The organism is Niabella hirudinis (genome assembly GCF_051201075.1).
Taxonomy (GTDB): Bacteria; Bacteroidota; Bacteroidia; order Chitinophagales; family Chitinophagaceae; genus Niabella; species Niabella hirudinis.
Genome location: NZ_JBPEHJ010000002.1, coordinates 115343 through 230685 on the forward strand (window position 1 = coordinate 115343; position 115343 = coordinate 230685).

A 115343-nucleotide genomic window follows, 5' to 3' on the forward strand; every position below is an offset into this window, starting at 1 on the left:
GGTTAACGCTTCGCCAATATTGACCACCGGCGACTTCTCCAATTCCTTACCTTTTATGGAACTTACGGCCCCGGTAAGATCTTTGCGGCGGGTGGTGCCATAACCGATTACCACTACCTCATCGCCGGCTACCACATTTTCCAAAAGGGACACAATCATTCCGTCATTTGCGGAAACAGTTTGGGTAAGATACCCCGCGTGGGAAAAAACAAGCTGCGGATTACCGCTTTGAGGTACCTGGATGGTAAAATGGCCATCCTCCTTCGTCAGAACGGCAACCTTGCTATCCTCTAGCGAAACGGTTGCCCCCACAAGCGGGGCATTGGCATCGCCCAGTACGGTACCCGATATTTTTTTTGTCTGGGCATGTACATGGCTTCCAAGCACAAGGGCCAACAACAATAATAATACTTTATTCATACGGCAGTAATTTGAATTTATGCAGGTTTACATTTGAATGCTAACCGAACCGTTACAGGCATCACTAACCAGGCAATTTCATCAATGTAATCGATTACAATTCTATTACTTTTTTTTGGCTCATTTCTATTCCGCGGCAACAATATTTACGCAATCGTTACCGGAAATACCGGTTTACAACTTATTCCTGCCGGTTTCAGGGGAGTTTGCACAATCCGGCGGTTGACCTTCCACACATACCTTACAAAAAAACCCCGCAATCATGCGGGGCTCCTGTATACAACAATATATTAAAAAATTACCAGTCTTGCTTGGCTGTACCAGCTTTGATAGCCGCCAACGCCTTTTCTTCTCCTAAAAGAGAAGTGAGTTTGTTGCCTTTCCCATCGTGCCCCTTTGCAATATAACCGCCTTTTGCTGTGCGGGAGATTACAGCATCCTGGATCGGTACATTCTTTTCTTTTGTTTTCACGTTGTAAGCGGTAAGAGTTGCATCTGCCATAATGAATAATTTTTGATTTGAAAGCCTGAAATTAAGGGTTTTTATCTAAACAGGCTCTTAAATATGTTGCTACCGGCAGCCTTTATAACTAATATATTAGTTATATTTATGTAAATATTATTTACAATAAGCAAAAATTATGTTTAAAAAGCTCATTATCATATTGCTAAGTCTAAACCCCATGTTGCTCTGTGCACAGGGAGATTACGATCCGCTGCAAGTGCTAACATTTTGCAAAAATCAGGACTATGAGCAGGCATTGCGCTATCTCAACACCGTACCGGCTCCGGAAAACGACCAATACCTGTTTGACCTGGGGTACGTGTATTACCTGACCGACCAGTTTACCGAAGCCGAGGCAGCATTTACAAAGCTCTACAAAAAGAACCCGCAACTGCCGGCACCCCAGATTTACCTGGCGCAGCTTTCCAATATAAAAGGTGATGAGCACAGCGCGTTGTCCTACTATCAAAATCTTATTCGTCTGCTCCCGGAGCAATATAAATACTGGCACGCTGCAGCTACTATGTGGTCGAGGCTCAAACAGCCCGATTCGGCGATGGCCTATATCCGTAAAAGCTATGAGTTAAAACCGCAATCGGGTAAAGTGGTTTATGATTATGCCAATTATCTGGACATTGCAAAACGGAAAAAAGAAGCAGAAGCCCTTGTTGACCACTTTTTGCAATCGGATACCAGCTATCTACCGGTAGTGGGCAAAAAGATCAACCTTTGTTTTAGCGCAGGCCGCTACAATGAAGCGATTACCTGGGGCGAACGGCTGCGCAGCCACGACCCATCGCCCGACGATCGGCCCTCCGCCTATATCAACCTCCTTTTCAGCTATCTGAACCTTAAGCAGCCGGACAGCGTTGTGAGCCTCTACTGCTGGATAGAGCAGCAGGGCATCTCGGGCGAGGCCGCTGCTTATGGTGCAGCCCTGGCCTACTCTATGAAAAAGAATTATATCATCAGCGACTCGTTGCTGACCGAATGCATCGCATTCAATATACAGGAAATGGCGGCCACTTACCTGCGGGCAAAGGCCGACAACGCCCTTGCCATTAAAAATTATAACCAGGCCATAGCGCTGTATGATACTTCCTATTATATATTCAGGGAACCGCTGGACCTCTTCCAGGCAGGCCGGGTATGGGACCACCAGTTGCAAAACAGGGTACGGGCCACCGGTTATTACAAACGTTTTCTCCAGGCCCGGCCGGTGCCCAAAACCAATGATGAAGAGCACATTACCCGGTACATTAAGGCTTTTTTAAACCCACAAAAAAAATAGCAGGTTCCTTGTAAAACCGGCTATCTTTAACCAAAATTTTTAACGGTGAGAAAAATAAGCCTGGCCCTCCTGAGTATTATCCTGTTTGCCGCCTGTAATAATCAAAAACAAGCTGTTGAATATAACAATGGCCTTGTAATGATTCAAAAAGAGCTGGGGATGACAATAACCCAGACAGAGCAACAAATTGCGGCAGCTACAGACAGCAGCAGTTCGGCCGCAGCATTAACAGAGGCCCTGAGTAGTATTGAAACAGAGCAGAAGAAACTGGATGCACTCCAGTTTAGCGGGGACGATTTTGGTATGAAAGCTGCGCTTTCCAAGGCATTTGCCTTTATGAAGAAAACTTATTCAAACGATTATCATAAAATCCTTTCTTTAAAGTTTAGCCAGGATCCGGATGCGGGTCAAAAAATTGCCGGGGCAGCAAAAGGCATCCAACAGGAAGGAATAGCACTGGATAAAAAATTCCTGAATGCCCAGCAGCAATTTGCCAAAAAACACAATATTATGTTGTTGCAAAAATAAGCGGAGGCTATACTTATGAAAATGCGGTTTGGTTTTATCTATATTATTATCGCTGTTTTACTCACAACCGGTGGTTGCAGAACTGAGGAACAGGATCCTTATAATTATTTTGCAAGGCTTCAGCAGTTGCGACTCACCATCATGAGCGAATATTCCGTCTATGCAAAGCAGCATAAAACGGCCCAAGGCATCCATGAGAAGAACGATCTTCAAAAAGAAATGGCCGCCCTGATGCTCCGGGTTGAAGATTCTATACACAACTGCGCCTTTTCCAGAGATGATTTTGGGTTAAAAAAGGCCATCCTGCACGAAGTTTCCTACTCAATGCAGCTTCTTGCAGACACTATGTGGGCCCGGAGCCGCGACACGATGCTTTCCGTTGAAGAACGTGTAAAAGCATTAGATTCCGTTGCCGCAGTAGTGGACCGGGATACACACCTGATCAACAAGGAGATCCGCAAAAGCCAGCTGGCATTTGCAAGCTTTTACCGGGTGCCGGTATCCACGGATCAATAGCTTTTTTTTAACCAGGAGGGCAACGAATATGGAATGCCCTGACGGAAAAAAATTCCTGTCCGAATGATCGGATCAGGCGGGCATTGGGGCGGGGCGGGCGGTTGTAGCCTGCCTCCGTAAGAAATTTGTAAGAATGTTATATACCCTAATTGTTAATACTATCCAGGTTTTTCCAGTTGATAATCTTCGTTTCCTGTTGCAGCAATGAAGCATCTACACTCTGTTGCATCTATCATAAAAATAAAGCTTGGGCATTTGTAATAATCGCTTTCCAAAATTATTGTAAAAGGGCCTCAATGTAAAGGCAATAAAACTTGTTTCCAATATACCCAGCCAGGAAACTACGGTTTTTTGATCGATCCCGCAATCGTTCCCAATAGAGGCATAATTAACGAGCTGACCTGTTCTTGATGCACACACTTTCAAAAACCGCTGAAACAGGTTTAAATTAATAATGTTTTTTATTTGGCGAATATCCCGCTCCACGTAGGTCAACATATAGTTGGGGTAGTAGTCGGCCGGAGCAATTGATTTATCATAAAGCCTCGGATATCCCCCGTGAAACATAAAATAATCAATTGTATGATCCTTCCACAGAGTAACGCTCAATTCCGCATAGTTAAATGACAATAATTGTACAAGGGCTATTCTACCTGCAAGACTTTGCGTAATACTTTCAAGCAGTAAAAAGTTTTGCGAGCCGGTGAGAATAAATAAACCCGTCCTGGAATTATTATCATCAATTATCCCCTGTAGATAGGAAAACAAGTGAGGGGCTCTTTGAACTTTGACAAATATGGAATCAGATTCCGTATTTGTCAAATAAATTTACACTCACTTGATTATCAGAATATAATCTACCCGATAATCAAACGTCTTTCTCATTGTGTTCCCGCACATTGCAGGCATTGCACCAAGCCATAACAATGGCGTACTTCTCTATTAAACAAAAACCCCGCAAAGGCATAACCAATGCGGGGCTTTTCTATATAAGATCGCGGGTCGTTAAATATCCAGCTTGGCGTATTTGGCATTGCTTTCAATAAACTCGCGACGCGGAGCTACTTCATCGCCCATCAGCATACTGAATACCCGGTCTGCTTCTGCGGCACTTTCGATCGTAACCTGCTTCAGGGTTCTGCGATCGGGATCCATGGTTGTTTCCCACAGTTGCTCGGCATTCATTTCTCCCAATCCTTTATATCGCTGAATGTTTACGGAATCTTCCCGGCCGGCGCCCAGCCGTTCTACCAGGGCCTTGCGCTGGTCTTCATTATAGGCATAGGCCGACTCCTTTCCTTTCTTTACCAGGTACAGCGGCGGCTGCGCCAGGTATACATAGCCCTGCTCTACCAGCTCTTTCATATAGCGGTAAACAAAAGTAAGGATCAGTGTGGCAATATGACTTCCGTCCACATCGGCATCCGTCATGATGATCAGCTTATGATACCGCAGCTTAACAAGGTTCAGCGCCTTGGGATCATCGGGTGTGCCTACTGTTACACCAAGGGCCGTATAAATATTGCGGATCTCTTCGTTTTCATAGATCTTATGCTCCATTGCCTTTTCCACGTTAAGGATCTTACCCCTTAGTGGCAATATTGCCTGAAAGCTCCTGTCGCGGCCCTGCTTGGCGGTACCGCCCGCAGAGTCCCCTTCCACAAGGTATAATTCACAGCGTTCGGGATCCCGGTCCGAGCAGTCGGCCAGTTTACCCGGCAAACCACCACCGCTCAGTACCGTTTTACGCTGTACCAGATCGCGGGCTTTGCGGGCTGCTATACGGGCCTGTGCGGCCAATATCACCTTGCTGATAATATTTTTGGCATCCTTTGGATTCTCTTCCAGGTAGGTTTGCAGTACACGGGCCACGGTCGTTTGCACCACTCCGCTCACTTCACTATTGCCCAGCTTGGTTTTTGTTTGTCCCTCAAACTGGGGCTCCGGAACCTTAACAGAAATAATAGCGCTTAAGCCTTCGCGAAAATCATCGCCGTCGATGGATACTTTGGCTTTTTCAAACAACCCCTCCTTATCGCCATAACCTTTAAAAATACGGGTTAACGCCTGGCGGAAACCGGTAACATGCGTTCCTCCTTCAATAGTATTGATATTATTTACATAGGAGAAAATGTGTTCACTAAATGAATCATTATAGGTTAACGCCACCTCCACTGCTACGTGGGTGTTTTCATCGAGCCCCTCAACATACAATACTTTGGGAATCAGCGGGGTTCTGCCGCCGTTCTTGTCCAGCATTTCCACAAACTCGGTGATACCGCCTTCGCTGTAAAAAATCTTTTTAACGTCATTGCCCTCTTCATCTTTTTCCCGCTTGTCAATAAGCGAAATGCTGATCTTCTTATTCAGGAACGACAACTCTCTTAAACGGCCCTCAAGAATATCGCGTTTATATTCAATGGAAGTAAAAATAGTAGCATCCGGCCAAAAATGCTGAATGGTGCCATGTTTATCGGTAGTACCAATTTCCCGAACGGGGTAATCGGGCACGCCAATATGATATTCCTGTTCAAATATTTTTCCTTCCCGGTGTACCACAGAATGCATTTTCGTACTCAGCGCATTCACACAACTTACCCCTACCCCGTGCAAACCACCGGATACTTTATAGGTATTTTTATCAAACTTACCGCCCGCATGCAATATGGTCATGGCCACCTGCAAGGCGCTCACGCCCTGCTTCTGATTAATACCCGTGGGAATACCGCGGCCATCATCCTCTACCGAAATAGAATTGTCTTCATGAATGGTTACAATGATATTTTTACAATATCCCGCCAGCGCCTCATCAATCGAGTTATCCACTACCTCATACACCAGGTGGTGCAGCCCCTTTACGCCGATATCGCCGATGTACATGGCCGGACGTTTCCGCACCGCCTCCAACCCCTCTAATACCTGTATACTATCTGCTCCATACGCCGGGGCCGCGGCAGCTTCAACATCCTTTAGTTCTTCACTCATATAATATTGAAATTTTTAATATGTGTTCCTTGTATAGTCTACAAATTTACGGAAAAAAGGCCGCTTTTCAGGCAGGAAACGGACGAATGTTTATAGAATGTTGGCAGCTATCCTCCCGCTGCAGCAATAAAAGGTCTCGTGTTGCAGTTTTATGGAAAAACACGTTATTGTAAAAAAAGCTAATGAAATCGTTACTTATTTTCTGCCTGCTGTTGCAAATTTCCTGTTCAAAACCTGATTCTATGATAAAGAACCCCGATGCCTTTGAATTTGGCACTTTTTACAGCATGTGCGTAGGCAATGAATGCTACACTACTTACAGTATCCGGGGTAGCAAACTTTATAAAACAACATCGGGACCCGGCGTAAAACATGCCACCACGGTTGAGCTGGGCAATAAGCAATACCAGGCCGCCCTTGAGCTTAAAACCCGCTTTCCGGATACCCTCCTGGCCGACCCCAACAAAAACTATGGCTGTCCGGATTGCGCCGATGGCGGAGGCACTTTTGTAAGGATCATCAAGAACGGCGATACCCTGCACTGGAATTATGACAACACCATTCAAAACGACCTGGACCCTGTATATGCGTATTTCCGGTCTATCTGGCCTCTTATGACGGAATTGGGCAAATGAGATGCCATTGAGGTTAGCCCGCCTCGGTATATTTTTTAAAATTGTTCAATATTGCCTGCCAGCCGGCCTGCTGCATTTCTACGGGGTTGGTGGTTTCTGCGTCAAACGTTTCAGTAAGCGTGGTATTTCCATCACCGCCTTTAAAAAGCACCTGTACGCTCCGGCCGTCGCCCATAGTATACCCGATCTGCTCAAGGCTGATCACTTCATCATATACTCCGCCAAAATCAAATCCCATACTGCCGTCCCGCGCTTCCATCCGCGAGGAAAATTTACCACCCACGCGCAGGTCATTTTCCGCATGCGGCGTATGCCAGTCGTCGGAGGCACTGTTCCATTTTTTGATATGTTCCGGTGTGGTCCAGTACTCCCAAACTTTTTCTATGGGAGCATTAATGGTTGCCGCTACGGTAACTTTTGTTGGTTCCATTGTTGTTGTTTTAGGTGATTATTTTTTTTGAAGATAGTCTTTTGTAATGGAGTTTAACAACCGGGCTTAGCCCAGGCTGTATTGCATGCTTCCGCTAATGGCCCTCCGGGCTTCCGTTTTGCGCATTTTATGATAATAGTGATAAGAAGCGGCCAGTATGCACAATGCAACCAATGGAAATAAAGTCTGGCCACCAAAACCATCCACCGCCGTATGCGAAACCACAGCGCTGATAAAGTTAAACGCAAAGCCCGCATAGGCCCATTCCTTAATGCGTCCCTTAAAAAAAGGAAGGGCGAGCACCAGAGCGCCGGATACTTTAAAAATGGTGAGCAATACCCGGAAATAGTCAGGGTAGCCCAGGTGACTGATGCCTTGCCTGGCCAGTTCTGTATGCGAAGTAAGCGCCGGCATTACGCCATCCAGTAATACGATCAGCCCTGTAAAGGTCCAGTAGAGAATTTTTGTCTTTTTCATTTTTATCGTTTTTATTGTTTAAGATCTGTTGCAATCACGATGCAAACATAACATCGTTCGGGTACGGATCTGTTGTGTAAAAACGACAATTGAAAAGGCTGTTTGCGGCAGGATATTTCGCGCAAAGACGCCACGGAGCAAAGAACGCAAAGGGCGGCGGCAGGCATGTAAATACCAGACAGAACTTGCCCCTGATGCCGTTTGTATTTTTCCTGCACATAGAGCCCCACGCAACGTAAACGGTGGCAAAAGAGCAGGGAGGAAGTCGGTTTATCCATGATCAATAGCCCGTTGCTCCTGGCCGGCTAACGTGAAACATGAAACTTTAAACCTTAAACGCGCAGGCGGTTACCGTTTTACGATTTGCGCTACCAGGTCGGCCTCTGTTGCTACTTTTCCACCTACGTATACGGTACCACGCATTTCGCAGATACCACGGCGAATGGGGGCTGTAAGCTCCATCTTCAGGATCATGGTATCCCCCGGGCGCACCATCTGTTTAAATTTACAGTTGTCTATTTTGAGGAAATAGGTATCGTATTGCCCCTCGCCTGCAAGATTAATGGCCAGGATGCCGCCGCATTGGGCCAGGGCTTCTATCTGCAAAACACCCGGCATTACCGGGTTTTGAGGGAAATGGCCCTGGAAAAACCATTCGTTAAAAGTCACATTCTTTACCCCTACAATGCGTTCATCGGTAAGCTCAATGATCTTATCCACCAATAAGAAAGGGAACCGGTGCGGCAGCGTTTTTTCAATATACTTGAGGTCATATACCGGGGGCACACTGGCATCATAATGCGGTACCCCCTTCAGGTGTTTATTGGCCTTGATGTGTTTTTTGATCAGGCGGGCAAATTCCACATTGGAGCTGTGCCCGGGCCGGTTGGCGATTACCCGCCCTTTTACAGGATAGCCGATCAAAGCCAGGTCTCCCACAATATCCAGCAGTTTATGACGTGCCGGTTCATTGGGGAAACGCAGTTCGAGGTTATTTAAATAGCCTTCGCTTTTAACTTCGATATCATCTTTGTTGAAGATCTTTTTGAGGCGGTCTAATTCCTCATCTCCGATGGGTTTATCAACCACCACAATCGCATTATTTACGTCCCCGCCTTTGATCAGGTTATGCTGAAGCAACATTTCCAGCTCATGCAAAAAGCAAAAGGTACGGGAGCCGGAGATCTTCTCCTTAAAGTTCCGCATCGTCTTCAGTTCTGCGTGCTGGGTACCCAGCACCGGGGAATTAAAATCGATGAGGGTGGTAATCTGATACTCACGCGCCGGCATAATCACCATTTCAACGCGCTTCTCTTCATCGGTAAGATAAAGATTTTCATCGATGGAGTACCATAGTTTGGCCGCATCCTGCTCATCCGTTCCAACCTCCTCGATAATTTCGATAAAGGCCATGGCGCTGCCATCCTTGATGGGTACTTCGGGGCCGTTGATCTCGATCAGGACATTATCGATCCCCATTCCTACCAGGGCTGCCAGCAGGTGCTCCACGGTACTTACTTTGGCACCGTTTGATTCCAGCGTGGTTCCCCTGCTGGTATCGGTAACAAGGTCGCAATCTGCCTTAATGATTGGTTTATTTGGCAAATCAACCCGTTGAAACTGGATACCGAAACCAGCATTGGCCGGTTTTAGCGTAACATCCGCCATTACGCCGGTATGCAAACCGGTACCGCTGATGCTAACCGGTTGTTTCAGTGTATGTTGTTTGTCGGGGTTGAAATGATTATCCATGTATGTGATTTGTGGGCGCAAATATATTTATAAAATCAATGAGCCGCATTAATGAACGGTTGTAATCCGGTAGAGATTTGATAATGTTGCAGTTATCCTTCTTTTTTGAGGCGGCAGAGCTCCTCTTCCAACTCCTTCATACGTTTTTCAAGATCAGGCAGCCGGCGGCTCAATGCCTGGCTTCTTAGCGCCGATGTATAGTCATAAGCCGGCGAGCCGGTTACGGCTTTGCCGGGTTCGATATTTTTACTGACCCCGCTTTGCGCATTAATTTTGGCCCCATCACCAATATGCAGGTGCCCTACAATGCCCACCTGCCCGCCAATCATTACACCCCGGCCCACTTTGGTGCTGCCGCTGATGCCGGCCTGCGCCGCCACTACCGTACTGCTCCCGATCTCCACATTATGCGCAATCTGTATCAGATTGTCCAGCTTGGCGCCGGACCGGATGATGGTAGACCCGATGGTGGCCCTATCGATGGTAGCATTGGCTCCGATCTCTACCTGGTCTTCAATAACCACATTGCCGATCTGGGGTACTTTGGCAAAGGAGCCATCCGCCTGGGGTGCAAACCCAAAGCCATCGCTGCCAATTACTGTGCCTGCATGAATGGTAACCTGATTTCCGATGATGCAGCTGTGCATGATCTTTACACCGGCATGAATGATGGTATGATCTCCGATGGCAACATTGTCCCCGATATAGGTATTGGGATGGATCTTCACGTGATTGCCGATCCTTACATTTTCGCCGAGGTATGCAAATGCCCCTATAAAAACATCGGCCCCATACCGCGCGGTTTTGGAAATATAGGATGGTTCCTGGATGCCTTTTAACTGCTGCTGCATGATCTCCTGGTATTTTCCCAGCAGGGTGGCAAAAGCAGAATAAGCATCTTTAACACGGACCAGTGTAGCCGTCACTGTTTTTTTTAACTCCAGTGCTTCATTTACGATGATGATGCTGGCCCTGGTTTCGTACAGGTATTCTTCATATTTGGGGTTTGCCAGAAAACTCAGCTGCCCTTCCCGGGCTTCTTCAATTTTTCCAAAATTGGCAACAGCCACATCGGGGTTTCCCTCAATATGGCCATTGATCATTGCAGCAATCTGTGAAGCAGTAAATGTCATATTCTAAAACGAATGATTTTAAAGAATCCTAAAGGAGCAAATGTAATATTTTTTAACAGGCATCGTTGTTTTTACATTGATGAGCGCATGGTCGACCTCCGAAATATCCTTCAAACTGCCATCCTTGTAAAGAATGGTAATGGTTTCGTTTTTAGGATTGTACAAACTATTGCTGGCTTCTCCCCAAAAAACGAAATAAGCGGCTTCTTCTTCACTGATGTCCATCTTTACGGCCATTTCCCGCCGGGTTTGCAGCAGGAATGCCTCTTCAAAAGGCCGGGCCTGCAAGCGGATGTGCATGATCCTGCGCTCCACCAATGCCTGGCACAAATGAGAAAGCACCCGGTCCGGATGCCGGCTCCAGTTCTTAATGGTGGCGGCCATATCCTGGTCGTCCATACTGCAAAAATCCTGCAGTAGCTGGTACCGGTCCTCCCCCGCGGCGCCATGGTGCAAAAAATGCTCCAGCGCCTCCGTTGCGGCAGTTACCACCACGCCGGCTGCAATTAGCTCCTTTGCCCTTCGGATGATCATTACCAGCATTTTTTCCGCCGCTACCACGGTCTTATGCAGGTACACCTGCCAGTACATCAGCCTGCGGCTTAACAAAAACTTTTCGATGGAATAGATCGCTTTTTCCTCTACCACCAGGTTATCCCTGTGCACCGCCAGCATTTTTATAATACGGTCGTACCCGATTACCCCTTCTGCCACACCTGTAAAAAAACTATCCCGGTTCAGGTAGTCCATCCGGTCCACATCCAGCTGACCGGAAACCAACTGGTGCAGGAACCGTTTTGGATGTGTTCCGGTAAAAATAGCCAGAGCCGTTTCTAATTGATTGTTAAATTGCCGGTTGAGCTCCTGCATAATGGCCAATGAAAGCCTTTCATGGTGCACCCCGGGAATCAGCTCGTGCTCCAGTGCATGCGAAAAAGGACCATGCCCAATATCATGCAGCAATATCGCAATTTTGGCACCCAGTTCTTCCTCGGATGTGATGACACCCCCCTTCCCCTTTAGTTCCTGGAGGGCCGTACACATCAGGTGATAAGCCCCCAGCGAATGCAGTAAACGCGTGTGAACGGCACCCGGGTATACCAGGTGGGCGAATGCCATTTGATGAATGCTTCGTAAACGCTGGTAAAACGGATGGGATATGATGGCCAGCAGCAAGGGGTGATCAATGGTTATAAACCCATAAACCGGGTCGTTGATGATTTTACGAACGTTTGCCATTTTTCTAATTGCCGCCAAAGTTAGGAAAATGTTGAAATGTGCGAATTTGAAAATTTGAAAATGTAGTACGGGTAAGCTTTTCACGCCAAAAAGATCACATCTTTTAATGGCAAACAGGCGCGGCGCGCCGTTGACCCTTATAACGATGAGCGCCCAAAACCTCCCGTAGCCGCAGCGCGGCGGTAATTTCGCACGCCGGGCTTGTACCGCAACGATTACCGGTGCGCTGCACCTTTATTACCCGTATTGTTGCTTACTAATAGGATCAGCGCTGCAGCTTCTTCGAGCAAAAATTAACTTGGCGCGTATACGCAAAACGGGACAAGCCGCTGATGCTTCAAACCCAATGTCCCTCCCGGCTTTACGTCTTCCCGGCCCAACATCTGGCCTAAGGAAATGGCATCGGAATGAATAGCTGTAACGTTGAACTTTAAACGGCACCAAAGAACCGATTTCGGAAACGAAAGCTATCTTTGTTGATATTGAAGTAAAAACATGATCAAGTACACACAAAATATGCTGAACAAGCTGGAAACCGTTCCGGAACAATGCGGCTACGTGTTGCGCTATGAACGGGGCACTTTTCAAAGCGGGTATTGCATCCTGGACAACAGGAAGGTAGTGGTGCTGAATAAATTTTTGCAAACGGAAGGCCGAATCAATGCACTGCTGGAGATCATCCCGCAACTGGAGATAGATACAACATTGCTGGACGACAGCTCCAGGAAATTGTATGCGGAAGTAGTGGAAAATGCAGCATCGGATGATGAAGGCTAAATGCCGAATGCTGAATGCTATTTTTCGAATTGTTAACCTGATAAATACGCAATTATGAGAAATTACAGGAATTACGATGAAGTAAAAGCCAAATTAATTAACTTAATAAAAGCCATACGAAAGGAACGCTAAACGCAGAATGCCAAACGCATAACGCATTAAGCATTCTGCATTTAGCATTAAGCGTTAAAAATGAATTATCCTTCCATTAACATAACCTTTCTTGGTACCGGAACCAGCTCCGGCGTGCCCATGGTGGCCTGTGATTGCCCGGTTTGCCAATCAACAGACCCAAAGGATCAGCGACTGCGATCCAGCATCCTGGTACAGTCGCCTAAAACTACCCTGGTGGTTGATGCGGGTCCGGATTTCCGTACCCAGTTGCTGCGCCAGGCGGTAAAAAACCTGGACGCGGTGATCCTCACACACTCCCATAAAGATCATATTGCAGGTCTGGATGAAGTACGTGCCTTCAATTATTTTCAGCAAAAGCCGATGGAGCTCTTTGCCACGGAAGCTACGCTTGACCGGGTGAAAATGGAGTTTGACTACGCGTTTAGCGAGCACCGTATTACCGGCCTGCCTTCCATTAACCTGAATTATCTTGAGGAACGAACGATTTTTGAAACGGGCGATCTTCAGGTAGAACCCATTCCCGTATGGCACATGAATATGCCCGTACTGGGTTTCCGTTTTGGAGATTTCACCTATATCACCGATGCCAACCGGATCGATGATGCATCAAAAGAAAAAATACGCGGATCAAAAATACTGGTGTTAAATGCCCTGCGCCATGAGCCCCATGTATCCCATTTTACACTGAAGGAAGCGATGGCTCTTGCCGATGAACTGGAAATACCCCAGGCCTATTTTACCCATATCTCTCACCAGATGGGCTTTCACCAGGAAATTGAAGCCACACTTCCAGCCGGCCGCAATCTGGCATTTGATGGCCTGAGCATCACCCTGTAATTTATTGTCACCCCTGTTATGACCGGCCAAAAAAGCCGCAGTCTATAAAGGGAACCGGTTTCTTCAAATCCGAAGCATTTTGGATCAATTTATTTATTTTATCAAATAAATATTTAATTTTATTAAAAATATATTTAGCTTTATTAAATGAAGCTCCCTGTTTATTGCCCCAGTTGTGAAAATCCGCTGAGGGTAAGCCAATTACAATGCGAAGCTTGCAATACGCAGGTGAACGGTAATTATGAACTTCCTCTTTATTTGAAACTAAGCCGGGAAGAGCAGGATTTTATAATGGATTTCTTCCTGGCCAGCGGCAGTATTAAAGAAATGTCGAAGCAGGCCGGGATCAGCTATCCGACCATGCGCAATAAAATGGATGATATGATTGAGAAAATAAAAAAAATGAATTCCTGATGTCAAAAAACTGGAAAACCGTTTTCAATCCCTTTGAACGTTACCCGGAAAGGGACCTGGCAATTACCGGAATCATTAGCCTGCTGCTTTCCGTATTATTGTTCTGGTGGGCCAAACAAAGTAATGACGGCGTATACCACGTATCACCCAAAGCAGATCTTTCCCTGAAGGGCTCCATAGCGGAAGCAGTCGTTTACACAAGCCTTTTATCCTTATTGCTATTTGGCCTGGGCAAAGTCATCAATCCCAAAACAAGAATCGTCGATATCCTGAATGGCATACTGATCCATCGCATCCCCCTGGCCTTTGGCATCCTGATTCTGCAACTTCCATTTATAAAAACCGCTATGGATCAAATTATGCTGGCCGTTAAGAATAACCGCCTGGAAACATTATCCGGCTCCACTTTGTGGATATCCACAATGGTCAGCTTACTGATGCTCGCATTTTTTGTCCACGCCATTATATTGCTGGTAAACGGCTTCCGTACAGCGGTGCACGCCCGAAAACCAGCGCATTATGTACTTTTTGCCGCCACCCTGGTCGTTGCGGAGGTTATTTACCGGCTGCTGCTTTACCCCCTGCTGTTAAAATTGTAAAACATTCATCATTCGCATTAAAACAGGTACTATGGACTTTAGCGCATCATACGACAGAACCACCAAAACCATTACTATACTTGTTGCCGTGCTGATGCTGGCGGTTCTTACCTCCATGTGGTTCAGCCTGAAAGGCGCCGGCACCTGGCTTCCTCTTTTGTTTATGGCAGTTGTGAGCTTTCTATCTTTAGTGATGCCCTATGGGTTTTCTGTAAAAAAATACCAGCTCAGTAACGAGGCGCTGATCATCTGCCGTCCGTTTGGCAATAAACGGATTCGTTTAACCACGCTTGGTTCCGTCAACAATATCGATCCGAAATTACTGCGCTGGTCCTGGCGGATATTTGGCAGCGGGGGTATGTTTGGGTATTACGGCAACTTTAGCAACAGGCAGCTGGGTACTATGAAATGGTTTATGACCCGGAAGGATAAAGTGGTACTTATTGAAACGGAGAATCACAAAAAAATTGTATTGAGCCCCGATGACCCTGAAGCATTTGTCAACACGTTTAAAATGCTCAGCGGTCGCTCATAAAACGTTTTCGCAGTTTTATACGCCTATATGACCAGGGTTAACGAATTTCATACCCAGCTTTACTAAAATACGATCCATATGAAGCAAAGCCTGCTGTTCTGTTTTGCCTTGTTTTTTATTGCCGGTGTTTCATTGGCACAGCCCCTTCAACACCGGCCGGGAAATTCCTATATCAAAACCAGTCTCAATGCCTACTCTTTTTCAAAAATACTCAACGATCATCTTAAGGATTCCGCCTCCGGTATGAGCATGGAGGCGCTGCTGGAGTTTACAGCAGCAAATAATTTTGATGCCATCGATATCACCGGCTACTATTTTCCGGGCTATCCGAAAAAACCAACTCCTGAGTTTATCAACCGGATCAAACGCAAAGCTTTTTTATTGGGATTGGATATCAGCGGCACCGGTGTTAAAAATGACTTTGCACATCCGGATCCTGCCAAAAGGGCCGCCGATGTACAACTGGTAAAGGATTGGATTGATGTGGCACAACAACTGGGCGCACCAGTTGTACGTATTTTCTCCGGGAACATTCCGCCGGGCTACGAGCATAAATGGGACAGCATTGCGGGCTATATGGCAACCTGTATAAAGGAATGTGTGGCCTACGCAAAAACAAAAGGCATTTTAATTGGCGTACAAAATCATGCCGACTTCCTGAAAACCGCCGAACAAACCATTCACCTGCTGAAACTGGTCAACTCAGAGTGGCTGGGCGTTGTGGTTGACATCGGAAGTTTTGTAACCGCAGATCCCTATATCGATGTTGAAAAAATAATGCCCTATGCGGTCAATTTCCAGTTTAAAGAAAGCCCCTTCGGTGCAAAAAGCACCGTAAAAACGGACATTCCGCGTGTGCTTGATATCATCAAAAGATCGGGATACCGGGGATATATTCCCATCGAAACATTATCGGGGCCCAATAACACCAACAGCGTGGGGGCCCCCTACAATCCGCTGAAAAGCGTGCCTGAATTTCTTACGTCTATCAAAAAAGCGATGCGGAATTAATGGGGCACAAGCCAATGGGGCTGTTGCAGTGCAGTGCTTTGGCCCATAACAACACGGTTCAGGTTTACCACCTCGCCAATAACGATCACAGCAGGGTTACTTAACCCGGCACACTGGGCACGGAACGTAATATCTTTTACTTTGCCGCGCACCATTTTCGCATTCGGAAGTGTACCGTTCTGTATAATGGCTGCGGCTGTTTCACCTTTGCCTGCTATAGTAAAAAGATCTACAATGGCTTCCAGTTTACTCATCGCCATCAGCACTACAACAGTAGCAGAAGAGCGTGCGGCCAGGTAAAGGTCATCCGACAACGCACCAGATTGTGTAGTACCGGTTATCACCCAAAAACTTTCATTAACACCTCTGCAGGTAAGCGGGATCATTGCTGAGGAAGGTACCGCAAGTGCGCTGGATATACCGGGAACCAACTCCACCTGCATTCCGGCAGCGACAGCGGCGTCTATTTCCTCCTGCGCACGGCCAAACACAAAGGGGTCGCCGCCTTTTAACCGGACAATCGTCCGGTACTGCCTTCCATACTCAATAATACGATCATTAATTTCCTGCTGGCTCAATGCATGACAGCCAAAACGCTTGCCTACAAACAACGTAACAGACGCATTTTGGGCATGCTCCAGCAACGCTTCATTTACCAGCGCATCATACAATATTACATCCGCCTCACCAAGCGCCCGGATCGCTTTCAGGGTAATCAACTCCGGATCGCCGGGTCCCGCCCCAATAAGGATTAATTTTGACTTGAAATTCATATTATTATTATAAATATATAATTTATTTAGAAATAAAATTAGATTTTTAACCATTAAATTGTAAATAGATAAGTTTTTTATCTATATTTGAAATCAAATATCATTATAAAGTATAAAATAATTAATATTTATATATTTATAATATATCGATTGCCGGGCCATTCTTGCATAACATAAATAAATAACTATGAACATTATTGTTATTGGCAATGGTATGGTGGGTCAAAAATTCTGCGAGAAGCTGATTGCCCAAAACCCCCGCAACCTCAAATTAACCGTTTTTGGAGAAGAGCCCCTTTCTGCCTACGACCGCGTACACCTGAGCGAATATTTTGCCGGAAAAACGGTGCAGGACCTGTGCATGAAGCCCATGGGCTGGTATGCAGAAAACAACATTCACCTGCACCTTGGCGACCCGGTTACCCAGGTAGACCGTGCCCGGAAGACGGTCACCTCATTTGAGGGAAAACAGCTAAGCTACGACTACCTGGTATTTGCCACCGGATCGGCAGCATTTGTACCGGCTATTTCGGGTGTAGATAAACAGGGTGTATTTGTTTACCGCACCATTGAAGACCTCAATCTTATCTGGCGGCACGCGAAAGTGGCCAAATCCGCCGTGGTTGTTGGCGGCGGGTTGTTGGGACTGGAGGCGGCTAAAGCGATGCTGGACCTGGGCATTGCCGAAACCCATGTTATTGAATTTGCACCCCGTCTGATGCCACGCCAGATCGATGACGGCGGATCGCAGGTACTAATCCAGAAATTAAAAGCACTGGGCATCACCACGCATACTCAAAAGAACACCGCCGTAATCCTGGGTAATGAAACCATCACCGGACTGATGTTTACAGATGGCAGCATCCTCAGCACAGACATGCTGGTGATCTCTGCCGGCATTAGACCCCGCGATGAGCTGGCGAAAAAATGCGGGCTGCAGACCGGCCACAGGGGAGGCATTTCTGTTAATAACCAAATGCAAACCAACGATCCCTTTATCTATGCCATCGGCGAGTGCGCAGTACACGAAGGCGCGGTTTATGGATTGGTGGCACCGGGCTATGAAATGGCCGAGGTAGTGGTACAGCAACTCACCGGAGGCAGCAAACATTTTCATGGCTTTGATATGAGCACCAAGCTGAAACTGATCGGCATTGATGTGGCCAGCTTTGGTGATCCATTTATTGGTGACGAAGAAGCGCGCTCCATTATTTATCACAACAATCATACGGGCATTTATAAACGCATCAATATTTCCAACGATGGCACAAAACTGCTGGGCGGCATCCTGGTAGGCGAGGCCGATGCCTATCATAAACTGCAGCAGATCTGCGCCAATCAACTCAACCTTTCCGCTTCACCGGCCAACCTGATAGCACCATCCGGCAGCACGGAAAATAACACCGAAAACTTTGAACTCCCGGCCGATGCATTGATCTGCAGTTGCGAAGGGGTACAAAAGCAAGGCATTGAAGACGCCGTAATGCATAATGGCTGCACGTCTTTTGACGCCGTTAAAAAATGCACCGGCGCCGGTTCCGGCTGTGGCGGATGCACGCCAATGGTAAAAGACATTATCAATGCCTCCTTGAAAAAACAGGGAAAAACAGTACGCAATGTCATCTGCGAACACTTTGCCTACTCCCGGCAGGAGCTCTATGATCTTGCAAAAATCAAAGACCTCCATTCATTTGACGAGGTGTTGGATACAATGGGCACGGGGGATGGATGCGAAATTTGCCGGCCCGCAGTCAGTTCGATCCTCGCCAGCCTCTGGAACGACCTTATCATCAAAAAAGAAAGTGCCACTTCCCAGGACACCAACGACCGCTTTTTAGCCAACATACAAAAGGGTGGCACTTATTCCGTAGTACCGCGTATTCCAGGCGGCGAAATAACGCCAGAAAAACTCATAATAATTGGAGCAGTAGCAAAAAAATACAACCTGTATACCAAAATAACCGGAGGACAGCGGATCGATCTTTTTGGCGCTCATTTAAATGATCTGCCCCAAATCTGGGAAGAACTGATTGCCGCCGGTTTTGAAAGCGGTCATGCCTATGGCAAAGCCCTGCGTACGGTGAAAAGCTGTGTAGGCTCTACCTGGTGCCGCTTTGGACTGCACGATAGCGTAAGCTTTGCCGTACGTATAGAAAACCGGTATAAAGGTTTAAGGGCTCCCCACAAGATAAAATCGGCCGTATCTGGCTGTATCCGCGAATGCGCCGAGGCACAATCAAAAGACTTTGGCATTATTGCCACTGAAAAAGGCTGGAACCTTTATGTATGCGGCAACGGTGGCTCCAGGCCCCAGCATGCGCTGCTACTGGCCGCCGATATTGATGCCGAAACCTGCATCCGCTACATTGACCGGTTCCTGATGTTTTACATCAAAACAGCCGACCCGCTTACCCGCACCGCCGCCTGGCTCAACAAAATGGAAGGCGGTATCAACTACCTCAAAAACGTGGTGGTACACGACAGTTTGAAGATAGCCGCCGAGCTGGAAGCGCAAATGCAAACACTGGTAGATCATTATACCTGCGAATGGAAGGAAGCAGTAGAAAATCCGGGGCTGCGAAAACGTTTCACCCATTTTATAAATGCCCCCGAAGCCAAAGACCCCACCATAGTATTTGAAACCCTGCGCGGACAAAAAAAGGCGGCTGAATGGTAATCTTTTCAAAACAAATTCAATAGCATGCAAAAAAACAACTGGATCTATGCCTGTAAGGTTACAGACATGCCGCACAACGGAGGTGTGTGCGTGCAGTATGGAGGGGAACAAATCGCCCTGTATTATTTCACCCATCGCAACGAATGGTATGCCACCCAAAACCTGTGTCCGCATAAAAAGCAGATGGCGCTGAGCAGGGGTATGCTGGGCTCACAACAGGGTACGCCTAAAGTTGCCTGCCCCTTTCATAAAAAAACCTTCTCGCTTCGGGATGGGCAATGCCTTAACGATGAAACCTGCAGCGCCATTAAAACCTACCCCGTAAAAATACAGGGAGAGAAGGTGTTCATTGACGTGGCTACCGCTCTTATTCCCCATACATTAAACACATCCATATATGAACCGCAGTAAACAAAAACTACTTGTACTGGCCGCAGTACTGACATTAACAAAAACCGCAAACGCGCAAACAGCCGTTTCAAAAACAGGCGCCGCCCTGTGGGATGGGATGGTTATAGCCGGTTATGTAAACAAAGGCGCCTTTATCAACTTTGGAGGACCGGCCGTTAAATGGACGCGCAAACCTTTTTGTGTAAGCCTGGGCATGCTCCCCTCGCTGCGTATTAAAGAAGATAGAGTAACTACCGGCGCCTCAAAAAACGCCGCCGTAACACCTTCCCTGGGTTGTGGCCTCAGTGCATCTTACAAACACCTGGCCCTGCAGGTGCCAATATTCTATAATGCAAAAACGGCCGCTGCCAATGGAAAATGGAATGTGGGCATTGGTATGGGTTACAAATTTTAGCCCGCATTGCTTTAAAAACCCTTTTTAATCATTAAACTAAAAACCTAAATTATGGATTATAAAAAGCCTGCAGAGGTGGTAGCCCTCATGATTCAGTCCGGTACGGATAAAGGCCGGCTCAACGCCGCTGATCTTTTTGTAAGAGGCACCCTTTCCGGCATGCTGCTGGGCATCGGCACTACGCTTGCCATTACAGCCAGCACACAAACCGGTGTAGCCATCGTGGGCGCCCTATTATTTCCCATTTGTTTTGTAGTAGTGGTGCTAATGGGGCTGGAACTGGCAACCGGGAGCTTTGCCTTGCTGCCCGTAGCCTATTTTCATAAAACAGTACCCATGCCCGTAATGCTGCGCAACCTGGGTATTGTATACGGTGCCAACCTCTTTGGCGCATTGGTATACGCATTCCTGTTTTGGGCTTCGGCAACCAGCTTTGGACAAACCCATACTTCACCCCTAATTTCCAATATTATTAAAATTGCAGAAGCAAAAACAACGGGTTATGGCCAGCTGGGAGGCGCCGGCATTGCCACCGCTTTTACCAAAGGTATTTTATGCAACTGGATGGTAACGATGGGCGTGGTACTGGCGCTCACCTCATCCTCCACCATTGGAAAAATCCTGGCCGCCTGGATCCCCGTATTTATGTTCTTTGCGCAGGGATTCGAGCACGCAGTTGTAAACATGTTCGTAATACCTGAAGGCATGCTGCTGGGCGCCCCCGTAAGCATAGCCGATTGGTGGCTGTATAACCAGGTACCCGTAACCTTAGGTAATATTGCCGGAGCGCTACTATTTACAGCGGCCGCACTATACATTACTTATGGCAAAAAAAACCAGGTACCCGCTGTTGTTATACAGAATTCACAGGCGCCGGAAACCATCATCCGGGAGCCTCATATAGCTTAAGTACACCGGGCAGGAAACCGGCGGAGCAAAGGAGTTATTCCTGCTCCGCCGGTTCCTTTCAGAAGCTGAAATACTCCGCAACCATTCCCCTTGCTTCATCCTGTGTAAGCACTGCAAAGTTTTTATATCGTGCATGCACATCTATAATCTCCTCCAGTGCATCGGCCACCAAGGCTGTGTTTTTCCAGGATTTCAGGTTGGACAGTACAATGGGCAGGCATCCTTTTTTATAGGCGATCTGCCCCAGCACATGTACCAGGGTATTTCGTACACGGGCCGTTTTGTCAAATTCCAGTTCTTTCAACAGGGGTAAAATATCCTGCGGATATTTGCGGCCGCGCAGTTCAATGCCATGGCATATTTCGCGGCGGATCTCTTTGTCTTCGTGATGCAGATAACGCCGGGCCCATTGCAGCACCGGTTCCGGGTTGGCTTCTCCCATTTTTTTCACGGCCCCAATCACCGCGTTCCTTACCGAATGGTGTTTATCAAACAATCCTTTATCAAAAAAGGTTTGAACGACCTTAAAATCATTTTTTCCGATTTCACCCGCTGCATTTACCACCGTTTGGCGTACATAGAAACTTTCATGCGTTAACAGCTGCTCCAGTACTTTTAAAACAGCAGTCCGCTGATCCGGCTCCGCAACATAAAGCCGCCCTGTGCCCAGGTAGGCCGCTTTACGGATATAGGTATCGGCATCATTGAAATAAGGTACGCAGTCCCTTCCCTTACCACATCGCATGGCCTGCTCCAGCTGATTCCGGATCTTTTCAACAAGCGCCGTGCGGGCTGCTTTAGAAAGGTCATAAAAGGCCATACATGCCCGATTGTATTAATTCAGGGTAGTGCATCACTTTAAATATTGTGCTAAAAAGCCCAGCATTGTTTTATAAAACGTGATCCGGTTCTCCTCTCTTTGAAAACCATGTCCCTCATTGTATTTCACCATATAAGGCACGTTAAATCCCCTGGCACGAAGGGCTTTTACGATTTGGTCCGACTCATGAATATTCACTCTCGGATCATTGGCACCCTGTACCACCAGCAATGGTTTCTTGATTTTATCCAGCTGATAAACCGGCGAAACATCTTTCGCAATCTTTGCTTCCTCCGGATCATCCAGATCATACCAGATCTGTTTTACCATTTCTTTATAAGGCTTCCAGTACTCGGGAAAGGAGGCAAAGAAGGTTTCTATATTCGACACGCCTACATAATCTACCCCGCAGGTATACAGGTCCGGCGTTTTCACCAGCCCCATCAAGGTGGCATACCCACCATGACTTCCGCCATAAATGGCTTTCCTGCCCGCATCTGCCCATCCCTTTTCAACTACGTACTGCACACCATCCTCAATATCATCCATCAGCTTGCGGCCAATCTGTTTAAAGCCGGCTCTTAAAAAGTCCTTGCCATAGCCACCGCTGATCCTGAAATTCACCTGTAAGGTGGCATAGCCCCGGCTGGCAAACAATTGCGTTTCCGGGTTAAAGCCCCAGCTATCCCGTATACCCTGCGGGCCTCCATGAGGGTTTACCACCAACGGCACTTTCTTACCATGAAGCGCTGCCTCCGGAAGCGTAATATAACCATGCACCGTTTTACCATCGCGGCTTCTGAAGGTAATGGGCTGCATTACAGCCATATCAGCTTCCTTCAGCTGTGGCATTAAGTCATACAAAAAATTGGTCTTACCGGAAGCCACATCGTAGATATAGTATTTCCCCACCAGCCGGTCGCTGGTCACATACACCAGGTATTTGCTTTCATCATCCGTTTTACCCGTAATAACAAACTGGTAAGCCTTGAATTCCTTTTTCAGGTTAGCGCTCATTTTTTTAAACAATGCGCTTACAGGGATTACTTCTTCTTTTTCGCCTTCGTAGGAATAATAGTCTACTTCATAATTCCGTTTACGGGAAAGACCCAGGCCACCCGCATCATAATCCTTGTTAGAAAACACTTCCCTGATCTTTTCTTTCTTTTTAAAATCGTATAAAATAATACGTGATTTATCAGAATCCAGGTTGGTTAAAACATAGGCCTCATCAGAATTTGCCGGGTTATAGCTAAACGAGATAATATTAAAATTATCATCCCAGTTATTTGTAAAATACAATTCATAGTCTTTAGCGCCGGACGGTTTATAAAAATACTGTGTTTTTACGCCCTGGAACATTTTTGCAAACCCTCTCAGATTACCGTCCTTATCAAAATCATAACCGGCAATGGGATTGTTCACATCTTTATTTTCATATAGTTTCTCCAGCTGGCCGGTAACAACGTTTACTTTATACGGTTCAAAGATCTGTTTATTATCCTTATTCATTGAAATGATCATGTAGTTCTTCTGATCTTTCAGGATCCGCTCGATGCCTGCCTGCACACCGTCAAAAGGCGTTAGGTCCAATACATTGCTGCCATCCACATTGGCCGCATAAATATGATAATTTTCATTGCCGCCCTTGTCCATCGAATAAACCAGCCGCTCATCATTGATCCAGCCGTATCCCTTTATTAGCTCTTCTTTTTCTTCAATGGCCCGGCTTATCTTGCCCGTTGTTATTTCTTTTACATATACATGGCGTTTACCAGCATCGTCCTTCTCCATATAAGAAAGGTATTTACCTCCGGGCGATAGCTGGAATTGCGATGACCTGGGCCGGGCAAAATAATCCTCCACCTTGTATTTATAATTGCCCTTGTCCTGCGCCATGATTTTCGCTAATACGGCCTCAGATGAAGGCAATGTTGTATCTCCGGGTTTTGTAAGAACCGTTTTTGTAAGAACCAAAGGGAGGGTCATTCCCGCCTGTTTAAAATCACCGGTAATGGTATTGCCGTTAAGGGTACCGCTATAACTGATACCGGCGGCTTTTACAGCAAGACTCAGCTTATTATCCGCAAAACCGGTACTGTCAATAGGGATACCACTGGCGCCCTGTTCCGGGCTATCCATTGTAGTTACCAGCTTGTCGTTTTCATTTTTTATATGAAAGACCAGGGAGATCTTTGCCCCCTGAACATTCAGGGCTCCTTTCCAGGAACCGGTAATTGATTGTGCATTCATCATATTTACAGTAAATAGTGCCGTTGTTAAAATAAACAGGAATTTTCTCATAAATCGCTTTTTTGCAAAGTACGCAAATTGTTGAAGTTTTTTAAACTTTTGAACGCGCGCATAATTCCCGCAGATTTGCGCCAATTTTTTGCGCAGTCCCGAAACTTCCTATTGTGTGGACACATTTCTTTAGATTGAACGGTTATCACGAGTAAAGACTACGATGGGGAGCCTGTAACATATGATGGAATGCATCGGAACACAGACTTTCATTCCGCAAAGTGCATGGGTAGCAAGTTGACTTTTGCCCCTGGGAGCTGCAGCGCAGCGCTGATCCTGTTAGTAAACGACAATACGGGTTATAAAGGTGCAGCGCACCGGTAATCATTGCGGGTAGTACAAGCCCCGCGTACGAAATTACCGCCGCGCTGCGGCTAAGAGAAGTTTTAGATACTCATAGTTATAAGGGTTAACGGCGCGCTGCGCCTGTTTGCCATTAAGAGATGAGGTCTTTTGGATCTGAAAGGCCTACGCTGCTGCATTTTATGGGAATAGGTCTTTTCTTATCTTGACGCACATGCCCGCCCCTTCGGGTAAACTCAGTGCAGGCTCCGGGGGATATTATAGCTCCTTCAATTTCATGCTATTTCAATGATATTCGCTATTAAACGGTCACAGATCCGGCGATGGCAAAGCATCAGGCAATGCTATTATTTTCAGGAGATGTGTCCGCACAATAGGAAACTTCGGGATCGCAGAAAATAAATCCGCGGTAATCAGCGGTGTATTGCATCCGTCTAAAATCAGCGGGAAAATCAGACGATCCGATTTTTTGGAGAAAAAGTTCAAACTACTTCGTTGTAAAAAAGACAACACATCCGCAAAACCAGATGTGTTGTCTTTTTATGATTCGTTCTTTGGGTAATTCTTATTTTATGGCCGCACTCACCAGTTCCCCAATCCTGTCGATAGGAATCCGCTCCTGCTCCATGCTGTCGCGGTGACGGATGGTAACCGTATTATCTTCCTTTGTCTGGTGATCCACCGTTATACAAAAGGGTACTCCCAGTGCATCCATACGGCGGTAGCGTTTACCAATGGTATCTTTTTCCTCGTAGAAACATTTAAAATCAGCACGATGTTCTGTCATGATCCCCTGTGCAATCTCCGGTAACCCGTCCTTCTTCGTTAGCGGGAACACGGCCAGTTTGATAGGCGCTAATTTGGCCGGAAACTTCAGCACCACCCGGCTATCCTGCTTCTCAGCCGTGCTCAGATCTTCCTCTGTATAGGCCGAGCAAACCATGGACAGGAACATCCGGTCCAGCCCGATGGAGGTTTCAATCACATAGGGAATATAGTTACCAACCGGCTTCCCGGTTTCGGGATCAATATCGTTATCGAAATACTGCATTTTCTTTTTGCTGTACTCCTGGTGGTTCCTCAGGTCAAAATCTGTACGGCTGTGAATGCCTTCCAGTTCTTTAAAGCCCATCGGGAAATTGTATTCGATATCACAGGCGGCATCTGCATAGTGCGCCAGCTTTACGTGGTCATGAAAGCGGTATTCTGTTTGCGGAACACCCAGCTCCAGGTGCCATTTTAAGCGTTCCTGCTTCCAGTACTCATACCATTCTTTCTGAGTACCGGGTTTGATAAAGAACTGCATTTCCATTTGCTCAAATTCCCGCATGCGGAAAATGAACTGGCGGGCAACGATCTCGTTCCGGAAGGCCTTGCCAATCTGCGCAATGCCAAAAGGAATCTTCATCCGACCGGTCTTTTGCACGTTCAAAAAGTTCACAAATATTCCCTGAGCCGTTTCCGGACGCAGGTATACTTTGTTATTCTCGTCTTCAGAAGAAACAGTCGATCCAAATTCGGTGGAGAACATCAGGTTAAACTGACGGATATCCGTCCAGTTAGCAGTACCGCTCACAAGGCATTTGATCTTATTGTCGTCAATGATCTTTTTCAACGCCACCAGGTCGCCGGCCGCATCTGCTTTTTCCATTTCGCTGATAATCGCAGCTGCTTCGGCCTCCTTACCATCGGCCTTTAACAGGTCGGTATGCGATTCGATCAGGTGATCTACCCGGTAACGCTTCTTGCTATCCTTATTGTCGATCATCGGGTCGTTAAATCCGTCTACGTGCCCGCTGGCTTTCCAGGTAGTCGGGTGCATAAAGATCGCCGCATCAATACCTACAATGTTATCCTGCATCTGCGTCATCGATTTCCACCAGTAGTCCTTGATATTCTTTTTTAATTCGGCTCCCCACTGACCGTAATCGTACACAGCCTGTAATCCATCATAGATCTCACTGCTGGGGAAAATAAATCCGTATTCCTTACAATGCGATATAATCGCCTGAAATTTATTGCTATCCGTTGCCATAGGCCGCAAATTTAGGTTGAAAAGTTGACAGGTTGATCAGTTAAAGAGGAATTACTGTTTTCAGCTACCAGGCGTTAGCCATTCAGCACGCAGCATTCAGCGTTTAGCGTTCAGCATAGACGCCGGCAACGGATCGCTGATCGCTGACGGCTGAAAGCCAGGAAGCTAACAGCCCAATATCGTACCTTTATACTTTAAACCGTTCGTAAAATGGGCATCTGGGACCAAATAGCACAGTATCTCTTCTTAAAGAAGAAAGATCCGAATACTCCTAAAAGCAAGTGGGTGGGTTATATGCATGGCATTAACCGGTTAAGCATCTTATTATTCCTGCTCGCGATTATTTTCATCATTATCCGGCTACTGACGCGCTGAACGCTGTGATAATGGCGGCGGCCTTCCGGGAGGCCTCTCCTTCTGCTGCCAGGATCCGGTGCAGTGCGTCATAATCTTTTTTTAACGCGGTTTTTCTTGCTTCATCAAATAACAGGGCGTTTAACTCGTTAGTGATATTAGCCGTGTTCATCTCTCCCTGGATCAACTCCTTTACCACGGGTTTATCCATAATCAGGTTTACCAGTGAAATATATTTAATGCTGATTACCCGTTTGGCGATCTGGTAACTGATCTCGGAACCTTTATAACAAACCACCTCCGGTACCCCAAACAAGGCCGTTTCCAGCGTTGCCGTTCCGGAAGTCACCAATGCTGCCGTAGCCTGCAGCAAGACGTCATAGGTACGGTTGTTTACGATACTGACATTGGGATATTGCCCGGTAAATTGCTGATAAAACGCATCCTCTACAGCCGGAGCCTGCGCCACTACAAACTGGTAGTCAGGAAACTCCTTACTTACGGCCAGCATTACCGGCAGCTTTTTTTCGATCTCCTGTTTACGGCTGCCCGGCAACAAGGCAATGATGGGTTTCGTTACCGGAGTGCCTGCTGCATTACGAATCACCAGGTCGGTTCCCGCCTTTTTTTTCCGGTCAATTTCTTCAATGAGGGGATGCCCCACATAGTCTACCGACCAGTTCCATTTATTTTGATAGTAGGCCTTTTCAAAAGGCAGGATCACCAGCATTTTATCAATGCAGTGCTTCATCATCTTTACCCGTCCCTCCTTCCAGGCCCACACCTGCGGAGAGATATAATAGACCACTTTAATACCCTGCTCTTTTGCCCATCTGGCAATGCGCAGGTTAAAACCCGGGTAATCCACCAGCACCAATACATCGGGTTTAAACGCCAGGATATCCTCTTTGCAAAAACGGAGGTTGTTCAAAATGGTCTTCAGATTCATCACCACTTCCACAAATCCCATAAAAGCCAGATCGCGGTAATGTTTTACCAGCTCCATACCTGCGGCCTGCATCTTATCCCCTCCCCAGCCACGGACCCTGCTCCCGGGCTGTAGTTGCTTGAGTGCTGTCACCAGGTTGCCCCCGTGCAGGTCACCGGAGGCCTCACCAGCAACAATATAATATTTGCGCATATAATTTGTTTTTTGATGCTGAACGTTCAATGCGCAGCTTAACGCTTAATACAGATGCAATGTCAGACAATGCCATTAGCATTTAGACTACCCGCCATCAGCCATGAACCATTTCCAAATTTCCACATCCTCACATTTTCACATTCCCACATACTCAAATTGACTCCCCCAGTCTTTTTCCAGTTTCTGTTTCAATCCATAATCCGTAAGGTCAAACTCCACCGGAACCACGCTTACATAGTTGTTGGCCAATGCCCACACATCCGTGTCCTTTGATTTATCAAAATTGACAAATTCTCCCGTAAGCCAGTAGTATTTTCGTCCATGCGGATCTTTGCGTTCAATAAATTTTTCCTGGTATTTGGCATAGGCTTGTTTACAGATCCTATATCCCCTGAGTTCCTCTGCCGGCGCTTTGGGAATATTTACGTTCAGCAGGAAATGCTGGGGCAGTTTTTTCCGCAGCATCTTTTTCACGATCAGCCGGGCGTATTGCCGGGATGCTGTAAAATCCGGTTCGGCCCCGTAATCCAGCAGGGAGAAGCCAACAGCCGGAATGCTTTCGATGGCCGCTTCCATAGCGGCCGACATGGTGCCGGAATAAATAACGTTGATGCTGTGATTAGCTCCGTGATTAATGCCGCTCACACAGATATCGGGCTTACGATGCAGGATCTTATCCACGGCCAGCTTTACACAATCCACCGGAGTGCCGGAGCAGGAAAAAGCACGCACCCCTTCAAACAAATCTACTTCATACAGGCGCAACGGATGCCCGATGGTGATCGCATGTCCCATACCCGACTGCGGTTTATCCGGCGCTACTACCACAATCTTTCCAAGCCCTCTTACCGCCTCCACCAGGTTACGGATGCCGGCAGCAGCAACTCCGTCATCATTGGTTACCAGGATGATGGGCTCCTCTTTTATTGTCTTCTGCTTTTTGTTAGCCATAGGCTGCAAAAATAGCTGAAAAGGACCAGACGAAAGGAACGCGGATGGCATTGGGCACGTAACATTTTCCATCCCGAAGGTTTTCGGGATTATCGTTGCTTCGCTGATCAGTTTGAAATACTTCGTGTTCAGGAAAAGTACCGTTGCCTACGAGCGACAAACCAAAGTTCACCTATAAATGATTTAAAATTTACCCACTAAATGGACAAAATTTACCCACTAAACAGTCAAAATTTACCCATTAAATGGACAAAATTTATCCATTATTTTGTACTTTCGTGCTAAAAATACGCTAAAGATGTATCAACGATATATGGCCGGCCCGGTAAAGGAAGCCCTTGAAGACACCTCGGTTATCCTTATCAATGGCGCCCGCCAAACGGGTAAAAGCACTTTTTGCCAGCAGTTAATGGAGCAGGGTATTTTTAACGGGCGGTTTGTCACCCTTGATGATGCTACTACATTGACGGCAGCCCAGGCAGATCCCACTGGTTTTTTGCTCGACCTGGGCGAACAGGTCATTATTGATGAAATACAGCGGGTACCTGAACTCTTTCTGCCAATTAAAAAATTGGTGGATGAAAACAGGAAAACACGCAGGTACATCCTCACCGGTTCTGCAGATGTTATCGCCCTGCCCCGAATGGCCGATTCATTAGCCGGCAGGATCGAAATGCACCAACTATGGCCATTATCACAAACAGAGTTACGAGGGAGCGATCCCCCTTTTTTGAAAGCCGTGACAGACCCCGACACCCCCTATCAAAACCGAAAAATAAACTGGGAGGACACCGTTAGGGCAATCAAGACCGGCGGCTACCCCGATGCTGTTTTACGTACTACTGAAACCCGGCGCGACCGGTGGTTTGAAGCCTACCTGACCGCCGTTTTACAAAAGGACATCCGTGAACTTTCCAACATTGAAGGTCTTACGCAGTTGCCCAATATTTTGCACCTGCTGGCAACAAGAGCCGGCAGCACGGTTAATTTTTCCGACATTGCGCGACTGGCCGGTATCAAAAACACCACGTTTCAGCGCTATATGGCTTTACTGGAGCACGTTTTCCTCCTGGTAAAAATTCCGGCCTGGACACCCAACACAGAGGGACAGTTTGTAAAATCGCCAAAAGTATTGCTAAACGATACCGGACTGCTCTGCCACCTGATGGGAGAAAGCGCAGAAAGCCTCCTCAGCAACAGAACCACGGCCGGTTTGTTTTTTGAAAACTTTGTTACGCTGGAAATCCTGAAACAGTTAAGCTGGAGCAGCCTTTCATTAAAAGCCTACCACTTCAGTATGCACAGCGGTGCGGAAGTAGACCTGGTACTGGAAGACCGGAAGAAACAGCTATACGGCATCGAAATAAAATCCAAAGCCTCAGTAAATGCGGCCGACTTTAACGGGCTCAAACGTTTGGCAACGCTTGCCGGCAAAAAATTTCAAAAAGGTATTGTGCTGTACACTGGTGACCAGGTTACCGGATTCGGAGAAGCGTTTAAAGCGGTACCTGTAGGAAATTTATGGCAGTAGCCGGGCAAGCCCCCGCTATAGTACAGAGAGGGGGCCTCAGGCGCAATCAGTGCCTCCTATGTTTGCCACTGAAGCACTGAAACACTGATGGTCCCTGGGGACAGATTCGTTCCGGCAAAAGGTTTTTGCAAAGCGGCATATCAAAAACCTGCGCTTCTGAGCCTCTGTGGCAAACATAAAAACCGCTAAGGAAACGGCGTTGATTCAGCAATGTTTTTTTAAAGCGCCGGAGTCTGCAATAATAGTTTCCAGCCTTTTTCTGTTGCAGCCCAACTACTCCCGGGGGCCGGGCCACCCGAAAATAAATTTGGTAATAAAAAAACAGATCCCAAACTTTGCAATTCAAAGCACTTTTAAAATGAACGACCCAAAAGAGGACCTGCAGCATATCCGCCAGATGATGGAACGCTCCTCGCGTTTTATTTCGCTTAACGGACTATCCGGTGTAGCTGCGGGTACCATCGCACTGATTGGTGCAGCCATCGCTTACCGCCTGTTTCAGCAACATAATATCGATTATTTTTCCGGCAACCTGTATGCCTACAACTATGAGCTGGAATGGAAGCTCTTCCTGTTAGCCATCGTGATTCTGTTTGCGGCAATAGGGGCCGGCATCCTTTTTACCATTCAAAAAAGCAGGCGAAAAGGGTTAAAGATATGGACCAGCACTACCCGGTTATTGCTGGGTCACCTCCTGGTACCGCTGATCGCTGGAGGTCTGTTTTGCATGGCACTGTTCTACCACGGGCTCTTCGGGCTTGTTGCTCCGGCTACTCTGCTCTTTTACGGACTGGCTCTGGTGAACGCCGCCAGGTATACATTTTCCGATATTCAGTATCTGGGCTATTGCGAAGTATTCCTGGGGATCATCGCATCTTTCATCCCCGGTTACGGGTTGATATTCTGGACGCTGGGATTTGGCATCTTGCACATCATCTACGGCCTGCTGATGTACAAAAAGTATAAATAGACCGTAGCGGAATATCATGAGCATTATTGAAAAATTAAATAAGGATTTTGAAAGCCGGGTGCGACTCGGGATCATGTCGGTACTGGCAGTAAATGGCTGGGTAGACTTTCTGGAAATGAAAGAACACCTGGGGGTAACAGACGGTAACCTGGCCAGCCATATTACCGCATTGGAAAACAAAAAATACCTCGAAGTGAAAAAAGAATTTGTGGGCAAAAAAACAAAAACCTCCTACAAAATCACCCGTGCGGGGAGGGAGGCCTTCACGCAGCATATTAATGCATTGGAACACTTATTAAAATAATTTTTTTTACGCTTATACTTTGCAATTCAAAGCACTTTTAAAATAAAAAAAATGAAGAAGAACCTTATTCTGTTTATGGGCATCGTGGCGTTTGTAGCACTGTTTTACAACCGGGAGCCCGGTTTAAATTTTGGCATCTTTACCCTTATCTCATGGCTTGCCATATTCCTGACCACAAAAGGGGAGCATCACACAAAAGCCTTCTGGTGGCTGACCGCGGCGCTGGGTATTGCTGCAGGTTCTTTTGCCTGGTACGGCGACCCGGTTTCTTTTTTGGCCATCTTTGCATCACTGATCCTGCTGGCATGCAAGGCACACCAACCGGGTATTAATATACTGCTGGTGCCCTTTGCAGGCGCAGCCAATTTTATCAGTTTTATTTTCAGGGCACCGGTACTTACGAGCTGGTTGCCGGTCAAAGGGATTTTTACCACGGCCATTTATAAAAAAGCCATTTACTATTTCCTGATCCCCGCGGCACTGGCTGCCATATTTCTTCTTATCTACAGTTCCAGCAGCGACCTGTTCCAATCTTTCTTTCATATCAGCTGGAATGCTGATCTTTTACAGATCGGTTTCCTGGCGGCCCTGGGCTTCTTCCTGATGTTTTGCTTTGTTCATTACTGGGTGCCGGCACAACTATTGCTGATCAATAACAAGCTCAACGATCATTTCCCGGAGGCTTATGAACTGTCCTTACAGGACCGGCAGAGCCCAGACGCCGGATTTCACCGAACCAGCGCGGAGATCTCGATGATAGTACTGAACATAATTGTCTTGTTTTTTATTATCACCTATTGCATAGAACAATTTGGCAATAAGAACACCGGCGGCAGCCTGAGCGGTGCGTTACACGAGCGGGTATACCTGCTCATCTTTTCGATTGTAATGGCGATCCTGGTGATCATGCTGTTTTTTAAAGGCAGCCTGAATTTTGATATAAAAGCACGCTTCCTCCGGAACAGCGCATATACCTGGATCCTGCTGAATCTTTTCCTGGCCGGTATTGTGGTTTTAAAGAACAACCAGTATATAGAAGCCTACGGGCTTACGTTTAAACGGATCGGAGTTTACATCTTCCTGTTACTTTGCATTGCCGGACTTCTATTTACCATCATAAAGATCAAAAACAAGAGAACCAATACTTACCTCGCCAGCCGGATGCTGTGGGTGTTTTATTCCACGCTGGTAATTGGTTGCACCATAAACTGGAGCTGGATCGTTACCAAATACAACCTTAAGTATCAACAATCTTTTGACCTCGATTACGCACTTGGCCTGCCCTATAACCGCCAGCTGCTGTATAATACAAAGATCCGGCAGGAAGCACCCGACAAAAAAGCGCGCTTCCTACAACACATCGAAGCAGAACAAAAAAGGCCGTTGCTATCCAAAATACTTTACTACCAGTTTATAAAATTATAGTTATGAAAGTCTATAACCTGCTCGTGCTGATAACCCTTTTGGCCACCATCGTGATCCTTACGGTGCTCGTTTTAAAAAAATAGCCCCATGAAAGTAAAAGGAGCCGGACCCCGCGCTTACCGATCGCCGATCATTATCAACGAAGGGCTGGAAGCCAAATGCAGTATTTATCCCGGGAAACGTAGTAACAGCGGCTGCTTTACCGGTCTGCATAAAGCAGGTATTTTTTACGCATCTTCCTATACGCACTCAATCCCGGCTCCCAGGACTCGCGGATCTCTTTTACAGACTTTCCGGCGATGATCTGCTTTTTAAAATCATACACGCCGGCCAGTCCGTCAATACTGCCGATCTGGTTGCTCTGGCTACGGTCGAAGAAATGTTCCTTATCGGGATATGCCTTGTACAGCTCCATCATCCAGTCCAGGTTAATGCGGCGTTCCTTCCGGAGTCTGCTGACATCGTAATTTCTCAGGTCGATCCCATAGCAAACTTTGTTCATATGCAAGGGTGTTTCACTCATACCGGGAATGCTTACGGGCGTAAAGGAAAAAGAGTAGGTTCCCTTTAACAACGGGCTTCCAAAAATAGTAAAGGGATATGGTGTTCCTCTTCCGTGATTCATGATCGTTCCTTCAAACAAACAGGTAGCGGGATAAAGCAGCACACTCTGCTGCGTATTGAGGTTAGGCGATGGCTTTACCGGCAATACATACTCCATATTGTGGTTATAGTTAGCAACCGGAACAATTTTCAGTTGACACTTTTTCTTATTATACGTCCATCCTTCGCCATTGACCATCTGCGCAAATTCGGCAACGGTCAATCCATGTGCAATGGGAATAGGAAACTGCCCGATCCCGGATTTCAGGCGCATATCCAACACGGGCCCATCAATGAGATAGCCATTGGGGTTGGGGCGATCCAGGATCATTAACTCTTTGTTATTATCCGCACAGGCTTCCATAATATCCCGGAGCGTATTTATATTGGTATAAAAACGGCAGCCCACATCCTGCACATCATAAATCACCAGGTCCACATCCTTCAGATCACTGTTACCGGGCTTTCGCTTTTTCCCGTAAAGCGAAATAATTGGAATGGCCGTTTCCGGATCGGTTTCATCGCCTACGGTGGCGCCATTGCTGGCATTCCCTCTAAAGCCATGCTCCGGCCCAAATACTTTTACGATCTGCACGCCTCTTTTTAGCAAGCTGTCGACCAAATGGCGGTGCCCGATAATGGTCGTAGGGTTGGCCAGTACAGCTACCCGCTTGCCTTTTAAATAGGGAAGATATTTTTCTGTTTGGTCGGCGCCTGTGCGGATGGCCGACTTTATCACAACCGGAACCGGGTTTTGTGAAACGGGTTTATAACCCGGCAGGTAAAATCCAACAGAAAACAGCAAACTCGTAATGATCCATTTCATATAGCAAATTCGTTTTAATAATATCCGTCAAAATACGGGATAGTTAGTTTACCACAATTTCCTGCTGATGCTCCACCGGAAAGTTCACCGAATTTGCGATAAACCAATACTGGCAGGCCCTTGCGTGTAGTTCCATTGCCAATGCGCTCTTCGATTCACCGGTTATTGGAAACAATGGGGTAAAAGGTTCAGCTACTATGCGATAACAGGTTAATGGTAGCCCCATTTGGATCTTTTACAAAAAAGCGACGCACACCCCAGGGTTCATTGGCAATGGGATAAACAACATCCAATCCCTGTTCTGTTGCCTTCTTATACATGCTGTTCACATCGGACACTTCAATTGACAGGAAGATACGGTCATTGTTGAGCACTTCTTTCCTCTGGTTTTCCAACACGTTAATTTGCGCTGTTGGGTTGGTGCGGGAGGCAAAGGTTAATACCCACCCCCGATCCATGATGATGTCCATGTGCAGAAATCCGTGATAAAAAGCCTTACTTTGTTCCAGGTCATCCGAATAAATATTGGGAACAACCCGGTTTATAAAATTCTCCTCTTTCATGTTATGTCTTTTACTGCTTCAGCATCTGAAGCAAATACCTGCCGCTCCATTCAAAGGTACTCTTTTTAAACGAGGCCCGGCGGCAGATCGTTGCATGGCTATGCCCGCTTTATCTCCTCTCTTTTAATGATAACGGAAAATTTGCCGTATTGTTACACTATAATACCAGTTTATGCCGCCAATGGCGTTGCACCAACCGGCTCCTGCCCGCGAACAATGTTGAATACGAGGCTTTCATACTGGCGTTGCACCAACCCCATCATTCCGGAAGTATACATCCCGATAACCATTTTTCCACTACGCCGGTCAGGCCTATAGAATCCGCTGTAATTTTTTTGCATCCTGTTGAACTTTTTAACCAGACAACTGTTCTCCTTGAAACAATATGACCACGATGAACCGTTCGCTTAAGAACCTGAAGATATTTATGCAGATCGCCTTTTTAGAAGGAATCTCCTATCTTGTTTTATTACTGGTGGCCATGCCTTTGAAATACTTTGCCCAAATACCCGAAGGAGTCAAATACATCGGATGGGCGCATGGAGTGCTTTTTGTACTTTTCTGCATTTACCTGTTAAAAGTATGGGTGGGGTTTAAATGGAGTTTTGGAAAAGCGGTACTTGCTTTTATCGCATCGCTCCTGCCCTTTGGTACTTTTGTGCTGGATGCCCGGCTTAAAAAAGAGTACCCGGAAGTGGTGCATCCCTCTTAGAATAGCCGTTCATCCCAATCGAATATTTCGGTATCCTTTAACCTCACGTGTGTGTTAAATTTTGGATGCCGGGTATTTATTAGAATATTATACTCCATCGGGACTACGGCAGACGGGACTTTTAACAATAGCTGCTTATTACCTTGATACCAATCTGACCCCAGCCCTTGTAACTTCGGGTACGCAACTAACGACCTCCATTTTTCCGGAAGCTGATCCGGCTTCAATTCCAATATGTCAGCGGGGGTCTCTTTGATTTCTATAACAAGCAGCCTATATGGTTCATTCAATACAATACCACTCCTGTGTACTACGATCTCCAACACGGACAATGCCCTGCTACAGCCCGTATAAATAACAAATTCTTCTTCCATGTTCCACCGGTTAGCAACCCCGGAAGCCGTTAAACTTCCCGCATACTTTGCCCGTCTTATATTGTACACCAGCATTGTCAGACATTTTCGCCGTACTCCATTGCCGTAAGTCTGCTGTTAATAAACTGAATGCCTGAAAATGCATCTAAAAATTGCGCAGGCATTTTCCCATCCAGGAGATGATTTTTTGCTGTTAACCAGGTTTTAAAGCCTACTGCCGATCCAAATAGCTCGATCCCCCGTTTGTACAGTGCCAGCAACAGCACAATATGTTCCTTAATATTTCCCTTCAGTTCCTGATCCTGCTGCTTGTAGTTCCGATAGGTTCTTGGATTAACGTTCAACCATCCGGCAACTGTTTCATCGTTTACCTGAACCAGTTCATCCAGCAACTGAAGGTATTGCTTGCCAATATCATGACTGTTGGTGTAATGATATACCTGCATATAATCCGACACCGGAGGTATCGCATCTATAATGCCCCTGCTGGTCTTGCTATTTAAGGCGCCCTGGATCATTCATTAAAATTACAGACTTTTTTCCATTTTTATTAGGAAAAAACTCAACCATTGTTTCCAATAAAAAACACCCCACAGTTGCAGGGTGTTGTTATTAACCATTAAGTAGTAACGTGTTTTTACGCCTCCTGGGGATTTTCTTTGGGATCCTTTACCGTAAAGAATAACTTTTCTTTTTCTTTATCAAAATCCACCAACAGTATATCTCCCGGTTTTACGTGCATGTTCAGTATCTCTTCTGCCAGCGGATCTTCCAGGTATTTCTGAATGGCCCGGTGCAGCGGGCGTGCCCCAAACTGCTGATCGTACCCCTTGTCGGCCAGGAAGGTTTTGGCTTCTTCGCTCAGCTCCAGGCCATAGCCCAGGTTCTGCACGCGTTTGAGCACGCCTTTCATGGAAATATCGATAATGCTGAAGATATTTTCTTTTGTGAGACTGTTAAAGATAACCACATCGTCAATCCGGTTGAGGAATTCGGGCGAGAAGGTACGCTTCAACGCTTTTTCGATCACCGCCTTGTTCTCCTCATCTTCATTTTCAACCCTTGCCGAGGTGGCAAAACCAACACCTGCACCAAAGTCCTTCAGCTGGCGTACACCAATATTTGAAGTCATGATGATGATGGTATTCTTAAAATCCACCTTACGTCCCAATCCATCGGTCAGCACACCATCATCCAATACCTGCAACAGGATATTGTAAATATCGGGGTGGGCTTTTTCAATTTCATCCAGCAGGATCACACTATATGGCTTGCGCCGTACTTTTTCTGTCAGCTGTCCCCCTTCTTCATATCCTACATATCCCGGAGGAGCGCCAATCAGACGGCTCACGGTAAATTTCTCCATGTATTCGCTCATATCGATCCGGATCAGCGAATCTTCCGAATCAAACAGGTAACGCGCCAGTGAACGGGCCAACTCTGTTTTACCCACACCGGTAGGCCCCAGGAAAATGAAGGTACCAATGGGTTTCTTCGGATCTTTTAAGCCCACACGATTGCGTTGGATAGCTTTCACCACTTTTGAAATAGCCTCATCCTGACCGATCACCATACCCCTCATATCTTCCGACATCTTGCGGAGCTTTTCGGTTTCGGCTTCCACCATCTTACGAACGGGAATACCGGTCATGATATTGATCACTTCGGCAATCGCCTCTTCATCGATGGGATACCGTTTGTGTTTGCTTTCTTCTTCCCAGGCCGCTTTTGCCCGCTCCAGGTCCTCCGCCAGCTTCTTCTCTGTATCCCGCAGGGACGCGGCTTCTTCAAATTTCTGGCTCTTTACCACCTTATTCTTTTCTTCCTTCACCTCTTCAATCTTCTTCTCCAGCTCCACAATATTGGGTGGTACGTTTATATTTTTTAAGTGTACCCTTGCCCCTACTTCATCCATTACATCAATCGCTTTGTCGGGCAACAAGCGGTCGGTAATGTAGCGGTCGCTTAGCTTTACGCAGGCATCAATGGCTTCATCACTATAGGTTACGCTGTGAAAGTCTTCATACTTGGACTTAATATTGTTCAATATCTGGATGGTTTCATCCACACTGGGCGGATCTACCATTACTTTCTGGAACCGGCGGTCCAGCGCTCCGTCCTTTTCGATATACATACGGTATTCATCCAGGGTAGAAGCCCCAATGCACTGCAGTTCTCCACGGGCCAGCGCCGGCTTAAAGATATTGCTGGCATCCAGCGAGCCACTGGCACCTCCGGCACCCACGATGGTGTGCATTTCATCGATGAACAGGATCACATCACGGTTCTTCTCCAACTCATTCATGATGGCCTTCATACGCTCTTCAAACTGACCGCGGTACTTGGTACCGGCCACCAGTGAAGCCAGATCCAGCGAAATTACGCGCTTGTCAAACAATACGCGGCTCACTTTACGCTGTACAATCCGCAGTGCGAGTCCTTCCACAATAGCGGTTTTACCCACACCGGGTTCACCAATCAGGATGGGGTTATTCTTTTTCCGGCGGCTGAGGATCTGCGATACCCGCTCAATTTCTTTTTCGCGGCCAACAATGGGATCCAGGTTACCGCTTTCTGCCAGCTTGGTTACATCCCGACCGAAATTATCCAGCACCGGGGTTTTACTTTTGGCCGCCGCTTTTGAACCACCCGCTCTCGACTGCGCATACTTTTTTTCTTCTTCAAACTCTTCTTCCCCTTCTTCACCAAACTCGGCGCGGGGCTCTCCTGATTTTACGATGCCTAATTCCTGGCGAAACAGATCATAGTCCACATCAAATTGATTTAAGATTTGCGTTGCAATGTTTTCCTTGTTCTTTAAAATAGAAAGCATCAGGTGTTCCGTTTCCACCAGGTTGCTCTTCAGCGCCTTGGCTTCCAGAACCGTAACACGGATCACTTTCTCTGCCTGCTTTGTGAGGGGAAGGCTGTTAATGTTTGCAATATTTTTGCCTGTTTTATCTTTTATTGCCAGCTCTATTTCTTTCCGCAGCTCAAAAATATCCACATTAAAGCTTTTGAGGATCCGGATAGCAGTATTATCTCCTTCCCGGATGAGGCCCAACAGCAGGTGCTCTGTACCAATAAAATCATTTCCCAGGCGCAGGGCTTCTTCCCTGCTGTAGGAAATGATCTCTTTTACCTGAGATGAAAAATTATTATCCATATTTAGATAAAATGTTTATTTACAATATTAACAAATATATTTGGCACTAAATTTACTTGTAATTTAAGCATATTTATTCCAAATTCACGTTATATGCAGGTCAAAATAGATACCAAAGAGAAATTTCACGCCATCACGCCAAATGAGCCTGTTCTGTCTGCTACAATGACAGATGAAATGGAATCGGTGTTGCTTCCTTTTTTGCAAAACGACATAAAGAATGTGGTACTGAACCTGCACCAGGTGGAAGAAATAGATGCCGCCGCTACGGCTAAACTGCTGCAAATACAGCAAACCTTTTATGAAAACAATGCCTCTTTTGTGACCTGCAATATACAAAAAACGGTAAACGCATTTTTGGCAGAGAACGAGCTGGATGAACTGCTGAATATTACACCTACCGAGAGCGAAGCCTGGGACATTGTACAGATGGAGGAGATTGAGCGGGAACTGCTGGATACAGAGGATATCGAATTTCCGGAGACGGATAATGAATAAACAATTCGACTCAAAAAAAGTTTAACGGGATGTTAGGCGTGACGATACTGGGAAATAATTCGGCGGTCCCCGCCTTTGACCGGCACCCCACCAGCCAGGTACTCACGATGCCCAACCGAAAGTTCCTGATCGATTGCGGTGAAGGTACCCAGATACAGCTGATCCGCTACAAAATCCGCCGCAGCCGCATTTCGCATATTTTTATTTCGCATCTCCACGGCGATCATTATTTCGGACTGGTTGGCCTGCTCAATTCCTTTGCCCTGCTGGGCCGGCAGCAAGCCTTATATGTTGTGGGGCCCCCGGCTTTGCAGGAAGTACTCGAACTTCAGTTCAGACTGGCCGATACACAAATGCCCTATGCCCTGCACTTTCACCCGATAAAGGCCCCCGGCTATTTAATGACGGTTGACAATGTGAAGATCACCTGTTTTAAAACCGACCACCGCATCGAATGTTTTGGATTTGTGTTTAAGGAGCAAAAGAACCCGAGGCGCATCAATCCCGAAGCAGTAAAGACGCATCATATACATCATAGCTGGTTTGAGGCACTTCAGCAGGGAAACGACTATGAAGGCCCCGATGGCCGGGTCATCAAAAACGAGCTGCTGACCACGGAAGCGCCTAACGGGAAAACCTATGCCTTCTGTGCCGATACCCGGTATGATGAAACATTGATCCCCTATATTGAAGGCGCAGATATGATTTACCACGAAACCACCTATCTCGAAAACTTTAAAGAGCAGGCGGTGAAACGGTTTCATGCTACCACCAAACAAGCCGCCACTCTGGCTAAAAAAGCAAACGTTAAAAAATTGCTGGTAGGTCACTTCAGCAGCCGCTATGATGTACTGGATGCGTTTGAAAAAGAAACCCGGGACGTTTTCCCCAATACAGACCTGGCCCTTGAGGGGGTTTGCTACCTCATGCCCTGACTACATACCACTACAAATCGAAAACCCGATCAGTGCCGATAGGGCAAGCGTGATAAAGCCAATAAGCACCGTTTTGCGTCCGGGCACAGCTGCCTCATGCCCAAAAAGCTGGATGATTCCAACCAATATCAGGATCAATCCCACAATGGGTCCCCCGATCAATATAAACAAACCTAATTCCTCCATGATGTTTTTTATTTTTATCGTCTCTCTGTGAATATGCCGGAACAAATCGAGAACCCTATTAGAAGCACTACCCCCAAAATAATACCAGTGATAAGCAATAACCGCAAGCCGGATCTTCTTGTTTCCGCATCCCTTGAAAATAGATTTATGATGCCAATAAGCACCAGAAAAATACAAACTACTGGAACCGCAAATAAAATAAAAATGAATAGACCGTCCATAGTTTAAATGATCGTGCGCTCCACCTTTTCCTGTAATTGTTTTACATAATCTTCCTTCTCATCCCGGTAAAATAAATTCATGGTCTCAAAAGGAATGAGGCGTCCATCTTTATGTACAATATGCACACAGCTCTTTTTGATGGCCCGTACATCAAAATCATAAGCATCTATAAACCGCATAATGATGATCCGGAACAGGTTGTTATAGGTAAGCCCCGGCGCCTGTATCTGAGGCAAACAACATAAAAGCTGGTTCATGTTTTCTTCCACCCGGTCCACCGAAATACCAGTGCTGAAAATATTGATCATCTTTTCCTTCAGCGCATTGTCCTGCTCGTAGATAATCGTATTCTTCGAGTTATCCAGCAGCTGTACCGGATCAATATAACGGGTCAGCGGAAATACCTGGTTATTTAATTTGAGCGCATAGCCCATCACCAGCGCATCCGGGTTGCAAGGTACCGGTATGAGGTCATTAGCATTAAACACAGTGGTCTGATCCAGGATTTTTTGCCGTACTTCCGTCATGGTAATGCGGTTCACCGCCGGATCGAAGTTTTCCGTGCGGCCGGCGATCTGTACCGGCTGAAAGGTAACGCCCCGTACACAGGGCTGTTTGAGCGCATAATCGATGATCGCACCAATCTCATCATCATTTACGCCCTGCTGCAGGGTTACCACCAGGGTGGTGGAGAGGTTCAGTTCATTTAAATGCTGCAGGGCCATTTTCCTTGTTTCCAGCAGGTCTTTTCCGCGCAGCTGTATCAGTGCCTCCGGTTTAAAGGAATCAAACTGCAGGTAGATCTCAAAATCGGGCATATAAGAAGCCAGCCTTTTTGCAAATTCCCTATCTTTTGCAATCCGGATGCCATTGGTATTCACCATCAAATGCTTAATGGGTTTGGTTTTGGCAATATCCAGAATCTCAAAAAAATCAGGATGGAGCGTGGGCTCCCCGCCGCTGATCTGCACAACATCGGGCTCCCCTTCGTTAGCCACAATAGCATCCAGCATACGCTCTACCTCATCAACAGTGCGGTGCCGGCCATAGTGAGGGCTGCTCATGGCATAGCAGGTGGGGCAGGTAAGATTACAGCGGTCAGTAATTTCCACCACAGTCAAACAACTATGCTGTTCATGATCCGTACAAAGCCCGCAATCATAGGGGCAACCATAATGCGTTTTTGTATTGAACTGCAGCGGCGTTTCTGATGGCTTATTATAATTGCGGATATTTTTATAATATTCCACATCGGTGGCAATCAGCACTTTCTCAAACCCGTGCTCCACGCAGGTTTTAAGCATATACACCTTACCGTTCTCAAAAACAATTTTGGCATCCACCCTTTTCAGGCAGGTGCTGCAAAGGCTGATCGTAAAGTCACAGTAAGTGTAAGGACGAACCGGCATGGGGTGTTAATAATTTTTTGGGTTGAACAATATACCGAATGTAATATAATAATCCGAGTAAGCAAGCTATTTGTATAGACGATAATCCTACCGGCCAGGTATAATGCGGCTTTATAAAGTCCAGCAAAAAACGGAACAGCAGGTAGCCCATCATAAAGAGCTTAAAAAGTGCACCGCTGTCTACCGGAAACCGCAGCGAGATCCACCGGATCAACACGACCAGTAAAAGAAGGAAGATGATTTCGTACAGCGCCACGGGATGCCGCAGCAAGCCATCTCCCAGGTTCATGCCGGTAAAGAGGGCCGTTGGCAACCCGTAGGTTTCTTCATGCACGCCCATACTAAAACAACCGATCCGGCCAATAACTAACCCCAGGATGATGGGGTAAGTGTAGAGGTCGCCGCTGCGCTGTTTTTCGCCAATCAATTTTTTCATTCCTTCCACACCGGCCAGTCCGCCCAAAAAGCCTCCCACAACGGTTTTGTTCATATAAAAATAGCGCAGGGGCGAGGCGCTGGCAGCGAGGGCCAGGGGATCCTCCAGTCCGCCCAGGATCCTGGAGCCCAGTAAGGCGCCCATTGTAGCACCCAATAAAATATACAACCTGTTGATGCCGGTAATAGCATCTCCCTGTTTTTTTTTCAGGTACCGGTAAAAGCGAAAGGCAATAAAAAAACTGACGATCTCCGTTACCATGTGTAAGAGGATGGTATGCGTTCCAATATGCAGGTACACCGGGAATTCCAAGGCGATAATTGTTTGCGGGAAGATAGGATATTTCCCTGGGGTTGAAAAACGGAGTTAGCACCTAACCGCTATGGCACAATGAATACGCAACGTTCGCAATTAAAACGTCATAAAAGTCCTGGCGCTCTTTTGCGGCTTAACCTGCTGCAATCCGGGAAAAAGCTATCCAAGCGCCTGCCACAGTACTTCCACCGGATGCAGGCTATGGCGTTTTGCGCCATCTTTGATCTGGTGCCTGCAACTGGTACCCGATGCGGCAATGATCGTATCCGCCGCTACGGAGCGGACCGCCGGCAGCAATACCAGCTCCCCTATTTTCATAGATACGGCATAGTGCTCCTTTTCATAACCAAAGGACCCCGCCATGCCACAACAGCCGGAAGGGATTGTTTCTACATAATAATTTTGGGGAATGCCGAGTACTTTTTGTACCGATGGCACAATACCAAATGATTTTTGGTAACAGTGCCCGTGCAGCTTTACCGTTTGCTTTTTCCTGGTAAACCGGCTGCTCGTTATATTCCCCTTTTCATATTCATCTGCCAAAAATTCTTCCACCAGGAAACTGTTACCGGCTAATTGTTGTGCGGCGTTTCTCAAACCGGACGGCACCAAATCCAGGGCTTCATCCCGGTAGGTCAGTAAGGCGCTGGGCTCTATCCCTATCAGCGGCTGATCTGCCGTTACAAATCTGGAAAACAGGGTTACATTTTCAATGATGATCTTTTGCGCCTGCCGCACCAGTCCTTTTGAAAGCCAGGTGCGCCCGCTCTCCTTGTGCTGCAGTATCTCCACACCATAGCCTAATGCGTTCAGCAGTTTAATAGTGGTTTTACCAATTTCCACATCATTGTAGTTGGTAAACTCATCGCACAGTAAAAAGACATTTTTTGCAAACTGCTGTGGCACGGTTCGCTGATAGTCTTCAAACCAGCGGCGCACCGTTGTTTTACCCACCGCCGGCAGGGATCGGGCCGGAGCAAACCCGGCCAGCCGTTTAATGATCCCGGATGTAAACGGATTACCCGCAATCGCATTGTAAAGCGCAGGAAACCGTATGCCCAGCCGCTGCGATTTTGTAAAACCCGCGATCAGTTTTGAACGAAAGGGAACACCATTGGCATCATAATATTGCTGCAAAAACTCGGCCTTCAGCTTGGCAATGTCCACACCGGAAGGGCATTCCGATTTACAGGCTTTACAACTCAAACAAAGATCCATCACTTCCTTAATCTCGGGATGATCAAACGGATTTTCCTTTGTTGAATTGGTCAGGAACTGGCGCAGGATGTTGGCCCTTGCGCGTGTAGTATCTTTCTCCTGTAAGGTAGCCATATAGGAAGGGCACATGGTACCGCCTGTTATGTGCGACTTCCGGCAGTCGCCCGATCCGGAGCATTTTTCTGCCAGCCGCAGCACATTTTCCTGCCGCTCATAGTCAAATACCGTTTCTATCTGCCGCTTTGCTTTTTGCGGATCATAGCGCAGCTGCTCGTTCATTTTAGGCGTGTTCACAATTTTGCCCGCATTAAAAATATTGCCGGGGTCAAAAATCTTTTTAACCTGCTGCAACAAATGATACACGCCCTCGCCCATGGCACTGGCAATAAACTCACCCCGCAGTCTTCCATCTCCGTGCTCACCGCTTAGCGAGCCGTTATATTTTTTTACCAGGGCCACCGTATCCTTCAGTACATCCCGAAAGATTTGTTTACCCGCGCCGGTCTTAAGGTTAATCATCGGCTCTACATGCAGCTCTCCGGCGCCCGCGTGGGCATAATAAGACGCCGACAGTCCATATCCCTTTAGCAAGTGCTGCAGATCTTCAATATAAGCGGGCAGATCTTCCGGCGAAACGGCACAGTCTTCAATTAAATTAACCGGCTGCACATCGCCCGGCATATTGCGGATGAGCCCCAGGCCGGCTTTGCGGATATCCCATACCAGTTTGGTTTGAGGTCCTTTAATGACGGGGTATGCATAACCCAGTCCATTCCGTTTCAGATCGTTGATCAGCGCTGTGGCTTTTGTATTCAGCGTGTCTTCATCATGCTCCATAAATTCGGCCATCAGCAATGCTTCCGGCTCGCCTTCTATAAAAAAGCGGTTTTGCTGGTAAACGGGATGCCCTTTTGTAAAATCCATGATATACCGGTCTACCAGCTCCGAAGCCATGGGCGCATGTTTTAACACAACATTGTTGGCATGAAGCGCTTCCGCCAGCGAAGAGCAGTGTATACAAACCAGCGCGTCACGGGCCGGCGGCAGGGGCAGCAGGTTTAGCCTTGCTTCAATAACAAACGCAAGGGTTCCCTCCGAGCCGGCAAGCAGGTGGCAAAGATTGGCGCCCCCGTTGCCTGCCTCCATTTCATAGGCCAGTATATCAAGCGCATAGCCGGTATTGCGTCGTTTGAGCGTTCTTTTTGGATAGTGGTCCCCAATCAGCTGCCGGTTCTTATCATTATCGAGCAAGGCAAAAAGATCGCGGTAAATACGCCCTTCCAATGTATCTTCAGCTGCCTTTGCCCCAATATCCTCCCTGCTGTTTTGTTTAAATACCACTTCTTCCCCATTGCTTAGCAAGGCCCTTACTTCCAGCAGATGCTCCCTTGTATCGCCCCATACAATAGAGTGCAGCCCACAGGAATTGTTGCCGATCATACCCCCGATCATCGCCCTGCTGGCCGTTGATGTTTCAGGCGCAAACAGCAGCCCGTAAGGCTTCAGCAGGGCATTCAGGTCATCGCGGATGATTCCCGGCTGCAGCCGTACCCAGCGTTCTGCTGCGTTTATTTCAATAACTTTTTTAAAGTATTTCGAGGTATCTACCACAATACCATTTCCCACCACCTGGCCGGCCAGTGAAGTACCGGCAGCGCGGGGGATCAGCGAAACGCGATTCTGATTTGCAAAGCGGATGAGTTTTTCAATATCCTCCTTATTTCGGGGGATAGCTATAGCCAATGGCTGTTCCTGATAAACGGAGGCATCCGTAGCATACACCATTTTTTGCGCCTGATGCAGGCTACTATTGTTATAAAACAACTCGCCCGAAAATGCTGTTTCCAATTGTTGAAAATCCATGATCTGTTAAAGATAAATGATCCGTATAAAACAACAACCCCATCTCACAATAAGAGCGGTTTCCGGTCAGGGTCTTTTATACCGGGCCCCGATGCGTCTCATCTGCGTCAAGTTGCTGTAAACACAGCGTTCTTAACGGAGCATAATACGGCGGGGTACCACCCGCTTGATGGGATAACTGGTCTGGGCCCGCTTAACTTAACGTATATACTATAGTAATCAGGTATAAAAAAGTGGTTGATTCATGCGTTAATAGGCACAAATTTATCCTTGTGAAAATATAGCGTGCCCGCGCCGGCCCGGCAACAGGAATCATATACACCCCCCATTCGGCTCATCCGAGCAATTCGATAATCTTCTCTATACGGATCGGTTTAACGATATAGCCCTTAATCCGTGAGTAGCGCTTCACCCGGTTCTGGTCCTCATCCGAAAAAGAGGAAGAAACCATGTAAACCCGGATCGGGTCAATGAGTGCCGGATCCAGCCCGCTAAATGCCTCCATGAACTGCCAGCCGTTCATTACCGGCATTTCAATATCAAGCAGTATCAGATCCGGCAATACACCGGATGTGCGGAGTGCCTCCAACGCCTTTTGTCCGTTTTCAAAAAAATGCAGTTTACAGGTTTTGGGTTGCCGGGCAAATAATCTATCCATCAAGAGCCGATGGATGGGGTCATCATCTACAATAAATATATTGCTGCCTTCAGTCATAAGTAAGAGGGGTTATCTGAGCATTTTATGTCATTTTATATATAGTTTGGTGCTTAAATAAAATAGCAATCATGCGGCTGCAACCCATCATGCAGGAAGCGGTTTGTCATTCCAGCTGCATAATGAGCATAATCCGGTATGCGAGGGCATCCAAATTTATAACATTTTTAATAAAAAAAAGTCCCGGGTGTCCGGGACTTCTATATTTTTTTTAGCGGGATTATTTTCCGATAATGCCAGCCATTGTTTTTCCAATATCGGCAGGGCTGCTAACCACCGCAATGCCGCACTCGCTCATAATCTTCATTTTTGCCGCGGCCGTATCATCTGCTCCTCCCACAATGGCGCCCGCATGCCCCATCCGGCGCCCCGGAGGCGCTGTTTGGCCCGCGATAAAGCCTACAACCGGCTTTTTGTTTCCGTTGGCTTTAATCCATTGGGCAGCCTCGGCCTCCATGCCACCACCAATTTCACCGATCATCACGATGGCATCAGTTTCATCATCCTCCATAAACAATGCCACGGCTTCCTTAGTTGTAGTGCCAATAATGGGGTCGCCGCCAATACCAATGGCCGTGCTGATCCCCAACCCGGCCTTTGCCACCTGGTCGGCCGCCTCATAAGTAAGCGTTCCGGATTTGGATACAATGCCAATGCGTCCTTTCTTGAACACAAAACCAGGCATAATACCTACTTTGCATGCATCGGCAGTAATAACGCCCGGGCAGTTGGGACCTATCAAACGGGTATTGGAACCCTGCAAAAAGTTCTTTACGGCAACCATGTCCTGTACAGGAATTCCCTCGGTAATACACACCACCAGCTCAATACCGGCGTCTGCAGCTTCCATAATGGCATCCGCAGCAAAAGCCGGCGGAACAAAAATAATGCTCACATTGGCCCCTGTTTGCTTCACACATTCTGCAACCGTATTAAATACGGGGCGCTCCAGGTGCGTGCTGCCGCCTTTTCCCGGGGTTACGCCTCCTACCACCTGAGTACCATATTCGATCATCTGTGTGGCATGAAACGTGCCTTCCGTACCTGTAAATCCCTGAACTAATATCTTTGAGTCTTTATTAACCAATACTGCCATATCTTATAATTATAGATGTTTAAAAAAGCAAGTGCAAAATTAAGGGTTTGCTGTTATTCTTTTGAAGAGGGTTTGTTTTTGGCCGGATTTCCAATATGCCCATCGCCATCCAGGTCTGCATTCAGTTTTTCCTCGATGGCATCCTTTACCCCTGCCGGCATATCTTTCGGAATTTCCCCGGTTTCCTGTATTGTACGCATGCTTTTGGCATCCTTCAGAAACTCCGAGGCAAAAATAAAGTCATTCAGTTTTTGATTTTCGCTCAGGATGATTTCCTTATTGTTACCCTCCCATTCCTTCTCGCCCTGGTGCATATAGGTGATATGATCCCCTATTTCCATTACGCTGTTCATATCATGGGTATTGATGATGGTGGTAATATTATATTCCCGGGTAATTTCCTGTATCAGTTTATCAATCACCAGCGAGGTTTGAGGGTCCAGCCCGGAGTTAGGTTCATCGCAAAACAGGTATTTGGGGTTTAGCACAATCGCCCGGGCCAACGCCACCCGTTTTTGCATACCGCCGCTGATTTCCGATGGAAATTTGCGGTAGGCCTCTTCCTTTAACTGAACCCGGGCCAGCACCTGTTTTATCCGCTCTTTCTTTTTGGCGTATTTATCGGTGGTAAACATATCCAGCGGAAACATTACATTTTGCTCCACCGTTTGGCTGTCGAACAAGGCCCCTCCCTGAAAAAGCATCCCGATCTTTTCGCGGATGCTCTTTTGGTCCTTATCGTTCATGTTTACAAAATCGTCTCCGTCATACAGCACATTTCCACTGGTAGGCTTTATCAGGCCCACCATACACTTCATCAGCACCGTTTTTCCACTGCCGCTGCTGCCGATAATCAGGTTGCATTTTCCATCGTCAAAAGTTACATCAACCCCCTTCAGGACCGCCTTATCATCAAAACTTTTCTTCAGACTCTTTATTTCGATCATGTTATTGAAGTTTCTTTTACAAAAGCAGGGCTGATAAAATGTAATCGGCCAGTAATAATAATACACAGGAAACAACCACGGCCCGGGTGCTGCTATGCCCGATCTCCAGCGCGCCGCCCTTTACATTGTAGCCATAAAACGCAGGCACCGCGGTAATAATAAAAGCAAACACCACGGATTTGATCAGGGCAAAGTATACATTATAGGCTTTAAACGCCATTACCAACCCCGTATCAAAAATAGTAGGATCAATAATTCCCGCGGCGGTGCCCGCCAGGCGTCCGCCCCAAATGCCAAGCACCATGGCCAGCATAATAAGGAGCGGAATGGTTACCAGGCCAGCCAATATCTTGGGCAGCACCAGGTAGCCCTTGGTATTGATCCCCATTATTTCCAACGCATCAATTTGCTCGCTTACGCGCATATTGCCCAGCTCACTGGCTATTTTACTTCCTACAACGCCGCAAAGCACGATGCAGCTAAGCGTGGGCGCAAATTCAAGGATCACCGTATCCCTTACAATTTGGGCGATAGTGGTTTTGGGAATAATGGGCGATACAATCTGGTAGGCCGTCTGTAAGGTAGATACCGCCCCAATAAAAACGGAAATGATGCAAATAATGCCCAACGAGCCAATACCGATATCGTTGCACTGGAGCATAAACTGTTTCCAGTACATTTTGGCATTTTCCGGCTTGCGAAACATACCACCGGTCATTTTAATAAACTCCCCAAGCTCTTTTAATATTTTCAATGGATTGCTTTTAAAAAATCAATCAATCAGCTTTTTCTTTCAACAGCTGTTTCTTCACATTCCGGTCATTTTCACCGGCCGGTTTGGTCTTCAACTGTGCATCAACGATCGCAATCATTGCCATATTCACAATATTACTGACCGTGCTGCCCAGCTGCAGCAGGTGTACCGGTTTTTTAAGTCCCATCACAATAGGGCCTACGGCGTCTGTGGACCCTATCTCCAGCAGCAGGTTATAGGCAATATTCCCGGATGCTAAGTTAGGAAAGATCAGCGTGTTTACCTGTTGCCCCACCAGATCGCTAAAAGGGTATATTTCCTGCAGGAGTCCGTTATTCAGCGCTATATTGGCCTGCATCTCCCCATCAATGATCAGGTCGGGCATTTTTTCTTTTACCATCTCTCTTGCGCGCGCTACCAGTTTAGCCTCCGGCGATTTGCTGCTGCCAAAATTGGAATAGCTCAGCATGGCAATACGTGGGGTAAGGTTAAAAGCCTTTACTTCTTTGGCCGTCAGCAATACAATTTCTGCCAGTTCCTCCGCGGTGGGATTAAAGTTTACCGTAGTGTCCGCAAGAAATAAGGGGCCTTTCTTGGTCATAACGAGGTACATACCGGCCACGCGGTTTACCCCCGGCTCGGTGCCTATAATCTGCAACGCCGGACGGATGGCTTCGTCATACTTCTTGGTAAGCCCCGCCAGCATACAGTCGGCATCGCCCTGCTCCACCATCATGCATCCAAAATGATTCCGCTCTTTCATCAGCTTATAGGCTTCCTCTTTTGTATAGCCTTTCCGGGCCCTTTTTGCAAAAAAGACAGCGCCATATTCTTCTCGTTTTTGAGTCATTTCTTTGCTGCGCGGGTCAAAGATGGCCATACCGGATATGTCGATGCTGTTTTCGGCAGCAATGGCTTCAATTTCTTTTTTATCGCCGATCAGCTGTGGAAATCCGATGCCCTCATCCAAAACTATCTGGGCGGCCTTGAGGATCTTAATATTTTCGCCCTCTGCAAAAACGATCCGCCGGGGGGCCGACCGCGCTTTGGCACCCATGGCCCGCAGTACCTGGTTATCTACGCCCAGGCGCTTATCCAGTTCGCGACTGTATTGGTCCCAATCTGCTATTTTGTGATGCGCCACTCCGGTATCCATAGCGGCGCGCGCCACGGCCGGCGCCACAACTGTAAGCAGGCGTGGATCCAATGGCTTGGGAATTATATAATCACGGCCAAAAGCCATTTTTTCCTGGTTATAGGCCAGGTTTACGATATCCGGTACCGGCATTTTTGCCAGTTCGGCCAGCGCCCGCACCGCAGCCAGTTTCATTTCCGTGTTAATGACCCGGGCTCTTACATCCAGCGCCCCGCGAAAAATATAGGGGAAACCCAGTACGTTGTTTACCTGATTGGGATAGTCGCTGCGTCCGGTGGCCATAATAATATCCCTGCGGGCGCCGGTAGCCGCTTCCCAGGTAATCTCCGGACTGGGGTTGGCCATAGCAAATACAATGGGATTCTTCGCCATGCTTTTGACCATATCGGCCGAAACGGTATTACCCGCGCTCAGCCCTATAAAAACATCGGCCCCCTTCATGGCCTCAGCCAGCGAAATTGCGCCTTTGGCATTGGCAAAGGGATGCTTCATGGCCTCCAGGTCGTTGCGATGCCTGCCCAATACGCCGTTTTTATCAAACATTAGAAAATTGGAGGGTTTGGCCCCCAGCTCCTCGTAAAGCAATACACAGGCCATGGCTGCCGCGCCGGCACCATTTACCACAAACTTTACCCGGTCTATTTTTTTCTTCTGAATTTCCAGCGCGTTGATGAGGGCGGCGGCGCTGATGATGGCCGTACCATGCTGATCATCGTGCATCACCGGTATGTTCATTTGCCGGCGCAGCTCCTTTTCAATATAAAAACACTCCGGAGCCTTAATATCCTCGAGGTTAATACCCCCAAATGTGGGCTCCAGCGCCTTTACAATTTCCACAAATTTTTGGGGATCTCTTTCATTTATCTCTATATCGAACACATCAATATCAGCAAAAATCTTAAAAAGGACCCCCTTGCCTTCCATTACCGGCTTCCCGGCCTCCGGCCCGATATCGCCCAAACCCAATACGGCAGTACCATTGCTGACAACGGCCACCAGGTTACCCTTGGCGGTATACTTATAAACATCTTCTTTGTTCTTTGCTATCTCGAGGCAGGGCTCGGCCACCCCCGGCGAATAAGCAAGCGCCAGGTCCCGTTGTGTTTTTGCCTTTTTGGTTGGAATTACCTCTATTTTTCCCGGTCTCCCCTTCGCATGGTAGTCCAATGCCTGTTCCTTCCGTAGATCATTTTTTGCCATAACATTGATTGCCGGTTTTAGCGCCGGAAAAATAAAATAAATTGATGGAATGGGCAAATATCCACTTTTCTCAGTATTTCAAATAAAAATAGACTGCCTTAAAAAAAAAGTACATAGTTTATAGAAGCTGGTTAAATTTGATGGATGAAATAAATTAAAAAAGGTTTTAACAACTCACTATTTTTATGAAAAAACTGATACTGCCCGCGCTGGCCTTTTTATGGATCATACCAACTGCCTGTCACAAAAAGAAAGATGCATTACCAGACGATAAGAAGCCCGATACCAACAATCTTGTTGTATCACAATTTGTATACGATGGACTTTCACTATATTATCTGTGGGCGGATGATATGAAGAATAAAAAACCAAAAACTTCTGATACCAACCCTGAAGCCTACTTTAAGAGCGTGCTGAACCCAATAGACACAACGCATGGCTGGTCCTGGATCACCGATGATGTGGATGCTCTTTTAGCCGATTTTTCCGGAACTCCAAAGGATCTGGGCTGGGCGCTGGCTTTATATCGTTTTCCAGATAACACAGTTAAGGGATTTGTAAAATACGTATATCCCGGCACACCGGCCGCCGCCGGGGGAATCACGAGGGGTAATATCATCGACAAGATTGACGGAGCCACCATGAATACGAGCAATTATTTAAAATTGTTCAGCGGCAACCCGATAACCGTAAACGTAAGCGATCAGAACTACGCCAATGCTAAAACAGTGAACCTGACGCCCCTGACGATTGCAACCAACCCCGTATTAAAAGACAGCATCTACCAAAATCAACCGGGGTATAACGGAAAAAAAATAGGCTACCTCTTTTATACGGCTTTTATCGGCAACTACAACACCAGCCTTTATGATGCATTTAACCGGTTTAAAGCCGGTGGTGTTACCGACCTTGTTATTGATTTGAGGTATAACCACGGCGGTGATATCAATGCAGCGGCCTACCTGGCCTCACTGATAGCACCCGCTTCTGTAGTACAAAGCCAATCGGTATTCACCATTCTTAATTACAATAGCTTTTTGAACGCGGTGCTGGATCAACAGTATGGCCCTGATTCAAGAAAAGACTTCTTCATCAACTCCGGAACCTCCAACCCGCTCAATGCCAATCTTAATTTAAGCACCGTATACATTATCGCAACCGATGATTCCTACTCGGCAGCAGAATTGCTGACCCATTGCCTGAAGCCCTACATGAATGTGGTACATATTGGCAGCAATACCGGCGGCAAATACACTGCATCGATTACCATTCATGCATTTGACAGCAAAAATAACCGGGTAGCCACCGTATACAACCCTACGGATTTAAGTACTACCGAAAAATCACAACTCGCCAAATGGGCCATGCAGCCCATCGTGGCAAAATATGCCGATAAGAATGGCAATGATTTTTCGTTGCCGGGATACCTGGTTCCCAATTACCCCGTAACGAGTATTGAAAATCAGCCCAGCGCCTGGAAGCCCATTGGTGCCACCAATGATTACCTGCTGGCCAAGGCTATTTCCGTTATTACCGGCACGCCGGTGCAGGCCGAAGCAGATCCGTTAAGGCTGCGCCGGGCCGCCACCCCATGGGGTAATTATATACCCCTGTCGTCTCCCCGCGAAGAACGCATGAAGGGGTCTGTTCGGCTCAATGCGTCTTCCAATATAAGCGCTATACCGTTGCAGTTGATGAAACGGCAGCAACCTGCACTAAAATGACAGGGTCAGGAGCGAAGCGGAACCGGCTTAATCCGTTTGTTTTCTATTGCCTGGAATTTTACAAACTGCTCCCGGCTGAGGATCCTTTGGAGGGAGCTGCTTCGCAACGCATTAGCCCGCTGCCGTTTTGCTTCATCGCCGGCCGCGGTTTTGCATAGTTTAAGATAGGAGGACTCTGCATCCTCCATTTTTTTTACCTGTTCATAGCTAAGACCAAGCAATGGCTTCAACACAGCCACTTTTTGCCGGGCTTCCGGCAACACCGCCTTTTGGCCATGGGCGCAGGAAAAATGCAAAACCGCCAAAACGGCCAGGGTAAGAAATGTCCTCATATTTCAGGGTCTTTATATAAAGATGCGAAAATATGCCGGCGGGTTGTAGGGGAAGTGAAATTTGAAAATGAGTATCGGTTTCAACATTTACCTGTATTTTGTATCTCGATTGGAGGTTTGACGTTCGAAGTTTGACGTCCGGTGCTAACTGGATCTTCATATTAATATGAAGATTTGAAAATGTGAAAATGTGTGAATGAGATCCGGGGATTGACGGTATTTTCGTATCTTAACAGGTTTGTCGAAATCAGAAATCAAACACTAAGCCCGAAGCGGAAGCCAACCTCAAACCTGAAACAGATCTTCAGCGTTGAGCGTTCAGCCTCTAATACCGAATATGCACCCGCCGGCCGGAAAGCGCGCTTAAGGAATCCAAAACCCTTGTTGTATCTGCCGCCGTGGTATTGAGCTTCATCAAAATGGCATAACGCAGCGTATCCAGCTTTTCCAGCTCTACAGGCCAGTTTATTTTTTTGAGCTGGTTATACCGCTTTGAGGCCCTGGGCTCCTTTGCAATCTCCAGCACATAAATGGTGGCGCCAGTTGTTGATGTCTGAATTGCGGGGGCAGGAGTTTCCGTTTTTATCCCGCTTTGTGCGGTATCGGGGGCGGTTGCAGGATGTTCCGTTGTTTCCGGAACTTCCGAAACAGTTGCGGGTTGTTCCCCCGTTTTTGAATAAAACCAGATCGTGGCAGCGATGGCAATCACCGCCAGAACAATAATAATAATGGCGGGTTTTTTTGATCTTCCATTACCCGGCTTTTCCTCAATATAAGTTTGAGGAACGGTATTTCTTTCGGTAATGGGAACCTCTTTCTTCCGCGGCGGCAAGGGTGTTGTATGTGGCGCAAAATCGTAGGACCCGTTTGCTTTTTTTAGCAGGGTACCAATACCTGCAAAAAGATAGGGCTTTCCGGTATTCAGGAACCGTACCGCATCATCAAGCTGCGAATTGAGGTCGGATATCGCCAGCACTTTCATTTTCCCTGTTTCAGAAGATATGAATTCCACTACCTGTTCATCAAACCCATCCACCGGCTGCTGCTCAAAGCGGATGGCCGGGTATTCCGGGTTTCCATTATCTTCTGCATAAAAAATGCCCAGCCCAGGTAGGCTTAACTGCTTATGGGCTAACAGGTACTGTGCTAATAGTGACGATAGTTTCACAAACAATTGTTTGATCTGCAATATATACAAGATTTGTCAGATTGACAAAACTGCTTGTTTTTCATGTACCTTTGAAGGGTCATGTATACAAAGGAAGAAGCGGCTTTTATGAAGTACTGGGAAGCCAACCGGCTCAAAAAGAAGCGATCAATAAAAAATTTCCTGATCAGCACCCCTCTTGGCATCCTGTTGATGATTGGTATTTTTGTTAACTTTTTTAGCGGCTGGTATAAAAAAGCTACAATGGAAGCGAATGCCGATCCCTCTCTTTTTTTAATTTTGCTGATTGCCGGCATCATCATTGTTGCGTTTATTGGTATCTTTTCGTCTTACCACAAGTGGGATATAAATGAAAACTATTATAAAAGCTTGTTGGCCCGCAAAAACAAAAAGTAATTATTTGATTATCAATATTTATTAATTTATTATTCAAATCGAAAGAATGAAAAGAACGTTATTAGTACCCGTGATTGCCGTTGTTGCCGCCGTAACAACCCTTGCTTCCTGTATGAAAGACAATGGCCCCACCTGTGTACCCAATACACTGGATAAGGACCGGGCGGTTATTGACTCGTTTATTGATGATCATTCTTTAAACTACCTTGATTTTAATACCACTTATGGTGCCTACATGGGCGTTGCAGACCAGGGGGTTGGCAGCATACCTAAGGATGATTCCCTGATCAGTTATAAATTCACCCTGTCTTTAATGAACGGCACTGAAATTGGAACAACCGATACCATCAAACTAAACAATAACGGATCCGCATTAAGGTTAAAAGACCTTCTGGATCAGCAAGGCCAGCCTACCATGTACTATACGATTCTTTCTGCCTTAAGTAAAGGAGGAAGATATAAAGTAATCCTGCCTTCATCCTTGTATTTTTCCTGCAGTGCTCAAACTATTGGCGGCAAAACCGTTCCCGGCTACTCGCAGCTGATCTACGATTATACACTTACCGATGTAAAGGCGCCGGCTAATTGATGTAACAGCGTATGAAAGGTTGTCTCCTTTTCCTCTTAATGGCGGTGCTGGTTGCCGGATGTTCAAAATCTGATGATAAGCCCGCCTGCACCAATGGTTTCAGCCTGGGACGCGACCGGCAGATCATTGATTCTTTTTTGCAGAAGAACGGGCAAAAGGAGTTGTTTCAATTTGATAACCAGGAGCTGGTTTATTATTATATTGAAAAAACCGGCGCCGGCACTACAAAGCCAACGATCGATTCACTGGTATCTTTCCGGTATGTGGGAAAACTAATGAACGGCACCATTGTGGATTCCCTCACAGTAAAACAGCCACCAACAGCGCCGCTGCGGAATTTCAGTCCGGGCATTCGCGTGGTGTATGCCATCAGCAAAATTTCAAAAGGTGGAAAAATCCGGCTGGTGATCCCCTCCTCTTCCCAGTTTGGGTGTACGGAAGTGTCTGGTGTAAACCGGGTGCCGCCCAACTCCCAGCTGGTTTATGAATACGAGCTTACGGATATGACCCCCAGCTATTAAATTAATTATTTTTACAGGCATAAAATAAACACATGAAAAAATGGTTCGGCCTGGCACTGATCTTAAGTATGATAACGATCGGCTGCCTTAAAAATGATGATGTAAAACCCTGTACGCCCAAAACAGTGGAAAGCGAAAAAGAGGCAATGACAAAATTTGCAACGGATAGTTCCATAAATGTAACCACTGACCCCAGCGGAGTGATGTACGAAATCGTTGAGCCGGGCACGGGTGCTGCGCCCACCGCAACAAATTCGGTTATGGCTAAATATGTGGGCCGGTTTTTAAACGGAAAGGGGTTCGACTCCTCCTACGTAAGGGATCCCAACGGAACTTCCTTCTATTTAAATGAGGTAATCACGGGATGGCAGATTGGCATTCCTAAAATTAAGGAAGGCGGAAAAATCAAGTTGATTATCCCCTCCTCACTGGCCTATGGATGCGATCCCCGGTACGGACCAATGGCCAACCAGCCACTATACTTTTATGTAGAACTGGTAAAAGTGCAATATTATCAATGAATAAAAAAATATATGCCGGGCTGGTGATGATACTGGGCCTGGCAATCATCGGCTGTATCAAAGATGAAACCGTTCCCGTTTGTGAGGCCAAACCTGCTATCGGTGATACGGCACAGATGAAAAAATACATCCGCGACAGCGCTATTACAGCAGACAGTAGCACTGCCAACTGGCTGATGTGGCAAATCATGGACCCCGGCACCGGCGCCACGCCCGGCGCAAATAGTCAGATTACTGTAAAATATATAGGCCGGTTGCTCACCGGGGCAGGCTTTGATTCCAGCTATGCAAAAAAACCCGATGGGGCGGTTCTCCGGATGAACGAAATCATCCCCGGCTGGTACCTGGGTCTTTCCAAAATCAAAGAAGGCGGCCGCATCAAGCTCCTCCTGCCCTCCGCCCTTGCTTATGGCTGCGACACCCGGTATGGCACACTAACCAACCAGCCGCTGTTTTTTGATATCGAATTAATAAAAGTGGAAAACTGAGTATTGTTGTAATTTCGAGGTCTAAAAACTAAAATATGCAATACGAGCCAATTTCGGTTTTTGACATGTTAAAGATCGGGATTGGACCATCCAGTTCGCATACGCTGGGGCCCTGGCGGGCGGCAGAACGCTTTCTGCAATACCTGAAGGCACAACAGCAGCTGACTGCCGTAAGCACCATAAAGATTCTCCTGTATGGATCACTGGCCAAAACCGGGATAGGACACGGCACCGACATAGCCGTGCAGCTGGGTCTTTGTGGCTATGATCCCGTAACCTTTGACGTAGAAAAAATTGATTCCACTATAGCAGTAATCCGGGATACAAAAAGCCTGCTGCTGAACGGAAGCCGGCCCATCAGTTTTGACCCCCATGATTCCATTGAATTTCTTTTTAAAGAAACCCTGCCGTACCACTCCAACGGACTGACCTTCCTGGCCACACTGAACAATGGCGCAAATATTGCCAAAACCTATTACTCCATCGGCGGCGGATTTGTAAAAGAAGAAGGCGAAGACGCCATTTTAAATAATAATGTACAGCTGCCATTCCCGATTAATCATGGAGACGATCTTCTTCGATGGAGTATTAAAACCGGGCTCTCTATCAGCGAAATTGTAGCCGAAAATGAGTTAGCCTGGAGAAGCGAAGCCGCCACCAACGAGGGATTGCAAAAAATATGGTATGCGATGCGCGACTGCATCTACCGCGGCTGCCATAAAACCGGGGTGCTTCCCGGTGGGTTAAACGTAAGAAGACGGGCAGCCGCATTAAGCAAAAAACTCATCGGCCAGGCCAGTTATACATCGTATGATGAATGGATTCGCCTGATCCGGAAAGGAGGCAGTAATTTCAGTTATACTCTCGACTGGGTGAGCTGCTTTGCGCTGGCGGTAAATGAAGAGAATGCCTCTTTTGGCCGCGTAGTAACCGCCCCCACCAATGGCTCTGCTGGTGTAATACCGGCCGTATTACATTATTTTATTCTTTTCTGCACGCAGGCGGAGCCGGGGGAACACAGCCTGGAGTCGATCCGGAAATTCCTGATGACCGCTGCAGAAATCGGCAGCATCTTTAAAAAAGAGTCTACCATTTCCGCTGCAATGGGCGGCTGCCAGGCAGAAATCGGCGTATCCTCTTCAATGGCGGCAGCAGCTTTAACAGAAGGCCTGGGTGGCTCACAAAAGCAAGCCATGATGGCTGCTGAAATTGCTATGGAGCACCATCTGGGTATGACCTGTGATCCCATTGGCGGGCTCGTACAGGTCCCCTGCATTGAACGCAATACTATGGGCGCCATTAAGGCCATCACCGCCTCCCAGCTGGCCCTCCAAAGCACACCGGACTTTGCCAGGGTGTCCCTCGACGAGGTGATTAAGACCATGTGGGACACCGCCCAGGATATGAATTTTAAATACAAGGAAACCGCAGACGGCGGGCTGGCAGTAAACGTGCCGCTGAGCCTGCCGGAGTGTTAAACAAGGCACAACCTGAAACTTTAAACCTTGAACCTTAAACCCGAAACTATCCTTCATACCCCACATCCTCTGCCAGATTCCTCCCATCCGCAGCGGCCGTTGCCAGTTCATCGCACCGGTTATTATACGGGTTATCCGCGTGGCCCTTTACCCATACAAAACGGATCTGAAATTTTTGAGCAAGCTGGTAGTATTGCATCCACAGGTCTTTATTTTTTTTACCACCCTTAAAACCGGTATGCACCCAGTTATTCAGCCATCCCTTCGTAACAGCATTCACTACATATTGACTATCGGAGTAAATGGTAACCGGTAATGCTGCTGTTTTCAGTACCCGCAATCCTTCAATTACAGCCATTAGCTCCATCCGGTTATTGGTCGTATACCGAAAGCCGCCGGATAACTCCTTCAGATGTTTTCCATACATCAGCAAAACACCATAACCACCGGGCCCCGGGTTGCCACGGGCCGCGCCATCTGTATAAATCGTAATTCCCTGGGATTGCATAGCGGGCAAAGATAATGCCTTGCAACAGACGATCCGTTTGCAGAATTTTTCAAAACGGCTTTTTACAAAAACCAGCTATATGGCAGAAAACAACTATTCCGGCTTGCGAAGCAATCGCTGGTCCACATGAATATGCCGGCTGTAAATCAGTTTTACATTTTCAAAATCGGGATGCCGGGGATTCAGGAGGTAATTAAAATCTTCCTGCATTACGGCCGAAGGAACCCTCAATGCAAGAAAGGCGCCATCCTTCACAAATTCATCACCAATCCGCTTTAGCTGATCTGGAGGAGGGTTCCGGAACCACCCCTCCGAAAGCTGGGCCGGCGATATTTCCAGGATGCTTTTTTCCGGCATCTCCAATCCAATAATACAAAGTTCCAGTTTTATAATCGTTGTAATATGTACAACACTTTCCAGCAAGGCTAGCGATGGAGAAGCAGCCGTGTACAAAATATGGGTACCCTTACTATGCCAGCGGCCCGGAAAAGTTGCGGCTCCCTTGCCGCTCAGATCATCAATATAGGCACATTTACTAATGCGGTAGATTTTCATTTTTCGTTATTGAGAAGGCGGGCTGTTACCCCTGTTTTGCAGACCAGGAAGCTCCTTAGGCAAATATTCCATGTTCAATACGCCCCAGTTCATCCATGAGAAGTTCTATTCCCATAGAAGTATCTAAAAACTCAATGGGTTTTTTTGCACCTAACGCATCAACGGGAACACGCATCCAGGTTTTAAAATTGTCAAGATCATCAAAAACATCAACGCCTCTTGCATAGAGCCGCGCCAGTTCAATAACCCGTTCAGATTGTTCGGCATTTAATTTTTGGGCAGCGGTATACCGCCGTAATGTTCTGTCCGAAGTATGAATCATACGGGCCATTTCTGCGTCCGACACACCCATTACCCCAGCCAGATGATCCAGGGCTTTTTTGGGCAGCCCTTCACGGATCCGATCTATAAAGTCGGCGGTATTCCGGACCGTCTTGAAAGCCTGATCCTCCTTAAGGCCCATTAATGTAATCGAAAAACCGATCCTGCTGCTGCCGGGATAATAAGCCGCAGCGGGCTCCTCCAGGAGGTTATCAGGTTTATATTCCTTGTGATCGTTTTTCTTTGAGAATTTCATAGCCTGTATATTTGACACAAATATACGGTCATTTGTCCGGTTTTTGATTTTTTTTAGCCGGTTGGTGGGCCCTGGTATCCAAAAACCATCGGCGCTAAAAAAAACCGCCCAAAGGCGGTAGTGAATATACTATATGAATCTCCTTTTAAAAAATATACCGGATACCCAACTGCATGCCCCACGTACTTCTTAAACCATAATATTTATCATATACTGGTTTATTGGCATTAGACGGAAGGAACGTATACTTTCCTTTATCTGCCCCGGCAATAGCCTGATCAGAGTAGGTGCCATAACTATATATATACTGATTCCCCCATGAGCTATTCAGCAGGGAAAGAAAGTTTTGTATATCCAGACTGATCTGAAAAGTATGTTTTTTTCCTCCGACAACTGGCGCCATATCTTGCAGGAACCTTAAGTCAAGCCGGTTTATCCAGGGCAATAGTGCACCGTATCTATCCACATAACCGCCCTTGTGCTTCTTTAAGTATTTATCATTCTCAACAAAGGTCCAGAATGCATCTGCCTGCTGTGCCGGCGTATAAGATTCTACAATCGCTCCGGTTTTATCCTTTATATCCAATTGCGTAAACATCGATTCCAGGCCACTGCGGCTACCGGGAACATACAACAGGTCATTTGTTGCACCATCACTATTTAAGTCGCCGCTATACCGGTACAAATAACGCTCTTGTGAAGATCCTGAATACAACATGGAGATGGTGCTTGCCAGGCTCTTATTGGCATACTCAAACCGGTAGGAGGCAAACGCTGTTACACGGTGTGGAACACTATAAGAAGAATACCCTAGTTCCGGATGGTTCGGGTCATTTACAATGGCATTCTGCGTCCATGAACTTTGAGACCGGTCTCCGTTGTTGGGCGATACATCCTTGGCTATACTATAAGTATAGGCAATGGAGGCCTGCCAGTTTTGAGAAAATGTTTTTTGCAACTGGCCTGTAAGCGCAAAGGAGTATCCTTTATTATTGTTATCCATAACGAAGACCTGGCCAACATCCGATAACAGGCTCTTGGTATAAACAGGTCTTGCGTCCCCCGTGGCATTTAAGGTACCGGTAGTATTACCCAGGTTTGCATTGTAGTGGTACACAGAGTTCAGTGTCTTTGAATAGATTCCTTCAATAGTGGCCATGTAGCCGTTGCCCAAACGTTTATCTATAGCCAGGTTGCTCCTCCACACCTGGGGAACTTTAAACTCAGGAGAGGTAACACTATAATAAGAGGCATTTGTATTACCGCTGGCATTAGTTGGCAAAGGATCAGGAACATGAGCAGTCCTGTCCGTACTAAACGGATATTGGCTCATGTCATATTTAAATGATCCGTCCTTATTTTTATCGTACGCGTTTGCGCTAAACAGCGTGTTTAGCACACCGTTGTCGCTCGATTGATTCACCAGCCACACAAATGGGATTCTTCCTGTAAAGATACCCGTACCACCTCTCAGCACCCAGGATTTATCTTCCGTTATATCATAGTTAAATCCAACTCTTGGAGATATCAATAACTGTGTCCTGGGCCATACGCCTACGTCTGCCTTAAAGGGATTTCCATTCCGGTCCCGCAACGCTGCAGCGGCAAGAGCATCATTTTTAAATGTTGTACCCGGGTAAAACGGTATGTCAAAACGGGCGCCGTAGGTCAGTTTCAACTGGCTGTTAACGGTAAAAATATCCTGCAGGTAAAATCCTAACTGACCAAATTTTGCTTCAGCCGGTGTAATATCGGTACGATCTGTATTGCTATACGTTATGGCATACACAACCGGAGCTGAGTCATTGATAAAGTCATTGATGGAAGCAAACCGGTAATAACTTTGTCCACCGTAATTAGCAAAGGAGTTTATAAATGTGAGGTAGTCAAAGCTGGCACCTGCCAGTAAGCTATGCCGGCCAATGTTCCAGCTAAAATTATCAGATATATTCCAGGTACTATTACTCAGAGAATTTTTGTATGAATAGATCTCAGAACCAAAAGACATCAATACATTGTCCTTATCTCTCATGATATCCACAAACGGAAATTGAGTTCCCGGTGTTGCCCTGTAGTCTTTGATTTTTGTAAAAGAGGCCAGCAACTGATTGGCTGCACCTCCCGATAACTTACTGTTAAGTTCAAGAACCCCGGAGTAAACATCGTTGTTTTGCTGATAGTTGCTGCCTGAAAAATTTAAACCGTTGCCAATCACACTACCGCCCGTCCTTCCATTGGAGAGCCGCGGGTTAGGGCCGCTGCTGGTATTGGCAAGTACATCATCCGTTGTTTGAGACTGGTTATAGCGGGCGGTAAGGCGATGCCGGTCGTTGATGTTCCAGTCGATACGCGCCAGAAATTTCTTATTTGTAGTGCCAAAATCATAGTCCTGGTATTTTCCAGGATCGTAGCCTTTTGTCTTCAGAAAGTCACTCACCTTGTTCATATCCTCTTCTGTTACATATTGCAATACGTTGGGCTGACCCTTATTGCTGGCATTCTGAGCAATTCCCGTTTGTCCGGGAGCTGTCCGGTCTTCATATTCCCCGTTTATAAAGAAGAACAGCTTGTTTTTAATAATAGGGCCGCCAATGCTGGCACCCGCAATATTGGAAGATGATTTTAATTGCTCCGGAAGGCTCTTGCCATCCACTTTCCTTCCGTTAAAACTTTGATTCTTATAATAATCATATACCGTTCCATACCAGTTATTGGTACCTCTGCGGGTTACTGCGTTAATACCAGCCCCTGTAAAGCCGGCCTGACGCACATCATAAGGGGCCAGGTTCACCTGAATCTGATCAATTGCATCAATTGAAATGGGCTGGGAAGCACCGCCGGGAAGTGCATTGGATCCCAGTCCAAAATTGTTATTGAAGATCGAACCATCAACTGTTATATTATTAAACCGGTCGCTCATACCCAAAAAGCTTCCGCCATTAGATTGGGGGGTAAGCTTGGTCGCACTCAACAGGCTCCTGCTGATATTTGGAAGGGTGGTTATTTGTGCTCTGGAAATATTGGTGGCAGCGCCAATCCGCTGGTTTTTCGCAGTTCCGGTAACAATAACTTCAGTGAGCTGCCGTGCACTGATGGTCAGATCAACCGTAGCCTCGTAGGTTTCACCCAATGGAATATTAATATTAGACGAACTATAAGGTTCGTACCCCACATTCGACACCTCGAGGGTATAAGGGCCGCCCGGGTTGATGTTCTGAATATTGAATATTCCACCATTTTTCGTAGCAGCTTTGTAGGTCGTCCCCGTGGGTGTATGTGTCAATACCACAGTGGCCCCTACCAGTGCTGTATTTTTATCCCCCTTCACACTACCTGTAATACTACTGGTTGTTACCTGGGCATGCAGAAAAGCCGTGGAAAACAACACCACAGCTATGAATAGATAAATCTTCTTTAGCATAATTTAGGATTAAGTGATTTCAGGGGGCAAAGAAACAGAATAAACTTTAACATTTTAAGGGCCAATATTAACAAATTATAACCAATTAACTAACACTCGTTCATTTATTGACAGAAATCAATCTCTTTCAACAAGGAATCCGGATTTGAGAATTGAGACCTGAGCTCCTGGCATAAACGCCCGGGCCAACAGTCACCGGTAGCTGAACTGTGAATCTTAAACTACACCCGGTATCCAGCATGCAAACATTAAACCTCCTAAACCAAACCCCGCTTACAATCGTTATCTTTGTACAAATTTTTCCAAAAAATATGTTTGATACCATAGAAACGGCCATTGAAGCAATAAAAAATGGCAAGCTGGTGATCGTTGTGGATGACGAAGACCGTGAGAATGAAGGCGATTTTATTACCGCCGCCGCCACGATTACCCCCGAAATAGTAAATTTTATGGCCAAAAACGGACGCGGCCTCATCTGCGCACCGCTTCCTGAAGAACGCTGCAATGAGCTGAATCTTCCGCCAATGGTCACCAACAATACAGCACTGCATGAAACAGCTTTTACTATTTCGGTAGACCTGCTGGGCAATGGCTGCGGTACAGGTATATCCGCATCGGACAGGGCAAAAACCATTGAAGCGCTCAATAATCCTTTTACCAACCCTTCGGACCTGGGCCGCCCGGGACATATCTTTCCCCTGCGTTCCAAAAAAGGTGGGGTCCTGCGCCGTGTGGGCCATACAGAAGCGGCCACAGACCTGGCGCGACTGGCAGGTTTTCCTTATCCGCACGGAGCCGTACTGGTGGAGATCATGAATGATGACGGCACCATGGCCCGCCTGCCGGACCTGGTGGAAGTAGCCAAAAAATTTGACCTGACGCTTATTTGCATCAAAGACCTTATCGAATACCGGCTGAAACGCGATTCGTTGATTGAGGAGATTGTGCGGGTAAACATGCCCACTAAATACGGCAATTTTACCCTGGTGGCTTTTCGCGACAAAAACAGCAACAATGAGCACCTGGCACTTGTAAAAGGAGAATGGGAAAAGGATGAACCGGTACTCACCAGAGTACACTCATCCTGCTTCACAGGCGATATCCTGGGCTCCCTGCGCTGCGATTGCGGCGACCAGCTGCACCAGGCCATGCAAATGGTAGAGCAGGAGGGCAAGGGACTTATATTATATATGAACCAGGAGGGCCGGGGTATTGGCCTCATGAACAAACTGAAAGCCTATAAACTGCAGGAGAACGGCATGGATACCGTAGAAGCCAACCTGCACCTGGGTTTTAAAATGGACGAACGCGATTATGGCGTGGGCGCCCAGATCCTGCGGCACCTGAACGTGACCAAGCTGCGCCTGATGAGCAATAACCCCCGCAAACGCATTGGCCTTATCGGATACGGGCTGGAAATTGTGGAAAGCGTGCCCATTGTCATCAGCCCCAACGAGCACAACGAAAAATACCTGCGCACCAAAAAAGAAAAACTGGGGCACGAGTTTTAATGATACCAAAATGGTTATTTATCCTGAACATATATCCCGGTAACTTTTGCCAGTTACCGGGATTTTTATTGCCGGCGGCACCAACACCAGGGTCAGCCCCCTTAGCATGATCGCAATACTTTAAACTCAGGCTACGCTGTAATCAACCCGGTTGTAATATTTTTTTTTGATTACAATTCTGCTGATTACAAACCTGTAATCATAATTTTTGCAATCAGATACTTTGATTACAACCCCGCTGATTACAAATCAAGCCTTCGGGATTGCTCCACTTTTGTCCCGCAAGGAGGGAGCCATAGCTGGCAAAGAAAATGATGGTCCGGATCTTACTTAAACAAGTAGCCCCCAGGTACGGAGATCTTCGTTTATACCCACAGCGTCGCCTCCTCCCCAAAAAACAAATTACCCATTTTACTTTTCACCTGTGACCTGGAATAAAATACCTATTGACTATTCACTGCCTGCACCCCCACCGCCGGGTAGCCATTTACATCAATCCCCTCTGTCCGGATCGTATAATTTTTAACGGTTTTTGGAAGATAAAACTTCATTTCTGTTTGACCGGTTGTATCCGTAATCAGGTTACCATTCCAGTATAGAGTGGCCGCCCTGTTTTTTTCACCCTCCGGTGTGTGCAGGTATAAAGGAGTATACACGGTTTTGCCATAATGAAAAGGCACCGGACTATACGCCGCAGCAGCGTTACCCGGCCTGTAATACCCTGCCCTTCCGGCTTTGGTTGTTATCTCAATAATGGCGAATTCATATTCGGAAAGGCCCTTTATGGATTGGCTAAATCTTCTTATGTCTTCCATATATTTCCTGTAGTAGGCCTCCGTATATTTACGGGAATACATTACCTCAATGCCCAAAAGCTCATCCGCACTAAATAGATCATCCTTACTATATCCATCAATAGAGCCCGCCCACATTCCGTCAAACAGGAAATAAACCGGCCTCGCTATCATCTTTTTCGTTTTAGGGTCCATAATACTCCAGACCGTCGAAGCGGTATTAGCCCCTGCTCTATATGAGGGCATGGCCTGTAAGCCCGGTACTCTTTCCAGCAACGTCTGGGTCAGGCTCTTTCCCGCATTCCGTATGAGATCTTTTTGACTCAACGCCAGATCTACCTTCCCTGCGCCGTTCAGATTTTTTGACCGGGGAATCTTTTTGATCCCCTCCACAAATACTTCTTCCAATACGCCCTCACCCTTTAACACCTCCCTGGCATCCTCATAACGTAACTGATTATGCTCCCGTACCAATGCTGCATGATCCACCGAATCGCCCAGGATATAGGAAAGCCCGGGAGCCGGAAACCGGGGCTTTATGATCTCGAGGCCACGGCCCACTTTCCGTTTAACCGTGTACGTTTGCAGATCCCGGGGATTTTCAATCTTCCCTTCTGCAAACTCCCGTACATCAAAATAGGTGGTATCAAATTGCGGCACATTATTGAAGGTAAACAACCCCTTTTCCTTACTGGCAGTATACAGCCGGATATAGGTATCTGCGATCCCTTTTCCATAAAGGGCTATTTTTTTACCAGACACTCCCCTGAATAAAGCATTAGTGATCTTCCCCTTCACCTCAAACTCATGTTCGGCCTGTTCCTTAAAACCGGCTGGTTTCCATTCATACCTTACAAATCCCTGGGTCAGCATGAGGGCATCCAGCGCTTCGTTTGCAGCTGCATCCTCCGAAAAATACCAGGCTGGCCCTTCCACATACCCACGCAAATCCGACTCCAGCAATAAATAGGAAAGGATGCTGGAGCGATCTGCTGCAGGCTGCTCCAGGAAATCATCCGTTACCGATACCGAATAAATCCCAACGCCTTTGCCTGCAACATTCACCGGAGTATTAATTTTCACCATCACACTATCGTCCGCCTCCCGGCTTACAACGGTACGGATCCTCATCTTCCCTGCCTGGGGCTTAACAAAAAATGCCCGCTCATTCAAAAGGGCACCATCCTTCCGCATCAGTTTTGCAACATATACCCCCGGCGCAAACCCATCCAGGTCTGACGTAAACTGATACGTTTTCCCGGAGTTTTCCAAATCATTTCTTGTCATTTCCTTCCCTCTGCATTCAACAACCAAAAACAAATCGCCCTGTTTCCGGTCGGAGCAAATGGCTGTTATAGCCAACTGCTTTTGATCATTTTGCACCTGCAACAGTGTTCCCTCCGCCTGCACTCCGGGAAGCTGAATTGTTGTACCATCCTCTAAAACCGCCGTGTACTGCTCTCCGGCTAACGGTGTAAATGCCACGGTCCCCATCCCTCTATAAACAGAGCGAAATGGGATTGGAGCCGTATTCTTTCCTCCCACAATCTTCCCGGAAACGGATACTCCATACCCATCCGGTCCTATTGCTTTAAATGCTACCTTATTCAAATAACCGGCTACTAAATAACCGCTTTCAGGCATAAATTGCAGATCGAGGGCTGGCTTGTTTAATAGTTCCACAACATTATCAATCTTTTCTTCAGAGGCTCCCGTTTTCACTGTTAATGGTCCCGCAGCTTCTTTAGTGCTAAGGTCGAGATCAATTTTCGCCGCTCCATTTGTTATCGCTATTTTACTATTGTTGATTCGTTTTCCATTGGAATAAACAAACACATTTGTAACAGCTTCCGCATTACTTCGCCCCTTCTCCAGGTTCAGGTCCACATTGAGCCGGCCAGTTCCGGACTGACGCGCACCTGTAACCCGGGTCTTTTTCAACAACCATTGGGGATCCTTTTTAAAAACAGTCACCGCCCTTTGAAAGAACAGTGAGTCGCCAAAATTCTGCATCCAGCGTGTATAGGCCCGTATATAGTAGCGCCCGGGCTCCATAGTGGTATCTATTGTAAAATCGCCTACCGCCAGCCCCAGTTTTGTATTAAGCGCTATTTGTTTTACCAGTCCTTTATGCTGATCAATAAGTTCAATATAGCTAACGCCCGAAGAATCCGATATCCGGTTTTCATCATTCACCAGGTATACCTTAAACCAAATATGCTCACCCGTAAAATAATTTTCCTTATCAAGATGCAGATAGATTTTTTCCCTGCGCACCTGCTGTGCATCGGCAGATTGCTTCCCCAACATAAGGCAGGCAAGAAACAAATACAAATAAGTCAGATACTGTTTGGTGCTCAAATTATCAACCGTTTTAAGCTTATATCAATTAAACCTGTTCTCAAAATAAACTATTTGTAAATAAAAACGAAAAAAGGATAGCAGCCTACCGTGCAGTGCAGAAAAAAACAGGGGCGGCGGCACTGCAGCATAAAAAGCCCTCTCCCGTTTCCAGAACGAGGTTTCAGGATCAGGGACTTCAAACCTGGAACTTGAAACTGAAACTTGAAACATGAAACGTCAAACCTCAAACATCAAACTTTAATTATCTTTGCCGCCTATGAATAAAAAAGGAGAAATCGTTTTAAGCGGGGTGCGCCCAACCGGCCAGCTCCACCTGGGAAATTATTTTGGAGCATTACGAAACTACGTAAAAATGCAGGAGGAATATAATTGTTATTTTTTTATTGCAGACCTGCACTCATTAACCACGCACCCCGATACAAAAGAATTAAGGGAACATATACTTTCTGTTACTTCCTATTACCTGGCCAGCGGGCTGGATCCCGATAAATGTGTATTGTACTGTCAAAGTGATCTGCCCCAAACAACCGAGCTGTATCTTTTCCTGAATATGCTTGCCTATAAAGGGGAGCTGGAAAAAACCACCACCTTTAAAGATAAAGTAAAACTACAACCGGAAAATGTAAATGCCGGACTATTGACCTACCCGGTGCTGATGGCTTCCGACATCCTCATTCACCGCGCGCACTACGTGCCCGTGGGTAAGGACCAGGAACAACACCTGGAAATGACACGTACTTTTGGCAACCGCTTTAACCACCGCTATGGCGATGTTTTTCCCGAGCCAAAGGCCTTCAACTTCGGGCAACAACTGCTGAAAGTGCCCAGCCTGGATGGCGCGGGAAAAATGAGCAAGAGTGAAAACCAGTATGCCACCATCTATTTATCCGATGATGACGATATGATCCGTAAGAAAGTGATGAAGGCAAAAACGGACTCCGGTCCTACAGAACCCAATGCTGAAAAGCCAGATTATATCGTTAATATTTTCGACCTGATGAAACTGGTAAGCGACCCCGCTGTTATCGAAAAATACGAGGCAGATTTTAATGCCTGCTCCATTCGCTATGGCGATCTTAAAAAACAACTGGCAGAAGATATGGTGCGCTTTATCAGCCCCATCCGGGAAAAAGCAAAAGCCATCCGGGAAGACGAACAGGCCCTTAGCATTATTTTAAAAGTGGGCGCACAAAAAGCCGCGGAGAATGCAGAAAAAACCATGCAACTGGTTCGCCAGGCGATGGGCCTGAAATACTTTTAAGAAAAACAAACCCATTTGAAAAAGAATGGTTACTTTTCAAATCAAAACCCTTCGTCCTATCACCTTCCATATATGGCTAAATCGAAATCCAAACCCAAGCATATTGCCATAGCCGGCAACATTGGTGCCGGTAAAACCACCTTAACGGAGATGCTGAGCAAGCACTATAAATGGATCCCCAACTTTGAAGATGTGGACCACAACCCGTATCTGATGGATTTTTATGACGATATGCCCCGCTGGAGCTTTAACCTGCAGATCTATTTTCTGAACAGCCGGTTAAAGCAGTTGCTCGACATCCAGAACGGTACCGAAACGGTGATACAGGACCGCACCATTTACGAGGATGCCAATATTTTTGCACCCAACCTGCATGAAATGGGTCTGATGAGCAAGCGCGATTTCGACAATTACTTTCAATTTTTTCAAACACTAAAATCAATGGTGCGCCCGCCAGACCTGATGATTTACCTGAATGCATCGGTTCCCACACTTGTGGGCCAGATTCAGAAACGCGGCCGGGAATATGAAGAAAACATCCGGCTCGACTATCTAAAACGGCTAAATGAGTACTACAATAAATGGATCGGATCTTATAAGGAAGGCAAACTGCTGATCATTGATGTAGACAAAAATAATTTTGCAGACAATAGCGAAGATTTTGGAACCATCATCTCCAAGATTGATGCGCAGTTATACGGCTTATTTTAAAAGTCCTGCGGCATCCTTTCGCAGCCATTGTATTCCAAAATAATTGGAGGCTGTCTCAAAAGTCGCTTTGCAGCGCGATGTCGCTCTGAAGATGTCATCCCGGGCTTGACCCGGGATCTATTCTTGTTTCAACATCTATTGACTAACAATCACCTTTAGATACTCAAACAGGTTGCATGACAAAATAAAGACTTTTAAGACAGTCTCCTATCTTATTTGGCAGGGTAGATAAACAGACCGTGCGCAACACGCCGGGGTGTATAGCTTCAAACAGCGATCACCATCCCGGTGTTTGCTTATAGGCGCCACCGCTGAGGTTGATTTCGTCCGGTGCAATGGGCCATGCCATTTTTGTTTGGGTATAACTACGGGCCGGCCAAACCTGCTGAACGGTGTAGGGAGACGCCGGATTCGACTTATCCGCATGAATACGCCCATGCAACGGCGCATTGATCTTTGCCACATCATTCCAGCGTTTCAGGTCCATCAGGCGGTCTGTCCATTCACAGGCCAGTTCGCAGCGGCGTTCGTGCTTCAGATCATTGAGCGTGGGATTGGCGATCGGTAACAGGCCCACCCTTGCCCGTACTTCGTTCAACGGTGCGGCAGCGTCTCCGTTCTTTCCCTGTTGGATCAGCGCCTCCGCTTTAAATAAGAGGATCTCCGCATAACGCATTAACGGCAGGTTTAGTGCAGTGGTGGGATAGTCCCCGTTCTGGTTGATCTTGTCATTCGTCTTGGGTTCATTGTTAGTACCATAACTAAACGGTTCCATATATTTATTAATCTGGAAACCAGACAGGCTATTGGAGGACGAATAGCTACGCTGGACACCAAAAAAGGTAAACTTATCTCCGAACTTTAAGATCGTTGTTTCCCTTCGGGGGTCATTGGCTTCATACTCATCATACAATTCTTCCGTTGGTTGAAAATAGCCCCAGCCGTTATAAATGCCCCAGCCCTTATTTTCCAGTACTACACCCGGGAACTCGGAGCCACCGATTGTTCCCGAGGTTACCGACCAGATATACTCGCTGCTCCAGTTATTGGCTACTTTAAAAACAGCTTTATAATTCTCCGCCGGTGTTGCCATTCCGGTGATCAATGCGCGGCCACATTCGTTTTTGATCCGGTCGCAGACCGCAGGGATCAACGCCCATTTGCTGGCATCAAACTGTGCCCAATAGGCGTAGGTTTTTACCAGGTAGCCCAGCGCTGCAGCCTTATGCGCCCGTCCTTTATTAGCATCATCGTAAGTGCTAAACAACGGCAACAGATCTGCAGCCTTCTGAAGGTCTGCCGCGATGGCGGCATAATTATCCGTAACCGACTTCAGCTGTGGAGGTACGCGTTTTCCAAATTCGGGGTTCTCAATGGCATCATAGGGCACCCCCTGATCCTTATGCCCCCAGAGATAGGCCAGCCAAAAGTGTGAAAAGCCGCGCATAAAATAAGCCTCTCCCAATACCTGCTTCTTCAGGTCTTCCGGAATATTGGTAGCAGTAGGTACGCCCGCAACCGCCTGGTTGGCTTTATTCAGCATCCAGTAAAGATCGTTCCAGCCATCTCGCATATAGCCTTCGTTACCGGTACAAATAAAGTTTTTAATATTTTCACCATCTGCCTTGGTGCGTCCTACGATCAGATCATCACTGGCGTTCTGCATCCAGAAAAGGTTTCGCCCCCAGGTACCTTCATTGCGCATTGGGGCATATAAGGCTCCTATCGCCTTTAAAACATTCTTTTCCCCATCCCATTGATATGCTGTAGATGGAACGCCCTGCGGTTTTGTATCCACCCAGTTCTTGCTGCAGGAGCTGCACAAAAACACAACGGCTATTATTAAACAGGTAATATTATTTTTCATATACTGATTTTAGTTTTCGCTTCATCCATTTTTTAAAAAGTCAACTTAACACCCGCTGCATAGACCCTGGACACAGGAAACTGGCCGCCATCAAAACCAAAACCGCCTACTTCAGGATCCATACCGGAGTATTTGGTAATGGTGAGCAGGTTATCACTGCTTACATATACCCGCAGTTTCATATTGCGGTACAATTTGTTGAAATTATAGCCCAGCACTACACTTTTTAATCTCAGGTAATTCCCGTTTTCCAGATACCAGTCGGAGGGTGTCTGAAAATTATTATTGGGGTCATTGGAAGATATACGCGGGATCGTTCCCCCGGTATTGGTAGGCGACCAGGCATCCAGTATCTTATCCCAGCGATTATAGCCCTGCTCCGACGCATTGAGCGTAGATTCCTTAAATATATGGAACAGCTTTACACCGCCTACGCCCTGCCAGAACATACTGAAATCAAAGTTTTTCCAGTACGCATTTGCCGTAAAACCATAGGTAACTTTAGGAAAGGCATTCCCCATAAACACGCGGTCTTTTTCATTCAGTTTACCATCGCCGTTCTGATCAATAAACTTCAGATCACCGGCTTTGGCTTTTCCCTGTATCCGCTCTCCATTCGGTCCTACATAAGCAGCAGCTTCCTGATCGGTCTGAAAAATTCCTCCGGTCTGATACAGCCAGAAAGACCGGTACGGCTGTCCTACAACCGAACGGTAAGGGCTGATGGTTCCCCTCCAGGTGTCGCCATCGTTCCAGGCAGATTCCGGATTTTCATCAATATAAGCCACCCGGTTCTTCAGTGTGGCAAAATTCCCGTTGATGTCATATCCCACTGCACCGATCGTCCCCTTCCAGGTAGCGCTGAATTCCAGACCGGTGTTTTTGACTTTCCCCTGGTTAATCAGGGGCGCGCCAAAACCCATAGCTACCGGCCAGTTATTGCTTTGCGTTGCTATCAGATCGATGGTCAGCTTATCAAAATAATCGGCTGTAATATTCAACCGTTCATCCAGCAAGCTGATATCAATACCGAGGTCTTTTTGCTCGGAGGTTTCCCAGTTCAGTTTAGGATTGTGCAAACTAGCCAGGTAGTAAACAAAGCTTTCAGGAGCTCCCGTACCAATCTGGTTGGAGTTGCCTCTTGTAAGTGTGGGATACCCGTAATACAGCCCAACGGAGTTTATGTTCCCGATGCGTCCCCAGCTGGCTCTGAATTTCAGCAGGTTTACCAGGGGCACATTAAAGAAGGGCTCTGAACTGAGTTTCCAGGCGGCCGTTACACCGGGGAAATATTTCGACCGGTTTTGTTCCGGAAGCCGGCCTGCAATATCATTTCTCAAACTAGCCGTCATAAAATAGCGGTCGGCCCAGCTATAAGAGAACCGGCCTACATACGATTGGTTGCGGTCCTTCCAATCCCAATCGTTAGGTTTGATATCGGTAAAATTATCAGCAAATGCGAAAAACTGAGCCCAGCTGGCTTCATCATCAAAGGTCTTTGCCGAAGCACTAAACCCTTTTGCCGCATTCTGCTGTGCCGTGGTGGAAAGCATCAAACCGATATTGTGCCCGTTAAATACGCGGGCGTAATTCAGCGTATTTTCCCAAATCCAGTTATTGCGCTTATCCGTAGAATAATCCAGCTGGTTGGAGTTATTGGGTTTCCCCGGCTCTGTGCGGCGGGGTATGAAATTCTTATACAAGGATTGTCCCTGACGGTAGGAGAAACGGGTAATGAACGAAAGTCCGTGTGTAAACAGGTTATTGATCGTTAATTCAGAAACCGACTGTATATCCAACCCCTTATTATCGGGCTTATTCCGCAGCAGGGTAGCTACAGGGTTTACCACATCGCCATGGATACCCAGGTAATCCTTATCCTCTCTTGGACCTACGCCGCCAAAGCTGCCGTCCGGGTAATAGACTGTAGCCGAACGCGGCATATAGATCGCCGACAGGATGGTGCCGTCATAACCGCTAAATGTACCGGTACCCCGGCTGTCGCTGTTGTTGTAAAATAGCTCTTGTCTGAATTTTACATTCGAAGCAATCTGATAACCGGCGTTGAACCGGAACGACATATTCTTTGCATAAGTATTCAGAAGTGTACCCTGGTTTTCTTCATAACGCCCCTGGAACAGGGTGCTGAATTTTTCGGTACCCGCGTTCAGGGTTACGGTATGGCGCTGGATAAGCCCCGTGCGGAAAATGGAACCGATCCAGTCCGTGCGTGTTTCCTGTGCATAGGGATTTTTAGCCGCATTCCACCCGTCTAATGGCAGTACCCCGGCATTGGCTGCAGCCAGATTAGCCACTTCGGCTTCCTTTTGTGCGGTTAACGACTGTGGTAGGCGCCAGGCACTCTTTGCTCCTACAAAACCGGCATACTCAACAGAAGGAGTTCCACTCCTGGCCTGCCGGGTAGTAACCAGAATCACACCGGCCGCTCCCGAGAATGCCCCATAAATAGCAGCAGAAGCGGCGTCTTTTAATACCGTAATGGATTCCACATCCGCCGGGTTATAGGGGGCGTTGGGCACCCCATCTACCACATACAGCGGGCTTTCGCCGCTCCGGTTACCAACACCCCGGATTACAACCTGGGCGCCCCTGTCGGGATGGCCTCCATCGTTTACAATCGTGATCCCGGCCACTTTTCCCTGCATCATATTTTCCACGCCCAGTACCGGCCTGCTTTTGGCCTGCTCCAGGTCCGGAACGGTTGCCACGGCCGCCGAAAGATCTTTCTTGCGCATGGATCCATAACCAATAACCACTACCTTGTCCAGCGCACTGCTGCTGGGCTGCAGCTCCACGCTTATAGAAATGCGGCTGGTCTCATTTACTTCATAGCCTTCCAGGGTATCGGCCGCATACCCCACATAACTCACAATAAAACGATACCCCAAACCCGGGGGAATCCTATTGAATTGGAAGATACCATTCTGATTGGTTACTGCGGTTAGTCCGCGTACGGGGGTTTCCCCCGCTCCGGCTTTTTCAAGAACTACGGAAGCCCCCGAAAGAGGTTCTCCTTTCTCGTTTTTTACCACACCCGTTGCCGAGTTGGTTCCATTGTCTTGCCCAAATGCAATAAAAGGGGCACAGGCAAGCCATAGCAGTACCATACGTAATTGCTTCATAAGAGATGTTGATTTAGTTTTTCTTCTTTAAAAATCCAACCTCCTTCCGGAGATAAACAGCGTTGATTTATTTATAAGGCAGGCACCCGTTTATTCATCCAGGCCGATCCGGAACCCTGTCTTTGTTTTTTCGATACTAAGATGGTTTAATAATGCAAGCGTGTTCAAAAACTGTTCAATAGTTTCTGAAGATGGCCGGTACATGCCGGTAAAGCGCATATTCCTCACCTCCGGTCCTTTAAAGTCAACTTTTAAATGATACTGTTGCTCTATCGTTTTAAATACATTGGCCATTGGTTCATTGTCAAATACCAATACGGTGGTAATGGGCCCCGTTGGCGGTTCCGCATCTGCCTTTTGGAGCGCAGGCCCGTTCCCAAACCGCTGCACCTTATTGGAAAAATCGCTATTGTTAAACAATAATTCCTGGCCTGGAACTAAAAATACCACTTCAACTTTTTTTACTACGTGCGGCTCTTTTCCCACTACCACCTTTCCTTCTAAAAGCCGTACGCTCGTCAACAAGGTATCCTTGTCTTCAACACTAAAAACCGTTCCTAATGCTGTAATATTAATATTGCGGGTATGCACGCAAAAGGGTTTGGAACGATCTTTTGCTACAGAAAAAGAAGCGTTGCCCTTTAAGGCAATATCCCTTCGCCTGCCAAATACCGAATCAAAACTGATGATACTGCCCGGGGCCAGCGCCACCTGCGACCCATCCGGTAACCGGATGTTTTTTACAACAAACGAAGTGTTTTCTATTCGGGTACAGGCCATGGCCACCGGCTCCGGCACAGCGTCCGGCGCCTCCGGCTGAATCAGGAAATAAGAAAGGCCTATCAGCACAGCCAATGCAGCTGCAACGGCCGTCCATTTCCAATAACGGGTACGCGCCTGCATTTTTAAAGTTATACGCCGGAGTATGCGCGCGGATATAGCGGCAGGTAACCCGTTATGATACCGGAACGCTTCCCAGCTCTGCTCCGTCATATAGCGCGCAAGCACATCGGGGTGCGCAGAAAGCCAGACTCTTACTTCAGCCTCCTGCTCTTTGGAGCAGCCCCCCTCAAAAAACCGTTGCAATATTTCCGGGGAAATTTCCATACCCTATTATTCGAACAGGCTAAAAAAAACCCCTACATCGGTATGCTTTTTTTATAAAAAAAAGTGCAGCGTTTTTTTCAACCGGCGTACAGCCCTTGTTATATGTGTTTCTATTGTTTTTGGAGAAATGGAAAGCAGGGCGGCTGTTTCCTTATGAGAAAGGTTATTGATGCGGGTCTGTGTCAGCACCTCCTGCTGCATTACCGGCAAATTATGGATGGCTTTCATTACCTGCTTCAGGTCATCCTTCATTTCAATGGCTGTCATTGCTGAATTTTGTCCGGTAACCGATTCGGAATGCGGAAGCCTTACCACCTCCCGGATCCTGTTTTTACGCAGCAGATCAATGAGGGTGGATTTCGCCACCCGGAACAATTGCGTAGATAAACCATACTCGGTGGATAATTTTTCCCGCTGTTCCCATATTTTAATAAAACTTAGCTGCACGGTTTCTTCGGCCAGCCATTCCGAACGGGTATGCTTATAAATATACTGATACAGACGTGCATGAAACAAGTTGTAAAACTCATAAAATGAGTCATGATCCCCTTCCCTGATTTTCTGAAGCATCGCAAGCATATACCGCCGGTAGTAGACATTAAAATTACACCAATATATCCTTATAACAAGAAACTTTGTGAAGATAATGCTTTTAGAGGCATCCGGTTCCGCCTGTTATACATGTTTCCTAAAAGATAACAATCCGGTAATACAATATTGATTAATTTTCCTCCTTCCAGGTTAAAATCCCCGGCAAAGCATTAACTTGGCTCCCCGATGCCTGCAACTAAATACCTTATAATATGAAGCAATACTTACTGGCACTTACACTTGCCTGCGGTACTCTTTACCATGCCGCCGCACAACAGCTCAAAGTGGCCACTTTTAATATCCGGATGGAAACCAGCGCAGACCAGGGAAATCTCTGGACCGACCGCGCTACGCCCGTGGCCAATCTTATCCGCTACCACGATTTTGATGTATTTGGAACCCAGGAGGGTTTTAAAAATCAGCTGGATGATATCAGTGAGCGGCTACCCGGTTACGCCCGGTACGGAAAAGGGCGTGATGACGGCGGTGATAAAGGTGAGCACTCCGCCATATTCTATAAAAAAGACAAATTTAAACTGCTGAAATCCGGCGATTTCTGGTTGTCGGAAACACCCGATAAACCCGGAAAAGGATGGGATGCAAAATGCTGCAACCGGATCTGTTCCTGGGTTCATTTACAAGATAAAAAGACCGGTAAAAAAATGTATTTCTTCAGTGTCCACTTCGACCATGAAGGAGTCATTGCCCGGATAGAAAGCGCCAGGCTGATGCTGAAAATGATCCGGAACATTGCAAAAAATGAAAACACGGTCCTTGTTGGCGACTTCAACGGCGACCGGAACTCGGAATGGTACAAGATCCTTGCCAGCTCCGGACTTTTGAGGGATACCTACCGCGATGTAAAAGAACCTTATGAAAATAATGCATCATTTAATGCATTTGGAAAAGCGCTGAACCGCAATGAGGTCATTGATCATATCTTTATTACCCGGGGCGGCAAGGCAGTAAAATGGGGTATATTAACGGACACCTACCGGGGCAAGTTTCCATCAGACCATTTCCCTGTTGAAGCCTCAATTTACTTTTAAAATTTTACCACCATATAAAAACAAACAAATTACATCCAATCAAAACAATTGGGGGTTGTTTTCCTCTAACCAAAACGGAATCAGCAGTTCACCGCATATTTTTTAAAAATACCCCAAATGGGGTATTTTTGACATATTAATAAAAAATACCTTTGAGCTGCAAAATTTTAACCGCTTAACTATGACTGTTTCTGCTGATGAGCCTAACAGGAGTGTTCCGGCATATTATCCCGTTTCTGATAAAAAAAATGGAACAGGGAGCCTGTCTAAAATCATACAGACAGAATTGGCCAATGATGAAAACGTCCTTGGAATCAAAATCGAGGTCATCCATCAAAGCACGCCTTCAAAAAGAAAAAAAGTGTCCCTATCTATAAAATTAGACCGGGAAGATGTTTTGGAATATGTAAAAACCATTGATTTCTATTTAAGGAACAGGAAAATGCTCTCCAGATACAAAACAAGCATTGAGCAATTAAGCGCCCGTGAAAAAGAGATCTGCCGGTTCCTTTCCAAGGGGCATTCAAGTACCGAAATTGCTGAGCTCCTGTTTATTGCGACCGATACCGTAAGAACACACCGGAAAAACATCTTCAGAAAGCTGGAATGCAATAGCGTAAAGGAGCTTATTTTTTATTCCATGCTACTCTGACAGGCCGTTCAAAAATACCCCGGTTGGGGTATTGCAGAGATTAGGAAAGTAGTAGATATTTGTGTACTGAATTTACAACCAGAAAGAATTGATAGATGCAATTTAACCTGTAACCTGAACCTGCTTATGATAGTTCCGGCAATAAGGCGGTTATATCAGTTTAATTATTAAAATGAGTAAGGACATTGAATTACCCGCGTTGTAAAGGGTATGCGCATTTTTTTGGAATATTATTAAAAGTATATGCTTAAGATATTTTATTGAGGTTCATTATCCACTCAATAAAAAAGAATCGAGGTTTACATTGAAAGCAAAAAAAAGCCCATTTAACTTTTGTATAAGTGGTGTTTATTTTGAAGGCTGTCCTATTCTTAGGGCAGCTCTTTCTTTTGTATAAACGACAGGGCTTATCAGTATGGGTCTGCTGTTTTACGTATATTTGATACCCATAAACAACGGGTTCGGTATTGGCAACCCCGCGTTATTCTGATAAATACATACACATGAAATATTTACCGCTGGATCCACGGATCTTTATTAAAAACCGGAAACGATTCACTGACAAAATGGAACGCAACGCCATCGCCATTTTTTTAGCCAATGATGAAGTTCCTGAAAACGGCGATGCCCTTTACCGGTATAAGCCCAACAGCAGCCTGTTTTGGCTTTCTGGCATACAACAGGAAGATACGATGGTGATTTTGTACCCGGACAATCCGGACCCCAAATACCGCGAGGTCCTCGTACTGGTACGTCCCAACGAATTAAAGGAAAAATGGGATGGAAAACGCCTGCGCGCAGGGGAGGCTACCGGCATCAACGGTATTAAAACCATTGTTTGGCAGGATGCATTGCCGGCCCTGCTTATATCCTGGATCCATGCGGCTGAAACGATTTATCTGGATACTAACGAAAACGACCGTAAAAGTTCCTGGATCGAAACCCGGCAATACCGCTATATAAAAGAACTGAAAGAAAAATTTCCGCTGCACCAGTACAAACGGGCGGCCCCGGTTCTGAAAGAGTTGCGTGCCATTAAGACGCCCGAGGAAGTGGAAGTGATCAAAAAAGCGATCGGGATTACCGAAAAAACATTCCGCCGCTTATTACAGTTTATCAAACCCGGTGTTTGGGAGTTTGAAATTGAAGCCGAGATCCTCCACGCTTTTCTCAGTAACCGCGCTACAAGGGAAGGTTATGGCAGCATTATTGCCAGTGGCGACCGCGCCCGTACCCTGCACTATGTAAGCAATAACCAGCAATGCCGCGATGGCGAATTGATCCTGATGGATTTTGGAGCCGAATATGGTGGTTATAATGCGGATCTTACCCGCACCATACCCGTCAACGGAAGATTTACCAGACGCCAGAAAGAAGTTTACAATGCCTGCTTACGACTGCACCGTTATGCAGCATCTCTACTAAAGCCGGGCGTTACCATTATAGATTATCATGAAAAAATAGGCAACGAAGCCACCAGGGAGTTCATCAAACTGGGGTTGCTCACAAAAGCCGATCTTAAAAATGAAGACCCCGAAAACCGGGCCTACCGCAAATATCTTTACCATGGCATCAGCCATCACCTCGGTATCGATGTGCACGACCTGGGCCCCTTCCGCTCACCATTAAAAGCCGGTATGGTACTAACCATTGAACCCGGCATCTATATAGAAGAAGAACAAATGGGCATCCGGATCGAAAACAATTTCCTGCTTACCCGCAATGGGAATATCGACCTGATGAAAACCATGCCGATCGAAGCAGAAGATATTGAACGGCTGATGAATAGCTGATATACTATTTATTAGCCCGTCCAAGTCACATAGGGCATCCTTGTTGCGTCGCACACTTGTACACTTGCACAGGGCTGATCAGCATTGTGCCCCTGTTGGTGGTTGACTATTCGCATTTCCACATTTGCAAATCTTCAAATTACCCCTTTCCCTGCTTGTCATTTTTTTGTCATCAAATTAAACCTGATGCGTTAACTTTGTCTGCAATTTATTCACCTTCTATAAGAAAATATGAACTGGTCGCAATTTTTCACTTCCTCGGTTGGCAAGAAGATAACCATGGCGCTGTCGGGCATTTTTTTAATCCTTTTCTTAATTGTACATGCGGGATTAAATGCCTGTATCTGGGCAAACGATGGTGGAGTAATGTTTAACAAAGCCGCCCATTTTATGGGAGCTAACGTGGTGCCCCGTGTGTTGGAGATCGGTCTGTTCTTATTTTTCCTGCTGCACATCATTCAGGGTATTGTGCTGGAACTCCAAAACCGCAGCAAACGCGGCGTGGGCTATGCGGTAAAAATGGGCAATCGGGGCAGCAGCTGGAACAGCCGTGCCATGGGCATCCTGGGCGCATTGATCCTGATCTTTTTAGTAATCCACATCAGCGATTTCTGGATCCCCAGCCGTTTTGGCGGATTGGAGCCGATGTTCATCGATAATGCTACCGGCCAGATCGTTACCGAAGGCGCACCCGGGGCAAAAGAGTACCACGATCTGTTTGGTGAAATGAAACACCAGTTTACGGAATACCCCTGGATCATTTTTGTCTATGAACTGGGCGTTATTGCACTTTTCTGGCACCTCGTGCATGGCTTCCAGAGTTCAGGCAGAACATTAGGGCTTACCAATCATAAATACATCAGCCTGGTAAAAACCACAGGTGTTGTGTTTTCCGTTGTTATATGTCTGGCCTTTATGCTGATGCCCTTAAGTTTTTATTTTGGATGGATTCAGTAACCATTTGGTGAAGTGAACAGGCAATAGTGAATGGTGAATAACTCCCCCGACTTTTAAAGACAAAACTTCAAACAAGAAACTATAAACGAGAAACGTTTTAAATATGCTTGATTCAAAAATACCCGCCGGAAAATTAGAAGAGAAATGGACGGATTATAAGGGCCACTGCAAATTGGTAAACCCTGCCAACAAGCGGAAACTGGAAGTGATCGTAATTGGAACGGGGCTTGCCGGGGCTTCTGCCGCTGCAGCCCTGGGCGAACAAGGATACCAGGTAAAAGCTTTTTGCTTCCAGGATTCGCCCCGCCGGGCACACTCTATTGCGGCCCAGGGAGGAATCAATGCAGCAAAAAACTACCAGAACGATGGAGACTCCGTCTTCCGCCTTTTTTATGATACCATTAAAGGGGGCGACTACCGCTCCCGCGAGGCCAATGTACACCGGCTGGCAGAAGTAAGCGTAAACATTATTGACCAATGCGTGGCACAGGGCGTACCCTTTGCACGGGAATACGGCGGCTTGCTGAACAACCGATCCTTTGGAGGCGTACAGGTAAAACGTACCTTTTACGCTGCCGGACAAACCGGTCAGCAATTACTGATCGGCGCCTACCAGGCATTGGAACGCCAGGTAGCCCTGGGTAACGTAAAAATGTACAACCGCCATGAAATGCAGGACATCGTGATCATTGATGGCAAGGCACGCGGTATCATTGCCCGCAACCTGGTTAGCGGACAGCTGGAGCGCTTTTTCGGGCATGCCGTAATACTGGCATCCGGCGGTTATGGCAATGTTTTTTATCTTTCTACCAATGCCATGGGCAGCAATGTTACAGCCGCATGGCGGGCGCACAAAAAAGGCGCGCATTTTGCCAACCCCTGCTTCACACAGATCCACCCTACCTGTATTCCTGTTTCGGGCGATCATCAAAGCAAGCTGACACTAATGTCGGAATCTCTCCGGAACGATGGAAGGATCTGGGTACCCAAAAAACAAAATGACACCCGCAAGGCCAACGATATACCCGAAGAAGAAAGAGACTATTACCTGGAAAGAAGATACCCTGCTTTTGGGAACCTTGTGCCCCGTGACGTAGCCTCCCGCGCAGCAAAAGAACGCTGTGATGCTGGTTATGGCGTAGGCACCACCAAACAGGCCGTATACCTCGATTTTAAATATAACCTCATTAATAAATACGGAAAAGCAGAAGCCAACAAGCATGGCATTCAAAACCCGGACACCGAAACACTGATACGCCTGGGTAAAGAAGTGGTAAAAGAAGAATATGGCAACCTGTTTGATATGTATGAAAAGATCACGGGTGAAAATCCTTACGAAGTGCCGATGCGTATTTACCCCGCAGTGCACTATACAATGGGCGGACTTTGGGTAGATTATGAGTTGATGACCTCCGTAAAAGGATTGTTCTGTCTGGGTGAAGCCAACTTCAGCGATCACGGCGCCAACCGCCTGGGCGCCTCGGCGCTGATGCAGGGCCTGGCAGATGGCTATTTTGTGATCCCCTATACGCTGGGTAATTACCTGGCAGACGAGATCTCTGTAAAACCCATCCCCACCACCGACCGTTCATTTGTGGAAGCAGAAACAGTGGTAAACGAACGGATCAACCGGCTTATGGGCATCCAGGGTACCCAAACCGTTGAAAGTTTTCATAAACGCCTGGGAAAGATCATGTGGGAAAAATGTGGCATGGCCCGTAATGAACAGGGACTAAAAGAAGCCATCCAGGAAATCAGGGACCTGCGCACCGACTTTTGGAAAAACGTGCGGATCCCCGGCGGCATTCATGAAATGAACCCTGAACTGGACAAAGCCAGCCGTGTAGCCGACTTCCTGGAACTGGGCGAACTGATGTGTATGGATGCGCTGGAGCGTAATGAAAGCTGTGGCGGTCACTTCCGCGAAGAAAGCCAAACGCCGGATGGTGAGGCCATGCGTCAGGACAACCCGTATATGTATGTTTCCGCGTGGAAGCTACAGGGCGAAAACGCCTGGGAACTGGAAAAAGAACCGTTGGACTATGAGGTAATTAAACCAACGCAGCGGAACTATAAATAATGTGGGAATTTGGGAATTTGGAAATGTGAAAATTAGGGGGAATAAGTACATTTGATGTATTGTTCACCTATAAATTTCACATTATGGAAACGAAAAACATCATTGTAGAAAAATCCTTAACCTTTGGAGTAGAAATAGTAAGGTTTTCGGAATTATTGGAAGGAGCGAAAAAATATGTAGTGGCAAAACAAATATTGCGTTGCGGTACATCTATCGGCGCAAATATTTTTGAGGCACAACATGCAGAAAGCAGGTCGGATTTTGTTCATAAAATGAAGATATCCGTAAAAGAGGCAAACGAAACATTATTTTGGTTGTCGATTTGTGAGCGAAGCGAAAATTATCCTGTAAGTAGTTCTTTAAAAGAGATGTGTGGAGAACTGATACGGATTATATCAAAAATTATTATATCAAGTAAGGGCAGTATGAAAGGAAGATTACTATTGAGTTTTATCGCACTCTCTGCTGTATTTTTTAAAATAAGAATGGTTTTGACAGGCGTGTGATCTCTATTTACATATTTTCACACTTGTCACATTTACACATTATAGTTTGATTATGGAGCATTATTCAATGAATTTGACCCTGAAAGTTTGGAAACAAAAAAACGCTGAAACCGGAGGTAAATTCGAAACCTACAAAGTATCCGATATTTCTTCGGAAATGTCGTTTCTGGAAATGTTTGATGTATTGAACGAGCAGTTGATCCGCGAAGGAAAAGAACCCATCGCTTTTGATCATGATTGCCGCGAGGGCATCTGCGGCATGTGCTCCATGTACATCAACGGCCGTCCGCATGGGCCCTGGCACGGTACTACTACCTGCCAGCTGCATATGCGTGCTTTTAAAGATGGCGATACCGTTGTGGTAGAACCCTGGAGAGCCAAGGCATTCCCGGTTGTGAAAGATCTGATCGTAGACCGCAGCGCATTTGACCGCATCATCCAGGCCGGTGGTTATATCTCTGTAAATACAGGAAATGCTCAGGACGGTAATGCGATCCCCATTCCTAAAGAAAATGCGGACAAATCCTTCGCCGCTGCAGCCTGTATCGGTTGTGGGGCCTGTGTAGCCGCCTGTAAAAACTCTTCAGCATTATTATTTCTTTCTGCCAAAGTATCGCACCTTGCACTGTTGCCACAAGGTGAAGCAGAAAAGAAGGACCGTGCATTAAATATGATTGCGCAAATGGATAAGGAAGGATTTGGTTCCTGTACCAACACCGGCGCTTGTGAAGCCGTTTGCCCCAAAGAGATTGAGATCACCAATATCGCCCGCCTCAACCGGGAATACCTGGCTGCAGGACTGGCATCTGATACAAAGCACTAAAACCCCATACGCTCCGATATTTAAGCCCCTGTTAACAGCAGGGGCTTTTTTTATAATTTATTTTAGCGGTACACGTCAAAAACGAACCATAATGCATGCTGCAAAACAAAAACTCGGGCACCCGGCCTTCCTGCTATCGGTGCTGTTGCTGCTACTGAACGACTGGCTGCTAAAACCCGTTTTTCACAATGATCTTACGGGCAAGCTTTCTGATTTTGCCGGGCTCTTCGCCTTTCCCTTTTTCCTCAGCGCCCTTTTCCCTGCAAAGAAAAAAATGATCCATATTATTACCGCACTGCTGTTCGTATGGTGGAAATCGGATGGGTCGCAGCCCTTTATCGATGCGCTCAACGCCTGTTCCATCCCCGTGGGACGCGTGGCAGACTATACAGATAATATTGCACTGGTCAGTATTGCCTGTTCCGTTCTTGTTTTACAAACCAATACGGTATACCGGTTAAATAAAATAGCATTCAACAGCATCCTGATCATTAGTTCTTTTGCTTTTACCGCAGACCAGATGGCCACAGAGCAGTACGCTTTCAACAAGGAATACACCTTTGACTGCTCTGGTAAGAAACTAATTGCCGCCTTCAACACATTGCAGTTAAACTACGCAAAACGCTTTAAAAGCAGTTTGAATTTTGATGCGGAAAAAAATATCTTTTATTTCAGGAATACAAAAGACACGGCGGCTTATTTACTGGATCATACAAAAGTAAAAGAGGGCGACACGCTGACCTACCGGACGAAATTCTTCAAAATGATTTTTACGGGGAATCATCAGCAATCAAAGCTGCGGCTGATCAATGCCACGCTTTACTCCTCTCCGCCGCCGTTGCCGTGGTTTCCTTCTTCAAAAAAGGCAACAAAGGCCTTCGAACGGCAGGTGATCAAAAAACTAAGAAAATATACAAGAGAGAGGTGTATAACTTAAAAGATTAATATCGCATCCTTGGAAACGACAGCCGTTTTTGCACCACGATGATCCTGGTAACAAAAATAATAGCAATTACTATGAATTTGCTGATGTCGGTATTTATCTTAAAATGCAGCAGCAGCAGGTACACCACACCGCCAAAAATACAAACCGTGGCATAAATCTCTCTCCGGAAGATTAGCGGAATGGTATTTAAAAGGATATCGCGGGTAATGCCCCCAAAGCAACCGGTGATGGTACCCAATGCAATACAAATGCCGGGGTTCAGCCCAAAATTAATTCCCTTTTGCAATCCTACCACCGTAAATAAACCCAGTCCCAGGCTGTCAAATAAAAAGAGGGTCACTTTTAGTTTCCGGATATAGGTTTTAAAGATAATGGCGGCAATGGAAGTGACCAGGATCACCAGGCAAACCTGTACATCCCGCATCCAGGCTACCGGAGTATCACCAATCAGCAGGTCACGGATGGTACCGCCTCCAACCGATGTTACAAAGGCAATGATCAATACGCCAAATACATCCAGCTTCCGCTGCATTGCAGAAAAAGTTCCGGATATAGCAAAAGCAATGGTTCCCAGTATTTCAATTATTTCGGAGGTGTTGGAGAACATATTTTGTAAATGCTGTAGGCTTTGTGCTGAATGCTGAATCGTCAATCGTCAAAGTCAGCACCGAACTTTGAACTTGAAACTGAAACCTGAAATTCTGACCGCGTCCCCTCACCAGTTATTTCCCTGCTCTTCGTTCATCCGTTCCGACACATCTTCCGGCTTTGTGTACCGCCAGTCCGGGTCATATTTTACAAACCAGGAGAGCCATAAACTACGGGAAAAGCGCATCAGCCAGGGCTGTAGGCATACCAGTAACACCGAATTGAAGATCAGCCAGTAAATAAACCGGTTATCCTTTGCAGAAAAACCAACAGTAAGCCACCACAAAACCGCGCTAAATACAGTAAGTGCAACCGCAATAAAATAACTGACATACCCCGTGCCATAATAAAATCCTACTTCTATCTCCGTAGGCTGCGCGCATACCGGACAGTATTTATTCATTTTCAGTACGCCTCTTATCCGTAAGGCCAGGGGCTTTTCAAACAACTTCCCCTCCCTGCACCGCGGACAATAGCAGCCCAAAATAGTAGCCAGGTAGCCCCTGCTGCTTTTTTCCGGTTCCATAATTTACCCGTTTAAATACAAAGGTACGATTATCAGCGGTCAGCTTTCGGCTTTGAGAACGAATCCAGCGTTAAACTTGAAACCTCAAACATGAAACGTTCAAAGCGCTTCCAGTACTTTTTCCATCTGTGTGCTCCGGCTTCCTTTTACCAGTAGCAGGGCATTTTCCGGCTGATGCGTCTGAAGCCAGGCTGCGGCCCCAGCCGAATTTTCAAAATAACGGAACAGGTCTTTATAAAAGGCAAATGGGTTGCCCACCAGGATTACATCACTCCATCTGTGCTGCCCGATCAATTGTATTACCTGCTCGTGTTCCGCTGCTGTTGCAGGGCCCATTTCCGCCATAGCGCCCAATACCAGGATCTTTTTGCCGCCCTCCATTTTTGCCAGGTTTTCTATAGCCAGTTTCATACTGCTGGGATTAGCATTGTAAGCATCCAAAATGATCCGATTGGTTCCTTTTTCCAAAAGCTGGCTGCGGCTATTGGAAGGTGTATACCCTTCAATAGCTGCCCTGATCTTTTCTATGGGAACATTAAAATGCAGTCCGGCGGTGATGGCCGCCAGTACATTGGGCAGGTTATAATCCCCTACCAACCGGGTTTCAATAAGCGCTTCAAATGGCTGTTTTAGCGCAACGGTAAGAAAGCCGTCCTGCCCCGTGGCGTCTCCTAATATATCGGCATCAGTCGTGCCATAGCGGACAATATGGGCAATACCACGGCTCATATCCCGCAGGTAATTATAATCCCACATTACAAAGGCCGTTCCATCGCCGCGCTCTCTTAAAAAGTCATACAGCTCCCCCTTTCCCTTTTTAACCCCTTCAACACTGCCAAAACCCTCCAGGTGGGCCTTGCCTGCGTTGGTAATCAGCCCGTGGGTAGGTCGGGCAATTGCACAATACCCTTTTATCTCCTCCAGGTGGTTAGCCCCCATTTCGATTACGGCCAGTTGTGCATCGTTTTTTATTTTCAGCAATGTGAGCGGCACCCCAATATGGTTATTCAGGTTTCCTTCTGTAGTATAGGCTTTATAGGTAGTACTTAGTACGGCATGCACCAGCTCTTTGGTAGTCGTTTTTCCGTTACTGCCGGTAATGGCCACTACCGGAAATGAAAACCGGGCACGATGCCAGGCGGCGAGCTGCTGCAGTGCCTGCAATACATCCGGCACCAATATGGTTTTGCCGGGAATTGCGCAGGCGGCTTCATCAATCACTACTTTTGCCGCACCCGCATCAATGGCCTGTTGGGCAAACCGGTTACCATTAAAATTCGGGCCCTTCAATGCAAAAAACAATTCACCTTCTTTTATTTTGCGCGTATCCGTTTGCACATCAGGGTGCTCCAGGTATACCTGGTATAATGCTTCCGTGTTCATCAAACAAAAATAGGTTTTAAAAACATTAAGGAGTTAAGAACCATTAAGAATCAGAACAACTTAGCGATTCTTCATACAAAAAGAATTATTTTCATTTCAAAAATGGCGATCTATGTTTTTTAGCAAAAAAACATTCTTGCTACCTGGCATTTTCTACACCCATCTCGTTTCCTTCGCTCAGGTAAAAACGCCAGAAGATTTTGACTACCCTTATATAAAAATCAATTTTAATGGCGACCCGGTTGATGTTCTAATCAAATCGAAAAAGGGAAATGAGGACATAAAAAAGCCCTTGTTCCTGTTCTTCCAGGAAAGCATGCCTCAGCCCCTGATTAAAACAGATGGGAAGGATACCTGTGGTGTCTTTCCCTTCAACCAGGATGGGCTTGCGGAATTTTATCATCTGGCCATCATCAGGAAACCTTAAATACCGGTTATTATATACAAAGAGCAAATTTCATTATCCGCCACCTGCAATCCCAGCCCTTTATTGCTACCGGGGAACTGATCGTGGCCGGCGATACCAACAAATCACTGATTGAGTTTTCAGCGCCGCTGCTTCCCCATTTACTTGCACTAAACATTCCGGTTCTGGTATCTTACGGCAGTAAGGACTGGTGTACTCCCTTCAATGACTATTTTCATACCGAATGCATTCGTTTAAAAAAGAAAAATATTGTTTTTAATACCTATATTGGCACCGGGTACAACTATTTTCCGGTTGATGCCCCCGGAAAGATCAACTACGAGGGATTTAATTGGGATAAAGTGGCAGATGATTGGCTCAAATGGTTAAAAAATTAAAAACATGAGTTACAGAATTGGATCGGGGATCGATTTTCACCAGTTTGCCGAAGGGCGCGATCTTTGGATCGGCGGTATTAAAATACCTCATCATAAGGGTGCGCTGGGGCATAGTGACGCCGATGTATTGCTGCATGCTATCTGCGATGCCCTGCTGGGCGCCCTGAGCCTGGGCGACATTGGGGTGCATTTCCCCAATAATGATCCGCGGTATAAGGATATCGACAGCAAGATCCTGTTAAAAGAAACCGTACAGTTGATTTCGGAGAAAAGATACAGAGTCGTGAATGTAGACAGTTCCCTTTGCCTGCAGGAGCCCAAAATAAAAAAATTTGTACCGGCCATGCAGCAAACGATCGCAGAAATACTCAAAGTAACCACCTCCGATATTTCTATCAAAGCTACTACCACGGAAGAAATGGGCGCTATCGGCCGCGAAGAGGGACTGATGGCCATGGCAACTGTGCTGCTGCAAAAAATAGAATGCTGATCGGGGCTTGCAGCCCCGATCCATATAATGTTGCCTTTGGCAACCTGCCGGAAAAGCCTTCCGCATAAATGTTAAAGTAATATAATTTTCGTACGAAGCGTTTAACTTTGTTATAATGACCGCAATCGAAATAAAAATCATCAATCAGTCAACCAACCCCTTACCCAGCTATGCAACAACCGGTGCATCGGGCATGGATGTTCGGGCTCATTTAGAAACCCCCATTACCTTAAAATCCCTGGAACGGGCATTGATTCCTACCGGAATTTTTATGGAAATCCCTGAGGGATACGAAGTACAGGTAAGGCCCCGCAGCGGTCTGGCTGTTAAACAGGGGCTTACCTGCCTGAACACCCCGGGTACCATTGATGCCGACTACCGGGGCGAAGTAAAGGTAATCCTGATCAATCTTTCGAACGAAGAACAGGTTATTCAGCATGGCGATCGTATTGCACAGCTTGTTGTGCAAAAAGTAGAAAAAGCGGAATGGGTGGAAACTGTTGTACTGAGCGAAACCGTTCGGGCGGCGGGAGGATTTGGCCATACCGGCAAACAATAACAGCTTTAACAAAATATCTGATACACAGGGCGGCTGCGCTTTTTAAGATCAGCTGCCGGGCAGTTTTTTTTAAAAAACACAGCATGAAATACATTACTTTGTTTTTGTCGGCAGCCCTGATCCTTGCTTCCTGCAACTCAGCAAAAAAAGCACAGCGGACACCGCCCCCTCCGGCAACCGACAGCTCCGTAAAAACAGAAACAGCATCTACCGATGATGCCAGCGGCAAAAAGGACAGCGTGGCGGCTATAGAGACCATCTCCACCGTTCTCCAAAAAATCAATCATATTGAATATACCACCTTCTCCGGAAGGGCTGCGGTAACCTACAAGGCCAAAGGAGATACCAAGAACTTTGATATAAAGCTGCAGATCCACAGGGACAGCCTCATCTGGGCATCGGTAATTGGCCCATTGGGTATTGAAGTGGCCCGGGGAATCATTACAGAAGATTCTGTCCGGATAATTAATAAGCTCAATAAACAATATATTTCTTCCAGTTACGTTTACTTACAGGAGCAACTGGGACTGCCGCTTGATTTGGGCACCCTGCAGGACCTCCTGGTAGGGAATCCGGTCTTTATCGACAAAGCCAACAGCAGTTATACCAAACTGGCCGACACCCTCCAGGTTACCAGCCGCACAAAATTTTTCAGAAACCTGCTCAATGTAATGTTACCGGACTATTTGCCGGCCACAAGCAAGTTGGAAGATGCGGATGCAGGCAAAAAACGCACAGCGGAACTGACTTACGGTGCGTATGAGAAAATAAACAACGCCCAGTTCCCAAAATCAAGAACCATAAATGTAAAATACAAAACAGACATTGAAATTTATTTAGACTATAAATCTTTCACTTTAAATGAAGCGTTAAATACGCCATTTTCCGTGCCGAAGGGCTACAAAACAAAAAAATAGCCCTGTTAAAAAATTGGAGTGCTTATGTTTATGATAAGAAATGGGCTATGGTTGGCATTTATACTGTTGAGCGGTACCGGATTTGCCCAGGATGATGCCAAAACCACTTTACGAAAGGAACGCGCACTGATCCTCAATGAGGTCAACGAAATTCAACGGGCATATAACAGTACAAAAATCGTTTCAAAAGAGGCGATGGTACAACTAACCACGCTCAACCGGAAAATTGAGGGGCAGGAACGTTATGTTGTCAGCATGTCGCGGCAGCCCGGCTTTTTCAACCTGGAAGAAGTGCAGGACAATGACCGGGAGATTGGCCGGATCAAAAAAACCATCGCAACATTGCGGAATTTTTATTATCACCCCGAACCCCCGCCCCCCCCCGCCAAGGCAGAGGAGCCCGCCCCGGAGCCGGCACCCCAGCGGCAGTACCCGATACTTCCACCCCAGCATCATAACGCCTTCCCCATTAGCAATGCTGCCTTAACCGGCGATTTTGGTCTCTATAAGGGTCAGATTCCCTACCCTTTGGATAAAGGCACCATTATACAGGGATTTGGCCGGTTTAAAATTGAGGGAGCCGGCCCCGACATTGTAGGCGATAATCCGGGCTGCACCTTCTCTGCGCCGGTAAATACACCCGTAAAAGCTGTTTTTGAAGGAGATGTGATCAGTGTTTCTAAAATCAGCGGTACGTTTTATGTGGTGATCCGTCATGGACGGTATGTGACCGCTTATAGCAACCTGGCCGGATCTGCGGTTGTAAAAGGTTCAAAAGTAAAAACGGGACAGGTCATTGGCACCGTTGGACGTGATGATGAAACCGGGTATGGAAAACTGGATTTTATCCTGATGCTGGATGACAAGAACCTCGACCCCAAGGGCTGGTTTATTCCCATCCCCCTGCAATAGCAACTGCCGGATACAAAAAAAGCAGGTCTTACGATCTGCTTTTTTTATACGCTTCACCGGAAAAATCCGTTTAAATGATCAGCAATGCATCTCCATAGCTGAAGAAACGATACTTATCTTTAATTGCTTTTTTATAGGCCTCAATGGTCAGTTCATACCCCGCAAAAGCGCTGGTCATGATCATCAGGCTGGTCTTGGGCAGGTGAAAATTGGTCACCAATGCATTTGCAATATTGAAATCATACGGAGGATGAATAAACATGTTCGTCCATCCCTCGGAAGGCTTTAACAGCTTTTGAGCGGTAAAGGAAGATTCCATAGCGCGCATGGTAGTGGTACCAATTGAGCAAATGCGATGACCACTTTCCTTGGCCTTATTTACAACACGGCAGGCCATATCATCAATATGATAATATTCGGCATCCATTTTATGCTTGCTGAGGTCCTCTACCTCAATCGGGCGAAAAGTCCCCAATCCGGTATGAAGGGTTACTTCGGAAAAACGAATTCCTTTGATTTCCAGGCGTTTGATCAGTTCGCGGCTGAAGTGCAGGCCGGCTGTTGGTGCTGCCACGGCTCCTTCGTGTTTGGCATAAACAGTTTGGTAGCGCTCCTTATCGTCATCATCCGGTTTCCTTTTAATGTACTTGGGCAACGGTGTTTCGCCCAGGGCCTCCAGCTGAGCCTTGAACGCTTCCTCTGATCCTTCCCAGAGAAAGCGGATCGTACGGCCGCGGCTGGTCGTATTGTCGATCACCTCGGCTACCAGCTCTTCATTTTCGCCAAAATAGAGTTTATTACCCACCCGGATTTTGCGGGCCGGGTCCACAATTACATCCCAGAGGCGGTTCTGTTTATTCAATTCTCTTAAGAGGAATACTTCAATTTTGGCGCCGGTTTTTTCCTTACGGCCATACATACGGGCCGGAAAAACCTTGGTATTATTTACCACAAAAACATCTTTGTCGTCAAAATAATCCAGGATATCGCGGAAGTTTTTGTTTTCCATTTGCCCCGTCTGGCGATGTACCACCATCATGCGGGCATCTTCTCTTTTCTTTGTTGGATGTTGTGCAATGAGGTTAAGAGGCAGATCAAATTGAAATTGTGAAAGCTTCATTCTTTTGTTTAACGGTTTTAAATGTCAATACCCGAAAACAAGCGAAGCCCGGGGGAGGAAGTTTTGAACAAACTGGAAACCAGTATGTTTTACGCTTTCGATCCCCGGTCTTACGGCACCGGTTTTCGATTTGTGCGTGCAAAGGTAACACTATTGCAGTAATTTCCGGTTTATTTTTTATGTGGGGTGCGGCCTGTTAGGTCTTCAGGCCTAACAGGTCGCACCCCACCCCGGGGTATAGCTTCAATCAGCCTTTTGGTGTATGCACTTTTTGGATGCTCATAAATTTGATCTGCGGGGCCCTCCTCTTCTATTGTACCCTTGTTCATCACAATGATCCGGTCGCTGAAATAGCGCACTACCGACAGATCGTGACTGATAAATACGATGGTAAAGCCAAATTCTTTTTTGAGATCGTTCAGCAGGTTGAGTACCTGGGCCTGTACGCTTACATCCAGTGCAGATACCGATTCATCGCAGATAATAAAAGAAGGATTCAGCGCCAGGGCCCTTGCAATAACAATACGTTGCCGCTGACCTCCGCTGAACTCGTGCGGGTAGCGATCGTAATGTTCCGGCAGCAGGCCCACTTTTTCCAGTAAGGTTTCCACGCTTTTTTTACGGGCGGCTGCATTCGGCTCAATCCCATGCACTTTTAGCGGCTCTTCGATGGATGGGCCTATTTTTTTCCGGGGGTTTAAGGAAGAATAAGGATCCTGAAAAATAATCTGCAGCTGCTTGCGCAAGCTACGTAATGCTTCCTTTTTAAACAAACTCATATCCTGCCCCTTGTAAATGACTCTTCCCCCTGTTGAAGGGATCAGTTGCAGCAGGGCACGTCCCAACGTGGTCTTTCCACAACCGCTTTCCCCCACCAGTCCCAGTGTTTCATTTTCAAAGATCCTGAAGCTCACCGCATCCACGGCCCTGGTATAGCTGAGCGGCTTCCCCAGCCAGCTCCGTTCCTTTGGAAACCAAACAGAAAGCTCCTCCACTTTTACCAGGCAATTAGCCACAGCAATGCCGGGCAGGGGTGCCGGTTCCGCAGGTGTTTCCACAACGGGTTTCACCATGGGTGTATCTATAAAATCGCTCACCACCGGCAGCCGGGCTCCTTTCTTATGATTTACCGGCCGGCAGGCCATGAGCGCCCTGGTGTAAGGGTGCTGCGGATCCCGGAACAGCTGCTCCACGGTGCCCTCTTCCATTATTTCGCCCCTGTACAGCACTACCGCCCGGTTGGCAATTTCCGCCACTACGCCCAGGTCGTGTGTAATAAAGATTACTCCCATGCCGGTTTCCAGCTGCAATTCTTTAATGAGCTGCAGTACGGTTTTTTGCACTGTTACGTCCAAAGCAGTAGTAGGCTCATCGCAGATAAGGAGCCGGGGCTTGCAGCACATCGCCATAGCGATCATTACCCGTTGTTTTTGCCCTCCGCTAAGTTGATGAGGATACCGGTGGTATATAGCCGGAGGATCTGGTAGCTGTACACGCTCAAACCAGCGGATGGCCTGCGCCCTGGCCGCTTCCTTTGTTACATGAGTATGTACCCGGATGGCTTCGGCTACCTGATTGCCGCAGGTATATACCGGGTTCAGGGAGGTCATCGGTTCCTGGAATATCATGGAAATAGCGTTGCCCCGGATGGCCTGCATGGCCTCCCTGCTCTCATTGAGCAGGCTAATGCAGCTGCCGTCTTCTGCATAATAACAGATGGAGCCCTGTACATATTTTACCGGAGGAGAAGGGATTAACTGTAGTATCGACAAAGAGGTAACTGATTTGCCCGACCCGGACTCTCCTACCAGCGCCACAATCTCATTGGAATGCACCGTTACCGAAATATTTTTCAGCGCGTGGTTCACCACACCATCAGACGTAAAATCGGCGCACAGATCCCGGATCTCCAGTAAGGGCTGCATTACTGTACCACTTTAATATTCAGCTTTTTTTCCGGCGTGGGATAGTAAGCCATACAAACAGCACATTGCTGGTCTTTTTTTGCCGGTACTATTTCAAAATAAAAAACATCGCCTTCCTTAATGTTGGAAGGAAAATCGCAGGGGTTGGTGATGCCAAAGGCCTTCCAATAGGTCTTATTGGTTTGGGGATTGGTCCATGTGGCTGCTACCTGCCATGGATCAATTCTCCCTTCAATAACGGAGAAGGTATAATTGGAGCACATACCGGCTACTTCAAACCGGGCCTTATAACGGGTGCCGCCACCCTTTGTTGCTTTTGAAGAACAAGCGGTTGTGGCCGAAAATATGGCGGCAGCAATGATAAATGTCAATATACCTGTTTTCATATTTTATATGATTTTAAAATCGCAAATGTCGTACTGTTTGGCCGTTATTGATCAACTGTTTTAATGAATCAATACCGATCTTTAAATGAGTTTCTACATACTTTGCCGTCACCTTCCGGTCGCTGTCGGCCGTCTTTACCCCATCTGGTATCATGGGCTGGTCACTTACCAGCAGCAGGGCGCCGGTGGGGATCTTGTTAAAAAAGCCAACGGTAAAAATAGTAGCTGTTTCCATATCCACCGCATAGGCCCTCACCCGTTGCAGGTAGGTCTTGAATTCTTCATCATGCTCCCATACCCTCCGGTTGGTCGTATATACGGTACCGGTCCAGTAATCGGTTTTTGCTTCCCTTATTGTGGTACTTACTGCTTTCTGCAATGCAAATGCCGGCAGCGCCGGTACTTCATGCGGAAAATAATCATCTGAAGTTCCCTCTCCCCGGATCGCCGCAATGGGCAGAATAAGGTCCCCCACTTTATTGCGTTTTTTAAGCCCGCCGCATTTTCCCAAAAACAATACCGCTTTGGGGGCAATAGCGGTTAACAGGTCCATAATGGTTGCCGCTGTGGGGCTTCCCATACCAAAATTGACGATGGTAATATCCCCGGCCGTAGCGCATTGCATCGGTTTATCAAGCCCCACTACTTCTACCTTATTCCAGTCGGCAAAGAGCTTTACATAGTTGTCAAAATTGGTGAGCAGGATGTATGCTCCAAAATTTTTTAAACTTTCTCCTGTATACCGGGGCAGCCAGTTCTTTACAATCTCATTCTTTGTTTTCATGCTGCATCAATAATGTTACCGGGAAAACAGCGCTCAAATATCAACTCATCAACATAGGCGTCCACATCTTCATTTGAAATCGTTTTTAAGATTTTTTCAACTTCGTCAGCTGTCCAGTTCCCTCTTTGTTTTTTACTTGAAAAATTTCCAGGCTGGAGCCCGGATTTTTTGGCAATATATTCATTTTTGTACCCGAAATATCAATTATATGTGGCAACTCTTTTAACAGCAATCGATAACTATGTACAACACCAATCATATTACATACTATTTGAACCCCAAAATAATAACTTTTAGCCACATTTTAAATAATTTTCAACCCTGATAAGGCGTGGGAAAACCGGCTCCCTTTTTACCGGTATCCACCGCGAAACCGTTATTTTTGGCCCAATGATACGCGTTCAATACCCGCAACCAGCGTTTAAGATTGAAACCCGCAATGGCCAGCCGCATATTTTTGATGCGCTGCGCAGAAAGTGGCTGGTGCTGCAGGATGAGGAATGGATCCGTCAGAATTTTATCCAATACCTGTTGCAAACCATGCGGTATCCCGCGGCTCTCATCGCACTCGAAAAAGAGATCCGGCTGGGTGAACTGAAAAAACGGTTCGACATTCTCGTATATGATCGGGATCATCGCCCCTGGATGCTGATCGAATGCAAGGCCGGCCAGGTATTGTTGAATGATGCCGTGCTGGACCAGGTTCTGCGTTATAATATTGCCCTGCCGGCTCCCTATCTGGTTATTACCAATGGCAATCACACCTATGGATGGAAAAAAGAAACCCATCGCCTGACGCCAATCGAAATGCTACCGGAATTTTTCACTCACTACTAACTCCTTTGTTCCGGGTGTATAAGTATAAAAACCTTCCCCGGATTTAACGCCCAGTTTCCCGGAGTTGACCATATTAACCAGGAGCGGACAGGGCGCATATTTAGGATTTCCAAATCCATTGTGCAGTACATTTAAAATAGACAGGCATACATCCAGCCCTATAAAATCAGCCAGTTGCAGCGGCCCCATGGGGTGGGCCATACCCAGTTTCATAATAGTATCAATCGCTTCTACCCGGGCTACTCCCTCGTACAGGCTGTAGATGGCTTCATTGATCATCGGCATCAAAATACGGTTAGCGACAAAACCTGGATAGTCATTGGCCAGGGCGGGCATTTTCCCAAGCTTTTTACTTAACGCAATAATGGTGTCAGAAACCGCGGTATGGGTAGCATATCCGTTAATAACCTCCACCAGTTTCATCACCGGAACGGGGTTCATAAAATGCATCCCGATCACCTGACCGGGGCGACTGGTTACCGATGCAATTTTTGTTATGGAGATCGATGAGGTATTAGTGGCGAGGATGCAATCCGCCGGTGCGGCGGCATCGGTCATCCTGAATATTTCCAGCTTCAAAGTCTCCTGTTCGGTAGCCGCCTCAACTACCAGCTGCGCCTCGGCCACACCTTCTTCAAGACGGGTTTCAGTAGTTATATTTTGCAGGGTCGCTGCCTTTTCTTGTGCAGTAATGGCCTCCTTTGCCAGCTGCCGGTCCAGGTTTTTTTCGATGGTCCGAAGCGCTTTCTCCAGCTGTGCGGCAGAAACATCAATCAACACAACCCGATGCCCGGTTTGCGCAAATACATGGGCAATACCATTACCCATGGTACCGGCGCCAATAACGGAAACATTTTTAATCATAAGGGCAAGATAATTAAAAATGGATTAATAAATTTTGCAGTAGGTTTGCCCGATCAACGGAATAAAAATGCGCAAACAAAGCATCGTGCTGCTGCTGGCAGCGATTCTGATAGTGGGATACTTTTGGCACACCGGTACTCCGGAGCAAAGGGAGCAGCCTTCCACAGACCGGAGCGGAACAACGGCTCCGGTAGAGGCACTCACAAAAGAAACAATTGTAGTGCCATACTTGAAAAAGAACGGCCGTCTTCCCGCTTACTATATCACCAAACAGGAGGCCCGTCAAAAAGGCTGGATCGCAGCACAGGGCAACCTGTGCGAGGTATTGCCGGGCAGGGCCATCGGGGGCGACTTTTTCAGTAACCGCGAAAAAACATTACCGGTCAAAAGCGGAAGAAAGTGGTATGAGGCAGACATTAATTATCATTGTGGTCACCGCAATGCAGACCGGCTTCTTTTTTCAAATGACGGGCTGGTATTTGTTACAAAAGATCACTATAGATCCTTTGAAGAAAAATAAATGATATGAAGGAAATTATTTTTGATTTTGACCGGATCGGCACTAAAGCCGATTTCTATAAAACGGCGATCACCAAACTGGAGTTGCCGGAATACTTTGGCAATAACCTGGATGCGCTTTATGATGTGCTGACCGGGGCCATTGCACTTCCTGTAAAAGTACGTTTTGAAAACCTTTCGCTGGGACAACTGGAAACCTTCGAAGATATTATTACCGTTTTTGAAGATGCGGCTTTTGAACTTGAGGAACAGCTGATCTTCGAATATTATCTTAAGAAAATTTGAATCCCGATCGCCATCGCATGCGCGTCAAGTTAATTTTTGTCCTGGGAGCTGCAGCGCAGCGCTGATCCTGTTAGTAAACGACAATACGGGTAATAAAGGTGCAGCGCACCGGTAATCATTGCGGTTTGTACAAGCCGTGCACAAAAAATTACCACCGCGCTGCGGCTACGGGAGGTTTTGGAGGTTCATCGTTATAAGGGTCAACGGCGCGCTGCGCCTGTTTGCCATTAAAGATGCGATCTTTTTGGCGAGAAAGGCTTACCCGTACTACATTTCATGGCAACATGATCTGTTCTTAACTTGACGTGCATGCGATCGCCATCGGGAGTGGAGATGTGGAACCAGTCAACAGAGAATAGCAGGTAGGGAGTAGAAAACTCATCGAGCGTAGAAGGGCCGCTAACTTTAAACATTAAACCTGAAGACAGGGAAATACCACGAAGCATCAAACATCAAACTTGCTTACTTCCGCTTATAATCACCCCGTTTCCAAGACTTAATAAACTCGGACCATGCAGCAGGATTAAAAATATTCATAGGAGGAATTTGCCCCTGGTAACGGGCTTTTTGAGAAATCATGTTGAGCTGCATATTGGTAACCTCTCTTCCGTCATAGGCCGTCTTCCGCAGCATAGAGCGTTGCATTTCTTTGGTATTGTTTTTCCGGATGATCTCCATCTCATCATCAGCCACTTTCACATTTACAAAATCGCGGGCAAACTGCTCCGGTGTGGGCCGGGGCCGTATAATGGCCGCCGGAAGGTATACCGTGTCTTCGGTCATTAATACAACCATATTATATTGGTTCCCTTCCAGGTCCCTGGGAATGGGCTTGACCACTGGCTTGTAGGTCACATGCGAAAATTCGATCTGGTCGCCCTTCAGTACAGCAATGGAAAACACGCCTTGTTCATTGGTAATCGTTCCGCGTGAAGATCCTTTTACCGTAACGCTTACGGACGGGATGCCATAAAGACTGTCTGAAGACATTACAATACCAAAAAGCTGGATTACTGAATCGCGCGCTTTTTCGAACTGTGCGTGCGCAGTTGATGGAATTATAAACAATAAAACAATAACCGGTATGATTATTTTCTTCACGGCTTCAAATTTAAGTAACCATTTGTAAATAAGACAACAAAATGCCCAATAGGATGTTTAACTTTGTGGATTGTAGCTTTTTTAACATAAGCTTTAGTAAATAAATGACAAAAGAACTCGTTTTGCAGGCATTGGGTACGGTTCATATTCCCGGCTCTCATAAAAATATTGTAGACCTGGATATGATCAGGGACCTCGTGATTGAAAAATATTATGTTGCTTTTAATATCGACCTGCCCAGCCAGGATGCACAGCTGCGGGAACAGGTAAAAATGGCATGCATACAGGCTATTAAAACACAGGTGAATGAAAAGGCAGTGGTTAAAGCAGGCTTTGGTAGTCATACCCCCAAAGCACAGGCTGCTGCCGGTGCACCGGTAAAGGCATTGCCGGGTGTAAAAAATATTATTGCCGTAGTGAGTGGTAAGGGGGGCGTTGGCAAAAGCACGGTTGCGGCCAACCTGGCGCTGGCGCTGGCGCAATCCGGAGCCGCTGTTGGATTGATGGATGCTGATATCTATGGCCCAAGCGTGCCCATTATGTTTGGCGTGCGGGGCGAGCGGCCGATGATGAAAGATGTGAACGGCAAGGGCATGATCGTTCCCCTGGAACGCTTCGGCATTAAATTGCTCAGCATCGGGCTGCTGGTAGATGAAAGCAAAGCCGTGGTATGGCGGGGGCCCATGGCCAGCAGCGCTATCAAACAGTTTATTACCGATGTAGACTGGGGCAACCTGGATTACCTGATTGTAGACATGCCTCCCGGCACCGGAGATATTCATTTGACCCTGATGCAGATTGCCCATGTGAGCGGCGTGGTCATTGTAAGCACCCCCCAGGATGTGGCTTTAGCCGATGCCAAAAAGGGCATTGCCATGTTTGGCCAGGCACAGCTCAACGCCCCCATCATTGGACTGGTGGAAAACATGAGCTACTTTATCCCCGCAGAATTGCCTGATAACAAATATTACATTTTTGGAAAGGAAGGTGGAAAACGCCTGGCTAGTGAATATGATCTTCCCTTCCTGGGTGAAATTCCCCTGGTGCAAGGTATACGCGAGGGGGGCGACCAGGGCATTCCGGTAATGATGAGCGACGATGAAGTGACCAAGGCAGCGTTCAAGGCCTTTGCAAGACAGGTGGTGCATTTTTCGGAAACGAAAGCTTCAAAAAGATAAACTATCTGAGAGGTCTATTTTTGTTTAATTTCAAGGTGTTCAATTATGAATATTGCATCCCTTCTTAAAAAGTATGCAGCACTGATTGTAGGTGCCGGATTCCTGTTATTAGGGCTACTGACACTCGCAAAAGTATTTGACGATCTGTCCCGAAATGCTGGCGTTGCCTTGACTGTAGTGGGAATAGCAACTATTATTTATTTTTTATTCAGGAATAAATAGGACATGAGCAATGCGGGGTGACTCTTTTGAGAGGAGTGCATCACTGCCCGACACTTATGTTCAGGTTTGACAATTCCACCTGAAATTTTACCTTTGCTTTTAGTGCAGTAAATACGCGCAGCAAAGTATCCATAGTTACATTGCCTGCATTATTTTCAAGCCGGGAGATCTGGGCTTTTTGAACGCCCACCAGTTTCCCCAATTCCTCCTGCGTCAGGTTGCGCTCCTGGCGGGTTTGCTTAATGGCTTTGCCGATCAGATCCATCTGCAATTCATATTCAAAACGGTCCCGGTTGGGGGTTCCAATTTTCCCGATAAACTCGTCCTGTATTTCCGCCAATGTATATGTTTTCATTTCTTCTGATCCTTTATTTTTTCTTCAAAATATTTTGTTCGGGTTTGAATGGCTTTTTGAATTTCCTGTTTTGGAACATCACTCCGCTTTTTGATAAACCCATGAGTCGATATTACTAATGTTTCCATAGTAGAATCTTTATCCCCAAAAGCCAAAAGCCGGTATTGCAATCCCTGGTACAGCGTTCTAAATTCCCAAATATCATTCGTCAGTTTTTTAAAAAGCTCGGGATCATTTTTCTTCTGTGCTTTACGAATGTTATAAATTATTTTTTCGTAATGCTTTCTTTCCAGGCTCTTCAAAAACAAACGCACCTCTTCCAGAAGTACAATTTCAAAACGTGTTTCCATGTTAAAGGTTAAGCAGAGCAAAAGTATGCGAAAGTTTCATTAAAACGAAACCTTTAATTAGCTCATTTTACAGGAAAGATTGGGAAACAGGTAGTCGAAATTATAAGCAATAAAAAAATAAAGTCTTAATCACAGTTAGGTTTTTGGAATGCCATCAAAGCCCCAGCACATCCTTCATTGTAAACACGCCTTTTTTGTCGTTGATATACTCAGCAGCCAATACTGCTCCCAATGCAAATCCTTTGCGGTTATGCGCAGTGTGGGTTATGGAGATGTCGTCGATCTCTGAGGAATAAGTAGTGGTATGGGTTCCCGGCACGGTGCCGATCCTTTTGCTGATGATCAGTAATTCATCTTCTGCGGGCTCCACATCGTTAACCCATTTTTTCTTTTCCGTGTACACTTCCTGCACCTGCTCTGCCAAGGTGATAGCGGTACCGCTGGGTGCGTCCCGCTTTTCTGTATGGTGAATTTCTTCCAGGCTTACTGAATAGGTACCATACTTGTGCATAAGCTCCGCCAGCTTTTTATTGAGCTCAAAAAATAAATTCACCCCAATACTGAAGTTGCTGGCATAAAGGAACGTTCCCTCATTCCGGTTGATCACAGAGAGCAGTTCAGGCATCTTTTCCAGCCATCCTGTAGAACCGCTCACTACGGGCACTCCCAACCCTATCAGCTTAACCAGGTTTTCAAACGCTGTATGCGGCCCCGTAAATTCGATAGCAACATCGGCCTTACCGATATTTTCCGCATTTAGCTCCTGCGGATTGCTCACGTCTATTTTCAGTACTATTTCATGCCCGCGTTCCAGGGCAACAGCTTCGATAGCCTTCCCCATTTTCCCGTATCCGATAAGTGCAATATTCATTTGAAATTTCCGATTTTTAATTTTTGATTTGAGCTTTCAGCACCCAGTGTCCAGTGTCCAGCGTTCAGCATTTAGCATTCTGCATTCAGCATTCTGCACTCCGTCTATTTAATCCGCATCACCAGGCTCAAGCCGTTGGTCTTGGACATCTCGCTGTAACCGGGTTGCAGCCGCAGACTCAGCGTGGGCGACACATCAAAAGTGCTCAGGTGCGCGTCCACCGAAGCGTCCACAACGTTCAGCCCCCAGGCAATCAGGAAAAACACAAAAGAGTAATCCATGCTTTTCCGGTATTCGTCCCTGGTGCTTCTTAATATTTCGTACCGGTCGCTGTTTTGCCCAAAAAATATTTTCTGCACATATTGATCCAGCTTAAAATAGCCGGTGCTATCTCTCACTTCTCCTTCCTTCAATGGCTTTGAAAATTCGGTAGCTACAATAAACCCGGCTCTCAATCTCTTATACCATACCAGGTTATTTACGAAAAGCCCCCCTGTAGCGCCCAAAGCTGCATAAACAATGGGCACTTTCCATATTTTCCGGTTATAAACCTGTCCCCAGCCGGGAAGCACGGCCGATCGTAATGCCGCTGTTCCGGGGTTACGGTACCGTGGGTCTTTTCTTGCCACTGTATCAATATATTTATCCCGCGTCTTAGCCACGTGCTTCAGTTCTGCCTTTGCCTTTACTGCGGTATCCGTCTTTGCAGGGAGGCTATCGTGCCTCGCAACAGTATCTTTTTCCTGCGCACCAACTGATCCACAGGTTCCTGCAACAAAGAAAAGCAGCAGTATTATTTTGTTCAGGAATTGCATCATGCAAATAAAGCACTAATTAATCTACCGATACGTTAAAGTTGTGCAGCAACTTGTTTAATTCTTCAACGGAATAGTAGTCAAATGTGATCTGCCCGCTGCCATTGTTGCTGTGCTTCAATTTCACGCGCGTGTCAAACTGGGAGGCCAGCTTATCCTCAATACGTTGAAAAGAGTTGGAAAGTCCACTTCTTGTTACCGGCTTTTTAGCGGTGCCGGCCTGTTTGTAAAGGTTTCGTACCAGCACCTCTGTCTGGCGTACAGAAAGTCCTTTATCTTTTATTTCTTTAAAGATAAACAGTTGTTTTTCCACGGTATCCACATTAATGATGGCCCGGGCATGCCCCATGGAAAGTTCGCCGCTACGTACCGCCAGTTGTATATCCGGCGGCAATTTCAGCAGGCGTATAAAATTAGCAATAGTACTGCGGTCTTTTCCCATTCTTTCCGCCACCTGTTCCTGCGAATAATCCAGTTCATCCATCATCCGCTTATAACTCAGCGCCACTTCAACAGCATTCAGGTCTTCGCGCTGCAGATTCTCCAGCAAGGCCAGCTCCAACAGCTGTGCATCATTTGCCTGCCGTATGTAAGCCGGCACATCTGCCAGCCCCGCTATTCTCGAGGCCCTCAAACGACGCTCTCCCGCGATAAGCCGGTATTTGCCGGCGGCCGTTTTCGAAACGGTGAGCGGCTGTATAATGTCGTGGATCTTTATAGAATCTGCCAGCTCTCTTAGTGCCTGCTCGTCAAAATCGTGCCGGGGCTGCTTGGGGTTTACCTCTATGTCTGCTACCGGTATCCTTAGAATATTGGTAGCGTTCTCTACCACGGTTTTTTTCAACTGTTCGCCGCCGCCGCCTTTGAGTTCGGCATCAATACTTCCCAGCAGGGACCGGATCCCCTTGCCCAGTGCATCTTTATTTTGCTTTGTTGTTGCCATTACTTTGTTTCAGGTTTAAGGTTTAAGGTTTAAGGCCAAACGTTGAACCTTAAACTTTAAACATTGAACGAGGATCATTCCAGAATCTTAGCTTCGTTAGCAATTTTCGTCATATCATTTTTTTGCAGGATCTCTTTTGCAAGATTCAGGTAATTGAGGGCTCCCTTACTGGCGGCATCATACAAAATGGCAGGTTTCCCAAAACTGGGAGCCTCACTCAATTTTGAATTACGATGAATGATCGTATCAAACACTTTATCTTCAAAATGGCGCCGTACTTCACTTACAACCTGGTTACAAAGCCGCAACCGGGAGTCATACATCGTCATCAGGATGCCTTCAATAACCAGTTCAGTATTTAACCGGCTCTGAACAATTTTAATCGTGTTTAACAGCTTGCCCAATCCTTCCAGCGCAAAGAACTCACATTGAACCGGCACCACCACGGAGGCGGCAGCCGTTAAAGCATTCACGGTGATCAGCCCCAGGGAAGGAGAACAATCGATCACGATAAAATCGTAATCCTGCTGCACTGCTTCCAGGATGTTTTTCAGCACCATTTCCCGGTTCGGATAATTGATCATCTCAATTTCCGCCCCAACAAGGTCAATATGAGAAGGAATCAAATCAAGATTGGGGATATCACTTTTCAGGATCACTTCCCTTGCCGGCGCCTGGTTGGCCATACAATCATACAGGCTGTGTGTAACATTGTGCAGGTCAAATCCTACCCCCGTAGTACTGTTTGCCTGCGGATCTGCATCTACCAGCAAGGTCTTATATTCCAGAACAGCAAAGCTTGCCGCCAGGTTAATGGCTGTTGTGGTTTTACCAACGCCCCCTTTCTGATTTGCTACTCCAATAATTTTTGCCATAATTCTTAATTCTGTCTGAACAGGTGCAAAAAAACACTAAAAAAGTTCATTTAAGCAAATGTAAAGTATTTGATATTCTAAAAGCCGATAAAAAGCCGGCCGGAATCGGAAATTTGATCCCTGCTGTTGGGTTTGGAAATGTGAATGGTCAATAGCCAACGGTCAATGGTTGATACCAACCTCAAACCTTATAACATTAAACTTCAAACGATTTCTTAGTTTTGGCGGATTAAATCTCCCTTTTATGCGGAATACGTCATTCTGGTGGATCATGCTATTGATGATGCTGCTTATTGACCTCTACATCTTTATTGCCATCCGGTCTTCCCTGTTTGCCTACTCTTCCCAGCGAAACCGGAGCCTGTTTGCAATCGGTTACTGGAGCGTTACCGTTCTTATGCTGGGCACTCTGCTGCTGATACCCAACCTCCCGGATCATGATGCCGGCAGGCTTCGCCGAAGCGTGGTCTTTACCATCATTTTTGCTTTTTTTCTCGCCAAGATCCTTGCCGCTGTATTTTTCCTGGCAGATGATATCCGGCGACTGACCCAATGGGTAGGAGGAAAACTCTTTTCTGCGGGCAATAATGAGGTAGGCGAAGTTTCGGGGGCCGATACGGAAACGATTTCCCGGTCCAATTTCCTTAGCTGGCTGGGCGTTGCGGCGGGCGGCACCATTTTCTCGACCTTTATTTTTGGAATGGGCAATAAATACAACTACAAGATCAAAAAAGTGCCGCTGACCTACCCCAATTTGCCCGAGGGCTTCCGGGGCTTCCGGATGATACAAATATCGGATGTCCATAGCGGCAGCTTTAATAACAAAGCCGCAGTAAACCGGGGAATTGATATGATCCTGAATGCAAAACCCGACCTGATCGTATTTACCGGGGACCTGGTGAATAATATCGCTTCCGAAATGGAACATTACACAGAGGTTTTCTCACGCCTGAAAGCCCCCATGGGCGTGTTTTCCACGCTGGGCAATCACGATTACGGAGACTATCATCGCTGGAAGGATGCCGCTGAAAAAAACGCCAACCTGGAGCGTTTAAAACAGATACATGGCCAAATGGGCTGGCGCCTCCTGCTGGATGAGCACCTGCCGCTGGAGCGCAACGGATCGCAAATCGGACTACTGGGCGTGCAGAACATCAGCGGGAAAGCCCGGTTTCACAGTTATGGCAATATGGCGAAAGCTGCTGAAGGAGCTTCCCAATATCCTTTCAAAATACTGTTGAGCCACGACCCCTCCCACTGGGACGCGGAAGTCAATACCCGGTACCCCGACATTGACCTGATGCTGAGCGGGCATACACATGGAATGCAGTTTGGCGTAGAGCTTCCCTGGTTTCGCTGGAGCCCCGTCCAATACGTTTATAAACAATGGGCCGGTCTTTACGAAAAAGGGCACCAGAAACTTTATGTAAACCGCGGCTTTGGTTTTATCGGCTATCCGGGCAGGGTGGGCATCCTGCCGGAGATTACGATTTTTGAATTTCAATAATATTCCCGCATTTTTTGTCTAATTTTATAACTAAATAGTTGATTTTATGACACAAACAATAAAGACAACCGCCCTTTTGGTCTCCTGCTTTTTCCTCGCTATCGCTTCAAAAGCCCAGTTTCATATTGGCGTTAAAGCGGGCGTTAATGCCACCAAGATCAAAGGTGAAAGTTTTAAAGAAGCCTTTAATTATAATTATCTGTTGGGCGCTTTTGCCGAAATCGGCGTCAGCCCGAAGCTGAGCGTTAACCCCGAACTGATCTATTCCCAATCCTCAAGCACCCGGGACACCAGCTTTAAAAATGTTTTGCCCGATTTTAATAAGGAACAAACAAAGGCAAAGCTGAACTACCTCTCCATCCCCATCCTGTTGAATCTGAAACTGGCAGGCCCCCTGCATATTGAAGCAGGCCCCCAGTTCAGCATCCTTACCAGCACGGATAAAGACCTGCTCGAAAACGGGAAGGAAGCGTTTAAAGGGGGCGATTTTTCTATGGTAGGTGGCGTGCAATTCCAGTTTAGCGCCCTCCGGGTATCCGGAAGATATGTAATTGGTCTGAGCAACGTGAGCGATCTGCCCAACGAAGAAAAATGGAAGAACCAGGCCATACAGGTAGCGGTAGGATTTGCCTTGTAGCGCGCTCCCCGGTTTCAAACATCCCAAACGGTATCATCAACCGCCATTTTTCCGGACAATCCGTTTTTTTAGATTAAAAATCCGTCAATCTTTCCGCATTTTAGTTTGTGGCATCACAATTGACCTGCTAAAAGTTCTATTTTAAAAACAGGCGTAACCATGCGGCTATGCCAGTTTGTCCTGTTAAAAAAGACTAATGAAATTTGATATAAAATTTAGACCGGAAGATGAGATGGATTTTTTGCCCATTATTCCACTCAACGAAAATGAAGGAGACGAAAATCTGGATGAAATACCCGATGAAATTGCGATTTTGCCGCTGAGGAATACGGTGCTGTTTCCCGGCGTGGTATTGCCCATCACCGTTGGCAGGGATAAAAGCATCCTGGCCGTGAACGAGGCTTATAAGGGAAATAAATTCATAGGTGTAGTAGCTCAAAAGGACAGCAACCAGGAAAACCCGGAGGCCGGGGACCTGGAACAGATTGGCACCATTGCCAAAATCATTAAACTGATCAAGATGCCTGATGGGGGTACTACCGTCATCATCCAGGGCAGAAATAAATTTTTGATCGAGAAGATAAGCAGCATCGATCCCTATTTTAAAGCCCTCATCAAACGGATCCCGGATACAGAAACCCCGGTAGACCCGGATTTTGAGGCGCATATTGCCAATATAAAGGATTTGGCTACCAATATCATCCAACAGTCGCCCAATATCCCCTCAGAAGCATCAATCATTCTGAAGAATATCGAAAAACCCTCTTTCCTGATCCATTTTGTAAGCAGTAACCTCAACACCTCCGTAGAAGAAAAACAGCAACTGCTGGAGATGGATGATATCAGGGAACGCGCGGGTAGCCTGATGCAGCTATTGCAAAAAGAATTGCAGTTTGTTGAGCTGAAAAACAAAGTAACCAATAAAACGCGGACCGAGCTGGACAAACAACAACGCGAATATTTTTTACAACAGCAGCTTAAAAGCATCAAAGAAGAGCTGGGCGGCGACAACAACAGCCAGGAAATAAAGGAAATGCAAAAAAAGGCCGAAAGCAAAAAATGGCCCGAAACTGCAAAAGAAGCCTTTAAGAAGGGCATCGAAAAACTGGAACGGATGCACCCCAGCACCCCAGACTATTCGGTGGTATACAATCATGTGGACCTCATGCTCGACCTTCCCTGGGATGAGTACACGGCCGATCAGTATGACCTGGACAATGCCCGCAAAACACTGGATCATGACCATTACGGCATGGCTAAGATCAAAGAACGGATCCTGGAATACCTGGCCGTATTAAAATTAAAAGGCGATATGAAAAGTCCCATTCTTTGTTTCCTGGGCCCTCCGGGAATTGGGAAAACATCGCTGGGAAAAAGCATTGCCAGTGCGCTTGGCCGCAAATATGTGCGGTTAAGTTTGGGTGGCCTGCATGACGAAAGCGAGATCCGCGGGCACCGCAAAACCTATATTGGCGCCATGCCGGGCCGTATTCTTCAGTCGTTAAGAAAGGTAAAAAGCAGCAACCCCGTCATCGTATTGGATGAAATTGATAAAGTGGGCAACGATTTCCGCGGAGACCCCAGCAGCGCCCTGCTGGAAGTGCTGGACCCGGAACAGAATAACAGTTTTTACGATAATTACCTGGAGCTGGAATACGACCTGAGCAAAGTCTTGTTCATTGCTACAGCCAACAATATTCAAACCATTCAGCCGGCGCTGCGCGATCGTCTGGAGATTGTTGACCTCAGTGGCTATGCCATCGAAGAAAAAATCGAAATTGCCAAACGTCACCTGCTCCCCAAACAAAAGGAACTGCACGGGCTTACCAAAACCAATATCCGGTTTTCGGACAAGGTGCTGGCCCAGCTGATCGCCGATTATACCCGCGAAAGCGGGGTTAGGGAACTGGACCGGGTACTGGCCAGCATTATGCGGAACCGGGCCAAAAAAGTAGCTATGGGCCAGGCCGTTCCATCGCCCATTTCGGCCGATGCGGTACAGGAGATACTGGGAAAACCCCGGTACAGCAACGATCTGTATAAGACGGTGAACCTTCCGGGCGTAGCAGTAGGTTTGGCCTGGACCTATGTGGGTGGCGATATCCTGTTTATCGAATCCAGCCTCAGCGATGGAAAAGGAGAACTGCACCTGACCGGCAACCTGGGTAACGTGATGAAAGAAAGCGCCACTACAGCACTGACCTATCTGAAATCAAACGCGGGAAAATATAATATCGACAGTACGCTTTTTCAGAAGAAGAATATACATATACACGTGCCGGAGGGCGCAACACCCAAAGACGGCCCCAGCGCGGGTATTACGATGATGACCTCTATCGCTTCCTCGCTCACCGGCAAAAAGGTAAAGCCTTACCTGGCCATGACCGGGGAAATCACTTTGCGCGGACAGGTGTTACCCGTTGGCGGCATAAAGGAAAAAATCCTGGCCGCCAAGCGTGCCGGGATCAAGGAGATCATCCTTTGTTTGCAAAACCAGAAGGATGTAGAAGAAGTGGAAGCCGGCTTTATTAAAGGCCTCAAATTTCATTACGTCAGCAAGATGGAAGATGTATTAAAAATTGCAATCGGGGTTTAAGCTCTGGCTTGATCAAACAATAAGAAAGAGGCTGTCGCACCAACTGGTGACAGCCTCTTTTTATGCCTTCTTCAGCAAGCGGATAGCTTCGAGGGGGTCCTTTGCGCCAAATACTGTGCTTCCGGCCACCAGCACATCGGCTCCTGCCCCGGTAATTTCCGCCGCATTATCAAGTGTGACCCCGCCATCGATATTGATGAGCGCATGGGAACCTTTTTCCGCAATCAGTTTTTTTATTTCCCTTATTTTATTCAGGATATTCGGGATAAATTTTTGCCCTCCAAAACCCGGGTTTACGCTCATCACCAAAACAATATCCACATCTGCAATAATATCGCTCAGCAGGCTGGCAGGATTATGTGGGTTAATGGCCACACCGGCTTTTAGCCCCATTGCTTTTATCTGCTGAATATCCTGATGCAGGCGCGGGCAGGTTTCAATATGGATATTGATATGATCGGCTCCCGCATTCTTAAACTGCTCAAAATAGCGGGAGGGCTCTTCAATCATCAGATGCACATCACAAACCTTTTTGGTCACTTTTTTTACAAATTCAATGACCATGGGTCCAAAGCTGATATTGGGTACAAACTGCCCGTCCATAACATCCAGGTGCAGCCAGTCGGCCGCGCTCTCATTGACCATCTCCACCTCAGTTTGCAAATGAAGAAAATCAGCCGCTAATAAAGAAGGCGCAACAATTGCCATATACAAAAATTTGAGAGCAAAATAACATTATTTATCGGTAGTTAGGAATCCGGATTTGAGATTCGGTACCAAGCGGATGCTTTCTGTTAATTTGAAAATGTGCTAATTTGAAATTGTGGAAATGAGAGCCGGGTATTGACGATATTAATTTGAAGATTTGAGAATATGAAAATGTGTAAATGAGAACCGGGTATTGACGAAATTTTCGCACCTTAATGGTTTTGTCGAAATCAGAAATCAGAAAATTCAGAGTCTCCTATGTTTGCCGCTGAAGCACTGAAACACAGAATGCTTTAAGTTGCTCCCTCAGATGGCGCCAATTTCTACGCAGATCACTGTTCCCTTTTCTGTGTTTCAGCGTCTCAGTGGCATCAACCATCAAAATACACACCCTGTGCATAAAATAAATTGACTACTTTACGAAGTGTTGTATAAATTTGAGAAGAACGATTTTTAACTAAAAAAACGGAAAACATTGACAGAAACAATCATTAACCTGGAAACAGTAAATCCTATTGATTTTTTTGGGGTCAATAACGGTAAACTGGATATCCTGAAGAAGAAATTTCCACTCCTTAAAATACTTTCCCGCGGCACCCAGATCAAACTTAGCGGCGCACCCGAACAGATTGCAGAAGCCAAGGAGAAGATCAACCTGATCGTTTCCTATATTGAACGCAACGGCCATCTGAGCGAAAACTATTTTGACCAGATCCTGGGCGGTGATGATATGGAGACCATCGATCATTTCCAGGAACGCAATCCCAACGAAGTTCTGGTATTTGGTCCCAATGGCAAGTCGGTGCGCGCACGAACGGCCAACCAGAAAAAGCTGGTACAGGAGGCCGAAAAGAATGACATCCTTTTTGCCATCGGGCCAGCGGGTACCGGTAAAACCTACACTGCTGTGGCCCTGGCCGTAAGGGCTCTGAAGAACAAGCAGGTAAAAAAAATCATCCTCACCAGGCCTGCAGTAGAGGCCGGTGAAAGCCTCGGATTTTTACCGGGCGACCTTAAAGAAAAGATCGATCCTTATTTAAGGCCGCTTTATGACGCCCTGGATGACATGATTCCGGCAGACAAGCTCGGCTACTATATGACCACCCGGACAATTGAGATTGCTCCGCTGGCTTATATGCGCGGACGTACGCTGGACAATGCCTTCATCATCCTCGATGAAGCGCAGAATGCCACCGACCTGCAATTAAAAATGTTTTTAACGCGGATCGGCGCCAATGCCAAGGCCATCATTACGGGCGATATGACGCAGGTAGATTTGCCCCGCAACCAAAAAAGCGGCTTGCAGACGGCCGTAAGGATCCTGCAAAACATCCCCGGAATCAGTCATATTGAACTGGACGAAGAGGATGTGGTACGGCACCGACTGGTAAAAGCCATCATTAAAGCGTATCATAAAGAGCATGAAGAACTGGAACAACGCTTTCCAAAGGAATATCATCCGAAATCACAGGGGTAGCATATTCCATTTTACCTTTAAAGGGTGGCCCTGGGGCCGCCTTTTTCTTTTATTGTTCATTGCCGGTTGTCAGCCCGTCAAACCTGCAAACCCTGCTGTATCTTTGCAATTGGACAGCCTGAAACCACTTTTAAGATCCGGCGACATTATTCTCCGGAATGGCACCGATGCCACCAGCCAGGCCACACGGAGGTTTAACCGCAAAGACACGTCGTTCTCACACTGCGGCATTATCGCCGTGGAAGCAGATACTATATGGGTTTACCATGCCATTGGCGGCAGCTATAATCCCTCACAATTCTTAAAAAAAGAGCTCCTCGACCGGTTTTCAGATCCTGCAGAAAATGACCGTATCGCCGTTTACCGCTACCGGCTCACCAGCAAAGAGCAGGCCCGGTTAATGACCATTGTGCAGGAATCCTACAAAAACAAGCTCCCTTTTGATCTCTTTTTCAATTTTGAAACAGACGACCGTATGTACTGCTCAGAGTTTGTATTTAAAAGCATGGATAAAAGTATGAATGGCCGCCTCTCCCCCACCATCGGGCAACATCCGGGCCCCGTTTACGTGTCTATTGACGATCTTTTTCTGACCCCTTATACAACGCTTGTAAAAAAGATTGAGTACCTGATTCCGGCTACCCGGTGAAACCCCTCGCTTATTGTGCCTACATTTGCATTCTAAAACCATTTTACATGATAAAAAAAACAATTCAATTGCTGCCATTTGTCCTCCTGCTGGTGGCAGGCATTATGAGCTGCCAATCGGGTAACGATCCCAAAGCGGTGCTTATTAGTTTTTTTGAAAAGCTGGCAAAAAAAGACATCGATGGCGCCGCCAAACTGGCCACAAAAGACAGTAAATCCACGCTGGATATGATCAAAAAAGGGATGGATATGGCCCAGAAAATGGACACTTCTGCCCTAAAAAATGACCCCACCAAAGAATTCCGGGACGTTGAATTTGGCGTACCCCGCATCTCGGGCGACACCGCCTATATCAAAGTTAGCAGCAAAAGCAATAAACAGGAACCTTCAGAAATTGCCCTTGTTAAAGAAAACGGCCAATGGAAGGTAGATTTTTCAATGGCGTCCCTGATGAAAATGGGGGCCGACAAAATGAAGGAAAATGAAGGAATGGAGCACCCGGATGTTTCGCCCGAGCAAATAGAGCGGGCACAGCAAATGACGGACAGCATGCTCAAAAACGCGGACCCAAAAAAACTGAAAGAGTTACAGGAAATGATGAATTCTGAACAAGCACAAAAAACGGCAGACAGCCTCCTGAAACAGATTGATCCCCAAAAAGTAGAGGAACTGCGAAAAAGCCTCGAAAAGGCAAAATAAGCGATAAGTTGTTTATATTGCAGGAATGAAAAGATCTGGTTATTACTTTTTGTTCCTGCTTTTTTTATTGCCGGCCTGTTTGCCTGATAAGGCAGACAAAGATGAACCCGGCGATTCGGATATCGATGCTGCAAGAAATTTTATACAAGCCGCCCTCAGGGGTAACTTTAAAAGTGCGGCAAACTATATGCTCCATGATTCAGCCAATGACGAGCGCCTGGATGCTGTGGCCCGTATGCCACGCAGTCCTG

At 46.7% G+C, this 115343-nt stretch carries 117 protein-coding genes and 1 pseudogene (2 of these 118 running past the window's edge); 58 read left to right on the forward strand and 60 right to left on the reverse strand.

Annotation, left to right across the window (positions count from 1 at the left end):
• Positions 1–420: the beginning of a SusC/RagA family TonB-linked outer membrane protein gene (locus GGU45_RS03780; protein ID WP_435222169.1), read on the reverse strand. It extends 2817 nt beyond the left edge of the window; 420 of the gene's 3237 nt are visible here — the first part of the coding sequence; its start codon is at positions 418–420; its stop codon lies off the left edge, out of view.
• Positions 421–718: 298 nt separating this feature from the next.
• A complete protein-coding gene (locus GGU45_RS03785; RefSeq protein ID WP_435222171.1) occupies positions 719–922 on the reverse strand; it encodes a hypothetical protein in 204 nt (67 codons plus the stop codon).
• Between the two features lie 139 nt (positions 923–1061).
• On the opposite strand from GGU45_RS03785, the gene GGU45_RS03790 reads away from it, so the two are divergent.
• The 3 genes from GGU45_RS03790 to GGU45_RS03800 are packed head-to-tail and all read left to right on the forward strand — an operon-like array spanning position 1062 to position 3260.
• Positions 1062–2216: a tetratricopeptide repeat protein gene (locus GGU45_RS03790; protein ID WP_435222173.1), complete on the forward strand. Its 1155-nt coding sequence runs from the start codon at positions 1062–1064 to the stop codon at positions 2214–2216.
• A gap of 45 nt (positions 2217–2261) precedes the next feature.
• Entirely contained in the window at positions 2262–2744 is a 483-nt protein-coding gene (locus tag GGU45_RS03795; RefSeq protein ID WP_435222174.1) for an LIC11966 family surface protein, read from the forward strand.
• 21 nt (positions 2745–2765) lie between these two features.
• On the forward strand, positions 2766–3260 hold the full coding sequence (locus tag GGU45_RS03800) for a hypothetical protein (RefSeq protein WP_435222176.1): 495 nt from the start codon (positions 2766–2768) through the stop codon (positions 3258–3260).
• A 213-nt stretch (positions 3261–3473) separates the two neighbouring features.
• Here the strand turns inward: GGU45_RS03800 and GGU45_RS03805 are convergent, their stop codons facing one another.
• From GGU45_RS03805 to gyrB, 3 genes and pseudogenes are all read right to left on the reverse strand, one after another.
• Entirely contained in the window at positions 3474–3869 is a 396-nt protein-coding gene (locus GGU45_RS03805) for a DUF8612 domain-containing protein (protein WP_435223118.1), read from the reverse strand.
• 9 nt (positions 3870–3878) lie between these two features.
• Positions 3879–4082 (reverse strand): annotated as a pseudogene (locus GGU45_RS03810) (AAA family ATPase); the annotation flags it as partial.
• A gap of 183 nt (positions 4083–4265) precedes the next feature.
• Positions 4266–6245 (reverse strand): DNA topoisomerase (ATP-hydrolyzing) subunit B, encoded by a 1980-nt coding sequence (gyrB, locus tag GGU45_RS03815; protein WP_435222178.1) that lies wholly within the window; start codon positions 6243–6245, stop codon positions 4266–4268.
• 242 nt (positions 6246–6487) lie between these two features.
• Between gyrB and GGU45_RS03820 the strand changes: the two genes are divergently transcribed.
• Positions 6488–6880 carry a hypothetical protein gene (locus GGU45_RS03820; RefSeq protein WP_435222180.1) on the forward strand — a complete coding sequence of 131 codons (393 nt, stop codon included), beginning with the start codon at positions 6488–6490 and terminating at the stop codon, positions 6878–6880.
• Between the two features lie 13 nt (positions 6881–6893).
• Here GGU45_RS03820 and GGU45_RS03825 read toward each other — a convergent pair whose 3' ends face one another.
• The 5 genes from GGU45_RS03825 to GGU45_RS03845 form a co-directional block, all read right to left on the reverse strand.
• On the reverse strand, positions 6894–7310 hold the full coding sequence (locus GGU45_RS03825; protein ID WP_435222181.1) for an SRPBCC family protein: 417 nt from the start codon (positions 7308–7310) through the stop codon (positions 6894–6896).
• Between the two features lie 66 nt (positions 7311–7376).
• Positions 7377–7787, reverse strand: coding sequence for a DoxX family protein (locus tag GGU45_RS03830; RefSeq protein WP_435222183.1), 411 nt, complete (start codon positions 7785–7787; stop codon positions 7377–7379).
• Positions 7788–8135: 348 nt separating this feature from the next.
• A complete protein-coding gene (locus GGU45_RS03835) occupies positions 8136–9539 on the reverse strand; it encodes a bifunctional UDP-3-O-[3-hydroxymyristoyl] N-acetylglucosamine deacetylase/3-hydroxyacyl-ACP dehydratase (RefSeq protein ID WP_435222185.1) in 1404 nt (467 codons plus the stop codon).
• A 92-nt stretch (positions 9540–9631) separates the two neighbouring features.
• Positions 9632–10672, reverse strand: a complete 1041-nt coding sequence (gene lpxD, locus GGU45_RS03840; protein ID WP_435222187.1) for a UDP-3-O-(3-hydroxymyristoyl)glucosamine N-acyltransferase — start codon at positions 10670–10672, stop codon at positions 9632–9634.
• A gap of 18 nt (positions 10673–10690) precedes the next feature.
• Entirely contained in the window at positions 10691–11911 is a 1221-nt protein-coding gene (locus tag GGU45_RS03845) for an HD domain-containing protein (RefSeq protein ID WP_435222189.1), read from the reverse strand.
• Positions 11912–12406: 495 nt separating this feature from the next.
• Here GGU45_RS03845 and GGU45_RS03850 point away from each other — a divergent pair, with 495 nt between their 5' ends.
• The 6 genes from GGU45_RS03850 to GGU45_RS03875 all read left to right on the forward strand — a co-directional run bounded on the left by GGU45_RS03850 (position 12407) and on the right by GGU45_RS03875 (position 16219).
• Positions 12407–12688 (forward strand): hypothetical protein, encoded by a 282-nt coding sequence (locus GGU45_RS03850; RefSeq protein WP_435222191.1) that lies wholly within the window; start codon positions 12407–12409, stop codon positions 12686–12688.
• Between the two features lie 192 nt (positions 12689–12880).
• On the forward strand, positions 12881–13660 hold the full coding sequence (locus GGU45_RS03855; protein ID WP_435222193.1) for an MBL fold metallo-hydrolase: 780 nt from the start codon (positions 12881–12883) through the stop codon (positions 13658–13660).
• A 147-nt stretch (positions 13661–13807) separates the two neighbouring features.
• On the forward strand, positions 13808–14074 hold the full coding sequence (locus tag GGU45_RS03860) for a DUF2089 family protein (protein ID WP_435222195.1): 267 nt from the start codon (positions 13808–13810) through the stop codon (positions 14072–14074).
• Complete coding sequence (locus GGU45_RS03865) at positions 14074–14673, forward strand: hypothetical protein (protein WP_435222197.1); 600 nt, start codon at positions 14074–14076, stop codon at positions 14671–14673. The genes GGU45_RS03860 and GGU45_RS03865 overlap by 1 nt, the downstream gene beginning before the upstream one ends.
• A 31-nt stretch (positions 14674–14704) precedes the next feature.
• Positions 14705–15208, forward strand: coding sequence for a PH domain-containing protein (locus tag GGU45_RS03870; protein WP_435222198.1), 504 nt, complete (start codon positions 14705–14707; stop codon positions 15206–15208).
• Between the two features lie 78 nt (positions 15209–15286).
• The gene (locus GGU45_RS03875; protein ID WP_435222200.1) at positions 15287–16219 is read left to right on the forward strand and encodes a sugar phosphate isomerase/epimerase family protein; all 933 of its coding nucleotides are present in this window, start codon (positions 15287–15289) and stop codon (positions 16217–16219) included.
• Here GGU45_RS03875 and cobA read toward each other — a convergent pair.
• Positions 16216–16992, reverse strand: a complete 777-nt coding sequence (gene cobA / locus GGU45_RS03880) for a uroporphyrinogen-III C-methyltransferase (protein WP_435222201.1) — start codon at positions 16990–16992, stop codon at positions 16216–16218. The two genes, GGU45_RS03875 and cobA, sit on opposite strands and share 4 nt — an antisense overlap.
• 187 nt (positions 16993–17179) lie before the next feature.
• Here cobA and nirB point away from each other — a divergent pair, with 187 nt between their 5' ends.
• From nirB to GGU45_RS03900, 4 genes are read left to right on the forward strand one after another with little or no spacing between them, the layout of a single operon-like run.
• Entirely contained in the window at positions 17180–19669 is a 2490-nt protein-coding gene (gene nirB, locus GGU45_RS03885; protein ID WP_435222203.1) for a nitrite reductase large subunit NirB, read from the forward strand.
• 24 nt (positions 19670–19693) lie between these two features.
• The gene (nirD, locus tag GGU45_RS03890; protein ID WP_435222205.1) at positions 19694–20080 is read left to right on the forward strand and encodes a nitrite reductase small subunit NirD; all 387 of its coding nucleotides are present in this window, start codon (positions 19694–19696) and stop codon (positions 20078–20080) included.
• Positions 20067–20474: a hypothetical protein gene (locus GGU45_RS03895; protein ID WP_435222207.1), complete on the forward strand. Its 408-nt coding sequence runs from the start codon at positions 20067–20069 to the stop codon at positions 20472–20474. The genes nirD and GGU45_RS03895 overlap by 14 nt, the downstream gene beginning before the upstream one ends.
• 51 nt (positions 20475–20525) lie before the next feature.
• Complete coding sequence (locus GGU45_RS03900; protein ID WP_435222209.1) at positions 20526–21383, forward strand: formate/nitrite transporter family protein; 858 nt, start codon at positions 20526–20528, stop codon at positions 21381–21383.
• A 58-nt stretch (positions 21384–21441) separates the two neighbouring features.
• Here GGU45_RS03900 and GGU45_RS03905 read toward each other — a convergent pair whose 3' ends face one another.
• The 3 genes from GGU45_RS03905 to GGU45_RS03915 all read right to left on the reverse strand — a co-directional run bounded on the left by GGU45_RS03905 (position 21442) and on the right by GGU45_RS03915 (position 26845).
• The gene (locus GGU45_RS03905) at positions 21442–22203 is read right to left on the reverse strand and encodes a HEAT repeat domain-containing protein (RefSeq protein WP_435222210.1); all 762 of its coding nucleotides are present in this window, start codon (positions 22201–22203) and stop codon (positions 21442–21444) included.
• A 33-nt stretch (positions 22204–22236) separates the two neighbouring features.
• Positions 22237–24507 (reverse strand): alpha/beta hydrolase family protein, encoded by a 2271-nt coding sequence (locus GGU45_RS03910; RefSeq protein WP_435222211.1) that lies wholly within the window; start codon positions 24505–24507, stop codon positions 22237–22239.
• 868 nt (positions 24508–25375) lie between these two features.
• A complete protein-coding gene (locus GGU45_RS03915) occupies positions 25376–26845 on the reverse strand; it encodes a glycine--tRNA ligase (protein ID WP_435222213.1) in 1470 nt (489 codons plus the stop codon).
• 210 nt (positions 26846–27055) lie between these two features.
• Here GGU45_RS03915 and GGU45_RS03920 point away from each other — a divergent pair, with 210 nt between their 5' ends.
• Positions 27056–27220: a DUF6728 family protein gene (locus GGU45_RS03920; protein ID WP_435222215.1), complete on the forward strand. Its 165-nt coding sequence runs from the start codon at positions 27056–27058 to the stop codon at positions 27218–27220.
• On the opposite strand, the gene lpxB is transcribed toward GGU45_RS03920, so the two are convergent.
• The 3 genes from lpxB to GGU45_RS03935 form a co-directional block, all read right to left on the reverse strand.
• Positions 27198–28340: a lipid-A-disaccharide synthase gene (gene lpxB / locus GGU45_RS03925; RefSeq protein ID WP_435222217.1), complete on the reverse strand. Its 1143-nt coding sequence runs from the start codon at positions 28338–28340 to the stop codon at positions 27198–27200. The two genes, GGU45_RS03920 and lpxB, sit on opposite strands and share 23 nt — an antisense overlap.
• A 138-nt stretch (positions 28341–28478) precedes the next feature.
• The gene (surE, locus tag GGU45_RS03930; protein WP_435222219.1) at positions 28479–29294 is read right to left on the reverse strand and encodes a 5'/3'-nucleotidase SurE; all 816 of its coding nucleotides are present in this window, start codon (positions 29292–29294) and stop codon (positions 28479–28481) included.
• Positions 29287–29466 carry a hypothetical protein gene (locus GGU45_RS03935; protein ID WP_435222220.1) on the reverse strand — a complete coding sequence of 60 codons (180 nt, stop codon included), beginning with the start codon at positions 29464–29466 and terminating at the stop codon, positions 29287–29289. Before GGU45_RS03935 ends, surE begins: the two co-directional genes overlap by 8 nt.
• Positions 29467–29592: 126 nt before the next feature.
• Here GGU45_RS03935 and GGU45_RS03940 point away from each other — a divergent pair, with 126 nt between their 5' ends.
• The 4 genes from GGU45_RS03940 (at position 29593) to GGU45_RS03955 (ending at position 33524) form a co-directional block, all read left to right on the forward strand.
• The gene (locus tag GGU45_RS03940) at positions 29593–30825 is read left to right on the forward strand and encodes an ATP-binding protein (RefSeq protein WP_435222222.1); all 1233 of its coding nucleotides are present in this window, start codon (positions 29593–29595) and stop codon (positions 30823–30825) included.
• Between the two features lie 358 nt (positions 30826–31183).
• A complete protein-coding gene (locus GGU45_RS03945) occupies positions 31184–31795 on the forward strand; it encodes a hypothetical protein (RefSeq protein ID WP_435222224.1) in 612 nt (203 codons plus the stop codon).
• Between the two features lie 16 nt (positions 31796–31811).
• On the forward strand, positions 31812–32099 hold the full coding sequence (locus GGU45_RS03950; protein ID WP_435222226.1) for a winged helix-turn-helix domain-containing protein: 288 nt from the start codon (positions 31812–31814) through the stop codon (positions 32097–32099).
• A 51-nt stretch (positions 32100–32150) separates the two neighbouring features.
• A complete protein-coding gene (locus GGU45_RS03955; protein WP_435222228.1) occupies positions 32151–33524 on the forward strand; it encodes a DUF4153 domain-containing protein in 1374 nt (457 codons plus the stop codon).
• A 199-nt stretch (positions 33525–33723) separates the two neighbouring features.
• Here GGU45_RS03955 and GGU45_RS03960 read toward each other — a convergent pair whose 3' ends face one another.
• The 3 genes from GGU45_RS03960 to GGU45_RS03970 all read right to left on the reverse strand — a co-directional run bounded on the left by GGU45_RS03960 (position 33724) and on the right by GGU45_RS03970 (position 35857).
• Complete coding sequence (locus GGU45_RS03960) at positions 33724–34953, reverse strand: exo-beta-N-acetylmuramidase NamZ family protein (protein WP_435222229.1); 1230 nt, start codon at positions 34951–34953, stop codon at positions 33724–33726.
• 188 nt (positions 34954–35141) lie between these two features.
• Complete coding sequence (locus tag GGU45_RS03965; RefSeq protein WP_435222230.1) at positions 35142–35516, reverse strand: VOC family protein; 375 nt, start codon at positions 35514–35516, stop codon at positions 35142–35144.
• 170 nt (positions 35517–35686) lie between these two features.
• The gene (locus GGU45_RS03970) at positions 35687–35857 is read right to left on the reverse strand and encodes a hypothetical protein (protein ID WP_435222232.1); all 171 of its coding nucleotides are present in this window, start codon (positions 35855–35857) and stop codon (positions 35687–35689) included.
• A gap of 53 nt (positions 35858–35910) precedes the next feature.
• Here GGU45_RS03970 and GGU45_RS03975 point away from each other — a divergent pair, with 53 nt between their 5' ends.
• Positions 35911–36228 (forward strand): DUF3817 domain-containing protein, encoded by a 318-nt coding sequence (locus tag GGU45_RS03975; protein ID WP_435222233.1) that lies wholly within the window; start codon positions 35911–35913, stop codon positions 36226–36228.
• On the opposite strand, the gene GGU45_RS03980 is transcribed toward GGU45_RS03975, so the two are convergent.
• From GGU45_RS03980 to GGU45_RS03990, 3 genes are all read right to left on the reverse strand, one after another.
• Positions 36225–36677: an RES family NAD+ phosphorylase gene (locus GGU45_RS03980; RefSeq protein WP_435222235.1), complete on the reverse strand. Its 453-nt coding sequence runs from the start codon at positions 36675–36677 to the stop codon at positions 36225–36227. The genes GGU45_RS03975 and GGU45_RS03980 overlap by 4 nt on opposite strands.
• A gap of 2 nt (positions 36678–36679) precedes the next feature.
• Positions 36680–37120, reverse strand: a complete 441-nt coding sequence (locus tag GGU45_RS03985) for an antitoxin Xre/MbcA/ParS toxin-binding domain-containing protein (RefSeq protein WP_435222236.1) — start codon at positions 37118–37120, stop codon at positions 36680–36682.
• Between the two features lie 119 nt (positions 37121–37239).
• Positions 37240–39768 (reverse strand): ATP-dependent Clp protease ATP-binding subunit, encoded by a 2529-nt coding sequence (locus tag GGU45_RS03990; protein ID WP_435222238.1) that lies wholly within the window; start codon positions 39766–39768, stop codon positions 37240–37242.
• A 93-nt stretch (positions 39769–39861) separates the two neighbouring features.
• Between GGU45_RS03990 and GGU45_RS03995 the strand changes: the two genes are divergently transcribed.
• Both GGU45_RS03995 and GGU45_RS04000 read left to right on the forward strand, forming a co-directional pair.
• Entirely contained in the window at positions 39862–40266 is a 405-nt protein-coding gene (locus GGU45_RS03995) for an STAS domain-containing protein (protein ID WP_435222240.1), read from the forward strand.
• A 29-nt stretch (positions 40267–40295) separates the two neighbouring features.
• On the forward strand, positions 40296–41201 hold the full coding sequence (locus tag GGU45_RS04000; protein ID WP_435222242.1) for a ribonuclease Z: 906 nt from the start codon (positions 40296–40298) through the stop codon (positions 41199–41201).
• Here the strand turns inward: GGU45_RS04000 and GGU45_RS04005 are convergent, their stop codons facing one another.
• The 9 genes from GGU45_RS04005 to GGU45_RS04045 all read right to left on the reverse strand — a co-directional run bounded on the left by GGU45_RS04005 (position 41202) and on the right by GGU45_RS04045 (position 52718).
• Positions 41202–41387 carry a hypothetical protein gene (locus GGU45_RS04005; protein ID WP_435222243.1) on the reverse strand — a complete coding sequence of 62 codons (186 nt, stop codon included), beginning with the start codon at positions 41385–41387 and terminating at the stop codon, positions 41202–41204.
• A 224-nt stretch (positions 41388–41611) separates the two neighbouring features.
• Positions 41612–43018, reverse strand: coding sequence for a radical SAM protein (locus GGU45_RS04010; RefSeq protein WP_435222245.1), 1407 nt, complete (start codon positions 43016–43018; stop codon positions 41612–41614).
• Positions 42990–43766, reverse strand: coding sequence for a prolipoprotein diacylglyceryl transferase (locus tag GGU45_RS04015; RefSeq protein ID WP_435222246.1), 777 nt, complete (start codon positions 43764–43766; stop codon positions 42990–42992). The genes GGU45_RS04010 and GGU45_RS04015 overlap by 29 nt, the downstream gene beginning before the upstream one ends.
• A 162-nt stretch (positions 43767–43928) precedes the next feature.
• On the reverse strand, positions 43929–46850 hold the full coding sequence (locus GGU45_RS04020) for an FAD-binding and (Fe-S)-binding domain-containing protein (RefSeq protein ID WP_435222248.1): 2922 nt from the start codon (positions 46848–46850) through the stop codon (positions 43929–43931).
• A 334-nt stretch (positions 46851–47184) separates the two neighbouring features.
• Complete coding sequence (locus tag GGU45_RS04025; RefSeq protein ID WP_435222250.1) at positions 47185–47565, reverse strand: response regulator; 381 nt, start codon at positions 47563–47565, stop codon at positions 47185–47187.
• A gap of 220 nt (positions 47566–47785) precedes the next feature.
• Positions 47786–48661: a succinate--CoA ligase subunit alpha gene (gene sucD / locus GGU45_RS04030; protein WP_435222252.1), complete on the reverse strand. Its 876-nt coding sequence runs from the start codon at positions 48659–48661 to the stop codon at positions 47786–47788.
• 53 nt (positions 48662–48714) lie between these two features.
• Positions 48715–49608: an ABC transporter ATP-binding protein gene (locus tag GGU45_RS04035; RefSeq protein WP_435222253.1), complete on the reverse strand. Its 894-nt coding sequence runs from the start codon at positions 49606–49608 to the stop codon at positions 48715–48717.
• A gap of 16 nt (positions 49609–49624) precedes the next feature.
• Complete coding sequence (locus GGU45_RS04040; protein WP_435222255.1) at positions 49625–50362, reverse strand: MlaE family ABC transporter permease; 738 nt, start codon at positions 50360–50362, stop codon at positions 49625–49627.
• Positions 50363–50384: 22 nt separating this feature from the next.
• A complete protein-coding gene (locus GGU45_RS04045) occupies positions 50385–52718 on the reverse strand; it encodes an NADP-dependent malic enzyme (RefSeq protein ID WP_435222257.1) in 2334 nt (777 codons plus the stop codon).
• A gap of 185 nt (positions 52719–52903) precedes the next feature.
• Between GGU45_RS04045 and GGU45_RS04050 the strand changes: the two genes are divergently transcribed.
• Positions 52904–54442, forward strand: coding sequence for a S41 family peptidase (locus GGU45_RS04050; protein WP_435222259.1), 1539 nt, complete (start codon positions 52904–52906; stop codon positions 54440–54442).
• Between the two features lie 5 nt (positions 54443–54447).
• Here GGU45_RS04050 and GGU45_RS04055 read toward each other — a convergent pair whose 3' ends face one another.
• Together GGU45_RS04055 and GGU45_RS04060 are read right to left on the reverse strand one after the other, a co-directional pair.
• Positions 54448–54774 (reverse strand): hypothetical protein, encoded by a 327-nt coding sequence (locus GGU45_RS04055; protein WP_435222261.1) that lies wholly within the window; start codon positions 54772–54774, stop codon positions 54448–54450.
• 325 nt (positions 54775–55099) lie between these two features.
• Positions 55100–55942 (reverse strand): hypothetical protein, encoded by an 843-nt coding sequence (locus GGU45_RS04060; RefSeq protein WP_435222262.1) that lies wholly within the window; start codon positions 55940–55942, stop codon positions 55100–55102.
• A gap of 81 nt (positions 55943–56023) precedes the next feature.
• On the opposite strand from GGU45_RS04060, the gene GGU45_RS04065 reads away from it, so the two are divergent.
• From GGU45_RS04065 to GGU45_RS04090, 6 genes are read left to right on the forward strand one after another with little or no spacing between them, the layout of a single operon-like run.
• Entirely contained in the window at positions 56024–56338 is a 315-nt protein-coding gene (locus tag GGU45_RS04065) for a hypothetical protein (RefSeq protein ID WP_435222264.1), read from the forward strand.
• A 46-nt stretch (positions 56339–56384) separates the two neighbouring features.
• Complete coding sequence (locus GGU45_RS04070) at positions 56385–56927, forward strand: FKBP-type peptidyl-prolyl cis-trans isomerase (RefSeq protein WP_435222266.1); 543 nt, start codon at positions 56385–56387, stop codon at positions 56925–56927.
• An 11-nt stretch (positions 56928–56938) separates the two neighbouring features.
• A complete protein-coding gene (locus GGU45_RS04075) occupies positions 56939–57448 on the forward strand; it encodes an FKBP-type peptidyl-prolyl cis-trans isomerase (RefSeq protein WP_435222268.1) in 510 nt (169 codons plus the stop codon).
• A gap of 32 nt (positions 57449–57480) precedes the next feature.
• Positions 57481–57969: an FKBP-type peptidyl-prolyl cis-trans isomerase gene (locus GGU45_RS04080; protein WP_435222269.1), complete on the forward strand. Its 489-nt coding sequence runs from the start codon at positions 57481–57483 to the stop codon at positions 57967–57969.
• A complete protein-coding gene (locus GGU45_RS04085) occupies positions 57966–58457 on the forward strand; it encodes an FKBP-type peptidyl-prolyl cis-trans isomerase (protein WP_435222271.1) in 492 nt (163 codons plus the stop codon). The genes GGU45_RS04080 and GGU45_RS04085 overlap by 4 nt, the downstream gene beginning before the upstream one ends.
• Before the next feature lie 35 nt (positions 58458–58492).
• Positions 58493–59935, forward strand: coding sequence for an L-serine ammonia-lyase (locus GGU45_RS04090; protein WP_435222272.1), 1443 nt, complete (start codon positions 58493–58495; stop codon positions 59933–59935).
• Between the two features lie 46 nt (positions 59936–59981).
• On the opposite strand, the gene rnhA is transcribed toward GGU45_RS04090, so the two are convergent.
• The 4 genes from rnhA to GGU45_RS04110 form a co-directional block, all read right to left on the reverse strand.
• Positions 59982–60443 (reverse strand): ribonuclease HI, encoded by a 462-nt coding sequence (gene rnhA / locus GGU45_RS04095; RefSeq protein ID WP_435222273.1) that lies wholly within the window; start codon positions 60441–60443, stop codon positions 59982–59984.
• A 93-nt stretch (positions 60444–60536) separates the two neighbouring features.
• A complete protein-coding gene (locus GGU45_RS04100) occupies positions 60537–60998 on the reverse strand; it encodes an RES family NAD+ phosphorylase (protein ID WP_435222274.1) in 462 nt (153 codons plus the stop codon).
• A gap of 55 nt (positions 60999–61053) precedes the next feature.
• The gene (locus GGU45_RS04105; protein WP_435222276.1) at positions 61054–61575 is read right to left on the reverse strand and encodes an Xre family toxin-antitoxin system antitoxin; all 522 of its coding nucleotides are present in this window, start codon (positions 61573–61575) and stop codon (positions 61054–61056) included.
• 145 nt (positions 61576–61720) lie between these two features.
• The gene (locus GGU45_RS04110; RefSeq protein WP_435222278.1) at positions 61721–64996 is read right to left on the reverse strand and encodes a TonB-dependent receptor; all 3276 of its coding nucleotides are present in this window, start codon (positions 64994–64996) and stop codon (positions 61721–61723) included.
• A 311-nt stretch (positions 64997–65307) separates the two neighbouring features.
• Here GGU45_RS04110 and GGU45_RS04115 point away from each other — a divergent pair, with 311 nt between their 5' ends.
• A complete protein-coding gene (locus GGU45_RS04115) occupies positions 65308–66507 on the forward strand; it encodes a bifunctional 3,4-dihydroxy-2-butanone-4-phosphate synthase/GTP cyclohydrolase II (protein WP_435222279.1) in 1200 nt (399 codons plus the stop codon).
• A 443-nt stretch (positions 66508–66950) separates the two neighbouring features.
• Here the strand turns inward: GGU45_RS04115 and GGU45_RS04120 are convergent, their stop codons facing one another.
• Positions 66951–69662, reverse strand: a complete 2712-nt coding sequence (locus GGU45_RS04120) for a hypothetical protein (RefSeq protein ID WP_435222281.1) — start codon at positions 69660–69662, stop codon at positions 66951–66953.
• 259 nt (positions 69663–69921) lie between these two features.
• Between GGU45_RS04120 and trpS the strand changes: the two genes are divergently transcribed.
• Together trpS and GGU45_RS04130 are read left to right on the forward strand one after the other, a co-directional pair.
• Positions 69922–70926, forward strand: coding sequence for a tryptophan--tRNA ligase (trpS, locus tag GGU45_RS04125; protein ID WP_435222283.1), 1005 nt, complete (start codon positions 69922–69924; stop codon positions 70924–70926).
• A 72-nt stretch (positions 70927–70998) separates the two neighbouring features.
• The gene (locus GGU45_RS04130) at positions 70999–71637 is read left to right on the forward strand and encodes a deoxynucleoside kinase (protein WP_435222284.1); all 639 of its coding nucleotides are present in this window, start codon (positions 70999–71001) and stop codon (positions 71635–71637) included.
• A 277-nt stretch (positions 71638–71914) separates the two neighbouring features.
• Here GGU45_RS04130 and GGU45_RS04135 read toward each other — a convergent pair whose 3' ends face one another.
• The 4 genes from GGU45_RS04135 to GGU45_RS04150 form a co-directional block, all read right to left on the reverse strand.
• On the reverse strand, positions 71915–73504 hold the full coding sequence (locus GGU45_RS04135; RefSeq protein ID WP_435222287.1) for a RagB/SusD family nutrient uptake outer membrane protein: 1590 nt from the start codon (positions 73502–73504) through the stop codon (positions 71915–71917).
• A gap of 32 nt (positions 73505–73536) precedes the next feature.
• Positions 73537–76647: a SusC/RagA family TonB-linked outer membrane protein gene (locus GGU45_RS04140; protein WP_435222289.1), complete on the reverse strand. Its 3111-nt coding sequence runs from the start codon at positions 76645–76647 to the stop codon at positions 73537–73539.
• Positions 76648–76737: 90 nt separating this feature from the next.
• Positions 76738–77754, reverse strand: coding sequence for a FecR domain-containing protein (locus tag GGU45_RS04145; RefSeq protein WP_435222291.1), 1017 nt, complete (start codon positions 77752–77754; stop codon positions 76738–76740).
• Positions 77755–77805: 51 nt separating this feature from the next.
• Positions 77806–78324, reverse strand: coding sequence for an RNA polymerase sigma factor (locus tag GGU45_RS04150; RefSeq protein ID WP_435222293.1), 519 nt, complete (start codon positions 78322–78324; stop codon positions 77806–77808).
• 233 nt (positions 78325–78557) lie between these two features.
• Here GGU45_RS04150 and GGU45_RS04155 point away from each other — a divergent pair, with 233 nt between their 5' ends.
• From GGU45_RS04155 to GGU45_RS04190, 8 genes are all read left to right on the forward strand, one after another.
• Positions 78558–79394 carry an endonuclease/exonuclease/phosphatase family protein gene (locus GGU45_RS04155; RefSeq protein ID WP_435222295.1) on the forward strand — a complete coding sequence of 279 codons (837 nt, stop codon included), beginning with the start codon at positions 78558–78560 and terminating at the stop codon, positions 79392–79394.
• A 181-nt stretch (positions 79395–79575) separates the two neighbouring features.
• Entirely contained in the window at positions 79576–80046 is a 471-nt protein-coding gene (locus tag GGU45_RS04160; protein ID WP_435222297.1) for a helix-turn-helix transcriptional regulator, read from the forward strand.
• Positions 80047–80549: 503 nt separating this feature from the next.
• Entirely contained in the window at positions 80550–81839 is a 1290-nt protein-coding gene (locus tag GGU45_RS04165) for an aminopeptidase P family protein (protein ID WP_435222299.1), read from the forward strand.
• Positions 81840–82070: 231 nt separating this feature from the next.
• Positions 82071–82796: a succinate dehydrogenase cytochrome b subunit gene (locus tag GGU45_RS04170; RefSeq protein WP_435222301.1), complete on the forward strand. Its 726-nt coding sequence runs from the start codon at positions 82071–82073 to the stop codon at positions 82794–82796.
• Positions 82797–82899: 103 nt separating this feature from the next.
• Complete coding sequence (locus tag GGU45_RS04175; protein ID WP_435222303.1) at positions 82900–84876, forward strand: fumarate reductase/succinate dehydrogenase flavoprotein subunit; 1977 nt, start codon at positions 82900–82902, stop codon at positions 84874–84876.
• Positions 84877–84959: 83 nt separating this feature from the next.
• Positions 84960–85382: a four helix bundle protein gene (locus GGU45_RS04180; protein ID WP_435222304.1), complete on the forward strand. Its 423-nt coding sequence runs from the start codon at positions 84960–84962 to the stop codon at positions 85380–85382.
• Positions 85383–85434: 52 nt separating this feature from the next.
• On the forward strand, positions 85435–86205 hold the full coding sequence (locus tag GGU45_RS04185) for a succinate dehydrogenase/fumarate reductase iron-sulfur subunit (protein ID WP_435222305.1): 771 nt from the start codon (positions 85435–85437) through the stop codon (positions 86203–86205).
• A 91-nt stretch (positions 86206–86296) separates the two neighbouring features.
• Positions 86297–87142 (forward strand): hypothetical protein, encoded by an 846-nt coding sequence (locus GGU45_RS04190; RefSeq protein ID WP_435222306.1) that lies wholly within the window; start codon positions 86297–86299, stop codon positions 87140–87142.
• Between the two features lie 4 nt (positions 87143–87146).
• Here GGU45_RS04190 and GGU45_RS04195 read toward each other — a convergent pair whose 3' ends face one another.
• The 3 genes from GGU45_RS04195 to GGU45_RS04205 all read right to left on the reverse strand — a co-directional run bounded on the left by GGU45_RS04195 (position 87147) and on the right by GGU45_RS04205 (position 89708).
• The gene (locus GGU45_RS04195; protein ID WP_435222307.1) at positions 87147–87758 is read right to left on the reverse strand and encodes a trimeric intracellular cation channel family protein; all 612 of its coding nucleotides are present in this window, start codon (positions 87756–87758) and stop codon (positions 87147–87149) included.
• Positions 87759–87866: 108 nt separating this feature from the next.
• Positions 87867–88325: a DUF983 domain-containing protein gene (locus tag GGU45_RS04200; protein WP_435222309.1), complete on the reverse strand. Its 459-nt coding sequence runs from the start codon at positions 88323–88325 to the stop codon at positions 87867–87869.
• A gap of 99 nt (positions 88326–88424) precedes the next feature.
• The gene (locus tag GGU45_RS04205; protein WP_435222311.1) at positions 88425–89708 is read right to left on the reverse strand and encodes a UDP-N-acetylmuramoyl-tripeptide--D-alanyl-D-alanine ligase; all 1284 of its coding nucleotides are present in this window, start codon (positions 89706–89708) and stop codon (positions 88425–88427) included.
• A 112-nt stretch (positions 89709–89820) separates the two neighbouring features.
• Here GGU45_RS04205 and GGU45_RS04210 point away from each other — a divergent pair, with 112 nt between their 5' ends.
• From GGU45_RS04210 to GGU45_RS04235, 6 genes are all read left to right on the forward strand, one after another.
• The gene (locus GGU45_RS04210) at positions 89821–90135 is read left to right on the forward strand and encodes a hypothetical protein (RefSeq protein ID WP_435222312.1); all 315 of its coding nucleotides are present in this window, start codon (positions 89821–89823) and stop codon (positions 90133–90135) included.
• A gap of 83 nt (positions 90136–90218) precedes the next feature.
• Positions 90219–90512, forward strand: a complete 294-nt coding sequence (locus GGU45_RS04215; RefSeq protein ID WP_435222314.1) for a hypothetical protein — start codon at positions 90219–90221, stop codon at positions 90510–90512.
• A 4-nt stretch (positions 90513–90516) separates the two neighbouring features.
• The gene (gene ispF, locus GGU45_RS04220) at positions 90517–91002 is read left to right on the forward strand and encodes a 2-C-methyl-D-erythritol 2,4-cyclodiphosphate synthase (RefSeq protein WP_435222316.1); all 486 of its coding nucleotides are present in this window, start codon (positions 90517–90519) and stop codon (positions 91000–91002) included.
• A gap of 115 nt (positions 91003–91117) precedes the next feature.
• Positions 91118–91561: a dUTP diphosphatase gene (gene dut / locus GGU45_RS04225; protein WP_435222318.1), complete on the forward strand. Its 444-nt coding sequence runs from the start codon at positions 91118–91120 to the stop codon at positions 91559–91561.
• A gap of 83 nt (positions 91562–91644) precedes the next feature.
• Positions 91645–92478, forward strand: coding sequence for a lipoprotein insertase outer membrane protein LolB1 (gene lolB1 / locus GGU45_RS04230; RefSeq protein ID WP_435222320.1), 834 nt, complete (start codon positions 91645–91647; stop codon positions 92476–92478).
• Positions 92479–92502: 24 nt separating this feature from the next.
• Positions 92503–93390 carry a murein hydrolase activator EnvC family protein gene (locus tag GGU45_RS04235; protein WP_435222322.1) on the forward strand — a complete coding sequence of 296 codons (888 nt, stop codon included), beginning with the start codon at positions 92503–92505 and terminating at the stop codon, positions 93388–93390.
• 70 nt (positions 93391–93460) lie between these two features.
• On the opposite strand, the gene queA is transcribed toward GGU45_RS04235, so the two are convergent.
• The 5 genes from queA to GGU45_RS04260 form a co-directional block, all read right to left on the reverse strand.
• Positions 93461–94510 carry a tRNA preQ1(34) S-adenosylmethionine ribosyltransferase-isomerase QueA gene (queA, locus tag GGU45_RS04240; RefSeq protein WP_435222324.1) on the reverse strand — a complete coding sequence of 350 codons (1050 nt, stop codon included), beginning with the start codon at positions 94508–94510 and terminating at the stop codon, positions 93461–93463.
• A 170-nt stretch (positions 94511–94680) separates the two neighbouring features.
• Positions 94681–96435, reverse strand: a complete 1755-nt coding sequence (locus GGU45_RS04245) for an ABC transporter ATP-binding protein (RefSeq protein ID WP_435222326.1) — start codon at positions 96433–96435, stop codon at positions 94681–94683.
• Positions 96435–96821, reverse strand: coding sequence for a hypothetical protein (locus GGU45_RS04250; protein ID WP_435222327.1), 387 nt, complete (start codon positions 96819–96821; stop codon positions 96435–96437). Before GGU45_RS04250 ends, GGU45_RS04245 begins: the two co-directional genes overlap by 1 nt.
• Before the next feature lie 13 nt (positions 96822–96834).
• Positions 96835–97605, reverse strand: coding sequence for an AMP nucleosidase (locus GGU45_RS04255; protein ID WP_435222328.1), 771 nt, complete (start codon positions 97603–97605; stop codon positions 96835–96837).
• An 85-nt stretch (positions 97606–97690) separates the two neighbouring features.
• Positions 97691–97906, reverse strand: coding sequence for a hypothetical protein (locus GGU45_RS04260; protein ID WP_435222330.1), 216 nt, complete (start codon positions 97904–97906; stop codon positions 97691–97693).
• Between the two features lie 89 nt (positions 97907–97995).
• On the opposite strand from GGU45_RS04260, the gene GGU45_RS04265 reads away from it, so the two are divergent.
• On the forward strand, positions 97996–98442 hold the full coding sequence (locus tag GGU45_RS04265; protein ID WP_435222332.1) for a type I restriction enzyme HsdR N-terminal domain-containing protein: 447 nt from the start codon (positions 97996–97998) through the stop codon (positions 98440–98442).
• Here the strand turns inward: GGU45_RS04265 and GGU45_RS04270 are convergent.
• Positions 98416–99306 (reverse strand): 3-hydroxyacyl-CoA dehydrogenase NAD-binding domain-containing protein, encoded by an 891-nt coding sequence (locus GGU45_RS04270; RefSeq protein ID WP_435222334.1) that lies wholly within the window; start codon positions 99304–99306, stop codon positions 98416–98418. The genes GGU45_RS04265 and GGU45_RS04270 overlap by 27 nt on opposite strands.
• A gap of 67 nt (positions 99307–99373) precedes the next feature.
• On the opposite strand from GGU45_RS04270, the gene GGU45_RS04275 reads away from it, so the two are divergent.
• Together GGU45_RS04275 and GGU45_RS04280 are read left to right on the forward strand one after the other, a co-directional pair.
• Positions 99374–99826: a ribonuclease domain-containing protein gene (locus tag GGU45_RS04275; RefSeq protein ID WP_435222336.1), complete on the forward strand. Its 453-nt coding sequence runs from the start codon at positions 99374–99376 to the stop codon at positions 99824–99826.
• Positions 99827–99831: 5 nt separating this feature from the next.
• On the forward strand, positions 99832–100110 hold the full coding sequence (locus GGU45_RS04280; RefSeq protein WP_435222338.1) for a barstar family protein: 279 nt from the start codon (positions 99832–99834) through the stop codon (positions 100108–100110).
• Between the two features lie 462 nt (positions 100111–100572).
• On the opposite strand, the gene GGU45_RS04285 is transcribed toward GGU45_RS04280, so the two are convergent.
• Positions 100573–101211, reverse strand: a complete 639-nt coding sequence (locus tag GGU45_RS04285) for a carboxypeptidase-like regulatory domain-containing protein (RefSeq protein WP_435222340.1) — start codon at positions 101209–101211, stop codon at positions 100573–100575.
• A 104-nt stretch (positions 101212–101315) separates the two neighbouring features.
• Between GGU45_RS04285 and GGU45_RS04290 the strand changes: the two genes are divergently transcribed.
• Both GGU45_RS04290 and GGU45_RS04295 read left to right on the forward strand, forming a co-directional pair.
• A complete protein-coding gene (locus tag GGU45_RS04290; protein ID WP_435222342.1) occupies positions 101316–102389 on the forward strand; it encodes an Mrp/NBP35 family ATP-binding protein in 1074 nt (357 codons plus the stop codon).
• Between the two features lie 45 nt (positions 102390–102434).
• Positions 102435–102611: a hypothetical protein gene (locus tag GGU45_RS04295; RefSeq protein ID WP_435222344.1), complete on the forward strand. Its 177-nt coding sequence runs from the start codon at positions 102435–102437 to the stop codon at positions 102609–102611.
• A gap of 40 nt (positions 102612–102651) precedes the next feature.
• Here the strand turns inward: GGU45_RS04295 and GGU45_RS04300 are convergent, their stop codons facing one another.
• The 6 genes from GGU45_RS04300 to GGU45_RS04325 form a co-directional block, all read right to left on the reverse strand.
• Positions 102652–102966 (reverse strand): helix-turn-helix domain-containing protein, encoded by a 315-nt coding sequence (locus GGU45_RS04300; RefSeq protein WP_435222345.1) that lies wholly within the window; start codon positions 102964–102966, stop codon positions 102652–102654.
• Positions 102963–103316 carry a type II toxin-antitoxin system RelE/ParE family toxin gene (locus tag GGU45_RS04305; RefSeq protein WP_435222347.1) on the reverse strand — a complete coding sequence of 118 codons (354 nt, stop codon included), beginning with the start codon at positions 103314–103316 and terminating at the stop codon, positions 102963–102965. Before GGU45_RS04305 ends, GGU45_RS04300 begins: the two co-directional genes overlap by 4 nt.
• 154 nt (positions 103317–103470) lie before the next feature.
• On the reverse strand, positions 103471–104187 hold the full coding sequence (dapB, locus tag GGU45_RS04310) for a 4-hydroxy-tetrahydrodipicolinate reductase (protein ID WP_435222348.1): 717 nt from the start codon (positions 104185–104187) through the stop codon (positions 103471–103473).
• A gap of 104 nt (positions 104188–104291) precedes the next feature.
• Entirely contained in the window at positions 104292–105005 is a 714-nt protein-coding gene (locus GGU45_RS04315) for a DUF5683 domain-containing protein (RefSeq protein WP_435222349.1), read from the reverse strand.
• Positions 105006–105021: 16 nt separating this feature from the next.
• Entirely contained in the window at positions 105022–105945 is a 924-nt protein-coding gene (locus GGU45_RS04320) for a ParB/RepB/Spo0J family partition protein (RefSeq protein WP_435222351.1), read from the reverse strand.
• 74 nt (positions 105946–106019) lie between these two features.
• Entirely contained in the window at positions 106020–106820 is an 801-nt protein-coding gene (locus GGU45_RS04325) for a ParA family protein (RefSeq protein ID WP_435222352.1), read from the reverse strand.
• A gap of 244 nt (positions 106821–107064) precedes the next feature.
• Here GGU45_RS04325 and GGU45_RS04330 point away from each other — a divergent pair, with 244 nt between their 5' ends.
• From GGU45_RS04330 to lon, 3 genes are all read left to right on the forward strand, one after another.
• Entirely contained in the window at positions 107065–108327 is a 1263-nt protein-coding gene (locus tag GGU45_RS04330; RefSeq protein WP_435222354.1) for a metallophosphoesterase, read from the forward strand.
• A 46-nt stretch (positions 108328–108373) separates the two neighbouring features.
• Positions 108374–108964, forward strand: coding sequence for a porin family protein (locus GGU45_RS04335; protein WP_435222356.1), 591 nt, complete (start codon positions 108374–108376; stop codon positions 108962–108964).
• Positions 108965–109160: 196 nt separating this feature from the next.
• Positions 109161–111560, forward strand: coding sequence for an endopeptidase La (lon, locus tag GGU45_RS04340; protein ID WP_435222358.1), 2400 nt, complete (start codon positions 109161–109163; stop codon positions 111558–111560).
• Positions 111561–111620: 60 nt separating this feature from the next.
• Here the strand turns inward: lon and rpe are convergent, their stop codons facing one another.
• A complete protein-coding gene (rpe, locus tag GGU45_RS04345) occupies positions 111621–112268 on the reverse strand; it encodes a ribulose-phosphate 3-epimerase (protein WP_435222360.1) in 648 nt (215 codons plus the stop codon).
• Positions 112269–112743: 475 nt separating this feature from the next.
• Between rpe and GGU45_RS04350 the strand changes: the two genes are divergently transcribed.
• The 4 genes from GGU45_RS04350 to GGU45_RS04365 all read left to right on the forward strand — a co-directional run.
• Positions 112744–113745, forward strand: a complete 1002-nt coding sequence (locus GGU45_RS04350; RefSeq protein WP_435222362.1) for a PhoH family protein — start codon at positions 112744–112746, stop codon at positions 113743–113745.
• 103 nt (positions 113746–113848) lie between these two features.
• Entirely contained in the window at positions 113849–114394 is a 546-nt protein-coding gene (locus GGU45_RS04355; RefSeq protein ID WP_435222364.1) for a YiiX/YebB-like N1pC/P60 family cysteine hydrolase, read from the forward strand.
• A gap of 47 nt (positions 114395–114441) precedes the next feature.
• Positions 114442–115092 carry a DUF4878 domain-containing protein gene (locus tag GGU45_RS04360; protein ID WP_435222365.1) on the forward strand — a complete coding sequence of 217 codons (651 nt, stop codon included), beginning with the start codon at positions 114442–114444 and terminating at the stop codon, positions 115090–115092.
• Between the two features lie 25 nt (positions 115093–115117).
• Positions 115118–115343: the 5' portion of a hypothetical protein gene (locus GGU45_RS04365; protein ID WP_435222367.1), read on the forward strand. It continues 185 nt past the right edge of the window; only the first 226 of its 411 coding nucleotides appear in the window; the start codon lies at positions 115118–115120; the stop codon falls past the right edge of the window.

What these genes read in the sequence shown, in the direction of transcription:
- GGU45_RS03785 (WP_435222171.1), bottom strand. Translation starts at nt 922, where the DNA reads ATGGCAGATGCAACTCTTACCGCTTACAACGTGAAAACAAAAGAAAAG.
- GGU45_RS03790 (WP_435222173.1), top strand. Translation starts at nt 1,062, where the DNA reads ATGTTTAAAAAGCTCATTATCATATTGCTAAGTCTAAACCCCATGTTG.
- GGU45_RS03800 (WP_435222176.1), top strand. Translation starts at nt 2,766, where the DNA reads ATGCGGTTTGGTTTTATCTATATTATTATCGCTGTTTTACTCACAACC.
- gyrB (WP_435222178.1), bottom strand. Translation starts at nt 6,245, where the DNA reads ATGAGTGAAGAACTAAAGGATGTTGAAGCTGCCGCGGCCCCGGCGTAT.
- GGU45_RS03820 (WP_435222180.1), top strand. Translation starts at nt 6,488, where the DNA reads ATGATAAAGAACCCCGATGCCTTTGAATTTGGCACTTTTTACAGCATG.
- GGU45_RS03825 (WP_435222181.1), bottom strand. Translation starts at nt 7,310, where the DNA reads ATGGAACCAACAAAAGTTACCGTAGCGGCAACCATTAATGCTCCCATA.
- GGU45_RS03830 (WP_435222183.1), bottom strand. Translation starts at nt 7,787, where the DNA reads ATGAAAAAGACAAAAATTCTCTACTGGACCTTTACAGGGCTGATCGTA.
- GGU45_RS03835 (WP_435222185.1), bottom strand. Translation starts at nt 9,539, where the DNA reads ATGGATAATCATTTCAACCCCGACAAACAACATACACTGAAACAACCG.
- lpxD (WP_435222187.1), bottom strand. Translation starts at nt 10,672, where the DNA reads ATGACATTTACTGCTTCACAGATTGCTGCAATGATCAATGGCCATATT.
- GGU45_RS03845 (WP_435222189.1), bottom strand. Translation starts at nt 11,911, where the DNA reads ATGGCAAACGTTCGTAAAATCATCAACGACCCGGTTTATGGGTTTATA.
- GGU45_RS03850 (WP_435222191.1), top strand. Translation starts at nt 12,407, where the DNA reads ATGATCAAGTACACACAAAATATGCTGAACAAGCTGGAAACCGTTCCG.
- GGU45_RS03855 (WP_435222193.1), top strand. Translation starts at nt 12,881, where the DNA reads ATGAATTATCCTTCCATTAACATAACCTTTCTTGGTACCGGAACCAGC.
- GGU45_RS03860 (WP_435222195.1), top strand. Translation starts at nt 13,808, where the DNA reads ATGAAGCTCCCTGTTTATTGCCCCAGTTGTGAAAATCCGCTGAGGGTA.
- GGU45_RS03865 (WP_435222197.1), top strand. Translation starts at nt 14,074, where the DNA reads ATGTCAAAAAACTGGAAAACCGTTTTCAATCCCTTTGAACGTTACCCG.
- GGU45_RS03870 (WP_435222198.1), top strand. Translation starts at nt 14,705, where the DNA reads ATGGACTTTAGCGCATCATACGACAGAACCACCAAAACCATTACTATA.
- GGU45_RS03875 (WP_435222200.1), top strand. Translation starts at nt 15,287, where the DNA reads ATGAAGCAAAGCCTGCTGTTCTGTTTTGCCTTGTTTTTTATTGCCGGT.
- cobA (WP_435222201.1), bottom strand. Translation starts at nt 16,992, where the DNA reads ATGAATTTCAAGTCAAAATTAATCCTTATTGGGGCGGGACCCGGCGAT.
- nirB (WP_435222203.1), top strand. Translation starts at nt 17,180, where the DNA reads ATGAACATTATTGTTATTGGCAATGGTATGGTGGGTCAAAAATTCTGC.
- nirD (WP_435222205.1), top strand. Translation starts at nt 19,694, where the DNA reads ATGCAAAAAAACAACTGGATCTATGCCTGTAAGGTTACAGACATGCCG.
- GGU45_RS03895 (WP_435222207.1), top strand. Translation starts at nt 20,067, where the DNA reads ATGAACCGCAGTAAACAAAAACTACTTGTACTGGCCGCAGTACTGACA.
- GGU45_RS03900 (WP_435222209.1), top strand. Translation starts at nt 20,526, where the DNA reads ATGGATTATAAAAAGCCTGCAGAGGTGGTAGCCCTCATGATTCAGTCC.
- GGU45_RS03905 (WP_435222210.1), bottom strand. Translation starts at nt 22,203, where the DNA reads ATGGCCTTTTATGACCTTTCTAAAGCAGCCCGCACGGCGCTTGTTGAA.
- GGU45_RS03910 (WP_435222211.1), bottom strand. Translation starts at nt 24,507, where the DNA reads ATGAGAAAATTCCTGTTTATTTTAACAACGGCACTATTTACTGTAAAT.
- GGU45_RS03915 (WP_435222213.1), bottom strand. Translation starts at nt 26,845, where the DNA reads ATGGCAACGGATAGCAATAAATTTCAGGCGATTATATCGCATTGTAAG.
- GGU45_RS03920 (WP_435222215.1), top strand. Translation starts at nt 27,056, where the DNA reads ATGGGCATCTGGGACCAAATAGCACAGTATCTCTTCTTAAAGAAGAAA.
- lpxB (WP_435222217.1), bottom strand. Translation starts at nt 28,340, where the DNA reads ATGCGCAAATATTATATTGTTGCTGGTGAGGCCTCCGGTGACCTGCAC.
- surE (WP_435222219.1), bottom strand. Translation starts at nt 29,294, where the DNA reads ATGGCTAACAAAAAGCAGAAGACAATAAAAGAGGAGCCCATCATCCTG.
- GGU45_RS03940 (WP_435222222.1), top strand. Translation starts at nt 29,593, where the DNA reads ATGTATCAACGATATATGGCCGGCCCGGTAAAGGAAGCCCTTGAAGAC.
- GGU45_RS03945 (WP_435222224.1), top strand. Translation starts at nt 31,184, where the DNA reads ATGAACGACCCAAAAGAGGACCTGCAGCATATCCGCCAGATGATGGAA.
- GGU45_RS03950 (WP_435222226.1), top strand. Translation starts at nt 31,812, where the DNA reads ATGAGCATTATTGAAAAATTAAATAAGGATTTTGAAAGCCGGGTGCGA.
- GGU45_RS03955 (WP_435222228.1), top strand. Translation starts at nt 32,151, where the DNA reads ATGAAGAAGAACCTTATTCTGTTTATGGGCATCGTGGCGTTTGTAGCA.
- GGU45_RS03960 (WP_435222229.1), bottom strand. Translation starts at nt 34,953, where the DNA reads ATGAAATGGATCATTACGAGTTTGCTGTTTTCTGTTGGATTTTACCTG.
- GGU45_RS03965 (WP_435222230.1), bottom strand. Translation starts at nt 35,516, where the DNA reads ATGAAAGAGGAGAATTTTATAAACCGGGTTGTTCCCAATATTTATTCG.
- GGU45_RS03970 (WP_435222232.1), bottom strand. Translation starts at nt 35,857, where the DNA reads ATGCAAAAAAATTACAGCGGATTCTATAGGCCTGACCGGCGTAGTGGA.
- GGU45_RS03975 (WP_435222233.1), top strand. Translation starts at nt 35,911, where the DNA reads ATGAACCGTTCGCTTAAGAACCTGAAGATATTTATGCAGATCGCCTTT.
- GGU45_RS03980 (WP_435222235.1), bottom strand. Translation starts at nt 36,677, where the DNA reads ATGCTGGTGTACAATATAAGACGGGCAAAGTATGCGGGAAGTTTAACG.
- GGU45_RS03985 (WP_435222236.1), bottom strand. Translation starts at nt 37,120, where the DNA reads ATGATCCAGGGCGCCTTAAATAGCAAGACCAGCAGGGGCATTATAGAT.
- GGU45_RS03990 (WP_435222238.1), bottom strand. Translation starts at nt 39,768, where the DNA reads ATGGATAATAATTTTTCATCTCAGGTAAAAGAGATCATTTCCTACAGC.
- GGU45_RS03995 (WP_435222240.1), top strand. Translation starts at nt 39,862, where the DNA reads ATGCAGGTCAAAATAGATACCAAAGAGAAATTTCACGCCATCACGCCA.
- GGU45_RS04000 (WP_435222242.1), top strand. Translation starts at nt 40,296, where the DNA reads ATGTTAGGCGTGACGATACTGGGAAATAATTCGGCGGTCCCCGCCTTT.
- GGU45_RS04005 (WP_435222243.1), bottom strand. Translation starts at nt 41,387, where the DNA reads ATGGAGGAATTAGGTTTGTTTATATTGATCGGGGGACCCATTGTGGGA.
- GGU45_RS04010 (WP_435222245.1), bottom strand. Translation starts at nt 43,018, where the DNA reads ATGCCGGTTCGTCCTTACACTTACTGTGACTTTACGATCAGCCTTTGC.
- GGU45_RS04020 (WP_435222248.1), bottom strand. Translation starts at nt 46,850, where the DNA reads ATGGATTTTCAACAATTGGAAACAGCATTTTCGGGCGAGTTGTTTTAT.
- GGU45_RS04025 (WP_435222250.1), bottom strand. Translation starts at nt 47,565, where the DNA reads ATGACTGAAGGCAGCAATATATTTATTGTAGATGATGACCCCATCCAT.
- sucD (WP_435222252.1), bottom strand. Translation starts at nt 48,661, where the DNA reads ATGGCAGTATTGGTTAATAAAGACTCAAAGATATTAGTTCAGGGATTT.
- GGU45_RS04035 (WP_435222253.1), bottom strand. Translation starts at nt 49,608, where the DNA reads ATGATCGAAATAAAGAGTCTGAAGAAAAGTTTTGATGATAAGGCGGTC.
- GGU45_RS04045 (WP_435222257.1), bottom strand. Translation starts at nt 52,718, where the DNA reads ATGGCAAAAAATGATCTACGGAAGGAACAGGCATTGGACTACCATGCG.
- GGU45_RS04050 (WP_435222259.1), top strand. Translation starts at nt 52,904, where the DNA reads ATGAAAAAACTGATACTGCCCGCGCTGGCCTTTTTATGGATCATACCA.
- GGU45_RS04055 (WP_435222261.1), bottom strand. Translation starts at nt 54,774, where the DNA reads ATGAGGACATTTCTTACCCTGGCCGTTTTGGCGGTTTTGCATTTTTCC.
- GGU45_RS04065 (WP_435222264.1), top strand. Translation starts at nt 56,024, where the DNA reads ATGTATACAAAGGAAGAAGCGGCTTTTATGAAGTACTGGGAAGCCAAC.
- GGU45_RS04070 (WP_435222266.1), top strand. Translation starts at nt 56,385, where the DNA reads ATGAAAAGAACGTTATTAGTACCCGTGATTGCCGTTGTTGCCGCCGTA.
- GGU45_RS04075 (WP_435222268.1), top strand. Translation starts at nt 56,939, where the DNA reads ATGAAAGGTTGTCTCCTTTTCCTCTTAATGGCGGTGCTGGTTGCCGGA.
- GGU45_RS04080 (WP_435222269.1), top strand. Translation starts at nt 57,481, where the DNA reads ATGAAAAAATGGTTCGGCCTGGCACTGATCTTAAGTATGATAACGATC.
- GGU45_RS04085 (WP_435222271.1), top strand. Translation starts at nt 57,966, where the DNA reads ATGAATAAAAAAATATATGCCGGGCTGGTGATGATACTGGGCCTGGCA.
- GGU45_RS04090 (WP_435222272.1), top strand. Translation starts at nt 58,493, where the DNA reads ATGCAATACGAGCCAATTTCGGTTTTTGACATGTTAAAGATCGGGATT.
- rnhA (WP_435222273.1), bottom strand. Translation starts at nt 60,443, where the DNA reads ATGCAATCCCAGGGAATTACGATTTATACAGATGGCGCGGCCCGTGGC.
- GGU45_RS04100 (WP_435222274.1), bottom strand. Translation starts at nt 60,998, where the DNA reads ATGAAAATCTACCGCATTAGTAAATGTGCCTATATTGATGATCTGAGC.
- GGU45_RS04105 (WP_435222276.1), bottom strand. Translation starts at nt 61,575, where the DNA reads ATGAAATTCTCAAAGAAAAACGATCACAAGGAATATAAACCTGATAAC.
- GGU45_RS04110 (WP_435222278.1), bottom strand. Translation starts at nt 64,996, where the DNA reads ATGCTAAAGAAGATTTATCTATTCATAGCTGTGGTGTTGTTTTCCACG.
- GGU45_RS04115 (WP_435222279.1), top strand. Translation starts at nt 65,308, where the DNA reads ATGTTTGATACCATAGAAACGGCCATTGAAGCAATAAAAAATGGCAAG.
- trpS (WP_435222283.1), top strand. Translation starts at nt 69,922, where the DNA reads ATGAATAAAAAAGGAGAAATCGTTTTAAGCGGGGTGCGCCCAACCGGC.
- GGU45_RS04130 (WP_435222284.1), top strand. Translation starts at nt 70,999, where the DNA reads ATGGCTAAATCGAAATCCAAACCCAAGCATATTGCCATAGCCGGCAAC.
- GGU45_RS04135 (WP_435222287.1), bottom strand. Translation starts at nt 73,504, where the DNA reads ATGAAAAATAATATTACCTGTTTAATAATAGCCGTTGTGTTTTTGTGC.
- GGU45_RS04140 (WP_435222289.1), bottom strand. Translation starts at nt 76,647, where the DNA reads ATGAAGCAATTACGTATGGTACTGCTATGGCTTGCCTGTGCCCCTTTT.
- GGU45_RS04145 (WP_435222291.1), bottom strand. Translation starts at nt 77,754, where the DNA reads ATGGAAATTTCCCCGGAAATATTGCAACGGTTTTTTGAGGGGGGCTGC.
- GGU45_RS04150 (WP_435222293.1), bottom strand. Translation starts at nt 78,324, where the DNA reads ATGCTTCAGAAAATCAGGGAAGGGGATCATGACTCATTTTATGAGTTT.
- GGU45_RS04155 (WP_435222295.1), top strand. Translation starts at nt 78,558, where the DNA reads ATGAAGCAATACTTACTGGCACTTACACTTGCCTGCGGTACTCTTTAC.
- GGU45_RS04160 (WP_435222297.1), top strand. Translation starts at nt 79,576, where the DNA reads ATGACTGTTTCTGCTGATGAGCCTAACAGGAGTGTTCCGGCATATTAT.
- GGU45_RS04165 (WP_435222299.1), top strand. Translation starts at nt 80,550, where the DNA reads ATGAAATATTTACCGCTGGATCCACGGATCTTTATTAAAAACCGGAAA.
- GGU45_RS04170 (WP_435222301.1), top strand. Translation starts at nt 82,071, where the DNA reads ATGAACTGGTCGCAATTTTTCACTTCCTCGGTTGGCAAGAAGATAACC.
- GGU45_RS04175 (WP_435222303.1), top strand. Translation starts at nt 82,900, where the DNA reads ATGCTTGATTCAAAAATACCCGCCGGAAAATTAGAAGAGAAATGGACG.
- GGU45_RS04180 (WP_435222304.1), top strand. Translation starts at nt 84,960, where the DNA reads ATGGAAACGAAAAACATCATTGTAGAAAAATCCTTAACCTTTGGAGTA.
- GGU45_RS04185 (WP_435222305.1), top strand. Translation starts at nt 85,435, where the DNA reads ATGGAGCATTATTCAATGAATTTGACCCTGAAAGTTTGGAAACAAAAA.
- GGU45_RS04190 (WP_435222306.1), top strand. Translation starts at nt 86,297, where the DNA reads ATGCATGCTGCAAAACAAAAACTCGGGCACCCGGCCTTCCTGCTATCG.
- GGU45_RS04195 (WP_435222307.1), bottom strand. Translation starts at nt 87,758, where the DNA reads ATGTTCTCCAACACCTCCGAAATAATTGAAATACTGGGAACCATTGCT.
- GGU45_RS04200 (WP_435222309.1), bottom strand. Translation starts at nt 88,325, where the DNA reads ATGGAACCGGAAAAAAGCAGCAGGGGCTACCTGGCTACTATTTTGGGC.
- GGU45_RS04205 (WP_435222311.1), bottom strand. Translation starts at nt 89,708, where the DNA reads ATGAACACGGAAGCATTATACCAGGTATACCTGGAGCACCCTGATGTG.
- GGU45_RS04210 (WP_435222312.1), top strand. Translation starts at nt 89,821, where the DNA reads ATGTTTTTTAGCAAAAAAACATTCTTGCTACCTGGCATTTTCTACACC.
- ispF (WP_435222316.1), top strand. Translation starts at nt 90,517, where the DNA reads ATGAGTTACAGAATTGGATCGGGGATCGATTTTCACCAGTTTGCCGAA.
- dut (WP_435222318.1), top strand. Translation starts at nt 91,118, where the DNA reads ATGACCGCAATCGAAATAAAAATCATCAATCAGTCAACCAACCCCTTA.
- lolB1 (WP_435222320.1), top strand. Translation starts at nt 91,645, where the DNA reads ATGAAATACATTACTTTGTTTTTGTCGGCAGCCCTGATCCTTGCTTCC.
- GGU45_RS04235 (WP_435222322.1), top strand. Translation starts at nt 92,503, where the DNA reads ATGTTTATGATAAGAAATGGGCTATGGTTGGCATTTATACTGTTGAGC.
- queA (WP_435222324.1), bottom strand. Translation starts at nt 94,510, where the DNA reads ATGAAGCTTTCACAATTTCAATTTGATCTGCCTCTTAACCTCATTGCA.
- GGU45_RS04245 (WP_435222326.1), bottom strand. Translation starts at nt 96,435, where the DNA reads ATGCAGCCCTTACTGGAGATCCGGGATCTGTGCGCCGATTTTACGTCT.
- GGU45_RS04250 (WP_435222327.1), bottom strand. Translation starts at nt 96,821, where the DNA reads ATGAAAACAGGTATATTGACATTTATCATTGCTGCCGCCATATTTTCG.
- GGU45_RS04255 (WP_435222328.1), bottom strand. Translation starts at nt 97,605, where the DNA reads ATGAAAACAAAGAATGAGATTGTAAAGAACTGGCTGCCCCGGTATACA.
- GGU45_RS04265 (WP_435222332.1), top strand. Translation starts at nt 97,996, where the DNA reads ATGATACGCGTTCAATACCCGCAACCAGCGTTTAAGATTGAAACCCGC.
- GGU45_RS04270 (WP_435222334.1), bottom strand. Translation starts at nt 99,306, where the DNA reads ATGATTAAAAATGTTTCCGTTATTGGCGCCGGTACCATGGGTAATGGT.
- GGU45_RS04275 (WP_435222336.1), top strand. Translation starts at nt 99,374, where the DNA reads ATGCGCAAACAAAGCATCGTGCTGCTGCTGGCAGCGATTCTGATAGTG.
- GGU45_RS04280 (WP_435222338.1), top strand. Translation starts at nt 99,832, where the DNA reads ATGAAGGAAATTATTTTTGATTTTGACCGGATCGGCACTAAAGCCGAT.
- GGU45_RS04290 (WP_435222342.1), top strand. Translation starts at nt 101,316, where the DNA reads ATGACAAAAGAACTCGTTTTGCAGGCATTGGGTACGGTTCATATTCCC.
- GGU45_RS04295 (WP_435222344.1), top strand. Translation starts at nt 102,435, where the DNA reads ATGAATATTGCATCCCTTCTTAAAAAGTATGCAGCACTGATTGTAGGT.
- GGU45_RS04300 (WP_435222345.1), bottom strand. Translation starts at nt 102,966, where the DNA reads ATGAAAACATATACATTGGCGGAAATACAGGACGAGTTTATCGGGAAA.
- GGU45_RS04305 (WP_435222347.1), bottom strand. Translation starts at nt 103,316, where the DNA reads ATGGAAACACGTTTTGAAATTGTACTTCTGGAAGAGGTGCGTTTGTTT.
- dapB (WP_435222348.1), bottom strand. Translation starts at nt 104,187, where the DNA reads ATGAATATTGCACTTATCGGATACGGGAAAATGGGGAAGGCTATCGAA.
- GGU45_RS04315 (WP_435222349.1), bottom strand. Translation starts at nt 105,005, where the DNA reads ATGATGCAATTCCTGAACAAAATAATACTGCTGCTTTTCTTTGTTGCA.
- GGU45_RS04320 (WP_435222351.1), bottom strand. Translation starts at nt 105,945, where the DNA reads ATGGCAACAACAAAGCAAAATAAAGATGCACTGGGCAAGGGGATCCGG.
- GGU45_RS04325 (WP_435222352.1), bottom strand. Translation starts at nt 106,820, where the DNA reads ATGGCAAAAATTATTGGAGTAGCAAATCAGAAAGGGGGCGTTGGTAAA.
- GGU45_RS04330 (WP_435222354.1), top strand. Translation starts at nt 107,065, where the DNA reads ATGCGGAATACGTCATTCTGGTGGATCATGCTATTGATGATGCTGCTT.
- GGU45_RS04335 (WP_435222356.1), top strand. Translation starts at nt 108,374, where the DNA reads ATGACACAAACAATAAAGACAACCGCCCTTTTGGTCTCCTGCTTTTTC.
- lon (WP_435222358.1), top strand. Translation starts at nt 109,161, where the DNA reads ATGAAATTTGATATAAAATTTAGACCGGAAGATGAGATGGATTTTTTG.
- rpe (WP_435222360.1), bottom strand. Translation starts at nt 112,268, where the DNA reads ATGGCAATTGTTGCGCCTTCTTTATTAGCGGCTGATTTTCTTCATTTG.
- GGU45_RS04360 (WP_435222365.1), top strand. Translation starts at nt 114,442, where the DNA reads ATGATAAAAAAAACAATTCAATTGCTGCCATTTGTCCTCCTGCTGGTG.